Below are 112,228 nucleotides of genomic sequence, written 5' to 3' on the forward strand. Positions count from 1 at the left end.
GATCATGACGCGCGGCGCGCAGGAGTTCGTCACCCCGCTTGCGGTCGGCGCCCTGTCAGCGAGCCAGGTTTATACCGAACTCTTCTCCCGCGAGGACGAGCAGGATGTCGGCCATATCCGTCTTGCCCGCGATTGCGATCTGATCGTGATTGCACCCGCCACCGCCGACCTGATTGCGAAGATGGCGAACGGCCACGCCGACGATCTCGCCTCGACCGTGCTGCTCGCCACCGACAGGCCGGTGCTGGTCGCGCCAGCCATGAACCCGAAGATGTGGGCGCATCCGGCGACAAGGCGCAACGTCGCGACACTTGCCGCCGACGGGCTTTCCTTCGTCGGGCCGATGGCCGGCGAAATGGCCGAGCGCGGAGAGAACGGGCTTGGCCGCATGGCCGAGCCGCTCGACATCGTCGTTGCCGCCGAGCGACTGCTCGACGACGGCCCGAAGCCGCTGGCCGGCCGGACCGCGATCGTCACCTCCGGCCCGACCCATGAGCCAATCGACCCGGTCCGCTATATCGCCAACCGCTCCTCGGGCCGCCAGGGCCATGCGATCGCCGCAGCGCTCGCCCGGCTCGGCGCGGACGTGACGCTGGTTTCCGGCCCCGTCACCATTGCCGATCCGAAGGGCGTCACAACAGTACATGTCGAGCGCGCCGAAGAGATGCGCGATGCGGTGATCTCGCAGCTGCCGGCCGACATCGCCGTCATGGTCGCGGCCGTCGCCGACTGGCGCGTCGCTGCATCGGACGGCCAGAAGATCAAGAAGAAGCCCGGCGAGGCTCCCGCGCCGCTGCAACTCACCGAGAACCCCGACATTCTGAAGACCGTCGGTCATCACGAACACCGTCCGAAAATCGTCGTCGGCTTTGCCGCCGAGACCGAGAATGTCGAGGACAACGGGCGCGCCAAACTGGAACGCAAGGGCGCCGACCTGATCGTTGCCAATGACGTGTCACCGGAGACCGGCATCATGGGCGGCACGCGCAACAGCGTGAAGCTGATCACCACGACCGGCGTCGAGCAATGGCCGGACCTTTCCAAGGAAGAGGTGGCCGACCGGCTGGCGCGACTGATCGCCGACAGCCTGCCGGGAGCCTGACGGTCATGAATCTCTTCGACCGAGCGAACTTCGATGCCTTTGCCACCGGCCTTGCCGGTGTCACATTGGTCGACCAGTGGGAATCACACGTCGCCAAGGTCGGCGACAAGGTTTTCGCCCTGCTGCATCGCGACGACGCGGGTGCAAACATCTGCGTCAAGGTCACGGAGGAAACCTTCGAGATCCTGACCTCGCTCGGAGGAATCGCCCAGGCGCCCTATTTCGCCAAGCGCAAATGGGTCTCGATTACCGACAAGGCATCGCTCTCGCCTGAAGAACTCGTGCTTTACGTGAAGCGGTCCTACGATCTCGTTGCACAAGGCCTGACCCGCAAGCTGAGGCGCGAGTTGGGGATCGTTCCGCTGGCGTGATACGCTTTGCCTGTCAGAGTGCCATGGCCGGCTCGGCCACGCGCTCCACCCCGGCCTCCCGCTCCCAGGCCGGCTCGAACTTCGCCGCATCGAGGCCCTTGGCATCGAGGATGACCGCACTGCCAGCCGGGATCTCGACCCAGGTGTCGGTCTCGTCGTTGAGCGGCTCGGAGACGAGGCAGTATCCGCCCTTGCGGCCCATGGGTGCCGCAAACAGCGTCGGCGCATGGGCGTCGGTCGCGTAGCGCACGGCATAGAGCGTCCGGCCGTCGGAGAAGGCGGCGGTGAAGCGGACGCGGGCCGAGCCCATGAGGTGACGGCTGATCTGCTCGACGAAGCCGACGGCCTCGGCCATGGCCGCGATCGGCCGGTCGCGCAGACCGAATTGCAGGGCGAGCAGGAAGAGCAGTTCGGAATCGGTCGTGCCGCCGCGGGCATTGAAATGCTCGTCGTCCAGCATGGATTCCATCGGACGGCGCAGCCGCTCGAAATGGTCGATCTGGCCGTTGTGCATGAACGACCAGGCGCCGTTGACGAAAGGATGACAATTGTCGCGACGCGTCGCGCCATGGGTGGCGGCCCGCACATGGGCGAGGAACAGCGGCGAGCGGATCTGGCGGGCAAGGCTTTTCAGGTTGCAGTCGGACCAGGCCGGCAGCACGTCGCGAAAGCGCCCCGGCTCCGGCCGGTCGCCATACCAGGCGATGCCAAAGCCATCCGCATTGGTGGCGGTCTTGGCCTTGGTGGCGCAGTGGGATTGTTCGATCAGGGAATGGGCGGGGGAGGTGACGAGTTCCTCGAGATAGATCGGTTCACCGCGATAGGCTGCCCAACGACACATGCTTTCCCGTACTCCGATGGCCTGTCTGCCTTTGCCTTTCGTCCGAACGTTGAGAGTCCGAAATCGCAAAGCCGGCAATGTCGACAGTCTTCGCTCGAATGGCTAACGAAATCTAAACAATGGCGTAATTGATGACAGAATTCTGACGGTGCCCGCAATCACTTTTTGCGCTGCGGCATCGCCTTTTGTGAACACTGCGTTCCCGCCTGGCCTCCTGCGGGCGCGCCTGCGATCGATTATATTGGGGTCAAGTTGAAACTCGCTCGAAAGGAGCACGACCGATGTCCATACGCCCCGTCAAGCATGAGAGCCACGCCACGCCCGCCATGGAAGGCGCCGGCGTGAAGCTGCACCGCGTCTTCGGCTTCGGCGATCCGTCGATGACCGACCCCTTCCTGATGATGGACGATTTCCGCAACGACAATCCGTCCGACTACATCCGCGGCTTCCCCTGGCATCCGCATCGCGGCATCGAGACGATCACCTATGTGCTCGCCGGCACCGTCGAGCATGGCGACAGCCTGGGCAATCGCGGTCTGCTCGGGGCCGGCGACGTGCAATGGATGACGGCCGGCAGCGGCATCATGCACCAGGAAATGCCGAAGGGTGATTTCGCCGGCAAGATGCACGGCTTCCAGCTGTGGGCCAACCTGCCCTCGTCGCTGAAGATGACCGCGCCGCGCTACCAGGACATCAAGGGGACGGACATTCCCGTGGTCGTCGACGACGACGGCACCGTGGTGCGCGTCATCACCGGCGATTTCTGGGGCAAGACGGGTCCCGTCGACGGTATTACCGCCGAGCCGGTCTATCTCGACATCTCGGTGCAGCCGGGCAAGCGCAAGAGCTTTCCGGTCGACACCTACCGCTCGGCCTTCGCCTATATCTTCGCCGGCTCAGGCTCCTTCCGCGACGCCTCCCAGCCCTTCGGCGTCAAGGTGGAGAAGGAATACATGGGCGAGGAGCTGAACATCCGCGACCTCTCCGGAAACCGCACGCTGGTCGTGTTCGACACCGGCGACGAAGTGACGGTGCAAGCCGGCGACGAGGGCATCCGCTTCCTGCTGGTCACCGGCAAGCCGATCAAGGAACCGGTCGCCTGGCACGGGCCAATCGTGATGAATACCCGCGAGGAGCTGATGCAGGCGATGCGCGAATTGCAGAACGGCACCTTCATCAAGGCCGATCACTAGATCAAACCCAGTCCCATGAGACGCCGGGCCCTGCGCCCGGCGTTTTTCTATTTCGGGCCGGTTCCCGTCAAAGATGCCTTTCCATCCCACCGCCTTGCGATAGAGTGCCCGGGGAACAATAGAGGCACTTTCATGTACTTACTTTATGGATCAAATGGTTCGGGCAGCGCATCGGTCGAAGCAGCCCTGGCACTTTCCGGTGCCGAATATCAGGTCGTTCAGACGCCGACCGCCGAAGGCATGCACCTCACCGAGGATTTCAAGGCCATCAATCCGCGCCAGCAGGTGCCGGCGCTGCGGCTGCCCGACGGATCCGTCATGACGGAAGGCTCGGCGATTATGCTGCACCTCGCCGACGCCCTTCCGGCTGCACGGCTGGCACCGGCACCGGGAACGCCGGCCCGCGCCCAGCATGACCGCTGGCTGATCTTCATGGCGGTCAACATCTACGAGGGAGAACTGTGCAAGGCCTATTCGGATCGCTATACCGACGATGCGGACGGCGTCACGGGCGTCAGGACGAGCGCCGATACCTATGTGAAACGGCACCACGCCATCCTGGAAGACGCGGTCGTCGAACCCTTCCTCTTCGGGCCGGAGATGACCATGGCGGACGTCTATCTGTGGATGCTGGCCAGCTGGATGGACCAGGACTGGCTGGCGACCCATTGCCCTAAAATCCGGGCGCTGGCGGCCTCGATCGCACAGAACCCGCTCGTCGCGCCCATCCACGCGGTGCATTTCGGCTAGGCGGACATCCGCCGGCTCCACCGCCGCGCATCGCGACAAGGAACAGTGAATAATGGAAAAGACCGTTCTCGAAGACATTCAGGAGCGGCTCGCTGCCGCGCGTCGAGAACTCGAGGAAGAACTCGACCGCCGCATCGCGGCACAGCGCGAGCGCTTCCGCTATGAGCTGGCGCAAGGCAAGGTCCGCTTCGAGAAGGACATGCGCGCATGGCAGCGCCAGTATCGCACCGGCCTTCTGCGCTATGTCACGCGCGGCAACCTCGCCTATCTGCTGACGGCGCCGCTGATCTACGGCCTCGTCATTCCGCTGGCGCTGCTCGATCTTTCGGTGACGCTCTACCAGCAGATCTGCTTCCGGGTTTACGGCATCGATCGGGTGAAACGGGGCAATTATGTCGTCATCGACCGTCATCACCTCGCCTATCTCAACGGCCTCGAAAAACTGAACTGCGTCTATTGCGGCTACGGCAACGGGGTGATCGCCTATGCCCGCGAGATCGCCGGGCGGACCGAACGCTTCTGGTGTCCGATCAAGCATGCGAGCCGGTCCGCAGATCCACATCCCCACTTCGATAAATTCCTCGAATATGGCGATGCGGAAGCCTATCGTGCCTGGGTGGAGAGCTATCGCCGTACCAAGAACCGGCCCGAGGACGAAAAGGCATGAAACCCTTCCCGCTCGACAAGGTCTACCAGCTGATCGAGCCCGGCCCGGTGGTGCTGCTCACCACCTTCGACGGCAAGCCGAACGTCATGACCATGTCCTGGCACATGATGATGGAATTCACGCCGCCGCGCATCGGCTGCATCGTCAGTTCCGCCGACCACAGCTTCACCGCCCTTTCGAAGACCGGCGAATGCGTGATCGCCATTCCCGCGGCCGACATGGCCGAAAAGGTGGTGGCGATCGGCAATTGCTCGGGCCGTGACACCGACAAGTTCGTCGAGATCGGCCTGACCGCGCTGCCCGCCGAAGAGGTCTCGGCGCCGCTGATCGGCGAGTGCTTCGCCAATCTCGAATGCAAGATCACGGATCGGGACTTCGTCGAGCGCCACAATCTCTTCGTGCTCGATGTGGTGAAGGCCTGGCACGACCCGAAACAGGTTGCGTCGAAGACCCTGCATCACAAGGGCTACGGCACCTTCGCGGTCGACGGCGAGGAAATCACCCTCGCATCGAAAATGCCGTGAGCCATCCGTTCAATTGAACACCAGCCCGCCGTCGACGATCAGGTTCTGGCCCGTGACGGCACGGGACCAGGGACTGGCGAAGAACAGCACGGCATCGGCCATCTCCTCCGGCGTCGTCACGCGGCGCAGCGGCGTCGAACCGGCGATCAGGTCGAACACCGCCTCAGGGGTCGCACTGCTTGCATCCGTGGTGCGCAGCAGCCCGCCCGACACCATGTTGACGGTGATCCCCGACGGGCCGAGCTCGGCTGCGGCCGTGCGCGTCAGGGACAGCAGCGCCGCCTTGGCCGCGGTGTAGTCATGATAGGGAACGACCGGGTTCTGGAAGAGATTGGTGCCGATCAGCACGATCCGGCCGAAGCCGCGTTCGCGCATGGACGGTGCCGCCGCCTGGATCAGGTTCAAGGCACCCTTCACGCCCGTCTCCATATGGGCGGCGATCTCGTCCCAGGTCAGTTGATCGAGCTTCGAGCGCGCGTCGCCGTTGAAGGAAAAGTCGGAGAGCGCATTGTGGACGATGGTGGTGGGGGCGCCGAGGCACTCCGTCACGTCGGCCACCATCTGCACGACCGCTTCGCCGTCGCGGACATCGGCGCCGAAGGCCGAGGCCTTGCCGCCAAGACGCGCGGCGAGATCCTCGGCCACCTTGCCGCTGTTGCGGTAGTTGACCGCCACGCTTGCGCCTTCGCGGGCAAAGGTGGCGGCAATCGCGGCACCGAGGCCGCGGCCGGCACCGGTGACGAGAACCGTCTGTTCGTTGAGGGGCAGGCTCATCAGTTGTTTCCTTCCGTGTTCCAGAGCGCATGAAAATGATGGACAGGCCCGTGGCCGGTGCCGACGGTGAGGTCTCCGGCCGTTGCCACCGCGCCCGCAAGCCAGGCCTTGGCGGCGGCGACCGCCTCGGCAGGCGCCGAGCCCTTAGCGAGCTCGGCGGCAATGGCGCTCGATAGCGAGCAGCCCGTGCCATGGGTGTTCTTCGTCGGGATGCGCGGTGCTTCGAACCAGTGCGCGCCGGCGTCAGATACCAGCACGTCGGGGCTCTCCGTCCCGCCGAGATGGCCGCCCTTGACCAGCACGGCGGCCGGACCGCGCGCGCGAAGTCTGAGGGCCTGCGCCTCCATGGTCGCGCGGTCGGCAGCCTCCCGCTCGCCCAACAGTGCGGCCGCCTCCGGCAGGTTGGGCGTGATCAGGGTGGCGAGCGGCAGCAGGCGGGTCATCAGCGCCTCGACCGCGCGCGGATCGAGCAGCGAGGCGCCGCCCTTTGCGACCATGACCGGGTCGAGCACGATCGGCATGCCGCGATGCGGCTCAAGTGCTCCGGCGACGGCTTCGGCGATCGCAGCATTGGCGATCATGCCAGTCTTCACCGCATCCACACGCACATCGGCAAACACCATGCGGATCTGCTCGGCGACGAAATCCGGCGGCACGGCATGCACGGCGGAAACCCCTTGGGTATTCTGTGCCGTCAAAGCAGTGAGCGCCGCCATGCCGTAGACGCCGCGGGCGGAGAAAGCCTTGAGGTCGGCCTGGATGCCGGCGCCGCCCGAAGGGTCGGAGCCGGCAATGGACAAGACGTTGCGGATCATGATCGGGCCTTTCGGATGGCTTCGGAGAGTTCGAACGCAGCGGCCTGCAGATCCGGCTGGCCGCAGATGGCGGAGACGACGGCGAGGCCCCGGCCGCCCGCACGGAGGACCGCCTCGACATGGCTGGTCTTCAGGCCGCCGATGGCGACGGCAGGCAGCGCGGTCGCCGCAATCAGCCGGGCAAGCCCCTCCAGGCCGATCGGCGGCTTGTGGCCGGGCTTGGTCTGGGTGGCAAAGACAGGTCCGGCCCCGACATAGTCGACGACGGCCGGATCGACGGCCGCCGCCAGTGCCTCGGTTTCAACCGAGAGCCCGAGGATCATGTCCGGTCCGATCAGGCGGCGCGCGGTGAGCGCATCCCTGTCGTCCTGGCCGACATGCAGGCCGTCCGCGCCGATGGCGATCGCCGCCTCGACATCGTCGTTGACGATCAGCGGCACACCGGTGCCGGCCAGCGCCGCCTTCAGCGCCCGGCCGGTCTCGATCATCTGCGCCTTCGAGGCATCCTTGTCGCGCAACTGCACCATCGTGACACCGCCGGCGACGGCCAATCGCGCGGTCTCGACCATGCCGAGCGGCCGGCAAAGGTCCGGATCGAGCACCAGGTAGAGGGAAAGGTCGAAGCGCCTCACAGCCGCACCACCCGGGCGCGGTTGTCGAGCATGGCGCCGTCGAGTTCTGCCAGAAGGTCGAGGAAGCGTGCGGCGAAACTGCCCGGCCCTTGCGCTTCCTTGCCCGCCTGCTCGCCGGCCACGGCGAAATGGGCAAGGGCGGCCACCGTCGCGTCGAAGGAATCGTCCGGGCGCATCGCGGCATAGGCGCCGACGAGGCAGGTGAGCGAGCAGCCCAGCGCCGTCACCTTCGGCATCAAAGACGAGCCGCCTTCGATCCGCGCCGCCCGACTGCCATCGGTGACGAGGTCGGTGACACCTGTGACGGCGACGATGCAGCCTTGCGTCTCGGCCAGACGCCGTGCGGCCTCCTCCGCCTGCTCGACCGGATCGCGGCTGTCGACGCCCCTGGCGCTGCTCACGCCACCGGCAAGGGCGATGATCTCAGAGGCATTGCCGCGCACGATGGTCGGCCCCAGGGCAAGCAGATCCGCGGCCGTCTTGCGGCGAAAACCGGTGGCGAAATGGGCGACGGGGTCGAGCACCCAGGGACGGTGGGCCGCCTTCGCACCGCCGATCGCGGCTTTCATACCGGCCACCCAGTCGGGCGACAGCGTGCCGATATTGACGGTGAGCGCGCCGGCGAAACCGGCGAATTCGCCGGCCTCCTCTTGCGCATGCACCATGGCGGGCGAGGCCCCGGCCGCCAGCAGGACATTGGCGGCGACGTTCATCGCCACGTAATTGGTGATGCACTGGACGAGCGGCGCATTGCTACGCATTTCCGTCAGCAGGATTCCGGGTGTTCCGGTCTTCATCATCTTGCCCCTTTCGGGCGGGGCAAGTGCAAGGGGACAGATAGCGCACGAACAGCGAAAAGGCCCCGAGCAACTCCCTCCGCCAGCATTATCTGGTTCAGGTTCAAAGGGTACTTCTCAGCCCGCCTTGCGACGAACGCCCCTGTCTCTCAATGGAGCTGTTATAGACAGGGACGAGGCGGCTGTCACCTCCCTTGCCGACCCAGGACGACGACATGCGGGACAGGTATCCGCATTGCGTGAATCTTGTGGCGCCAATCTCGCCATCCGAGGAGGGCTGCGCTATGGTGGAAAACTACCAGAGGCAGGCGCGCCGGAACGCTACGGCCGTGCGGCGAGGAGGCGAATGGCATGGATCATCGTTTCGTCGGACTGCCGAAGGATGCGCGGGGAAAGACCGCGAAGACCTATCTCTATGCCGCCAACCGCCGGACCCGAAAACGCCAGGTTCTCTGGGGCGACTGGCTGCAGGTCACGTCGGAACAGCCGGACGGCTGGCTGGAAGTCCTCTGGGGGCCGACCGGGACAACGCCCGAAACGCTCTACATCCCCAAGGACCATACGACCGACGAGCGGCCGCTGGAGATCGTCTTTCTCGACGTCGGCCAGGGCGACGGCGCGGTGCTGATCGCGCCGGAAGAGGATCTCGGCGAGGCAGTGGTCGTCATCGACGCCGGCGTTTCCGAGCACATGTACGAATTCCTGCTGCAGCGCTTCCGCTCCTACAACACCAGCTTCAAGTTCCGCGCCGCGATCATCACCCACCCGGACATCGACCACTATGGCGGCTTCGAGCCGATCTTCAACTGGCCGAATTTCGGCTTCGAGACCGTCTACCAGAATGGCCTGGTGGAGCGTGTCGGCGGGGAAAAGTTCGACAAGCTAGGCGGCAAGGTGAAGGATGCCGCGACGGGCATCAACTATGTCGGCGACCTGGCCCTGTCGCGGGCCGACATCGAGCGGCATTTCGGCGCCGTCGGGGCGAATGAGAGGCAGGCCTTCGCCCAGACGATGAGGCATGCCCTCGACAATCCCAATATCGGCGGTTTCGCCATGCTGTCGGCCCACCACGGCACGCAGGAAGACGGGCGCGGCTGGCTGCCCGGCTTTGCGCCGTCCGACCAGCGGGGCTTCAGTGTCGAGGTTCTTGGGCCGGTCCCCGAACCGGATGCGGCGGGCAAGGACCGCTTGCGTGTGCTGGGTGACTACGGCGAGACGAAGAATGGCCATTCCGTCATCCTGCGCCTGCACTATGGCAACTTCAAAATCCTGTTCGGCGGCGACCTCAACGAGAAGGCGGAAAAATACCTGCTCTGCCACTACGGCGGCGAGGCCAAGTTCCCGAAGATCGGCACGCCGGCCTATGATGCAATGATCGCCAAGGCGTCCGGCTGGCTGCGCTCGGATGTGATGAAGGTCTGCCATCACGGCTCGGAGAAGGTGACGGACGCCTTTCTCGACGCGGTCAATCCGGCCGCCTTCGTCATCTCCTCGGGCGACGAGGAGGGCCATATCCATCCGCGACCGGACCTGCTCGGACGGCTCGGCAAACGCGGCCGCGGCGACGCACCGGTCATTCTCTCGACCGAGCTGCAGCGCTCGGTACGCGAGGCAGAAGACGAGAAGCTGGTGCAATCGCTGCAGAGCGCCGTGCTCAAGCTGCACGACAAGCCGGACAGGACGCTGCGCGACAAGATTATCAACGACATCTGGACGCTCGGTCGGTCGAACGTCACAGTTTACGGTACTGTCTACGTCAAGACGAACGGCAAGCGGCTGATCGCCGCTTTCCGCATCGAGACCGGTAGTGAGATCAAGAAGTGGTTCACCTTCGAATACGCGCTGAATACGGCCGGCGAACTGATCCGGGTGGAGTGACCGTCATCTGAGCGTGACCTGCCAGACCGTTCCCCTTCGGCGCAATCCGCACACGCCGGCCCACACCCGTAGCACAACCGTTTGCCGCAGCGGCCAAAACCGGCTATCCCGGTTTCCGCCCGCCCTTCCCTTTCCAAGGATCTTCCGATTGAGCACCGCCCGACACACGGTCTATGACAAGCGCTATGCCGGCTTCCTGTTCGACATGGACGGAACGCTCCTGAACTCCATCGCCGCCGCCGAGCGGGTCTGGGCAAAATGGGCGGCACGCCAAGGCCTCGATGTGGAAGCCTTCCTCCCCACCATGCACGGCAAGCGCGGCATCGACACCATTCGTGGACTGGGCCTGCCGGGCGTCGACGTGGAAGCCGAAGCGCTGGTCATCGAACGCGGCGAGATCGAGGATGTCGAGGGCGTGGTGGCCCTGCCCGGCGCAATCGATTTCCTGAACGCCCTGCCGTCCGACCGCTGGTCGATCGTCACTTCGGCGCCGGTTGCGCTCGCCCGCGCCCGGATCGAGGCCGCCGGCCTGCCGCAGCCGCCGAAGATCGTCACCGCCGAGGATGTGGCGATCGGCAAGCCGGATCCCGCCGGCTATCGGCTCGGCGCCCGGCATATCGGCGCGGATCCGGCCCGTTGCCTGGTATTCGAGGACGTTCTGGCGGGTGTTCTGGCGGCCGAAGCCGCAGGGGCCGACGTCATGGTGGTCACCGCCACACATGGCCATGCGATGGATACGCCGCACCCGACAATCGCCTCTTACGAGGGCATGGGCGTGCAGGTCAATTCAGCGGGCCATATGCAGATCATCCGGGCGATCTGATTGGCTTTCAGCCCTGACGAGGCCGGGCTACGCCCGAGCTTCTCCTGCCGTCGCGACGCCGTCTCAGACGACGGACAAAGCGGCAGAGCAGAGCGTGTCGATCACGCCGCCTTGACGGCGTGATACTCCTTGATCGCGGCCATCTTGATCGCCGGGTAACGTTCGCTCTCGTAGCGCAGGGAAAAACCGTCCTGCGCCATGAACACCGGATCGCCGTCCAGATCCCGGCAGATGTCGCCGCGGCGCGCCGTCATGAACTTGTCGAGTTCGCCCGGCTGGTCGGCCGAGATCCAGCGGCAGACGGAGAAGCGCGACATTTCGAACGAGACCGGCAGGCCGTATTCGCCCTGCAGGCGCTCCTTCAGCACGTCGAGCTGCAGCGCGCCGACCACGCCGACGATCGCCGGCGAGCCGTCTTCCGGCGAGAACAGCTGCACGACGCCCTCTTCGGCCATCTGCTGCAGGGCTTCCTTCAGCTTCTTCGCCTTCATCGCATCCTCGAGACGAACGCGGCGCAGGATTTCCGGCGAGAAGTTCGGCACGCCCTGGAAGACCAGCGGCTCGCCTTCGGTCAGCGTATCGCCGATGCGCAGCGTCCCGTGGTTCGGGATGCCGACCACGTCGCCGGCAAAGGCGGTATCGGCGAGCTGGCGCTGCGAGGCGAAGAAGAACTGCGGCGCGGTCAGGCCGATCTGCTTGCCGGTGCGCGCGAGCCTGACCTTCATTCCGCGCTCCAGCTTGCCCGAGCAGATGCGGGCAAAGGCGATGCGGTCGCGGTGGTTCGGGTCCATGTTGGCCTGGATCTTGAAGACGAAGGCCGTCATCTTGTCTTCCGCCGCATGGACCGTGCGGATGTCGGCCACCTGGTCACGTGGCGGCGGAGCGATTTCGCCGAGCGCATTGATCAGATCGCGCACGCCGAAATTCTTCAGCGCCGAGCCGAAGAAGACCGGCGTCATGTGGCCTTCAAGGAAGGCCTGGCGATCGAACGGCCGGCAGGCCTCCTGGGCCAGTTCCAGCTCTTCGATGAAGGCGGCGCGTTCGTTTTCCGGCAGCTGCTCGGCAACATTGGCCGGGCTGTTGACCGGTAGGCCCTCGACCTGCTTGTCGGATCCGCGGAAAGTGTTTTCCACCAGATTGTAGGAGCCGCAGAAGGACTTCGAGCGGCCGACCGGCCAGGTCACCGGCGCCGTGTCGAGCGCCAGCTTTTCTTCGACCTCGTCGAGGATCTCGAAGGGGTCGCGACTTTCGCGGTCCATCTTGTTGATGAAGGTGATGATCGGGATGTCGCGCATGCGGCAGACCTCGAACAGCTTCAGCGTCCGCGGTTCGATGCCCTTGGCGGCGTCAATGACCATGACGGCGGCGTCGACCGCCGTCAGCGTGCGGTAGGTGTCGTCGGCAAAGTCTTCGTGGCCGGGCGTGTCGAGAATATTGAAGACGTTGCCGTCATATTCGAAGGTCATCACCGAGGTGACGACCGAAATGCCGCGCTCGCGCTCGATCTTCATCCAGTCAGAACGGGTCTGGATGCGATCCTTCTTCGCCTTGACTTCACCGGCAAGCTGAATGGCGCCGCCGAATAGCAATAGCTTTTCGGTAAGCGTCGTCTTGCCGGCGTCCGGGTGGGCAATAATAGCGAAGGTGCGGCGACGGGAAACCGCCTCTGCAAGCGTTTCGGCCATGAAGTGAAATTCCTTTTGTTGGCCGGTTATCTAGCGAGTTGAGGTCGAATATGCAATTGGGAAGCGGAACGCCCCTGCACGAAGGAAGGTCCCCCATGCGCGATGTTCTCGGCCCCTTGCTCAACCTCGTTCGCCTGCCGCACGGACACGATATGCCGCTGCCGGCCTATGAGACGGCGGGCGCCGCCGGCATGGATCTCCGAGCCGCCGTCACTGAGGGCGAACCGCTCGTGCTTTCACCGGGCGATCGAACCCTGGTGCCGACCGGCTTCATCTTCGAGATCCCGGAAGGCTTCGAGGCCCAGATCCGCCCCCGCTCCGGCCTCGCCTTCAAGAACGGTGTGACCTGCCTCAACACGCCGGGCACAATCGACAGCGACTATCGCGGCGAAGTGAAGGTGCTGCTGGTCAATCTCGGGCACGAGCCGTTCGAGATCAGCCGCGGCATGCGGATCGCCCAGATGGTCATCGCGCCTGTGGTGCAGGCACGCGTGACGGAAGCCGATGAGGCTTCAGAAACGACGCGCGGCGCCGGCGGTTTCGGCTCGACGGGAGTGTAAGCGCGCATGCTGCCGTCACACCGGCCCTTTTACCGGTCCTTATGGGCCGCTGCGCGCGGCACGGATGCCGATTTCTAAGGCTGGCCCCGCGCCTTTCCTCGATCCCCCGACGGTCCAGGGGCCGGCAGCGGGCGCATCCTGGCCATGACCGGCAGGCCACAGGGATCGATCGCGTTGCAAGTTCGACCGCGCGGCGCTAGCAATGCATCATTCACGGAGGCCCCCATGACGCCGACCAGTCTTCTCGCCTATAGCGGCGCGCTTTTCGTTGCTGCTGCCATTCCCGGTCCCGGCATGACGGCGATCGTGGCGCGAGCGCTCGGCTCCGGTTTCCGCCCGACCTTCTTCATGGGGCTGGGCCTGATCCTCGGCGATCTTTGCTACTTGACCGCCGTCATTCTCGGCCTTGCCCTGGTGGCCCAGACCTTCACCACGCCCTTCCTGGTCATCAAGGGTCTCGGTGCGCTCTATCTCGTCTACATCGCCTGGAAGCTCTGGACGACCGGGCTGATCGCGCAAGACATCGAGGCCAAGCGCTCGACCCATGTCGGCCTCTCCTTCCTCTCCGGCCTGCTCGTCACGCTCGGCAATCCGAAGACGATGCTGTTCTACGTCGCGCTCGTGCCCACCCTGATACCGCTCGAGGCCATAGGTCCGAAGGACTATGCCGCCCTTGTCGGCATCACCTTCGTCGTGCTGATCGCGGTGCTCATTCCCTATATCCTGCTCGCCTCGCAGGCCCGGACCCTGCTGAAAAAGCCCAACTCCCTCAAGGCACTGAACCGCTCCGCGGCCAGCATTCTGGCGGGCACCGCCGCCTATATCGCCGTGCGCGCCTGAACAAAATTTCGCAACCACTGGCGCCGGGGGCGCTATTTTTCCAATCAAACGTGCGCGCCTAGGCGAAGGGTTCTGGCGAGCAGCCGGCTTTCGCCTTATTGTGCCGTCAAATCAGATCAAAAGGGAGATCCACCATGTCCGACACGAAGAAACCGGGCCGCGGCCGCGTCTATGCCTCGATCACCGAAACGATCGGTGACACCCCGATCGTGCGCCTCGACAAACTGGCGAAGGAAAAGGGCGTGAAGGCCAATCTTCTCGCCAAGCTCGAATTCTTCAACCCGATCGCCTCCGTCAAGGACCGCATCGGCGTCGCGATGATCGAGAGCCTGGAAGCCCAAGGCAAGATCACCCCCGGCAAGACCACCCTGATCGAGCCGACCTCGGGCAATACCGGCATTGCGCTTGCCTTTGCCGCCGCCGCCAAGGGCTACAAGCTGATCCTCACCATGCCCGAAACCATGTCGATCGAGCGCCGCAAGATGCTGGCCCTGCTCGGCGCCGAACTCGTGCTGACCGAAGGTCCGAAGGGCATGAAGGGCGCGATCGCCAAAGCCGAGGAACTGGCAGCCACCCTTCCCGACGCCATCATTCCGCAGCAATTCGAAAACCCCGCCAACCCGGAAATCCATCGCAAGACGACGGCCGAGGAGATCTGGAACGACACTGACGGCGGCGTCGACATCTTCGTTTCGGGCATCGGCACCGGCGGCACAATCACCGGTGTCGGCCAGGTGTTGAAGGCGAAGAAGCCCGAGGTCAAGGTCATCGCCGTCGAGCCGGCCGACAGCCCGGTTCTCTCTGGCGGCAATCCCGGTCCGCACAAGATCCAGGGCATCGGCGCCGGCTTCGCGCCAAAGATCCTCGACACCCATATCTACGACGAAGTCGTCACCGTCACCAATGACGAGGCCTTCGAGACCGCCCGCCTCGTCGCCCGCCTCGAGGGGGTGCCGGTCGGCATCTCGTCAGGCGCTGCGCTCACGGCCGCGATCAAGGTCGGCAGCCGCGAGGAAAATGCCGGCAAGACGATCGTCGTGATCATCCCGTCCTTCGCCGAGCGCTACCTGTCGACCGCGCTGTTCGCCGGGCTCGGCGAATAGGCCGCGCTGCACGCTGCATTCATCCGCAAGGGGGCGCCGACGGCGCCCCATCGACTTTCCGGCCCGATACATGGCCCGGACCGCAAAACGGCAAGCCTCTTGCGCAGCCGGTCGCATCAAGCGCATGCGACGCTCGCCACTTTTTGCATTGCCTTTCCCCTCACGCTCCACCGTCCAGCCGGCCACCTTCCCAACTTGGCGGCGCGACCTTACGCTTCCTGGGCGCGACACCACTTCGCTACGCCGCCGCCGACAGCCGCTCCGAGGCGATGCGGTAGGAAATCGCTTCGGCCAGATGAATGCGTCCGAGCAGGGCTGCCCCATCCAGGTCGGCGAGCGTGCGCGCCACCTTCAGCACCCGGTGATAGCCGCGGGCGGAAAACTTGAACTTGTCAGCCGCGTCGCGCAGCAACTGCAGGCCGGCAGTGTCGGGCTCGGCGAGCTTCTCAATCAGCGCTGTCGAGCAGCGAGCATTGGTCGTCACGCCGCCGATTCCCGCCGCCTCGAACCGCTCACGCTGCATGTCGCGGGCGATCGCTACCCGGCGCGCCACATCGGCGCTTTTCTCCGCCGCCATCGGCCGGATGAGATCGGCGGCCGAGACCGCCGGTACGTCGATGCGGATGTCGATGCGGTCCATCAACGGCCCGGAGATCCGCCCCTGATAATCGGAAACGCAGCGGGGCCCGCGCGCGCAGGTATGCCCCGGCTCGCCGGCCATGCCGCAGCGGCACGGATTCATCGCCGCCACCAGCTGGAACTCGGCGGGATAGGACACCCGGTGATTGGCGCGCGCGATGATACATTCTCCGGTCTCCAATGGCTGGCGGAGCGCGTCAAGCGCCGGGGGCGCAAATTCCGGCAGTTCATCGAGGAACAGCACGCCGCGATGGGCAAGCGATGCCTCGCCCGGCCGGGCACGCAGACCGCCGCCAACAAGGGCAGCCATGGTCGCCGAATGGTGCGGCGTGCGGAACGGCCGGCGATCGGACAGCTTCCCGCCCGAGAGCTGGCCGGCGACCGAATGGATCATCGAAACCTCCAGCAGTTCGGCGGCCGAAAGCGGCGGCAGGATCGACGGGAGACGCGCAGCCAGCATCGACTTTCCGGAACCCGGCGGCCCGACCATCAGCAGATTGTGCCCGCCAGCGGCCGCGACCTCCAGCGCCCGCTTGGCGCTTTCCTGGCCCTTGATGTCGGCAAGATCCGGCAGGTTGGACGGCAGCGCGCGAACCGCCGGCTCGGGCCTTGTCAATACCTGGGTGCCGCGAAAGTGGTTGGCGAGCGCGATCAGGCTACGCGGTGCCAGGATATCGATATCGGCGCCGGCCCAGGCAGCCTCCGCCCCGCAGTCGGCCGGGCAGATCAGCCCCTTGCCGAGCGCGTTCGCGCCGATCGCAGCCGGCAGAGCGCCTGCGACATTGGCGATCGTCCCGTCGAGATTGAGTTCGCCGATCACCACATAGTCCGAAAGCGCATCGCCGGGGATCGCACCAAGCGCCGCCATCAGTCCGAGCGCGATCGGCAGATCGAAATGCGAACCCTCCTTGGGCAGGTCGGCGGGCGCCAGATTGACCGTCACCTTCTTGGGTGGCAGCGCCAGACCCGAAGCGTGCAGGGCCGCCTGCACCCGTTCGCGGCTCTCTGCCACCGCCTTGTCGGGCAGCCCGACGATGTGCATGTTGATCTTGCCTGGCGCGACCATCACCTGGACATCGACCGGAACGCCTTCAATCCCCTGGAATGCGACTGTACTGACACGCGCTACCATTGCCCGCCCCCAAAAAGCCAGTCCGCGCCACGCAACTACATCTTGCGCGGGCCACGGGTTGCAATCTGGCACAGAACAACCTCGATAACAAGAACATTAACGGAACAAATTCGCGCAGTACGCGATGCCCGGTTGCAGCTGGTTGTACATGGGGAACGAAGAGGGATCAGACGGCAATCAGAGCGCCTCAGGCCCGTTTCTTCTCGATCGCGTCCCACAACAAAGCGGCAATGTCAGCACCGCCGAACTTCTTGACTTCGCGGATGCCGGTCGGCGACGTCACGTTGATTTCGGTCATGTAGTCGCCGATGACGTCGATGCCGACCAGCAGGAAGCCGCGCTCCTTCAGCGCCGGGCCGATGCGGGCGCAGATTTCCTTTTCCCGCGCCGTCAGTTCGGTGGCCTCGGCGCGTCCGCCGACATGCATGTTGGAACGACTGTCGGTCTCGGCCGGGACACGGTTGATCGCACCGACCGCCTCCCCGTCGACCAGGATGATGCGCTTGTCACCCTTTCGCACCGCAGGCAAATAGGCCTGGGCGATGAAGGGCTCGCGGAACATCTGGTGGAACATCTCGATGAGAGAGGTGAAGTTGCGGTCGTCGCGCGTCGAGTGGAACACGCCGGCGCCGCCATTGCCGTAGAGCGGCTTCAGGATGATGTCGCCCATCTCCTCGCGGAACCGGGCAATCTCGGTCACGTCCCGGGTAATCAGGGTCGGCGGCATCAGGTCGGCAAATTCGGTGACGAAGATCTTCTCCGGCGAATTGCGGACCCAGGCCGGGTCGTTGACCACCAGCGTCTTTGGATGGATGCGCTCCAGAAGATGCGTCGAGGTGATATAGGCCATGTCGAAGGGCGGATCCTGGCGCAGCAGCACCACATCCATGGTCGACAGATCGACCCGTTCAGGCTCGCCCAGGGTGAAGTGGTTGCCCTTCTCGTCGCGCAGTTCCATCGGCTCGACGGTCGCTATGATGCACCCGTCGCGCATGGAGAGGCGATCGGGCGTATAGTGGAACAGACTGTAGCCGCGGGCCTGGGCTTCGATGCTCATCGCAAAGGTTGAGTCCCCGGCAATCGCAATGCCTGAGACATGGTCCATCTGGACCGCAATATTCTTGATCTTCGCCATGGCCGGCCCCTCGTTGAAAGCACCCGAGATTTAGGCCGCCTCCTTTAGAAAGGCAACGTCGCGCACCATCAATTCTCCTGAACCTCCGCTCAGCCGAGAACCTGCTTGGCGGTGGGCGAACGCAGAGCATTGCGAATGCGGTAGAGCGTGGCGAGCGGCTCAGGGAAGGGCTTGCGGACAAAGGCGATCTTGCGGACATAGTCGTCGACGCGCCAGGTCGCCCAGGTGCCGCCGCGGAAATAGGCGATGTCGCCAACCTTCAGCAGCCGCTCCGAGCCGTCCTCCGCCGTCACGTGGACCTCGCCCTCCTGGATGACCACGGTCTCATCCCATCCGAAATACCAGCGGAACTCGCCCGCCGTGCAATCCCAGACCGCCGTCGAGCTTGCCTCATCACTGCTGGTTGAATGGTCGCCAACCCGCGCCAGCGGCGTGCCACGCAGGATCCATTGGGGATTGATGGGCGCCGGTTTCAGCGCCAGATGGCCGCTATGGGCTGCAACCACCGGCGGCATTTCCTCGTTGCGAGAGGTTCTTGGTACAGCAAGCAGCGTGCCGGCCATGCCGACGAGCATTAGTTTCAGGGCCATGTCCGTTCCCAGATTAGATCATCTGCACGGAAAGATAGCAGTGAGGCATTACGTTTCGCTTTGGCCGATCGTTCAAATTGTAACGATCGGCCTTTCCGGCAAGCCGTTCGTGACGGAGGCCTGCCTCAGGCGAAGCTGGCTTCGCGTGCCTGTGATTGTGGCATGCCGCCGGCTGCCGGGAATGCCGGCCTGTCAATGCGCCGGCCGGTATCCTTGGTGAAGAAATAAATCCGCTCGGGCGTCACGGTCAGTTGCAGTTCTTCCGTGATCTCGGCGTCCAGCGGGATCACTGCCGTCAACGCCTGAGACGAAAGATGCCCGTGCACCAGCCGGTGAGCCCCCAGTTCCTCGACATAGTCGACCTTGAACGGCAGGCGCTGGTCGCCATCGCCAGCCAGCGTCAGGTCCTCGGCACGGACACCGACAGTTACCGCACCAGTCGTGCCTGGCTGACCGCCGAAGGCCATCGACACGTCCCCGATCACCAGCCGGTCGCCCTGGATCGCGCCGTTAAGCAAATTCATCGCCGGCGCACCGATGAAGCTCGCGACGAAGGTCGAGGCGGGCCGGTGATAGACCTCGAGCGGCGTGCCTATCTGCTCGATCACCCCGCCATTCAACACGACCAGACGATCGGCCAGCGTCATCGCTTCGAGCTGGTCGTGGGTCACATAGATCGCCGTGGTGGCGAGCCGGCGCTGCAGTTTGCGGATCTCGCCACGCATGGTGACGCGCAGCTTGGCGTCGAGATTGGAGAGCGGCTCGTCGAACAGGAAGACCGCCGGCTTGCGCACGATGGCGCGGCCCATGGCAACGCGCTGGCGCTGGCCGCCGGACAGCGCCCTGGGCTTGCGCTTGAGATAGGGCTCGATCTCCAGCATGCGGGCGGCTTCGGTGACACGCGCCTCGATCTCCGCCTTCGGTGTCTTGCGATTCCTGAGACCGTAGGCGAGGTTGTCGTAGACGCTCATATGCGGAAAGAGCGCATAATTCTGGAACACCATGGCGATGTCGCGCTCGGCCGGCTCGACATTATTGACGACACGTCCGCCGATACTGACCGCGCCTTTGGAGATGGTTTCCAGCCCCGCCACCATGCGCAGCAACGTCGACTTTCCGCAGCCGGACGGTCCGACGAGCACGATGAATTCACCGTCCTCGATGGCGATGTCGATGCCTTTGACCGCGTGCACGCCGCCGTCATAGATCTTCGAGACCTGGTCGATCAGGATGGACGCCATGGGTTTACCTTTCTTACTTGTCGCTTTCGGTCAGGCCCTTGATGAACCAGCTCTGGAAGATCACCACGACGACGACGGGCGGCAGCATGGCGAGCACCGCCATGGCGAAAGCCTCGTTGTAATCGGGGATCTGCGAGCCGACCCAGACCTGCAGGATCTGCTTGATGCCGCGCATCAGCGTGTAGAAGCTCTCGTCCGTCGTCATCAGCATGGGCCAGAGATACTGGTTCCAGCCATAAACGAACATGATGATGAAGACCGCCGCTATCATCGTGCGCGACAGCGGCACGAGCACATCGATGAAGAACTTGACGGGGCCTGCGCCGTCGATCCGGGCCGCCTCCAGCAGTTCGTCCGGCACCGACTTGAAGAACTGACGGAAGAAGAAGGTACCGGTCGCCGAGGCGAGCAGCGGCAGGATCAGGCCGACATGGCTGTTCAGCAGACCGAGGTCGCTCATCACCTTGTAGGACGGCATGATGCGCACCTCGAGCGGCAGGAGCAACGTGGTGAAGATCAGCCAGAAGGCCAAGGTGGCGAAGCGGAAGCGGAAATAGACGATGGCATAGGCGGCCAACATCGACAGCACGATCTTGCCGACGGCAAAGCCGAGGCCGAGGATGAGCGAGTTCATCGCCATGGTCATGCCCGTGACTTCGCCGGTAAATCCGCCCTTACGGAAGAGCACCTTTTCGTAGGTCTCTTCCAGGTGTCCGCCGATCGACAGCATCAGGCCGTACGAGTGGATATCGGCCGCGGTGTGGGTCGAGGTGGTGAAGGCGACCACCAGCGGCCCAAGCATCAGGATGACGCCGGCGATCAGTATGAGGTGGTCGAAGAACTTGGTGCGATACATCAATCCATCCTCAGCCGTAGTGAACGCGGCGTTCGATGAAGCGGAACTGGATCAGCGTCAGCGCCAGCACGATCACCATCAGGATGACCGACTGGGCCGAGGACGAGCCGAGGTCGTTGCCGCGGAAGCCGTCGAGATAGACCTTGTAGACCAGCGTGATCGGATTGTTGGCCGGCTTGTCCTTCACGATCACGTCGATCACGCCGAAGGTGTCGAACAGCGAATAGGTCATGTTGATGACCAGCAGGAAGAAAGCCGTGGGGGCCAGCAGCGGCAGGATGACCGTCCAGAAGCGGCGGGTGCCCGACTTGCAGTCGATTGCAGCAGCTTCGCGTATCGAGGCCGGAATGCCCTGCAGGCCAGACAGGAAGAAGATGAAGTTATAGGGAATCTGGTTCCAGACTGCGACGGAGACCATGGCGAAGGCGGTGTCGAAGTAATTGATGCCGACCTTCATGTCCCAGCCGAACAGCGCGACGAACTTCACGAATGGGCCGATATGCTGGTCGAAGAACATCATGCCGATCAGGCCGGCGACGGGCGGGGCGATGGCATAGACGACGATCAGCAACGTCTTGTAGGTGGATTGGCCGCGAATGACGGCGTCCGCCTTCAATGCCAGCAACAGGCCGAGCGACAGCGTCAGGAAGGTAACGATCAGGCTGTAGGCCACCGTGAAGCGCGCGATCTTCTGGTATTCCGGCGCGGTCAGCGCATCGGTGTAGTTGTCGAGGCCGACGAAGGCCGAGCCGAAGCCGAAGGGATCCTCGATGAAGAAGGACGAGTGGATCGCCTGGGCGGATGGCCAGTAGAAGAAGATCGAGATGATCGCGAACTGCGGCAGGAGCAGCAGATAGGGAATATATCGCGAGTTGAACTGGACGCGCTTCATGGGGTGCTTTCAAGGAAAAACCCGGGGGCGCGGCACCCCCGGGAGTTCTGATCAGGGACGAAGGAGATCAGCCGGCCGTCTTGGCGAAGCGGGCGAGCAGTTCGTCGGCTTCCTTCTTGATGGTTTCCATGGCGTCCTTCGGCGTGGTCTCGCCCGAGAAGATACGGTTGTATTCGCGTTCCATCACCGAGCGGATCTGCGGATAGAAGCCCATGCGATAGCCCTTGTCCCACTCGCCGCCCGGCAGGGAGAGCTGCTGGATGCCGACTTCGGCGGCCGGCTTCTCGTTGTAGAAGCCTTCCGACTTGGCCAGTTCATAGGCTGCCTTGGTGATGGCGACGTAGCCGGTGGCCTGGTGGTAGAACTTCTGGAAGCTCGGGCGAGGTCAGGAAGTGGAAGAAGGACGCGGTGCACTTGTTCTCGGCGTCCGGCTTGCCGGCCATGGCGAACAGGGCGGCACCACCGATGAAGGTGTGAACGCCTTCCGGATGAACGGCCTTCCAGAAGGGCAGGAATGTCGCTTCGAAGGGCATGGTCGCGGTCTTCTGCAGCCCGCCGAACGAGCCGGACGAACCAATCCAGAGCGCGACCTTGCCTTCTTCGAAGGGCTTCTGGTTGTCGCTCCAGCCGGCGCCGTAATAGCCGAACAGACCCTCATCGTACCAGGCCTTGAGCTTTTCGTACATCATGACGTGGTTCGGGTCAGTGACGTTGATCGTCGTGTCGACGACGCTGTCATAGCCGTTGTTGTTTGAAGCGAACTGCAGATTGTGGCGCGAGAAGAAGTTCTCGGTGAACTGCCAGGTGAGCTGCGACTGGACGAGCGGGGTATAGCCGGCTTCCTTGAGTTTCGGCGCGATCGCCTCGAACTCTTCCCAGGTCTTCGGCGCCTCGACACCGGCCTTCTTCAGGGCGTCAGTGTTGACGTACATGATAGGCGCCGACGAGTTGAACGGCATGCCGACGAACTTGCCTTCGCTATCGGCGTAGAAATAGCGAACGCCCTCGATGAAGTCGTCGCGGTTGAATTCGAAGCCGGCGTCCTTGATCAGGTCTTCGGCAGCGACCGAGGCACCCTTGGCGTTGATGATGGTGGCGGCGCCGGCGTCGAAGACCTGCAGGATGTTCGGCTGTTCGCCCGAGCGGAAGGCGGCGATGCCAGCCGACAGGGCTTCTTCATAGGTGCCCTTGGACACCGGCGTCAGCGCGCATTCGGCCTGGGCGGCGTTGAACTTCTGGGCAACCTCGTTGATGACTTCACCGTTGCGGCCGCCCATGCCGTGCCACCAGGTGATGTTGGTCGCGGCCAGCGTCGTCGATCCGGTCATGGACAGGGCCAGAGCGGCCATGGAAATCTGTTTGAACATGGAAAAATCCTCTCCGCCAATATTGGGGTGAGGACTGCATTAGCCGCGATCTGTGACGCGAAAATAAACGTTTTATGTCATTTCGATTACAGCATTCACCAATCCGAAACCAAAACGAAACTAGAACGCGTCTTTGAAGTGGTGCGGCCATTTCCACGGCATCACAGCGACGATGTCGTAGCGCAGCGAAAGCCGCGCGGCATCCGGTTGGCGGGAAAGCCAGTGATCACCCGCCGAGCGGATCCGGTTCTGGCTCGCCAGGGTCACCGCATCGACCGCAGCCATCATATCACGGCGGGACTTGACCTCGACGAAGGCGATGACGTCGCCGCACCGCGCGATGATGTCCACCTCGCCGGACCTGACCCGATAGCGCATGGCGAGAATACGATAGCCCTTCGCCATCAGGAACAGCGCCGCACCCCATTCCGACCAACGTCCCCGACGTTCCGCCTGCTTTCGCTGTTGGGGGGGTGAAGGCCGGCTCATCCGTCGCTCTTCAGCTCAAGCAGACGCTGGTAAAGCTCCTTGCGCGGCAGGCCGGTAAGTTTTGCTGCCTCTGTCGCGGCCTTGGCCGTCGGCAAGTCCTCAGCCAGGCGGACGAGCAGACGGTCTATCTCCCCGGCCTCCGGCGCGGCCTTTGCGAGCGGTGGCCCGATGACAAGAACGACCTCGCCCTTGACCGCCTTGTCGGCATAGTGGTCAGCGAGTTCCTGAAGCGTACCGCGGCGGAACTCCTCGAAGGTCTTGGTGAGTTCCCGGCAGACGGAGCCCAAGCGTTCGGCCCCGAGTTCCTGCGCAGCGGCGACAAGTGTGTCGCCGATCCTGTGCGGGCTTTCAAAGAAGATCAGAGTGGCCGGAACATCGCGCAGTTCCGCCAGCCGGTCGTGACGCGCCTTGTCTTTCACCGGCAGGAAGCCGGCGAACAGAAAAGCGTCGTTCGGCAGTCCCGAGCCTACCAGCGCCGCAAGCGGCGCCGAAGCCCCCGGGATCGGCACGACGCGAAGGCTCGCCTCGATCGCCAACTGCCCCAGGCGATAGCCGGGATCGGAGACGAGCGGGGTGCCCGCATCAGAAACGAGCGCGACGGACTTGCCGGCCTGAAGTGCCGCGATCAGCTTGGGCCCGGCCTCGTTCGCGTTGTATTCATGATAGGAATAGGGCCGGTTCCGGATGCCGTAGCGATCGAGCAGCACCCGGGTAACGCGTGTATCCTCGCAGGCCAGCACATCGGCGCCGGCCAGGGTCTCGAGTGCGCGAAGCGTGATGTCGCCGAGATTGCCGATCGGGGTGGCGACCAGATAGAGCGCAGGTTCCAGGGGCCGGGCGGCTACCACCACGTCGTTCACGCGATAGGTCTTCTGTGGCGATGTCGCCTCTTTTCCGTCTTCCGCCACGCTCACGTCCCGTCTCTCCGCATTCATCCCTCCTTATCGTCCAGCCCCTCCGATTGGGCAAGGGCCGGACCTCAACCCGCCGACTTTGGCCATGGATTCAAAATGGTGCGGACCCGTCGCACTCCCTCTTGCTTTTCACGTTCAATTCCTGCCATTTTGCCCGTCCACATTGTCCGGCCCTCTTCTCTGGCCGGAAGAGCAGTGCGGTTCCGGTGTCCGGACCGCGACAGGTCGAAAGCGGTAGCGTCCATGCGTATTACTCTTGAACGGTCCAACCTTCTCAAATCGCTCAATCACGTGCATCGCGTGGTCGAGCGGCGCAACACGATCCCGATCCTGTCGAACGTGCTGCTGCGCGCCGAGGGTGCAAGCCTGGCGATGAAAGCGACAGACCTCGACCTCGAGATCACCGAGGCGACGCCTGCCATGGTCGAGCAGGCCGGCGCCACCACCGTTCCCGCCTACCTGCTCTACGACATCGTTCGCAAGCTACCGGACGGTGCCGAAGTCCTGCTGGCAACCACGCCCGACGGCGCGGCGATGACGGTCGCCTCAGGCCGTTCGAAGTTCTCGCTGCAGTGCCTGTCGGAAGCCGACTTCCCGGACCTGACGGCCGGCAATTTCACCCATTCCTTCAAGCTGAAGGCCTCGGATCTCAAAATGCTGATCGATCGCACCCAGTTCGCGATCTCGACCGAAGAGACCCGCTACTACCTGAACGGTATCTACCTGCACACGATCGAGAGCGAAGGCGCGCTGAAGCTGCGTGCGGTGGCAACGGATGGCCATCGCCTGGCCCGCGCCGATGTGGAGGCGCCCTCCGGCTCGGAGGGCATGCCGGGCATCATCATCCCGCGCAAGACCGTCGGTGAATTGCAGAAGCTCGTCGACAGTCCCGACCTGATCGTCACCGTGGAAGTCTCGGACGCCAAGATCCGCCTGACCATCGGCGAGATCGTCATGACCTCGAAGCTCATCGACGGCACCTTCCCCGATTACCAACGCGTCATTCCGCAGGCGAACGACAAGGAAATGCGCGTCGATTGCCAGAGCTTCGCCCAGGCCGTGGACCGCGTGTCGACCATTTCGTCCGAGCGCGGTCGTGCCGTGAAGCTGGCGCTTAACGACGGCCACCTGACGCTGACCGTCAACAATCCGGATTCCGGCAGCGCGACGGAAGAGGTTGCGGTCGGCTATGAAAACGACCCCATGGAAATCGGCTTCAACGCGAAGTACCTCCTCGACATTACCGCGCAACTGTCTGGCGACGATGCGATCTTTCTCCTGGCAGATGCCGGCTCGCCGACATTGATCCGCGACACGGCCGGCGACGATGCGCTCTATGTCCTGATGCCGATGCGGGTGTAATTCACGACGCATTCAGGGGATATTCCCCCATTCGCGCCATTTTGCCTTGTTTTTGCGACAAACCCGCGCAACATGCTGGTGGCGCGCATGGACGCGCTTTAAGGTCTTGAGTGGGGATTAGGCCATGGTGCGTCGGTTGAAGGAACGGTTCGAGAAGAAGTTCGACGAAGAAATTCGCTTCTTTAAAGGGATGATGCAGGGTCCGAAGAGTGTGGGCGCCATCGTTCCGACCTCCTCGGTCACCGCACGCAAGATGGCCAGCGTCATCAATCCGCAGTCCGGCCTGCCCGTTCTCGAGCTCGGCCCCGGTACCGGGGTCATCACCAAGGCGATCTTGGCACGCGGCGTCAAACCGGAAAACCTCGTCTCGATTGAGTATTCCGAGGATTTCTACGATCACCTGACTCAGGATTTTCCAGGCGTCAATTTCATCCACGGCGATGCCTTCGACCTGCCCAATGTACTCGGCTCCTTCGCCGACAAGACCTTCGATTCGGTGATTTCGGCCGTGCCGCTTCTCAGCTTCCCCATGCCGGCTCGCGTCAAGCTTCTGGAAGACCTGCTCGACCGCCTGCCCCCCGGCCGGCCGGTGGTCCAGATCACCTATGGACCGGTATCGCCGATCCTGGCGCATCCGGACCGCTACCAGATCCAGCACTTCGATTTCATCGTGCGCAATATTCCGCCGGCGCAGCTGTGGATCTACCGCCGCGGCTGACGGCAGGCGGCGCACCGGATGTTTGGTCTCTACATCACCCATCCGCAGGTCAGGCTCGACCCCGGCATCCCTGTTCCACAATGGGGACTTTCGGACCTCGGTCGCGACCGCGCCACGGAGGCTGCGACGCGTCCTTGGGCGAAACGCCTCGCCCGCATCGTCTCCAGCGCCGAGGTGAAGGCGATTGAGACCGCAGACATCCTCGCCAGGGCCGCCGGCATCTCGTTCGAGCCGGTCGAGGCGATGCACGAAAACGATCGATCGGCGACCGGCTTCCTTGAGCCCTATGCATTCGAGCATGCCGCCGACTGGTTTTTCGCCCACCCACAGGAAAGCTATCGCGGCTGGGAGCGGGCGGCGGACGCCCAGGCCCGCATCGTCTCCGCCGTCGAGGAAGTACTTGAGAACCACGATCCGGCAGCCCCGATCGCCTTTGTCGGCCATGGCGGCGTCGGCACCCTGTTTCGATGCCACCTGCTCGGCATCCCGATCAGCCGCGCCGAAGACCAGTTGCCCGGTGGCGGCAATCTTTACGCCTTCGCTCTTGCGGATCGGCGCATCGCGTGCGACTGGACGCCGATCGAAGACTGGAAGGGGATCGACCCATGACGCCACGCGAACGTCTCATCGTCGGCCTGGATGTGCCGACCGTCCGGGAAGCGGAAACCATCGTCGAAACGCTCGGTGACGATATCCTGTTCTACAAGATCGGCTATCAGCTCGCCTTTGCCGGCGGCCTGGAATTCGCCCGCGAGCTTGCCCAGGGCGGCAAGAAGATCTTCCTCGACATGAAACTGCTCGACATCGACAACACGGTCGCCTCAGGCGTCGAGAACATCGCCAAGATGGGCATGTCGATGCTGACGCTGCATGCCTATCCGAAAGCCATGCGTGCCGCGGTCAAGGCGGCCGAAGGCTCCGGGCTCTGCCTGCTCGGCGTTACCGTGCTGACCTCTATGGACGAGCAGGACCTGGTCGATGCCGGCTATGAGTACGATCCGCACACGCTGGTGCTGAAGCGCGCCGAACAGGCCCGCATCGCCGGCATGGGCGGCATCGTCTGCTCAGCCGAGGAAGCGGGCGCCGTGCGCAAGGTAATCGGCCCCGAGATGGCACTGGTGACCCCCGGCATTCGCCCGGCCGGCGCCGACAAGGGTGACCAGAAGCGGGTGATGACGCCCGCCGACGCGCTGAAGGCCGGCTCCAGCCACCTCGTCGTCGCCCGGCCGATCGTGAAGGCGGACGACCCCAAGGCGGCCGCGCGGGCGATCCTCGCCGAAATGGCGACCGCCCTCTGACGGGAGGCGGCCCGGCGCGCCGGATCATTCAATCATTGTCGGTGACCTCGTTGGACGGGTCGGTATTGCGGATCAGCCCCTTCCAGCCGCCGGAAATGCGATTGTCGCGCACCACGTTGAACCGGGCGAGATCCCGCGGATCGAGACTGCTGCCGAAAGGAAGGTTGGGCGCGCTGAAGCGATGGGTGGTCCGGCCATTGCGCTGGTTCAGCCAGATTGCCGGACGGGGTCGGATCATCACGTCATAGCGGAAACTGTTGCCCTCGATTCGATTGTGCTGCGGCGGCTGGTGGCGGATCGTGCCACCCTCGCCCGCATTGCGGTAGAGGAAGATGCCGCCATTGACCGCGCCCTCGAAGACATTGCCGGAAATGATGTTGCGGGCCGATCCGTCGATGGCGATCTGCTCGCGCCGCGTCGTCCTGACGGCAAAGCGATTGCCGATGATGCGGTTTTCGGCGCTTTCGGCATCGAGATAGAGTGCGGTTGCCGTCGTCTCGCCGCGGAACCGCGATCCGCTGACCGTCACCTTGGTCACCCCCGGCCCGAGATAGAGCGGCAACGTACCGCGGGCGACGAAATCGAGCTTGTCGAGCACTATGACTGTCGGCGCCGCGGCCTGCGCACGGGTGGTGTGGTCGCGGTTCAGGGACGACAGCCGCACCTGCTCGGACTGTCCGTTCAGGCCGAGGCCGGCCAGGCGCATGTTGCCGATGATCGTGCAGTTCTTCACGGTGATGCCCTGCGGCACACTCCACATCCCGTCGCTACCTTGCACCGACCGGATGATCACGGTCGGACGGCGATGGCTGATCGACATATCGGGCGTGCCAAGCGTTGCGCCGCGGCAATCGAGGTTGACGCCCGAAGCCTTGGCGCCGGAAAAGGCGAGCGGGCGGGCGATCACGTCTTTCGGATCGAGCGTCACATCACAGGAGATCTCGACCGGCCCGGCCTCGGGACCGGCCGGTTTGCGCAACTGTTCATAGACGGATACGGGACAGGCCTTTGCCTCGGCTCCACTGGCGGGAAACATGACTGAGCCGCTCGCCAGCAGGGACAGGGCAAGCCATGGGCCGACAGTGAAAAAGATCGCGTGGCTTCGCGTTCCCTGCATCGCTTTTTCCTTGTCGACCGGCCGGAAGCCGGCGCTGCTGCGACACGGTGTAGCGCTTGACCGGGACGCCAATTTGCTGAATTAAACCACTATAACCAACAGGGATGGGACGAAAAGATGGCCAAGGGCTACTGGATCGCAAGAGTCGATATTCGCGATGCCGAAGGGTACAAGGGCTATGTCGAGGCAGCAAAGCCTGCCTTCGAGAAATATGGCGCCACATTCCTCGCGCGCGGCGGCGAGTTTACCGAGCTTGAAGGCAAGGCACGGGCCCGCAATGTGGTCATCGAGTTTCCCTCGCATCAGGCCGCCGTCGATTGCTACAACTCGCCTGAATACCAGATCGCCGCCAAGATCCGCCAGGAAGTGGCCGATGCGGAAATGGTCGTCGTCGAAGGCGTCTGATTTAAGACCTTTTTCGAAGGGCCGTGCGCGTCGACGGCCCTTCCGCTCGTCTTTCGATTCGGCTAAAGACAGCGAGACTTTCAGCGCATCCAGCGCACGCCTATTCCAAGGAGCCCGTCATGACCTTGTCCAATCTTCCGCCGCTCGTCACCGTATTCGGGGGATCGGGTTTTGTCGGGCGGCACGTCGTTCGGGCTCTCGCCAGGCGCGGCTACCGCATCCGCGTCGCCGTGCGCCGTCCCGACCTCGCCTTCTTCCTACAGCCGCTCGGCAATGTCGGCCAGATTTCCTTTGTCCAGGCCAATCTTCGCTACCGCGCTTCCGTCGACAAGGCGGTTCAGGGCGCAGACCACGTCGTGAATTGCGTCGGCATCCTGTTCGAAAGCGGCCGCAACAGCTTCGACGCCGTCCAGGATTTCGGCGCCCGCGCCGTTGCCGAGGCGACCCGTTCGGTCGGCGCCAAGCTCACCCACATTTCGGCAATCGGTGCCGACGCCAGATCGGAATCGGACTATGCCTCTTCCAAGGGCAACGCCGAGGCTTCCGTTCGGTCGATCGTACCGGATGCCATCATCCTTCGCCCCTCGATCATATTCGGGCCGGAAGACGGTTTTTTCAACAAGTTCGCCTCGATGGCGCGAATGATGCCCGTCCTGCCGCTCGTTGGCGGCGGCAAGACCAGGTTCCAGCCGGTGTATGTCGAGGACGTGGCCGAGGCTGTCGCACGTTCTGTCGACGGCACGATCGCCGCCGGCAAGGTCTATGAACTGGGTGGCCGCGACGTCATGACCTTCCGCGAATGTCTCGAGGCCATGCTCGAAGTGATCGGCCGCAAGCGTCCCTTCATCTCCCTGCCCTTCGGCATCGCCTCGCTGATCGGCAGCCTCTCGTCGCTGATCCCCTTCGTCAAGCCGGCGCTCACCAGCGACCAGGTCAAGCTGCTGAAGTCCGACAATGTCGTTTCCGACTCTGCCAAGGCAGAAGGCCGCACACTTGAAGGCATGGGGATCAATCCGGTTTCGGTCGAATCGATCCTGCCGACCTACCTCGTCCAGTACCGACCGCACGGCCAGTTCACTGGCTCGGGCAAGGCTGCCTGATCCGCCGCGGAACCCGATCGACAGTCTCTGCGTTGCACAAATGACGCAGAGACGAAATCCTTGCGTTAACCGCGAATTCAGCAAGATCTTCTATTGATGCCCATGCGGGCAGTGCGTAAACAACGATCAGTTCACGTGCCGCGCTAAGTTGCGGGCGACGACAACAGCATCATCTTGAGGGACCTCTTCATGGGTAAGTCTATCGCACTGTTTTTTGCGTGTGCGGCACTGGTCATCATCGCCGGTTCGTTCCTGGCACCATCCACCGTTGCCGCCCGCAAGGGAAATTGTGCGCCCGCCTATGGCGTGGACCCCTGCAGCACCAGTTCGATCTCGGTTACCCAGTAGGCTTTTGATTTATTCAACAAAAGGCCGCCCTTGAGCGGCCTTTTTTATTTGTCCAATGCGGCGGCCTCAAGCGCCGCCGATGCCAAGCGTCAGCCCGATCAGACCGAGAACGCCGACCAGGATCCGCCACCAGGCAAACGGCGCATAGCCGCGCTTCGACACGAAATCGAGCAACCTGCGCACCACCAGCAATGCCGAGAGGAAGGCCGCGACGAAACCAATGGCGATGATCGCGCCATCGTCGAAGCTCAGGGCACCGCGGTTCTTGTAGAGGTCCAGGGCGAAGGCGCCCACCATGGTCGGCATGGCGAGGAAAAAGGAAAACTCGGCCGCCGAACGCTTGTCGGTGCCAAGCAGCAGCGCGCCAACGATCGTTGCGCCAGAGCGCGAGACGCCCGGTATCATTGCAACGCACTGGCAGAGCCCGATCTTGAAGGCGAGCGGCAGGGGATAGTCCGTCACCTCGGTATATTTCGGGGCGAGCTTCAACCGGTCGACCCACAGGAGCACGAAGCCGCCGAGGATCAGCATGATGCAGATCACCATCGGCGTTTCGAACAGCACGGACTTGATGAAGTCATGGGCGAGCGCGCCGATGACCGCAGCCGGCAGGAAGGCGAGAAGAATCGCGGCAACGAACCGCCGGCTTCCAGGATCGGTCGGCAGGCCGACCGCCAGCAGGAAAAGCTTGCGGAAGTAAACGCTAAGGATCGCCAGGATGGCACCGAGCTGGATCAGCACGGCAAAGGTGTTTTCCGGCGATTTGAAACCGAGGAAATGGCCGGCCAGGAGCACATGCGCGGTCGACGAGACAGGTATGAACTCGGTCAAACCCTCGATCAGGCCGAGAAACAGCGCGCTGAGAATGGATTGATCTTCCATGGAAAGTCCTTGAAAAGCGAGGCGGGAGGACGTGCGATTTGCTTGTGTTGCGTCAATCAAGCTCCTATAGCTTGGAAGCCGTGGTCATGACCAGCCGCAAGTCGCGCGCCCATGTCGGTGTCCAAACACCTGAAGAATACGAGTGACAATGCCAACATTGTATCATCACCCCATGTCTACCGCGTCCCGGTTCATCCGGCTGGTGCTCTCCGAATACGGCTTTCAAGTCGACCTCGTTGAAGAGCAGACATGGGAAAAGCGCCGGGAATTCCTGGCGCTCAACCCGGCCGGAACTCTGCCCGTCTATGTTGACGACAATATGAGGGTGCTGTGCGGCCCTGTGGTCATCTCCGAGTTTTTCGACGAAACCCACGGCGTCTTGAAGCGTGATCGTCGACTGCTTGCCGAAGACCCATTCCAGCGCGCCGAGATCCGCCGGCTGACCGAATGGTTCCTGCAGAAGATGGAGCAGGACGTCACCCGGCCGCTGGTGCGTGAGCGCGTGCACAAGCTCTTGATCCCGAACGGGCTCGGTGGCGGCGCGCCGGATTCGAAGGTGTTGCGCACCGCGCGCGGCAATATCCGCCAGCACATGAAATATCTGAGTTGGCTCGCCGGGTCGCGTCCCTGGCTCGCTGGCGACCGCTTGAGCTATGCCGATCTTGCCGCCGCCGCATCGCTTTCGGTGCTCGACTATCTCGGCGAGATCGACTGGTCGGACTATCCCGTCGCCAAGGAGTGGTACCAGCGGCTGAAGTCGCGCCCCTCCTTCCGTCCGCTGCTGGCCGAGCGCCTGCGCGGCCTCACCCCGGTTTCGCACTACGCGGACCTGGACTTCTGACGGGACAGGGCCATGCCGCAGGAGCAGGCCACACCCGCATCCGACAAGAAGCGCGCGTCGCTGACGGCCTTCATCAAGAAGGAGGCAGAGGGCCAGGGGTTCGAGCTCTGCCGCGTCACCACGCCGGATGCCATTCCCGATGCGCCGGCACGGCTCTCCGCCTATATCGAGGCCGGCTATCACGGCACCATGGACTGGATGCCGGAGACCCGCGAGCGCCGCGCCGATCCGCGCGTGCTGTGGGGCGATGTGCGCTCGATCGTCATGTTCGGCTTGAACTACGGCCCCGATCTCGATCCGCGCTATCTCCAGGCCAAGCCCGCCAAGGGCGCGATCTCGGTCTATGCCCGTAATCGCGACTATCACGACGTGATGAAAGGCCGGCTGAAGGAGATCGCCACGCGCTTTGCCGCGCGCGCCGGAGCCGACGTCAAGGTCTTTGTCGATACCGCCCCGGTGATGGAGAAGCCGCTCGCCGCCGCCGCCGGGCTCGGATGGCAGGGCAAGCACACCAATCTCGTCAGCCGCGACTACGGCTCCTGGCTGTTTCTCGGCAGCTTGTTTACTACCGCCGATCTGGAGTTCGACATGGCCGAGGTGGATCACTGCGGCTCGTGCCGTGCCTGTCTCGACGTCTGCCCGACAAACGCCTTTCCCGCTGCTTACAAGATCGATGCGCGGCGCTGCATTTCCTATCTCACCATCGAGCACAAAGGCAGCATCGATCCGGAACTGCGTGCCGCCTTCGGCAATCGCATCTATGGCTGCGACGACTGCCTCTCGGCCTGTCCATGGAACAAGTTCGCGACCAAAGCGCACGAGATGAAGCTGAAGGCGCGCGAGGATCTTCTCGAGCCGGACCTATCCTTCCTGCTTTCGCTCGACGACCCGACGTTCCGCAGCTTCTTCAGCGGCTCGCCGGTCAAGCGCATCGGCCGCAACCGCTTTGTGCGCAACTGCCTGATTGCCGCAGGTAATTCCGGCCTGGCAGAACTCACCTCCCCCTGCGAGGCGCTAGTCGATGATCCGGCGCCGGAGGTTCGCGGCATGGCCATCTGGGCGCTCTCGCGGCTGTTGCCAAGCCCGGAATACGAACGGCTCCGCGATCGCCACTTGCCCGGCGAGACAGAAACCAATGTGAGAGATGAATGGATGAGGCCGGAGTAAAGGCATGCATGTGATGATTTTCGGTGCCGGCTATTCCGGCAAGGCCATCGGCCAGTTTCTTACGTCCGGCGGACACCGGGTCTGCGGCACGACGCGCAGTGCTGAAAAGGCGACGACGCTCGGCGAATTCGGTATAGCGCCCTTACTGTTCGATGGCCGCACACTCACGCCGGAACTGAGGGCGGAACTGGCATCCGTCACCCATCTCGTCCAGTCGATCGCCCCGGGCCGCGACGGCGACCCGCTGATCCGCCTTTTCCGCGAGGCCGAACTCAAGGCCCTGATGCCGAAGCTCGAATGGATCGGCTACCTCTCGACCGTCGGCGTTTATGGCGACCATAGCGGCACCTGGGTCGACGAGAATACCGAGCTCAAGCCAGTGTCGCAGCGTTCGGTCGAACGGGTTGAGGCTGAACTGGCGTGGCAGGCACTCGCCGCGGAAAGCGGGATTCCACTGGCCATCCTTCGCCTCTCAGGCATTTACGGTCCGGGACGCAACGCCTTCGTCAACCTCGCCAACGGCACGGCACGACGTCTTGTCAAGAAAGATCAGGTGTTCAATCGCATTCGCGTCGAGGATATTGCAGGCGCAACCGCCTTCCTCGGGGAAAGGCGCGAGCCAGGCACATTTAATGTCACCGACAACGAACCCTGCCCGCCGCAGGATGTGGTTGCCGAAGCGGCAAGGCTGATGGGGGTCGAGCCCCCGCCGGAACAACCTTTCGAGACAGCGGAACTCTCGCTCATGGCCCGCTCCTTCTACGGCGAAAACAAACGAGTCTCGAATGTGCGCCTCAAGCAACTCGGCTTTGCCTTCCGCTTTGGCGACTACCGACAATCGCTGCGGGATCTGTGGCAGAGCGACAGTTGGAACAAAGCCGGCCCGACGGCGTTCTCATAGCAGAACGATACCTCCAGACGATTGATCCACCGCCGTCTGCCCCCGAATCTCCACATTTCAGGCATGGAATGTGGCGGTTCGGATTATTTTTCCGATATTTTTTTCGTGATTGACCCATTTCGGGAATCTGCCGGAATGGAATTCCATTTTTTGCCTGAATTTAAATCACTTTTGCGTCATCGAAAAAAATAGCAAGAAATCCAAATCGGCTGGCTGGATCACATATGTTACGCTCTGTAACATTCCGTGATGTCTTTATGGCACGTTTTTGCCATTTTTCCCCTCGCTTTGACCAAGACACGCAAAATATGGCTCGGGTCAACGACTAGGGAAATGTACATTGACGAATATCGGTCGCTCCACCTTCACCGTCGCAACTATTGTTGCCCTCTCTGCTTTCCTGCCGCTCTCAGCCCATGCGGCCTCTTCCTGTGGCGGCGCATCCTGGTATGCGCTACACTCCAAGACAGCTTCCGGTGAGCGCATGAACCCGTCGCTTCTCACCGCCGCCCACAAGACGCTGCGTTTCGGCACCAAGCTGAAGGTCACCAATGCCAAGAACGGCAAGAGCGTCGTGGTGCGCATCAATGATCGCGGCCCGTTCATCCGCGGACGGGTGCTCGACCTGTCCAAGGCAGCCGCCCAGAATATCGGCATGATCCGCTCCGGCCATGGCAAGGTCTGCTACGAGATCATCGGCTGATCGCCAACCCGCAGCTGGACACGACGCCGATCGGTTAGGCGCTTGCTCTTCAATCGGTTCGCAGTTACCACGCTCTCTTCGAATTCAGGAGAATGGAACATGCGTCTGGGCGGCCGCCTTGCCGGTGCGATCGAAGTATTGGCTGATATCGAAGCACGTCGCCGCCCTGTGGCGGACGCGCTGAAGGACTGGGGTCTCGCGCATCGCTTCGCTGGCTCCGGCGATCGTGCCGCGATCGGCAATATCGTCTACGACGCGCTCAGGATGAAACTCTCACATGCCTGGCTGATGGACGACGACAGCGCCGGAGCCCTCGGCTGGGCCGTGCTCTTGCGCCAGTGGGGCTTCACTGCCGAAGCACTGGCCACGGAATTCGACGGCGACAGCTTTGCCCCGAAGCCCCTTACCGCGGAGCAATTGGCGGCGTTTTCAACGCGCCGTATCGAGGATGCGCCGCTCCACGTGCAGGGCGACATTCCGGATTGGGTCCAAACGTCCTTCGAAACCGCCTTCGGCGAAGACTGGCTCGATGAAGCCAAGGCACTCGCCGACCGACCGACGCTCGATCTGCGCGTCAACACGCTCAAAGCCAATCGCGACAAAGTCTTGAAGGCGCTCAACCGCGCCAATGCAAAGGCCGCCCGCATCGCCCGCTTCGGCATGCGCATTCCCGCAGGCGAAGGCGCTTCGCGCCTGCCGAACGTCACCGCCGAACTCAGCTTCCAGAAAGGCTGGTTCGAGGTGCAGGACGAGGGCTCGCAGATCGTCTCCGATCTCGTGGACGCCAAAGAGGGCGATCAAGTTCTTGATTTCTGTGCCGGCGGTGGGGGCAAGACGCTCGCTCTGGCGGCGGTCATGCACAACAAGGGCCAGGTCCACGCCTATGACACCGACCGCAAGCGGCTCGCCCCGATTATCGAACGGCTGAAGCGGGCCGGCACCCGCAATGTCCAGGTCCATGACAGTCCGCGCGGCCTTGAAGGGCTGAAAGGTCACGTCGACCGCGTTCTCGTCGATGCCCCCTGCACAGGCACCGGGACATGGCGCCGTCGCCCCGACACCAAGTGGCGCCTGACGGTCCGCAATCTGCAGGAACGCGTCGCCCAGCAGCAGGAAGCGCTGACCGAGGCTTCATCCTATGTGCGCCCGGGCGGCGAACTGCTCTATGTCACCTGTTCAATTCTGCCGGAGGAAAACGATGCCCAGGCGACCGCCTTCTGCGCCGCCAACCCCGAGTTCCAGATCGCTCCGGCGCTCGACACGTGGGACCGGCTGTTCGGCAAGGATGCACCGCGGCCACGCTCGCAGAACGGTCTGACCCTGACCTTGAGCCCCGCCTCGACTGACACTGACGGCTTCTTTTTCTGCCGGATGCGCCGCCAGGGGTAAGACAGCCTCATCCCCGCACTTGACGAACCGCAAGCGGCGGGCGCTTTCCCATTCTAGACTATTTGACACCAGTTTCTTTTTCCGCCAAGAGAGGCTCTTCGTTCCACCGAGAGGGCGCGAAGGCGTCGAAGGAGAGACCATGTCCCGCAAATCCATTCTTGGCGCCTCGTTCGCGCTTTTGATTGCCTCGGCAAGCTTCATGGCCGGCCCCGCCGCTGCGGCCACAGACGCGACTGCCGTCCTGAACCACTATGCGGCCATGGCGCATGCCAAGTACGAGGATTCGCTGACCACTGCCAAGGCGCTGGATGCCGCCATCGACGCGCTGATCGCCAGCCCGAGCGACGAGACGCTGAAGGCCGCGCGCACCGCCTGGATCAAGGCCCGCGTGCCCTATCAGCAGTCGGAAGTCTACCGCTTCGGCAATGCCGTGGTCGATGACTGGGAAGGCAAGGTCAATGCCTGGCCGCTCGACGAGGGCCTGATCGACTATGTCGATACGACCTACGGCACGGAGAGCGACGAGAACGCCCTGTTCGTGGCCAATGTCATTGCCAACCCGAAGCTGAAGATCAATGGCAAGGATGTCGATGCCACCCATCTGACGCCGGAATTTCTCTCCGAGACGCTGCATGAGGCCGGCGAGATTGAAGCCAATGTGGCGACCGGCTATCACGCCATCGAATTCCTGCTGTGGGGCCAGGACCTCAACGGCACAGGTCCTGGCGCCGGCAACCGCTCCCATACCGATTTCGATGCCAAGAACTGCACGAACGGCCATTGCGACCGCCGCGCCGCCTACCTGAAGGCCGCCTCTTCGCTGCTCGTTTCCGATCTTGAGGAAATGGTCACCGCCTGGGCGCCGGACGGCGAAGCGACCAAGACCGTGACCGCCGATCCGAAGGCCGGCATCTCCGCCATCCTCACCGGCATGGGCTCGCTGTCCTACGGCGAACTCGCCGGCGAGCGTATGAAGCTCGGCCTCCTGCTGCATGATCCGGAAGAAGAGCACGACTGCTTCTCCGACAACACCCATGCCTCGCATCTGAACGACGCCATCGGCATTGCATCCGCCTATACCGGCGAATACACCCGCGCAGATGGCACGAAGATGACCGGCCCTTCGCTTTCCGAACTGGTCGCCGACAAGGATGCAGCCCTCGACGATGAGATGAAGGTCAAGCTCACCAAGACGCTGGACTCCATGAACGCCATGGCCAGGCGGGCCGAGACGGTGGAGGCCTATGACCAGATGATCGGCGAAGGCAATTCCGAGGGCAACGCCACCGTCCAGGCCGCCATCGACGGGCTGATCGACCAGACCAAGACCATCGAGCGCGTCATTGCGTCGCTGGACCTCGGAACGATCGAGCTTGAAGGGTCCGACAGCCTGGATAATCCTAACGCCGTGTTCCAATAAGAAAAAAGGCGGGCCATCGGAACTTTCCGGTGGCCCGATTTCCATCATCATGTCCCCCATAGTCCATCGCACTGCCCGGTACCTGCTGCTCGCAACCGCCGTCTCCGTCGCCTCGTTGAATGTGGCGATGGCCGACGATGTGCCGAAGCGAACGGATCTGACGCCGAAGGACCTGATGCGCGTCGAAAAGGTCACGAGCCCGACGAGCGATTTCACCAGGCCGGAACAGTTCGAGCTGATGCAGGGCGGCGCGGCGACATCGACCCACCCTGTCAATGGCGATGCCTTTTCGCATTTCTCCACCAATATCACCTTCGCCGAGGAGGAGGAATTCAAGCTCGGCAATGCGCTGTTCCGCAAATTCTGGGTCTCTTCGCCCTCCTCCACCCAGGCCTCCGATGGCCTCGGTCCTTTGTTCAACGCCCGCGCCTGCCAGAGCTGCCACCTGAAGGACGGCCGCGGTCATCCGCCGGAAGGGGCCGCCGATTCGACCTCGATGTTCCTCAGGCTCGCCCGCCCGGCGCGCACCGACGAGGAACGCCAGGCGATGGCCGAGCTTACGGCCGTCAATTTTCCGGATCCGACCTATGGCGGCCAATTGCAGGATCTCGCCGTTCCCGGCATTGCCGCCGAAGGCCGGATGAAGATTACCTATACCGAGGAAACCGTGACGCTCGCCGGAGGCGAGACTGCATCCCTGCGCAAGCCTACCTACGCGATCGCCGATCTCGCCTACGGCCCGCTCGATCCAGAAACGACACTGTCGCCGCGCATCGCCAATCCGATGATCGGCATGGGGCTGATCCAGGCGATCGCGGACGCGGATATTCTCGCCAAGGCCGATCCTGATGATCGGGATAGTGACGGGATTTCCGGCCGCGTCGCGCGTGCCCGCGACCGCCGCACCGGCGAATTGAAGCTGGGCCAATTCGGCTGGAAGGCGCAGAACGCTTCGGTGCGCGACCAGAGTTCCAGCGCCTTCAAGGGCGATCTCGGCATATCGACGCCGGACGCGCCGGATCACTGGGGCGACTGCACGCAGGCGCAGGAAAAGTGCCTGTCGATGCCGACCGGCGTACAGAGCCGGCTCGGCGACACCGAGGCGCCTGATCCGGTACTCAATCTGGTCACCTTCTATTCGGAAAACCTGGCCTTGCCGGCCCGACGCAACATAGACGACTCGATGGTGCTCAAAGGCAAGAGCCTGTTTTACAATACAGGATGCGTCGCCTGCCACACGCCGAAATACGTGACCAGCCGCAAGGCGGAGAACAAGGCGCACCGGTTCCAGTTGATCTGGCCGCATTCCGACTTCCTTCTTCACGACATGGGTGAAGGTCTCGCAGATGGCCAGCAGGTCGGCGACGCGAGCGGACGCGAGTGGCGCACCGCGCCGCTCTGGGGTATTGGCTTGACGGAGGAGGTGAACGGCCACACCTTCTTCCTGCACGACGGCCGCGCCCGCAATCTCACCGAGGCGATCCTCTGGCACGGCGGTGAAGCGCAGACTTCCCGTGACGGTTTCGCGGCCCTTGTACCCGACGATCGCAAGGCGCTGATCGCCTTCCTGGAGTCCCTATGAAGCCTTTTCTCCTCGGCCTCCTCACCGCGCTTAGCCTGTCGGCGCCGGCAACCGCCCAGGAGATCCAAACGGCCGTCTCGACCCTGCAGACCGAAGTGATCACCGGGGTCATTGAAAAGGCGGTGGATGGTTTCATCCGGCCCGGCTACCACCGCTTCCGCGACGCTTCGGCCAATCTCGAAACCGACATGCGCGCGCTCTGCACCGCGCCTTCCACAGAGGCCCTCGACGAGGCGCGTGCTGCATTCGACAAGACGGTTGCGGCATGGTCGACGATCGAAATCGTCCGTATAGGCCCGGTGATCGAGGCTAACCGCTTCGAGCGCATCCTCTTCTATCCCGACCGCAAGAGCACAGGCCTGAAGCAGGTTCAGGCCATCCTCGCCAAGCCGGACGAGCGCGCGACCTCGGTCGAAACGCTGAAGGACAAGAGCGTCGCCATGCAAGGGTTCGGCGCGCTCGAATTCGTACTCTTCGGCACGGGATCCGACGGCCTGGTCGAGGAAAAGGAAGGTTTTCCTTGCCGCTATGGCGCGGCGATCGCCGGCAATCTCGTGCGGCTCGGCGGCGAACTCGCCGCCGAATGGGACAAGCCGGACGGCGTTCAGGACGCTTGGAAACACCCCGGACCGGACAATCCGGTCTTCCGCGACGGCCGTGAGGCGATCACCGCCCTGCTCGGCATTCTGGTGCATGGCGCGGAGGCGATCCGCGACCAGCGGATCGAGACCTTCTACAAGGGCGAAGGCAACAATGCCTTCCCGAAGCAGGCGATCTACTGGCGCTCGGGCAATACCTTCACCTCGATCCAAGGCAATATTGAGGGGCTGCGCAGCCTGATGAAGGCATCGGCCATGGCCGACCTGTTGAACGACGAATCGCGCTCGATCGTCTCATCAATCGACTTTGTCGGCAGGTCGATCGTCAGGGTGGCCGACGACATCAATCCGGATATCGAGGCGGCCGTAACCGATCCGGCCGAGCGCACTAAGCTCGACTTCCTGCTGCTCAACAGCAAGGATCTAATCCTGCGTCTCAACAACGACTATGGCGGCGCGATCGGCCTTGCCGCCGGCTTCTCCTTCTCCGACGGTGACTGAGATGCGGGGATCGGGGCTGATCGACAGGCGCTCCTTCGCCAAGGCTGCGGGCGCGCTCTTCCTCGCCTCGCTTTCGCCCCGCTCGCTGTATGCGCTGGAGCGCAGCGATGCGGTTTTCGCTTCCGGCTTGCGTTCGCCGGACGGAACGTTCGGCATCGGCCTTGTCGCCGAGGACGGCACCTTCATCGACCGGATCGAGCTACCGGACCGCATCCACGGTCTCGGCCACAGTCCGGTTACGGGCCTCTCCGTTGCCTTCGCCCGGCGCCCGGGCACCTTCGCGATCATCTTCGACGCACACAAGCGCAGCGAACCCGTCCTGATCGTCGCCCCGGACAACCACCATTTCTTCGGCCACGGCCAGTTCTCCCCGGACGGTCGACTGCTTTATGCCAGCGAAAATGACTTTGACGCCAATCGCGGCATGATTGGCATCTATGATGCCGCGGATGGGTTTCGGCGGATTGGTGAATTCGAAGCCCACGGCATTGGTACCCATGACATGTCGGTGAGCGACGACGGCCGCTTCCTGATCATCGCCAATGGCGGCATCGAGACCCATCCGGATTTCGGCCGTACCAAGCTCAACCTCGATCATATGGAGCCCTCGCTGGTGATCGCCGATGCCGCGACCGGCACCCTGGTCGAGAAGCACGTCCTGCCGCGCGAACTCAGCCAGCTGTCGACCCGGCATCTCGACGTCAATGAGGACGGTCGCGTCTGGTTCGCCTGCCAATACGAGGGCTTGCGCAACGATACGCCGCCGCTGGTCGGGCATTTTGCCAGGGGTGAAGCGCTTTCGTTTATCAACCTTCCCGAAGATGTGACCGCAGGTCTTGCCAACTATGTCGGCGCGATCGCCGTCAACCGACGCGAAGGCCTGGTCGGCCTCACCTCGCCGAAAAGCGGGCTTGCTGTCACGCTCAACGCCCGGAGCGCTGCGGTCGTTTCGACGACCCGGATCGTCGATGCGGCGGGCATAGCGCCTGCCTTGTCAGGCTTTGCCGTCTCCTCCTATGACGGGCATTTCAAAGCGGCGCGAAGCGCCGTCGCCTGGGACCAGCATATCGTGCGAATTTCGTAAGCGCGCCCTTGGCGCGCCATGCAGCCGCGCTATTTCCTTATCCATGCGCAACATTTTCACCTACATCGTTTTCATCGTCGGCGTCGTCGTCCTCGGCATCCTGTCCGGCCTCTCCAACATGCCCGGCGAATGGTACCAGACACTCGAAAAGCCGTTCTTCAATCCGCCGGCCTGGCTCTTCGCGCCGGTCTGGACGGCGCTCTACGTGATGATCGGCATTGCCGGCGCACGGGTCTGGCTCAAGGCACCGGCTTCCGCTGCCATGCAGATCTGGTTCGCCCAGATCGCCCTCAACATGCTCTGGTCGCCGGCCTTCTTCGGCCTCGAGGCACCGGGCCTCGCCCTCCTCGTGATCGTCGGCTTGCTCATCACCATCCTCGGCTTCATCTGGCAGGCCGGTCCGATCGATCGGGTGGCACGATTGCTCTTTGTGCCCTATCTCGCCTGGGTCAGCTTCGCCACGCTGCTCAACGCCGCGATTTTCCTGATGAACTAGTCCGCAGCCGCCCGAATTCAGGTTCGGGCCGCTTGCCGAACCGCATCGGGCATGCCAGTTTCGCAACTGCGAGAGGGCAGGCCCATGAGTGAAATAAACAGCGATACCGTGTACGAACGGATTCGGCAAAGCTTTGCCTTGCAGGGCGCTATGCGCACGCTGGGCGCGGAACTCACCAGCGTCAGCCAGGGCGTCGTCGAAATCGAAATGCCTTTCGACGAGAAACTGACCCAACAGCACGGCATCCTGCATGCCGGCGTCATCTCGGCTGCACTCGACACCGCCTGCACCTATAGCGCCTATACGATGATTGCGCCGGACGTCACGCTCCTGACCATCGAGTTCAAGGTCAATCTCATGTCTCCCGGAAAGGGCGAGCGCTTCCTGTTCCGCGGCGAGATCACCAAGCCCGGCTCCACGATTATCGTTGCGGACGGGCGCGGCTATGCCTTGAGCGACGGTCCCGCCAAACTCATCGCCTCGATGACCAGCACCATGATGGTCGTTCGCGGACGCGAGGGGATCACCGGATGAGTTTCGAACTCAAGCCGGTCTCGGGCAAGTCCATTCTGTTTGTCATGGCGGTCGAGGCCGAATACGGCCCCTTTCTGCGCTCTCGGCTGACACCCATGATGACCGGCGTCGGACCGGTCGAAGCAGCGGTCGTCCTCACCCGCAATCTGGCGCGGCTCGAAGCCGCAGGCCAGCGGCCGGATCTCGTGGTCTCGCTCGGCTCGGCCGGCTCGGCCAGACTGGAGCAGACAGAAATCTACCAGGCCTCCTCCGTATCCTATCGCGACATGGACGCCTCGCCGCTTGGCTTCGAAAAGGGCCGAACACCCTTTCTCGACCTGCCGGCAGCGCTCGAACTGCCGCTGCGCATTCCCGGCGTGCCGACCGCCAGCCTGTCGACCGGCGCCAACATCGTCTCGGGCGCCACCTATGACGCGATCGATGCGGACATGGTCGACATGGAGACCTTTGCCGTGCTCCGCGCCTGCCATGCCTTCGACCTGCCGCTGATCGGGCTTCGCGGGATTTCGGACGGCAAGCAGGAACTCAAGCATGTCGACGACTGGAAGGAATACCTGCATATCGTCGATCGCAAGCTGGCGCGCACCGTCGACAGCCTGTTCGAGGCGCTGGAAGACGGTCTCTTCTGGTTTTAGGGCCAGAGAGCCAGGAATTGCGGACAATCGGCACAATTCTTCGATTGAAACAAACCGCGCTTTTCATTAAAGGCTCGCCATGACCCAGACAGCACATCCCGACAGCGTCCTCATCATCGATTTCGGCAGCCAGGTAACACAGCTGATCGCACGCCGCGTGCGCGAAGCCGGCGTCTATTGCGAGATCGTTCCCTTCCAGTCCGCCGAAGAAGGTTTTCACCGGCTGAAGCCGAAGGCGATCATCCTGTCGGGCAGCCCCGCCTCGACGCTGGATGAGGGCAGCCCCCGGGCGCCGCAGATCATCTTCGACAGCGGCCTGCCGATCTTCGGCATTTGCTACGGCCAGCAGACCATGTGCGCCCAGCTCGGCGGCAAGGTCGAAAGCGGCCACCACCGCGAGTTCGGTCGCGCCTTCCTCGAGATCGACAAGGAATGCCCGCTGTTCGAGGGCCTGTGGTCCGCTGGCTCGCGTCACCAAGTGTGGATGAGCCATGGCGACCGTGTCACCGCGATCCCGCCGGGCTTCGAGGTCGTCGCCACCTCGTCCAACGCGCCGTTCGCTTTCATCGCCGACGAGAAGCGCAAGTATTACGCCGTCCAGTTCCATCCGGAAGTCGTGCACACGCCGGACGGCGCCAAGCTGATTGGCAACTTCATCCACAAGATCGCCGGCCTCAAGGGCGACTGGACCATGTCGGCCTATCGCGCCAAGGCCGTGCAGGCCATCCGCGACCAGGTCGGCGACAAACGCGTCATATGCGCGCTGTCGGGCGGGGTCGACTCCTCGGTTGCCGCGCTTCTGATCCACGAGGCCGTCGGCGACCAGTTGACCTGCATCCTCGTCGACCATGGCCTGATGCGCAAGAACGAGGCGGCCGACGTCGTCGCCATGTTCAAGGAACACTACAACCTGCACCTCATCCACGTCGATGCGATCGACCGCTTCGTCGGCGAGCTCGAAGGCGTTAGCGATCCGGAAACCAAGCGCAAGATCATCGGCCGCCTGTTCATCGAGACCTTCGAGGACGAGGCGAAGAAGCTTGGCGGCGCCCATTTCCTCGGCCAAGGCACGCTCTATCCCGACGTGATCGAAAGCGTCTCGTTCACCGGCGGCCCGTCGGTGACGATCAAGTCGCACCACAATGTCGGCGGCCTGCCGGAGCGCATGAACATGCAGCTGGTCGAGCCGCTGCGCGAACTGTTCAAGGACGAAGTCCGCGTTCTCGGCAAAGAGCTGGGCCTTCCCGACAGTTTCATCGGCCGCCATCCTTTCCCCGGCCCCGGCCTTGCCATCCGCTGCCCCGGCGGCATCACCCGCGAAAAGCTCGAGATCCTGCGCGAAGCCGACGCCATTTATCTCGACGAAATCCGCAAGGCCGGCCTCTACGACGCCATCTGGCAGGCCTTCGCCGTTCTCTTGCCGGTACAGACCGTCGGCGTCATGGGCGACGGGCGCACTTACGAATTCGTCTGCGCGCTGCGCGCCGTGACCTCGGTCGACGGCATGACGGCGGACTTCTATCACTACGACATGGAATTCCTCGGCCGCGCCGCTACCCGCATCATCAACGAGGTGCGCGGCATCAACCGCGTCGTCTACGACGTGACGTCCAAGCCGCCCGGCACGATCGAGTGGGAGTGAGGGCGCAGGATACTTAGGCTCCCGGAGCGGATTAGCATTCGAGCGCCCTTGTCCTCCTGACGGTTTCCTGTTTCTCTTCATCAATGGTGGATCCGGGTAACGCGGCAGGCGAAGCAAGGGGGACATGCATGCGCAGAACACGTGCCACGGCGCCTCTCTCAGCCTTTGCTGTCCTTTTCGCCCTTTTTACGAGCATGGAGGTCGCGACCCCGGCTCGCGCCGATCAGGACACTTCGCAGCGTGAAAGAGGTGCGTGCGAAGGAGCCTATCTCGGATGGCTGCGCGGCATGGTCGATGGATACCATGATTTGTCCGCGGGCCCGGAAGAGAACCCCACGACCATACGGCAGAGGGTTCCCACCCCGGAGGGCCTTACCTCTGCCGACGAACGTCTCGGGTATGGGGACGGCCTTGAGGCGGGCTTCAAGCTCGGGGTAGCCTACGGCGTCGAGCTGGGAAAGGCGGCGCGGATGACTGATTCCAACGCCGAAAAAATGACTCAGAAGGGGACAGAGTTTTTAGCCTACATAGAAGAACATTGTGGGCACCTCACCGCCGCGCTCGACTGGAACAAGACCTTCGTGAATGAAGCCCGCACATCGACCGTCACCAGCCTGAACGAAGCCCAGCTCACAATGCATCTTGCGGCCAATGCCAATCAGATGGCTATCCAAGCCGAAAACTTGGCCCGCGACGCCAAGGAGGCCCAGGCGAAGGGGGACCAGGGTTTGGTCATGGCGTTTCGAGCCGCTGCGCAGACATCTGCGCAGACTGCCGCGAATTTTTCTCAGATGGCCAAAAGCCATGCGGCCACCGGTCGCGAGGAAGCGGTCCAGGCGATCATCGACGCGCAGGCGGCCGCCGACAGGGCCAGGAAAGCCGCCGACAGCATTGGCCGTCAGCCCTGATTGTCGATCGGAATTTTCGAGGCGAGACACCACCTACAGCTGCCTCACAGGCCCACCCGAACTGATGGTCAACGGCCACCGTTGGCTGGCGTTGATTCGTTTTCATGGAGCGGGGCACATCAGCGGTTTCATGCCGTGCCAATTCAACATCTGTGGAACGCTGCGAGATAGATCCTGCTGCGGATACGGCTTCGCACTAGGGGCTTAGCTTCAAGTACAGCCGCCTCAGATCTGCCTTCACCGGCAACCGTCTTGGGTTGCTTTACGCATGCTGCGGCCCGACAGAAGGTCGGGTTAGGCCGCCTTACATCTGGCGTGCAAGTGGACGCGACATTCACCCAAGTGCGCACCATTAAGCCCTTGGCCTATATTGCGCCGAACGCACTTTTCCATAGATTTGCTCAGTAGATTCTCATTGCCTATTTTTAGTTGCGCATTCTGCAGTTTATATTTTCGCACATCAAAATACTATAATTTACAAAAACAAAAAATACATCGATTTTACTATTTATAAATCATAAAGACCCACTCTTTTCTTAGAAGATTCGCGACCAATATTATCTGAGCCGAATTTTCCCAAGAATTTTTTTCGGCGAGGGGACCGCTATGACCAATTTCAAGCAGGACGCCGTGCATTCCACGACCACGCATGCAGTCGAACCATCAGCCGGAGAAAATGTCGAACAGCGCCTCGACTTCATGCAACTGTCGAAGGAAGATCGGGAAGGCATTCGCAGCCAGAAGGCGCTGATCGATCGGGAACTGCCGAAGGGGTTGGATAAGTTCTACGCGCAACTGCGCAAGACGCCGGAGGTTCGCCGGTTCTTCTCATCCGACGACCATATCGACCGGGCCAAGGGTGCCCAGGTGAACCACTGGTCGAATATTTCGCAAGGCGATTTCAGCGGTGACTACGTCGCCAAGGTCAGGACGATCGGCACCGTACATGCCCGGATCGGACTCGAGCCGCGCTGGTATATCGGCGGCTATGCCATCGTGCTTGATCATCTGGTTCAGGAGGTCGTTCGCGAGGCCTTTACCGGAAAGGGCATGTTCAGCAAGGGGCGGGATAAGGCGGAGGAGACCGGGCGCGTCCTCGGCGCGCTGGTGAAGGCGGTGATGCTCGACATGGACCTCGCCATTTCCGTCTACATCGATGAAGCGGAGGCCGCCAAGCAGAAGGCGCAGGAGGAGGCGATCGCCGCCGAACGGAGGCTGGTTTGCGACGTCTTCGGCGAAGCCATGGCCAGCATCGCCGCCAAGGACCTGACCCACTGCATGACGCAGGACGTACCCGAGGCCTATCGTTCGGTCTGTTCCGACTTCAACGCCGCGACCGAGGAACTTGCCACCACGATCGGCGCGATCGACAGCGGCATGCGCCAGATCAACGGGGGCAGCGAGGAGATACGCAAGGCGGCGGAGGATCTGGCCAAGCGGACCGAACGCCAGGCCGCATCACTCGAGGAGACCGCAGCGTCGCTTGACGAGATCACCACGGCGGTCGGCGATTCTACCCGGCGTGCCGGCGAGGCGGGCATGCTCGTGGAGCGCATGAAGAGCGGAGCCGAGAAATCGGGCGAAATCGTCAAGCAGGCCGTGTCTGCGATGGACGCGATCGAAGCATCGTCGAGCGCAATCGGCAGCATCATCGGCGTGATCGACAACATCGCCTTCCAGACGAACCTTCTGGCATTGAACGCCGGCGTCGAAGCGGCCCGCGCCGGCGATGCCGGCAAGGGCTTCGCGGTCGTTGCCCAGGAAGTTCGAGAGCTTGCCCAGCGATCCGCCCAGGCCGCGCGCGAGATCAAGGACCTAATCACCCGGTCCAGCGAACAGGTGCGCAACGGCGTGGAGCTTGTCGGCAATACGGGCCAGGCGCTGCAGGTGATCGCCACGGACGTGAGCGAACTCACGCACCATATCGGCGCCATCGTCCAGGCCGCCCGCGAACAGTCGACGGCGCTCACCGAAATCAGCGCCGCCGTCAACACCATGGACCAGGCGACCCAGCAGAATGCGGCCATGGTCGAGCAGTCGACGGCGGCCACTCATGCCCTCACCGCCGAAATCGGCCGCATCGTCGAGATGATCCGACTGTTCGCAACAGGCAATCCGGTCTCGATCGTCGGAGAAGACTTGTCCGATGGCCGGCGGCGTACTGCGGCCTGAGTACCCTCATCCTTCGTTTACGATAGCGGCAGGTCCGATCCCGCCCCTGTCTCCCGAAAACTTCCGTTAAGGAATAAGTGGTCTGTTGAATAACTCTTACAATGCATAACTATCTTTATTGAAAAAGGACTGCCTCATGGGCCATCAACCCGCCACCGGCAAGCCATCGCGCCTCGACGCAGAAGTCTATCACAAGATTGTCGCGGAGATGGAAGACGGCATCATCGCGATCGATGCACGCGGCACGATCCAATACTGCAATCACGCAGTGGAAACCCTGTTCCAGCAGACAGCAGCGGACCTCGTCGGCAAGCCGGTTGAGGCGCTACTTCCTCCACGCTATCGCCAGATCCACCGCCACCACCTTGTCGGCTTCATGGAGGGGCAGGTCGACAGGAAATACATGGGCAGCCGGAAGTCCTTCATCGTCGGCCATCGGGCGGACGGAGCCGAGATCAATCTCGGCGCGACAATCCTGCGCACAGCCGACGCCAAAGGGCCGGTCTTCATCGCCGTGCTCCGCGACCTCACCGAGCGCCACGGCTACCAGCATGAGCTGGAGAGGCTCGCCAATACCGATCCCTTGTCCGGCATCAACAATCGCCGCGCATTCACCAGTCTTGCGAGCCGAGAACTCGCCCGATGCCAGAAAGCGCGGGATCCGGTCTCCCTGATCCTGTTCGACCTCGATGGCTTCAAAGCCATCAATGACGGATTTGGCCATGAGGTGGGCGATACGGTGATCTGTGAATTCGCCAACACCCTGAAATCGGTTGTCCATAGCGGAGACCTGCTCGCGCGCTGGGGCGGCGAGGAGTTCGTTCTTATGATGCCGGACACCGATCTCAGTCGCTGTGGCTCGGTCGCGGAAATGGTACGCGCCAATGTCGAAAGCCGCGTGTTCGGTGCCGCGAACGGCGTATCGCTTCATCTCACCGTCAGCGGAGGCGTAACCTGCGTAGCCAGTGCGACAGAAGGACTGGATGACATGATCCGCCGTGCCGATCATGCCCTATACGCGGCCAAGTCAGGCGGACGCAACAGGATCGTCGCCGAGACCGCCCTCCCGCCTATCGCCGCCTGAGACACACCTGCCCGTCTCTGCGAACTGTCAGCAACCTCACCGACCGGCTCGGCCAGACTTGCGCATTGCCGCGGGTTTGCTATTCCACACAGCGCGTGCCGCATTGGCCGCTCTTAACGCATTCCGTGACGAGGATCGATCCCATGGCCACAATGATCTACGGCATCAAGAATTGCGACACAATGAAGAAGGCACGCCGCTGGCTCGACGACCATGGCGTGGAATACGGTTTTCACGACTACAAGCTATCGGGAATCGACCGCGACCATCTCGATCGCTGGTGCGCTGATGCCGGCTGGCAGACCGTGCTCAATCGCGCCGGCACCACCTTCAGACAATTGCCCGACGAGGCCAAGGCCAATCTTGACCAGGAAAAGGCAATCACCCTGATGCTCGCCCAGCCGTCTATGATCAAGCGCCCGGTGCTGCGGGCCGACGGCACGCTGCTGGTCGGCTTCAAGCCGGAGGTCTACGCCGCCACGTTGAAGGCCTGACACCATGGCGAAGACCACGCGCGCGACCCAGTTCCTGGAAAAGGCCGGCGTTTCCTTCACCACCGTGACTTATGACTACGATCCGAACGCCGAACGCATCGGCCTGCAGGCGGCGGAAGCGATCGGCGAGGCGCCGCATCGCGTGCTGAAGACCCTGATGGCCGAACTCGACGGCAAGCCTGTCTGCGTCGTCGTACCCTCCGACAGGGAGGTGAGCATGAAGAAGCTCGCCGTTGCCTTCGGCGGCAAGCATGCGGCGATGATGAAACCGGCGGTGGCGGAGAAGACGACCGGCTATGTGGTCGGCGGCATCAGCCCGTTCGGCCAGAAGAAGCCGGTACCGACCGCGATCGAAGTTGAATCTCTGGCAGAACCGCAAGTCTACATGAACGGCGGCCAGCGCGGTCTGCAGGTTCGGCTTTCGCCGCAGGATGCGCTGAAGGCATTGAATGCCATTGCCGTGTCTCTCGTTGCCTGATCGCAGGCGCACCGTCTCTCGGCAGTTTCGCCCCGCGCCTTCATTTTCGCCGCAAAGCGCTTTAGGCTGGACGCTCCTATCACCAACAACCCTCAGGCCTTCCCATGACATTCCTGCCCGAATTTGAAATCGCCGTCGATCCGGTCCGCCTCGAAAAGCTCGCAGAAGTGGCCGTCAACGTCGGCCTGCAGTTGGAAAAGGACCAGGACTTGGTGATGACCGCGCCGCTCGCGGCATTGCCGCTGGTGCGTCTCATCACCAAGCACGCCTATATGGCGGGCGCCGGCATCGTCACCACCATCTATGCCGACGAGGAAACGACGCTGGCGCGTTATGCCCATGCCCCAGACGAGAACTTCGACAAGGCGTCCGGCTGGCTCTATGACGGCATGGCCAAGGCCTTCGAGGGCGGCGCCGCGCGGCTGGCGATTGCCGGCGACAATCCGATGCTGCTGGCCAGCCAGGATCCGGCCAAGGTGGCGCGCGCCAACAAGGCCAATTCGATTGCCTACAAGCCGGCGCTGGAGCACATCTCCAATTTCGACATCAACTGGAACATCTGCTCCTATCCCAACCCGTCCTGGGCCAAGCTCGTCTTTCCGGACCTGCCCATCGCCGAGGCCGTCGGCAGGCTCGCCGAGGCGATCTTCGCCGCTTCGCGCGTCAACGAGGCCGATCCGGTCGCCGCCTGGGCCGCCCACAATGGCGAGCTTCGCAAGCGCTCGAGTTGGCTGAACGGCGAGCGCTTCTCGGCGCTGCATTTCACCGGCCCCGGCACGGACCTGACCGTGGGCCTTGCCGACGGCCACGAATGGCATGGCGGCGCGTCCATGGCCAAGAACGGCATCACCTGCAATCCCAACATCCCGACCGAGGAGGTCTTCACCACGCCGCATGCGCTGAAGGTCGATGGTCGTGTCTCCTCGACCAAGCCCCTGTCGCACCAGGGCACGCTGATCGACAATATCCAGGTGCGGTTCGAGGGCGGCCGCATCGTCGAGGCAAAGGCGTCAAAGGGCGAGGAAGTGCTCTTGAAGGTGCTCGACACCGACGAGGGCGCGCGCAGGCTGGGCGAAGTGGCGCTGGTGCCGCATTCCTCGCCGATCTCGGCCTCCGGCATCCTGTTCTACAACACGCTGTTCGACGAAAATGCCTCCTGCCACATCGCGCTCGGCCAGTGCTATTCCAAGTGCTTCCTCGAAGGCGCGTCCCTCAGCCAGGACCAGATCAAGGCGCAGGGCGGCAATTCCTCGCTGATCCACATCGACTGGATGATCGGCTCGGACAAGGTCGACATCGACGGCATTCGCGCCGATGGCTCGACGGTTCCGGTGATGCGCAAGGGCGAATGGGCCTGATCGATCCGATCATCGGAAAGGCCGGTCACGCCGGCCTTTTCAACGCCAAACGCCGGCAGTCTTTGCCGGCTGGGGTCGGGACGCCCATTGCGCCGACCAGACGCTGACGAGCACCGCCACGAAGCCGAGCATCTGCAAGGGCGAGAGGTCTTGGCCGAGTAGTGTCCAGCCGAGCAGGGTCGCAACCAGCGGACTGAGGAAGCCGAGGGATGCGACCGCCGACGGCTCGAGACGGGCAAGGCCCCAGAACCAGACGAGATAGGTCAAAGCGCCGCCGATCAGGCCGAGATGGACGAAGCCGAGATAGTTGCTGAGCGTGAGGGTCGGTAGAGCCGGTTCCAGCAACAGCGCCAAAGGCATCAGCATGATGCCACCCGCGGTCAGTTGCCAGGCGGTGAAGGTCAGGCTGGAGACCGGCGGGCGCCAGTGGCGCGAGAGCACCGTGCCCGCCGCCATGGAGGCCGCCCCGGCAAGGCCCGCCGCCACGCCCAGCGGGTCGAGCGCGGCCTTCGGCGTCAGCACCAGCAGGGCCACGCCGAACAGCCCGCCGGCCGCCGCCAGCACCACGGCCCGGCGCATCGGCGTGCCGATCACGAGCCGGGCGAGACCGATGACGATCAGCGGCTGGATGGCCCCCACCGTGGCGGCGACGCCGCCCGGCAGGCGATAGGCCGAGACGAACAACATGGCCCAGAAGAATGTGAAGTTCAGCCCGCCGAGCACGAAGACGCGCGGCCACCAGCGGCCAGACGGCAGTCGCCGCACGATGGCCAGCAACAGCAGCCCGGCCGGCAGGGCGCGCAGCATGGCGACGGTCAGGGGATAGCCTTGCGGCAAGAGGCCAGTGGTGACGATATAGGTGCTGCCCCAGATCGCCGGCGCAAGCGCTGTCAGAGCAATCACCGCCACGGCTGATTTTACCTTCAGTTCCATTATCTTGACCTCAAACTACTTCATCAGATTATCGGCAGATATCTTGACGTCAAGCAAAATTGTCGGCTAGCTTGTCCCATGACCTCTCCCAAGCCCGACGCCGTCGACCACATTCTCGCCCAGTGGAACAGGGAGCGGCCCGATCTCGACGTCTCCGCCATGGGGCCACTCGGACGGCTGGCGCGGCTGCGCACCCATCTGTCTCGCGAGATCGACGCAGTCCTTTCAGCCCACGGGCTGAACAGCTCGACCTTCGACGTTCTGGCGACGCTGCGCCGCTCGGGCGCGCCCTATCGTCTCTCTCCTTCCGACCTGATGGCCACCATGATGGTCACTTCGGGCACCATGACCAACCGCATCGACCAGCTGGAGAAGCGGGAACTCGTCAAGCGCCTGCCCAATCCGGACGACCGGCGCGGGCTGATCGTGGCGCTGACGCCGAAGGGCCGCGCACTGGTGGACGAGGCCGTGGCGGCACATGTCGCCAATCAGGACCGGCTAATGGGCGTGCTCACCGGCGAGGAGCGCCAGGCGCTCGACGCGCTTCTGAGGCGACACCTCGCTGCCTTCGAATAGTCAGGGCTTGGCGATCACTGCGGGCATTCGTGAACTGACGTTCGGGCAGCGTCGGTGCGGTGTCCCCCGCACATCTTTCGTCTTCGTCGGGACCCCGGCAGTTGCCGTTCGTCCCCTGCTGCAACTGGTGCCGAAGCGCGGCGCAGAGAGATGCGACGGCTCCCATTTAAATCCCCGATGGATTCCCTATGTTGGATGAATGAAGCCCGGTTGTCGCGGGGTTGGCGCGGTTGCCAGCGCCGCCGCTCCAGCCCAATCCGAGAAGCCAAGGAGAAGAGATCATGAGACGGATCACAGGCGCAATTTTCGCGGGTCTCCTGCTGATACCTGCCTTGACATCACCGGCCATGACATCATCGGCCATGGCCGATGAAGCCGAACTGGCGGCGATCCTATTCGGGCGCAACTACAATGACGGCGTGACGGCCATTTCCGTCTGGCATGGCCATGTCGAGCGCCGCGCGGGCGGGCCGGTCGTGCCGACTTCCCAAACCCCGGCCCGCATGCGGGCGGCACAGGCTGAAGTGAACGCCGATCCCGTTCTTCGGGCGGCAATCGAAAGGCGCAACATCGCCCTTCACAATGTTGTTTGGGTGCAGACGGCCGCCAACGGCGGACGGATCCTCTACTATCGCTAAGCGCTGATCCTTAGCTGGCGCGTTCGTTCCCCGGCGTGCGAACCACCGAGGAGGTCAAAGCGATCGTTCAGCGGATGCGCCAGAGACAAGAAGGCGCCGCTGGCCATCAGAACAAGCTCCCCTGACCTGCCGGAGGCTCATTCTTCTTTGCTGGCCGAGCCGTAGTCGCGGCTCTCGCAGGTGCGCTGGGCGAAGCCGGCGACGATTGCGGTTCGCGCGCGGGCGGCCTCGGCGTCCCGTCGCCCCCATCGGTGACGGCCGAAATACGTCCGTCGGAAAATTCGATCGAGATCGACGCACCCGCGCTAAGCGCCGCCACACGCGAAACGGGCCGGTCACCCGCGTCGCGGATCACCGCATAGCCGCGCTGCAGCACGTTCTTGTAGGACAGCGACTGCAGCATGCGCTCGTGGCCGGTGAGCGTCGCGCGGTTTGCCCGCAGCTCGTTCAAGACCGCACTGTCGGCGCGCCGCGTGAGCCCCTCCAGCCGGTCGCGGCTGCGGTCGGTATGGCCACGCAGCCGGGCCGGTAGATTGCGCAGCACCGCATCGGCGCCGCCCACACGCGCGCGCAGGCGATCGATCATGCGTTCGATGATGCGTTCGGCGAGCGCCGCGCGCTCGGCGACCCTCTGGCGCCGCTCGCCGATGCGCCGCGCCAGCATATCGGGGCGCAGCGCCGATGCGGAGCGCTCGAAGGCCCGGCGCTTGGCCATGGTATTGAGCTCAAGCCCGCGGCCAAGCCCGGTCGCAGCCTCGTCAAAACGGCGACGTGGCAGCGCGAGCAGCTGGTCGAGCGAGGGCAAGGCTCGTGTCAACGCCCGAACACCCTGCCGCCGGATCTCCATCTGCCGAGAGGTCGCGCCGGAAAGCCGGGCGGCGATATTGGCGACCTGCGCAACCAGATCGGCCTTGACCGGCACCGCCATTTCAGCGGCCCCCGTCGGAGTCGGCGCGCGCACGTCGGCGGCATAGTCGATCAGTGTCCAGTCGGTCTCGTGACCGACCGCCGAGATCAGCGGAATGCCGCTCGCGGCGGCTGCGCGCACGACGATCTCGTCGTTGAAACTCCACAGGTCCTCGAGGCTGCCGCCGCCGCGCGCGACAATCAGCACGTCCGGCCGCGGGATTTGCCCCCCCGGTGTCAGCGCGTTGAAGCCATGGATGGCGTTGGCCACCTCCTCGCCCGAGCCCTCGCCCTGCACCTTGACCGGCCAGACCAGCACATGGACGGGGAAGCGGTCGGCGATGCGGTGCAGGATGTCGCGGATGACGGCACCGGTCGGCGAGGTCACTACGCCGATGACCTTAGGCATGAAGGGCAGGAGCTGTTTGGCGGCGGGGTCGAATAGCCCCTCGGCGCCGAGCTTGCGCTTACGCTCCTCGATCAGCGCCATCAGCGCGCCGGCGCCCGCCGGTTCCATCTGCTCGATGACGATCTGGTATTTCGACGAGCCGGGGAAGGTGGTGATGCGGCCGGTGGCGATCACCTCCATGCCCTCTTCGGGCCGGTATTTCAGCTTGGAAAAGGAGCCCTTCCAGATCACCGCGTCGATCCGCGACTTGTCGTCCTTCAGGCTGAAATAGGCATGGCCCGAGGAATGCGGACCGCGATAGCCGGAGATTTCGCCGCGCACGCGCACGTGGTCGAAGGCGGTCTCGATCGTGCGCTTGATGGAGCCCGACAGTTCCGAGACGGTGAACTCGGCGAGATTGGTGCGCGAATCATCGCTTGAGAAACTGGTCATGGCCCTTTCCTAACGCAAAACGCGGGCGAATTCAGCCGTAGGCCGCAGCCTTTCCCGGCCTTTCGCACCGGGCCGGGGCCTTGGCTTAATCGATAACCGACCTCAAAACCGTGTGCGGTAGAGCGCCATGCCCGACTTCGGATCGAGCGGCAGGGCTTCGAGATAGGACGGCACCTCGCCCCGTTCGAGCGCCGCGTAGAGCCCATCGGGTTTGAGGTCACGGATCGTCTCCGTCTGCGGATCCGAGCGGCAATAGGCGATGACAGTGGCGCCCGCGCCGCGCAGGAAGGCTTCGGCCTCCCCGGGCTGGGAAAGGCCGATATGCAGTTCTGTCAGCATGCCACCCTGATTGCGGTGATAGGGGGCGGATAGAACCCGGTGCGCGGTAAAGCGCAGGATTTCCGAGCCCGCATTCGATGGCGCGACCACGGTTGCCGGCGGCAGGCTGGCCAACTGCCGCAAAGCGACGGCAAATTCGCAATCCGCGCCCGTCGCCGAACCCGTCAACTGTGCCTCGAAGCGCCGTGTGATACCTGCCGTTCCTTCCGTCGCAAACACGCCGACGATCACCCAGACGCTCGGCACGGCGACGAGCGTCGAGACGGCGAAGGCAAAGCCCGCGCTGAGGTTCTCCGGGTCGTCCCTGGCATTGCGGCGCAGCTCGGCAATCAGCAGCGAGAGCGGTAGGACGGAGAGCAGGTTGGCGAAGACTGCGCCACGCAGTTGAACGAGCGCAACCGCCCAGGAGACCAGGATCAGCGGCAACAGGATCGCATGGACCTCCGTCCGATCCTTACGGGCAATGCGAAAGATGCAGACTGCAATGGCGAAAATTCCGACGGCATAAAAGCCGCCGATGCTGGCCGGCTCGATGCGCAGCTGACCAACAATCGACTGCGCCTCCGCGACGGAATTGAGCCAGAGCGTGAACAACAGCGGATCGAGGTCGTTGAGCGGGTTTTGCAGGCATTGCGGCGCGAGCACCAGCGCCGTGCCAAGCACGGCCACGCCGTTCAGCCCGAGCGCAGCGAAGCGAACCGGGCGCGATGCACGGCTTGCCAGCTGTACCGAAAGAAGCAGCAGCAGACCGCCGATGGCGGTTATTCCATAATAGCTGATCGAAAGGCTGTCGCAGGCGGCCATGGTGTAGAGGCGGGGCGGCACGGTGGCGAAGAACAGCGCTGAGATGGCGATCGTCACGGTCAGCGCGAACGCGCGCGCCGCCGGCGCAAAGGCCGAACCGTGCCAGGCCCACAGCACGGCGACGACGAGACAGGCGATTGCGACAAAGGGCGACGTCTCGGCGCCGATTGCGATCGCCAGCGCCGCCGCCAGGCCTGCAATGGCAAAACTCGCCGGCTTGTAACGAGGATCGACCAGCATGGCGGCAATGGTGGCGACGAGAACGAGCTGGACATTGTGGTGGTCGATCGCGCCGGGCAGGAAACGGTTCGAGGTCACGACGAGCAGCGCCGCAAGCCCAAGCGCGATCGGCATGGCGGACAAGCCGCCGATCCGGCGCGCGCCGATCGCCACGGCAGCAAAGAGCGGCAGTGTGAGGAAGAGCGGCCAGACCAGCAGCGCCGCCGCCTCGGCTCGTTCCGCTGGCAGTAATTGAGCAAAGCCCCAGATCAGGCCGGCAATGGGCAGGTCGACGAGGCGCGACCAGTGCATCAGCGTGCCGCCGTCCAGCCCGAGCCGGTACTGGGTGAGGTCGAACCACGATTGGCCGGCAAGGAGATCGCGCACCTGGACGAGACGCATCACGTCATCGTTGTCGGCGCCGACATAGTCGGTGGCACCCGGCAGGTTGATGAGCAGGAGAATAGCGACCGTTACGATGCCGTAGAAGGAGACGGCGAACCATGAGCGGCTCCAGAGCCAGGATTCTGTCCTGTCGCTCGTTCCCTGATCTGCCATGCGCGCCTCGTGCCCCCAATTCAGGCCTCCCGCACCACTGCGAGACAAAAAACAGGACCTGCCATCCATGGGCGAAACCTAGCCTTAACCTTCTCAAGAAATAGTAAAACCGGGCCGGACACGATGGTGGTCGGGCATGTCTTCTGTCGCGAGTAGCCGATATGCGTGGGCCAGCATCCGAAAACCTAGACGTGGCGGTACTGCTGCCCTGCTACAACGAAGCAGGCACGATCGGCGCCGTGGTGCAGGGCTTTCGCGCAGCACTGCCGCAGGCGCGCATCTATGTCTACGACAACAATTCCATCGACGGCACGGCGCTGACCGCCATGCTCGCCGGTGCGGCCGTCATGCGCGAGCGCCGGCAAGGCAAGGGCCATGTGGTGCGCCGCATGTTCTGCGACATCGAGGCCGACGTCTATGTCATGGCCGACGGCGACGGCACCTATGCACCCGACGATGCCGAGGAACTGATCCGCACGCTTCTGACGGAGCGCGCCGACATGGTGGTCGGCACGCGCCGCGGCGTGCATGCCGATGCCGGGCGCAACGGTCACGCCTTCGGCAACCGGCTGTTCAACAGACTTTATCGCTTCCTGTTCGGCAGCGACTTCACCGACATCCTGTCGGGCTACCGGGTCTTTTCGCGCCGCTTCGTAAAGAGCTTTCCCGCTGTGTCCGCCGGGTTCGAAATCGAGACGGAAATGTCGGTGCATGCCTCGCGGCTGAAGCTGCCGGTCTGCGAGCTCGAGCTCGACTATGGACGCCGGCCGGAGGGCTCGCATTCGAAGCTGTCGACCTTCAGGGACGGCGCGAAGATCCTCTGGATGTTCGCCATGCTGATGAAGGAGACGCGTCCTTTCGCCTTCTTCGGCGCGATCGCCGCCACGATCATGGCGGCAAGTCTCGTCTTCATGGCCCCGGTTCTCGTCGAGTACTTCACTACCGGCCTCGTCAGCCGCATGCCGACCTGGATCCTCGCGACCGCGCTGATGATGATGTCGCTGCTCGCCTTCACCGCCGGACTGATCCTCGATTCGCTCGCCCGCTCGCGCGCCGAACAGCTGCGCATCCACTACCTCAGCCTGCCGGCGCTCGCCCATGCACAGCAGGCTGCTCGTACGGACCGCGAAAAGCGTAAGCCGGCGCGAACCGCCGACGCGGCATGAAGAAGCTCGTCCGCTTCGGCATCGTCGGCACGGCCGGTTTCGTCATCGATGCCGCCCTGCTCTGGCTGCTGCTCGAAACGACGCCGCTCGGCCCCTTCCTCGCCCGCGCCATCGCCATTGCGGTTGCGCTCGTCGCCACCTGGTATCTCAACCGCAGCTTCACCTTCGGCGCCTCACGCCGTTCGATCGCGGTCGAAGGTTTCCGCTACGGCTCGGTCGGCATCACTTCGGCCATGGTCAATTATCTCATCTACAGCGGGCTTCTCCTGTCGCTGCCGATCCTTCAGCCGCTGGCGGCGCTGGTCATCGCCTCGATCGCCGCCATGGCCTTTTCCTTCGTCGGCTATTCGCGCTTCGTCTTTCGCCGCTGATCTCGGCCTCAGACAGTCTCCCAGCCGTCCTTCTCTCCGGCGCGATAAATCGCGTCGATGAAGCGCTGGTTGGCGCGGGAACTTTCCAGGCTGACGACGTCAGAGCGATCGCCGCCCAGCGCCGCCCGGGCGAAAGCCTCCGCCTCGCGCCGATACTGCCGGCTATCCTGGAAACGGAACACCTGCGACTGGTTATGCGACTGGTTGGAAAGCTCGACCTCTTCGGCGCCCCAGCGGTCGGCGTTGAACGGCGAGCGAACCTCAATGAAGCCTTCCGTGCCGTGGAACACCATGGACTGGCGGTTGGCCATCTGGGTCGAGACGTAGAAGCTCAGCTCGAAGGTGCCGAAATCCGCCTTGACGCTTGAATAGATGTCCGTGCCGAATTCCGCATCGCGCTCGACCACGGCCTGCACCTTCAACGGTTCGGTGCCGGTGGCGAAACGGGTGGCGATCGCCGGATAGACACCGATGTCCGGCAGTCCGCCGCCGCCGAGTTCGGGGATGTTGCGCATGTTGCCGGGGTCGCGGTTGAAATAGGTGAAGACGCCCTGCACGTGGCGCAGCCGGCCGATCGCCCCTTCGGCGAGCAGCGCGCGCACCTTTCGCCACACCGGGGTGTAAGTGACCATGAACGCTTCGGAGACCAGCACGCCGTTGCGGTCGCGCGCGGCGATCAGCTGGTCGATGTCGGAGGCCTTGAGCGCGATCGGCTTTTCGCACAGCACATGCTTGCCGGCATCCGCCGCCCTGATCGTCCATTCGACGTGCTGCGCGGTCGGCAGCGGAATGTAGACGGCATCGATCGTGTCGGAGGCCAGCATGTCCTCGTAGGAGCCGAAGGCATGCGGCACGGAAAAGCGGTCCGCCATGGCGCGCGCCTTGGAAAGGTCGCGGCTGGCAATGGCGGTGACGACGCAGTTTTCCGCGTCCTGCATGGCCGGCACGACGAGTTCCCGGCCGATCTTGGCCGTGGACAGAATTCCGAAACGCAGCATGGGGCTCCTCCTGTAACGTTGCCGCGCGACCCTAGTCAGAGATCCGTCGCTTGGCAACGGGCCTCGAAGGCAAGCCAGGGCGAGCCGCGTGACGAGTTATGATTGGCCGAAAATGTCCCATCATCGTCCGGAGACGAACTTTCTGCCTTTTTCTTCTGTGGTACTATCGGCTATCCAATCACCACAAAGGATGCAGAAAATGACCGACAGCAACACAGCCCTCCTTGTCATCGACGTTCAGGAATCCTTCCGCCACCGCCCCTACTGGCGCGATGAGGACGTGGTCGACTTCATCGCCAAGCAGCAGGCGCTGATCGACGGCGCCAAGGCCGCCGGCCATGCCGTCGTGCAGATATTCCACACCGACGACGATGCGGAGTTTCGCCTCGACAGCGGTTTCGTCACGACGCTCACCGGCCTCCGCATCGAGCCGGACGTCATCATCCACAAGACCCGCCACTCGGCCTTCGTCGGCACGCCGCTCGAAATCTGGCTGCGCCAGCGCGGCATCGGCCGGCTGATCGTCTCGGGCATCCGCACCGAACAGTGCTGCGAGACGACGACGCGCCACGGCGCCGATCTCGGCTTTGCCGTCGACTACGTGACCGAGGCGACGCTGACCTTCCCGATGACCCATGCCTCGGGCCAGGTGTTCAGCGCCGCCGACATCAAGATCCGCACCGAGCTGGTGCTGGCTGGCCGCTTTGCCCGCATCGCGACGGTCGAACAGGCGCTCGGCCAGATCGGTCTGGCCGCATGACAGTCGCGCCCTGCCCCGACCGCCGGACCATTCCCGTCTATGTCGTGCTGCCGCCGCACACGCTGCTGATGGATGTCGCCGGTCCGGTCGAGGTGTTGCGCTATGCCAATGTCGAACAGGAGGAGATCCTGTTCGACTGCCGTTTCGTCGCCGCCCGTGCCGAACAGACGACCTCGATCGGGCTTGTGCTCGCCAATCTGGAGCCCCTGCCCGAGCGACTGCCCGACGGCGCCTATGTGGTCATTTCCGGCAGCATGGGCGCGGTTCCCGATCCTTCGTCGGTTGCGGCCGAGCGGGCGGAGATCGCGCGCTGGCTGGCCCGCGTCGTTATGCCCGGCATCACGCTCGTCACCATCTGCTCCGGCGCCCTGCTCGCCGCATCCGCGGGCCTGCTCGACTGCCATGCCTGCACCACCCACGCGGACTGCATCGACGACCTCAGCCGTCTCGCTCCGACCGCGCAGGTGCTGGAAAACCGTCTCTTCGTCGAGGACGGCGAACGCTTTACCAGCGCCGGCATCTCCACCGGCATAGACCTGATGTTGCACATCGTCTCGAAGCTCACCGCCGCGCCGGTGGCACTGGCGATCGCCCGGACCATGGTGATCTACATGCGCCGCAGCGGCGCCGATCCGCAGCTCTCGCCCTGGCTGTCCGGCCGCAACCACCTGCACCCGGCGATCCACCGCATCCAGGATGCGATCATGTCCGATCCGGCCCGCGACTGGACGCTTTCACAGCTGGCAGATCTCGGCCATCTGAGCGAACGCCACATGACGCGACTGTTTCGCGAACACGCCGGACTGTCTGTCATCGCGTACGTCAATCTGATGCGGGTGACGCTGGCCCGCGACATCCTCTCCCATTCCCGCCTCGACATGGAGACGGTGGCAGAGCGGGCGGGATTTTCCTCGCCGCGTCATCTGAGGCGCATCTGGGCGCAGCACAATACCCTGCCGCCCAGCCACTACCGCACGTCCGATCAAAGAAATTGAGTGGTCGATCACAGGCGCGGTTGCTAACCTGCAGGCTCCCAGCCCGGCCGCCTTCGGCCGCCTCCCGCGAACCACGGAGTTTACCCATGCAGAAGCGTTCGCTCGGCCGCACCGGCCTTTCCATCGCGCCCGTCGTCTTCGGCGGCAATGTGTTCGGCTGGACCGCCGACGAAAAGACCTCGTTCGACCTGCTTGATGCCTTCTTCGACGCCGGCTATAATGCGATCGACACGGCAGACGTCTATTCCTCCTGGGTCGACGGCCACAAGGGCGGCGAGAGCGAGGAAATCATCGGCCAGTGGCTGAAGCGCGGCCATGTCGCCCGCGACAAGGCGGTGATCGTCACCAAGGTCGGCTTCGACAGCCAGGGCCGCAAGACCGGTCTGTCGGCCAAGTGGATCGCCGAGGCAGCCGAGGCCTCGCTCAAGCGGCTCGGCACCGACTATATCGACCTCTATCTTGCCCACAAGCCGGACGAGGACGTGCCGATCGAGGAGACGCTGGAGGCCTTCGCCCGGCTCAAGCAGCAGGGCAAGGTCCGGGCGATCGGCTGCTCGAATTACGAGGCCGGGCAGTTGCAGGCTTCGCTCGACGCAGCCGCAAAGAACAATCTGCCACGCTACGACGTCGTGCAGCCGGAATACAATCTCTACACCCGCGACAGGTTCGAAGGGCCGCTGGCCGACCTCTGCATGAGGGAAGAGATCGGCGTCATCAGCTATTACGCGCTCGCCGCCGGCTTCCTCACCGGCAAGTATCGCAGCCTGAAGGACACGGAAGGCGCCGCCCGCAGCTACCGCGTCGGCGAATATCTCGACGACAAGGGGTTGAGGATCCTCGCCGCCCTCGACGAAGTGGCCGCCGAGACCGGAACCTCGCCGGCAACCGTCGCCATCGCCTGGGTCGCCGCCCGCCCCGGCATCACCGCGCCGATCGCCTCAGCCACCAGCCTTCGCCAGCTCGACAGCCTGATCGCCGCCGGCAAGCTCACGCTTTCCGACGCCCAGATGGCACGCCTCACCGAAGCCGGAGCGTAAGAGATCCATGACCGTCGAGATTCGTGACGCCCAACCCGCCGACGAAGCCGCCTGGCAGCGGCTGTGGAAGGGATACCTCACCTTCTACAAGGTCGACCTATCCGAAGAGGTCACCAACCATACCTGGGCGCGCATCCTCGATCCCTCGTCCCGCATCGCCATGCGCGTGGCGCTGGTCGACGGCCAGATGGCGGGCTTTGCCATCCACCATTTCCACGATTCCACCTGGGCACTGACCCCGGATTGCTATCTGGAGGACCTTTATCTCGACGAGAAATTCCGCGGCCGAGGCCTCGGCCGGGCACTGATCGACGATCTGATAACCCTGGCGAAGCAGAAGGGCTGGTCCCGCCTCTACTGGCACACCAACCACGACAACGCGACGGCGCGCAAGCTCTACGACACCTACGCGAAGGAAGACGGACACGTGCGCTATCGAATGGCGCTCACCGCATGACAGACCGCAGACCCACGCCGCCCTTCGCGTCTGGCTTGCGGAAAGGGCGGGTCTCTGCGACGATCGCCAGTACCATTGGTTTCTACGACACTTTTTGATCGAACCGCTGGATCTGTCTCTGGCTTTCAGCTTCACTGCATTGTCGGGCCAAACGGTTTGTGCCCTTAGGAGACGCCCCTTGAAACACCGCGAACTTGGCCCCCTCACCGTTTCCTCGCTCGGCCTCGGCTGCATGGGCATGACACACGGCTATACCCGGACCGGCGACGAGGCGGGATCGCTGGCGACGCTTGCCCGCGCCGTCGAACTCGGCGTCACGCTGTTCGACACCGCGGAAATCTACGGGCCGTTCACCAACGAGATCTTGGTCGGCAAGGGCCTGAAGCCCTATCGCGACCGGGTGCAGATCGCCACCAAGTTCGGCTTTCGCATCAACACGGAAAATCCCAACGACGCGAGCGCCGGTGGCACGGATTCGCGCCCCGAACATGTGCGCGAAGTCGCCGAGGCCTCGCTGAAGCGGCTCGGCGTCGAGGTGATCGACCTGTTCTACCAACACCGCGTCGACCCGGACGTGCCGATCGAGGACACGGTCGGCGCCATGGCCGACCTTGTCCGCCAGGGCAAGGTGAAGGCGATCGGTCTGTCCGAGGCGAGCGCCGCGACGCTCAGGCGTGCCCATGCCGTGCATCCTATCGCCGCCATCCAGAGCGAATATTCGCTGTGGACCCGCGATCCGGAAGAAAACGGCGTGCTCGATACCTGCCGCGAACTCGGCATCGGCTTCGTCCCCTTTTCGCCGCTCGGCCGCGGCGTGCTGACCGGCGCGCTGAAGACGCTCGACGGCATGGCGGAGAACGACTTCCGCCGCTCGCTGCCGCGCTTCTCGCAGGAGAATTTCGACGCCAATCTGGCGCTAGTCTCGGCGCTGGAGGCGATGGCGGCGGAAAAGGGCGTGACGCCGGGCCAGCTGGCGCTGGCCTGGGTTCTGGCCCAGGGCGATTTCATCGTGCCGATCCCCGGCACGACCAAGATCGCCAATCTGGAAAAGAACGTCGCGGCCGCCGACATCGCGCTGTCGGCCGATGAAGTCCGGACGCTCGGCGACATGCTCTCGCCGCAGAAGGTGGCGGGGGCGCGCTATCCGGAACGCATGGCGAAGATGGCGGGGCGCTGAGCCCCTCCGTGCGACCCGCGTGGCATCAGGCCTTGGCGCGCCTTGCCCCCGCGCCGGCGGACGTACCTGCATAGTGCAGGCGCTTGTTTTCGTACATCAGGTCGTCGGCGCGTTTCATCAGCGCTTCCATGCTCTCGCCCGGCTCGCTGGTCGCGCAGCCGAGCGATATGCTGAGCAGCGCATCGGAATAGAACTGGTTGTTGATCTTCAGGATCTCGTGGATCGTGTCGACTATGCCCTGGGCGACCTGCCGGTCCGCGCCCGGCATCAGGACCGCAAATTCGTCGCCGCCGATGCGCGTTGCATGGTGGGGCGGCTTGACGACGCTGTTCAGGACCTCGCCGAAGCGCCGAAGCAGCGCATCGCCGGCATCGTGGCCGCGCTGGTCATTGGCCTCCTTCAGGCCGTTGAGGTCGATGACGATGGCCGAAACCGGCCTGAGCGACTTGCGCTCGAGCCTGTTCAACTCGTCGGTATAGAAGGCGCGGTTGTGCAGCTTGGTCAGGATGTCGTGCTTGCCGAGATATTCGAGATAGGCCTCGGCCTTCTTGCGGGCGGTGATATCCGTCAGCGCAACCTGCACCCGCGACCAATCGCGCTCATGGCCGGGGAAGACCGCGAAGTTGAGGAGGATATGGCGAACGCTGCCGTCGAGCGCGTAGTTCACCACCTCGCGGCTATGATAGAGCCGATTGTCCCAGAGATCGATCAGTTGTTCACGGAACGGCTTTTCCATCTCGTCGCGGAAGATGTCGCCCTGGCGAAGCAGCAGCGTCTGGCGGTCGGGCGCACCGAAAAGGTCGAGCGTCGCCTGGTTGACGTCGAGCACCCGGATCTCCGACATGCATTGGCGCACGAACTCGGGATGAACGTCGGTGAAGACGCGGAAATCGACGATGCCGCGTGACCGCACATCCTCGAGCAGGTCACGGATACTGCTGAAATCCTCGATCCACAGCGAGACGGGCGAGTGCTCGAAGACGCCTTCGGCATAGCGCCGGTTCTCCAGCTCGGCTCGCCGGGCGTCTTCCCGTTCCGTCACGTCCTCTGTCGTCACCAGCAGTTGGCCGAGCGTCTGTTCGTGACCCGGAAGGACGGAACCGCGCAGTTGAATGTCGAGGCGGCGACCAGTCAGCGTGTAGTTGACCGCGCTCCCGGCGAATTCCGTCCTGCCTTCCCAGAGATCCGTCAACTCGTTGATGTGGGTCTCCCACATGTCGTCACAGAAGACCTTGCCGAGATTGCCGGCAAGCTGTTCGAGGTCTTGCGCCTCGAACAGCTCGAGCGTCTTGCGGTTGACCTGCAGGATGCGGATCTTGGCAGAACACTCCGCCACGCGTCTGCGGTCCTCTTTGAGAAAGGCGCGAAGATCTGTCACGCCCTCAGCGCGCCAGGCGTCGAACTGCGCTTTGACCTCGCTGAAATCCTCGATCCACATTGCAATCGGAGCGAGTTCGAAAATATTCGCGTCAACAGAACCGCTCATTGGAGTATCGCCCGCCTGAGAAAAATCGCGTCAAAAGAACTTCTGACCCTCGGGATATCGAGACAGACTATTCAGTATTGATTAAATCTCTATTGACCGGTCGCTGTCGAAGTTTGCGCCGGACGGGAGCGGCGTTCTCGACGACGCTCCCGGGCAGTTTCTCCACTCAGGCGCGCAGGCTGCCGCCGGTGGTCTTTTCGACATTGCCGACGATCTTCTTGGTCAGCGCGTCGAAGTCCTCGTCGGTCAGCGTCTTGTCGGCCGGCTGGATCAGCACCTCGATCGCCACCGACTTCCGACCCTCGCCGAGCGAGGCCCCCTCGAAGATGTCGAAGACGTTGACGCCAGTGATCAGCTTGCGGTCGGCGCTGGCCGCCGCCTTGATGATCGCGCCCGCCTCGACCGACTTCTCGACCACGAAGGCGAAGTCACGCTTCACCATCTGGAAGGGCGAGAGATCGAGCGCCGGCTTGGTGCGGGTCGCCTTCCTCTTCGGCTCCGGCACGACGTCGAGATAGACCTCGAAGCCGCACAAAGCGCCGGACACGTCGAGCGCCTCCAGCGTTTTCGGATGGAACTCGCCGAAATGGCCGATTACCACCTTCGGACCCATCTTGATCGTGCCGGAACGACCCGGATGGTACCAGGCCGGACCGCCCTGCTCGACCTGAACGTTCGACATCGGCAGGCCGCAGGCCTCCAGAACGGCGAGCGCATCGGCCTTGGCGTCATAGACGTCGACCGGCTTGCCGCCGCCCTTGGCCGCGTTCGACCACATGCGGCCGGCACCGGCAAGCGAGGCCGTGCCGCGGCGGATGCCGCCGGCGACCCGACGCTGCCCTTCCGGCTTGTCGCTCTCATAGGTGCCCGAGACCTCGAAGATCGCCACGTCGCCGAAACCGCGGTCGGCATTGCGCTGGGCAGCCGTCAGCAGGCCCGGCAGCAGCGAGGGGCGCATGTCCGACATGTCGGCGGCGATCGGATTGGCGAGCTTCAGCGCACGGCTTCCGCCGCCGAAAAGCTTTGCATGCTCTTCCGGGATGAAGGACCAGGTGACCGCTTCCAGCATGCCGCGTGAGGCCAGCGCCCGCTTGGCCGTGCGGGTGCGGATCTGCAGGGGTGTGAGGATCTTGGCGTTGACGCTGCCGGTCGGCGCCAGCGGCTCGGGCTTGATCTGGTCGACGCCATGCACGCGCATGACCTCTTCCACCAGGTCGGCCTTGCCATCGACGTCCGGACGCCAGGAGGGCACCGCGACGGAAACCGTCTCACCTTCGCCCGCGACCTCGAAGCCGAGGCCGGTCAGGATCTGGCGGGCTTCGTCATTGGATACGGTGAGGCCGGTCAGCCGCTTCACTTCCGAGAAGGGGAAGTCGACGGTCTTGCGGTCGAAACCCTTGTAGCCGACCACCTTGGCCTTGGCCGCGGTGCCGCCGCACATGGAGAGAACCAGTTCGGTGGTGCGCTCGAGGCCGGGCATCATGTATTCCGGGTCGACGCCGCGCTCGAAGCGATAGCGCGCATCGGTGATGATGCCGTGGCTGCGGCCGGTCTTGGCGATGTTGATCGGATCCCACAGCGCGGATTCGATCAGAACCTCGGTTGTGTTCTCGTCGCAGCCGGAGTGTTCGCCACCCATGATGCCACCGATCGATTCCGGACCGTTGTCGTCGGCGATGATGACATTGGCCGGATTGAGCTTGTAGGTCCGCGTGTCGAGCGCCAGGATCTCCTCGCCCTGACGGGCGCGGCGCACGGTGAGCGTTCCCTTGACCTTGGCCGCGTCGAATACGTGCATTGGCCGGCCCTGGTCGAAGGTCATGTAGTTGGTGACGTCGACCAGCGCCGAGATCGGACGAAGGCCGATGGCCAGCAGCCGCTGCTGCATCCAGCGCGGGCTCGGGCCGTTCTTCACGCCGCGCACGAGACGATAGGCGAAGCCCGGGCAGAGCTTCTCGTCGTCGAGCACGATCTTGACCTCGATCGGCGTTTCGCCGTCGGTCTTGAATTCGGGCGCCTTCGGCTGCTTGAGCTTGCCCAGCCCGGAGGCGGCGAGATCGCGGGCAATGCCGAAGACGCTGGTGCAGTCCGGGCGGTTCGGCGTCAGGTTAATCTCGATGACCGGATCGTCGAGGCCGGCATAGGACGCGAACGACCTACCGACCGGCGCGTCGTCCGGGAGATCGATGATGCCGTCGTGATTGTCCGACATGTTGAGCTCCTTTCGGAGCACATCATGCCGTGGCTTTCGACGCCGCGGATCTTGCCGACGGCCAGCGTCACGTCGATGCCGGGCACATAGGTGCCGGGCCGCGCCAGCGCGCCGACCAGGCCGGCCCGCGCATTCGGCGCGCCGCAGACGATCTGCACCGGGGCCGAACCGTCGCCGGCGTCGACCGTCAGGACCTTCAAGCGGTCGGCTTCGGGATGCTTTTCGGCGGTCAGGATTTTTGCGATGACGAAGGGCTTGTAGGCCGCCTTGTCATCGACGTCCTCGACCTCGAGGCCGATCGCGGTGAGGCGCTCGCAAATCTCGTCGAGCGTGGCGTCGGTTTCCAGGTGATCCTTCAGCCAGGAGAGTGTGAATTTCATGGGTCTATCCTCCTTACGCGCTCAGGCCGCCAAACAATGTCGGCACGTCGAGCGGGCGGAAACCGTAGTGGCTCATCCAGCGCACGTCGGCGTTGAAGAAGTCGCGCAGGTCCGGCATGCCGTATTTCAGCATGGCGATGCGGTCGAGGCCCATGCCCCAGGCAAAGCCCTGGTATTCATCGGGATCGAGACCGCCGGCGCGCAGAACGTTCGGGTGAACCATGCCGCAGCCGAGGATTTCCATCCAGTCCTTGCCCTCGCCGAACTTGACGATCGGGCCGGACGAGCGGTCGCATTGGATGTCGACCTCGAAGCTCGGCTCCGTGAAGGGGAAGAAGGACGGGCGGAAGCGCATGGTCACGTTGTCGACCTCGAAGAAGGTCTTGCAGAATTCTTCGAGGATCCAGCGCATGTGGCCGACATGGGCGGTCTTGTCGATCACCAGGCCTTCGACCTGGTGGAACATCGGCGAATGGGTGGCGTCACTGTCCTGGCGATAGGTCTTGCCCGGAATGACGATGCGGATCGGCGGCTTCTGTGCTTCCATGGTGCGCACCTGCACCGGCGAGGTATGGGTGCGCAGCACCTTGCGGTCGCCGTTGTCGTCGGGCTCCAGGAAGAAGGTGTCGTGCATCTCGCGGGCCGGATGGCCTTCGGGGAAGTTGAGCGCGGTGAAATTATAGTAGTCGGTCTCGATATCCGGGCCTTCGGCGATCGAGAAGCCCATGTCGGCGAAGATCGCGGTGATCTCGTCGACGATCTGGCTGATCGGATGGATGCGGCCGCGCTCGGCGGGCGAGGAGCGGACCGGCAGCGAGACGTCGACGGTCTCGGCCTTCAGCCGCGCGGTGATGGCGGCGTCCTTCAGCTCGGTCTTGCGGGCGGTGATCTTTTCGGTGACTTCGGTCTTCAGCGCGTTGATCGCAGCACCGCGCGTCTGGCGCTCTTCCGGCGTCATTGAGCCCAGCGTCTTCAGGAGGTCGGAAACCGACCCCTTCTTGCCAAGGGCTGCCAGGCGGACCGCTTCAATATCGGCCTCGTTGTCGGCTGCGGCGATGTCGGCGAGAAGCGCCGTTTTCATACTGTCGAGATCGGACATGTCCGTTTCCTGCCCTTTAAACCACCGTGGTCCCTAACGCCCCGGCATGACGACAAAATGAAAAACCCGCGCTAGCCCTGCCAGCGCGGGTTTCCCAACAATTTCTTCTTACAAAAGCTTGGGAAGCGCTGGCTTACTTGACCGCGCTTTCAAACTCGTTGGCCGTGCCGGCATCCTTGAGGTAAGCCAGTGCCTTCTTGGCAGCCGCGATCAGCGAGCCGAAGGCTGCCGGTTCGTGGATGGCCATGTCGGACAGAACCTTGCGGTCGACTTCGATGCCAGCCTTGTTCAGGCCGTCGATGAAGCGGCCGTAGGTCAGGCCGTGTTCGCGCACAGCAGCGTTGATACGCTGGATCCACAGGGCGCGGAAGTTGCGCTTGTTGACCTTGCGGTCGCGGTAGGCGAATGCCTTCGAACGATCCACAGCGGCCTTCGCGGCGCGGATCGTGTTCTTGCGGCGGCCGTAGAAGCCCTTGGCTGCCTTGAATACCTTGTTGTGCTTGGCGCGGGAAGTTACGCCACGTTTTACGCGTGCCATGTCATGATCTCCTTAAATGATCCAAAAAGCGACGAGGGTCTCAGAGACCGTTCGGCAGGTAGTTCTTGATGACCTTCTTGCCGTCAGCTTCGGAAAGAACCATCGTGCCGCGTGCATCGCGGATGAACTTGTTGGACCGCTTGATCATGCCGTGGCGCTTGCCGGCGGCGGCCGCGAGGACCTTGCCGGTGGCAGTGATCTTGAACCGCTTCTTGGCGGAGGATTTCGTCTTCATCTTGGGCATTTTGCTACTCCATTGTTCTTGTATCGAAACAGGCAGACGAATGCCCGTTTTCAAGCATAAAGAACGGCCACGGCATGCCCTGCCGGACCGTTCGGACGCGCGCTTATAACCGCTGACGGAGAAAAGCGCAACGGGTCGCATCGGGAATCTCCAACGCTCGCCGTCGATGCGAGCCCGCTACCCGCGAAGCGGCACCGACAGCCGGACCGACAGCCCGCCGAGCTGCGAGCGTCCAAGCTCCAGCGAACCGCCATAGGCCGAGAGGATCTCCGCGGTGATGGAGAGCCCGAGGCCGGAGCCGCCGTCGTCATCCCCCAGGTGCACGCCCCGCGACGGGAGGATGGCCAGGTCTGCTTCCGATGTGCCCGGACCGTCGTCCTCGACGGTCACCACCGCCGCCTCGTCCTCGGCGGTGGCCGTGATGCGAATTTCGCCCCGGGCAAACCGGGAGGCGTTGTCGAGCACATTGCCGAGCGCCTCGGCGAAATCCGCTGCATCCATATCCACGGCAAGTCCCGCGGGAATTCGGATCTGCCAGTCTATGCCGCGCGGCCCGGTGATCGGTTTCAGCACCATGACCAACTTGCCGACGAGCGGGCCGAGTTCCGTCAGGCCCATCTGCTCGACACCGAGCCTTGCCGACTGCAATTGCCGATCGGCCCGCTGGCGGATAAGATCCACCTGCTGGCGCGCGAGGTCCTTCTCATGGGGCGGAAGTTGGTCCGCAAGGTGCAGGAGCACGGTCAACGGCGTCTTGAGCCCGTGGGCCAGATCGCTGGCGCGCGCCCTTGCCCGTTCCACCGCGGTGGCGCGTTCCGTGAGCAGGAGGTTGAGCTCGCAGACGAGCGGCCCGAGTTCCGAAACGCCGACATCGTCGACCGAACTGGCCTGTCCCGCGCGCACCAGCCCGACCCGCTGTTGCAGTCGCGCCAGAGGCGCCAGTCCGACCCCGACCTGAAAGATCGCTGCCGCAACCAGAACCGCGGCACTGAGCACCAGCATCAGCGTCATTGCGCTGTGAAACTGGGCAACGGCGTCGTCGAACTCGAAACGTTCGAAGGCCGCAGACAAGGCAAAGCGCGAGGACCCGTGAGGCTCGTCGAGGGCGATCTCACGCCGGTAGACGAAAAGGTTGGCGCCATCGGGGCCTTGCGCCTCGATAAATCCGTGATCCGTCGGGACCAGCGCAGTGTTCGGCAGATCGACATCCCAAAGCGACCGCGACCGCAGAACCTCGCCCGTCTGCGCGACCACCTGCCAGTACCGCCCGCTGCCGGGAAGCGTGAAGCGGGGATCCGTCGGCGTCTTTGCGAGCAATACCTTGCCGTCGCGCAATTCGAGGCCCGCGACGAGTTGATCGACGATCCCGGACATTTCCACCCTGTAGCGCTCGGCCACATAGCCCGAAAAGACCCGGCTCAGCCCGTAACCCAGCATGAGAAGGATGAAGACGATGGCGGCGAAAGCTCCAAGGGCCAGTCGGATCCGCAGCGACGCGATCATGCGTTTTCATCCGGCACAAAGTAGCCGAAGCCGCGCCGCGTCTCGATCGCCTCCGGGTCGGTCTTGCGCCGAAGCCGGGCGACCATGGCCTCGACGGAATTCTTCGCCGCATCGTCGTCGCGTCCCTGGACGCGACGGGCGATCTCGATCGGATCGAAGACGCGGCCGGGCTCGCTGACGAGCAATTGCACGAGGCGATATTCCAGCGCGGTCAGTTCCAGCGGCCGGCCGTCATAGGTCACGCGGCGCGCCTGGTCATCGACGACGAAGCGGCCTGCCGACTTGATGGACGACGGCCGCCCGCGGGAACGGCGCAAAAGCGCCTTGAGACGCGCGACCAGTTCTTCGCTGCGGAACGGCTTCGGCAGGTAGTCGTCGGCGCCGGCCTCGAAACCGTCGACACGCTCCATCCAGGAGCCGCGCGCCGTCAGGACCATGATCGGCGTATCGACGCCTGCGGCGCGCCAGCGCTTCAGGATCGACAGACCATCCATGCCGGGCAGGCCCAGATCCAGAATGATTGCCGCATAGTCGTTGGTTTCGCCCTCGGCCCAGACTTCGGGACCCGTCGCCAGGTGGTCGACAAGGTATCCCTCGGCCTCGAGCTTGGCTTTCGTGTGCTCGGCGATATCGCGATCGTCTTCGGCAAGCAGCAGCCGCATGTCTTCACCACAACCCGAAAGGGCCGAGCGTGCGGCCGGTCTCTGCATTGAGACGCAATGTGCGCACACCGCCTTTTTCGTTCTCGACCTTCAAAATGTAAACCGATGTCTTGCCGCCGAGCTTCAAATCGACCGACAGGACACGGCCGGCACCCATGGCTTTCACCCGGCTCAGAATCTCGCGTAGCGGCAGAATGCGGCCGTCGCGAACGGCATCGCGCGCTTCGACATGGTCCGCGTCATCCCGCTTGTCGGCGTTGCCCTGATCCTTGCCACCATCGTCCTTGCCGCCGTCGCCGCCACCATCCTCGCCGCCATCGTCTCCGCCATCGTCGCCACCGTCGTCTCCGCCATCGTCGCCACCGTCGTCTCCGCCTTCGTCACCACCGTCATCTCCGCCATCCTCGGCGAACGCCGGATTGACAGGCAGCAGCGTACCGGCGCTGGGCAGCGCCGCCAGCAACAACAGCAGGAAATCTCGCCTGTCCATGGTTCTCACATGTTCGTTTCATCTTGGCTGCGCGATCCGCGTCGAGACTAGCGACTGTCGGGCCGAAGCGCCACTGCAACGCAAGGACCCCGCCCGGTTACGGGCGGGGTGAAACAGCTGCGGCGCCGGCGGCTGCGCCGCAGCCGCTTCAACGGACCTCAGTGTGCCGGAACGATGGTCACGGCAGTCACCGAATTGCGCGGCGCGTTGATCGTCACTGCGGTCCGATTGTGTTCCTTCTCGATTTCCAGATCCAGGCGGCGCCCCGTCTGGTCGATGGCAACCATCGAGCCGTTCGCCAGCCCACGCAACTGGGCGTCAGTGACCACAAGGCTGGTGCGGTCGTCGCGACCCTGGTCGGCATTCACGCCCGTCGTGTCGACATCGTCATCGGCGCCATTGTCGTCGACGCCGTTGTCATCCGTCGAATCGTCATCCGCACCGTTGTCGTCGTCGCCATGGTCGTCGGTGCCATTGTCGTTATCGTCGTTGCCGTTTTCGTTGTCGTCATTTCCGTTGTCGTCATTGCCGCCATTGTCATTGTCGTCGCCCCCATTGTCGTCATCGGCCATGGCGGCAGACAGGATCGAGGCGCCTATAGGGGCCGAAATCGTGGAGACCAGCGCCGGCGCAATGGTCAGCGAGAAGAGGGCGGCGGTGGAGACAAGCAGGTTTCTGCGCAGCAAGTTGAACATTTTTTCCTCCGGTTTGCAGCGATGAACTCGATGAAGAGCATCATGCGTCCGGGGTACTGACAGTTCACCGCGCCCGACTGTCAGCCAATTGTCAGCACAGCGCATGAAAAAGCCGCCCGGAGGCGGCTTGGTTCATCGCGGAAATGAAAGCCCGGCTCACTTCGGAGCAAGCACCATCATCATCTGTCGGCCTTCAAGCTTCGGCTCGGCCTCGACCTTGGCGATGGTGACGGTATCTTCCTTCACCTGCTGCAGAAGCTTCATGCCGAGTTCCTGGTGGGCCATTTCGCGGCCGCGGAACTTGAGCGTCACCTTGACCTTGTCACCCTCTTCGAAGAAGCGGTTCATGGCCCTCATCTTCACCTCATAGTCATGGGTGTCGATGTTCGGACGCATCTTGATTTCCTTGACCTCGACGATCTTCTGCTTCCTGCGCGCTTCGGCCGCCTTCTTCTGGTTGGCGAATTTCAGCTTGCCGAGGTCCAGGATCTTGCAGACGGGCGGCTCGGCATGGGGGGAGATCTCGACGAGATCAAGACCCGCCTCTTCCGCCATCCTGAGCGCCTCTTCCGTCGGCACGATGCCGAGGTTCAAGCCTTCGTCATTGATAAGCTGGACCCGGGGAATCCGGATCTCCCGATTGGAGCGCGGCCCTTCCTTGACAGGGGCATCGGCTTTGAAAGGTCTGCGAATGGTCGTATTCTCCTACATTATTGCGGATGACTGTAACGCCTGCCTGCGCGAACGTCGCGCGTTCGCGCTATTTGGCCATTACAGATTTCGAAGTCAATAACACGCTTCGTACGGAAAATCACCTGCTGTCCGTCACTTCGCGAATCTGTTTTACAGAGCCTGTTCAACCACGGAGCCGCCCATGACCTCCCCCCTCTCGCGCCGAGCGCTCAGACAATCACCGTCGGCCGGGACGAGGATGCACGCGACATCGCCATCATCGCCCGCTCTGCTGCCACAACGACCGCGCCCAACAGCCCTGCGCTCCTTTGGCTCGGCGGCTACCGCTCCGACATGAGCGGCACGAAGGCCCTCGAAATGGACGCGCTCGCGGCGGAAAAGGGCCTGGCGTCAATCCGTTTCGACTATTCCGGCCACGGCGCCTCGGGTGGCGAATTTCGCCGGGGCACGATTTCCCGATGGCTGGAAGAGACACGCGCCGTCATCGACCATGTCGCCCCGCCGAGCCTCGTGGTGGTCGGCTCGTCCATGGGCGGCTGGATCGCGCTGCGGCTGGCACAGGAGCTTGCCAGGAGCGGCACCGGACCGCGGCTCGCCGGCATGGTGCTGATCGCGCCTGCACCCGACTTCACTCTCGATCTGATCGAACCGAACCTTTCCGATGCCGAGCGGGCGTCGCTTGCCGAGCGCGGCTATTTCGAGGAACCCTCGGAATACAGCCCAGAGCCCAACATATTCACCCGCGCCCTGATCAAGGACGGCCGCCTCAACCGCGTGCTGACGGGCATCATCGAAACTGGTTGCCCGGTGCATATCCTGCAGGGCATGGCCGATCCCGACGTCCCCTATCGTCACGCGCTCAAACTCATGGAATTCCTGCCGGCCGACGATGTCGTGCTCACTCTGGTGCGCGATGGCGACCATCGGCTGTCGCGCCCAGAGGACATCGCGAGGATGAAGGCGGCGATCCTTGCCATGATCGATGCGGAGCACGCGCCGGATCTGTAGCATTTTAACCATAGTTGACAAATCCCTAACGCGCGGTCGGCAGCGCGATTGACTCGAGACCCGCTTGGACCTTAACGTTTTGTTAAGGATTTAGGGGACGAGTTCATGATGAACCGATCGCGCGCTTTCGCCGCTTTGCTTCTGGTGCTCGGCGTTTCGGCGCCGGCCGGCAACGGCTTCACGGCACCCAAGCCACAGTTGTCGATGGTGACGGGCAGCGTGACTTCGCAGCCGATCGGCCACTACGAGTTCTGCCGTCTCAATCGCGACGAGTGCAACGTAAAGAGCAAGCCTGGCACCTTGCCACGGCTGACCCCGCGCGGCTGGGACGTGGTCCGCGACATCAACACCAGCGTCAACGCTGCCATCACGCCAGCCACCGATGCCGAAGTCTATGGTCGCGAAGAGGTCTGGGCCTATCCAGCCGACGCCGGCGATTGCGAGGACTTCGTCCTGCTGAAGCGCGAAAAGCTGATGAAGGCGGGCTTCTCTCCCGCCGATCTCCTGATCACCGTGGTGCGCAAGCCCGATGGCGAAGGCCACGCGGTGCTGACGCTGCGTAGCGCCCAGGGCGATTTCATCCTCGACAACCTGGTCAACGACGTAAAGCTTTGGACCGAGACCCCCTATAGCTACCTCAAGCGCCAGGCGAGCTTCGACACCGGTCGCTGGGTCACCATCGAGAACGGCACGACCGACGTCATGGTTGGCGCGCTTAATTAGGACGGGTTCGCCGGTCCTTCCGCCTCGGGACGCAGGGGCGGCAATCGGGACAGCCCGATCATCGCCACAAGGGCAACGGCCCCCATCAACACCAGGCAGCCGATCGCGGCCGCCACGCCGATTTCCTCATTGACGAAAATGATGGTGACGGGAGCGGCCGCGGACAGGACCATACGGATTCCCGACAGCGTGCCCATGGTGCGCCCGTAGCCGGTCGTGCCGAAATAGTGCAACGGCAGGACGCCGCGAATGATCGACGTCAGCCCCTGCCCGATGCCGAAGAAGACGGCGAAGACCAGCGCGATGGCGACCGCCGGATAAAGCGCCGCGGCAAACAGCAGCGCCAGCGAGAGGAAGATTGCTCCCGTGGCGATCAGCCCGGTCACGGGCGGGGAAAGCACGCCCCGACGCGCATATTCGATCACGCGCGCCGCAACCTGGGACGGCCCGATGAGACTGCCGGTCAGGGTTGCGACCGCCGGCGTGAAGCCCACGTCGCCGAGCAGCACCAGAAGCGAGGCACCCATGGCCGAGAGAACGAAGCCGCCCGCCGAGAGGCTGATGGCCATCAGGACGAGATGGGGCCGGCGGCTGGCGATGCCGACATCACCGGCGTCCGCCTCAGCCCTCGCCGACGCCACCGGCGCCTGGCGATAGGACGGCCAGAGCGCGTGCACCGGAAGGGCCAGCACCAGGTTGAGCCCCGCCAGCACCAGATAGACTTCGCGCCAGGTCATCATCGTCAGCAGCCACTGGATCAGCGGCCAGAACACGGTCGAGGCAAAGCCGGCGACCAGCGTCACCAGGGTGATCTGGCTGCGGGCCTCCTGGCCGTGACGCTGCGCCAGGGCGGCAAAGCCCGCATCGTACTGAACCGCGATGGACACGAATTCCGCCGCCAGCGTCACGGCGGCGAACTGCCAGCCGTTCTGAACCATGGAGAGGCCGGCAAGCGCTGCGGCCGCGAGGATCGATCCGAATGTCAGCACCGGCCGTGCTCCGAACCGGTCGATCAGCCGTCCGATGATCGGCGCGGACACGGCGCCTCCCAGGAGTCCGACAGAAAAGACCGCGAAGACAAAGCTCTGCGACCAGCCGAATTCGCGGGCGATTTCGGGAGCAAGGATCGAGAAAGAATAGTAGAGCGTGCCATAACCGACGGTCATGGAAACGCCCATGCCGAGGGTGGCCGGAGAAGGTTTCATGATGACGCCGCTACGCTATTCGCGTTGCAGCGTCATGACAAGGATCAACCGTGACCGATCAGGATGCCAGCCGCCAGCACCAGCGAGCCGCCGAGCACGACCTGCATGGCCGCCCGCAGGAAGGGCGTTTCCATATACTTGTTCTGGATGAAGGCGATCGCCCAAAGTTCGAAGAAGACAATCACGCCGGCGGTGATCGTTGCGGTCCAGAAATGCGGAATGAGATAAGGCAGCGCGTGACCGAGGCCACCCAGCGTCGTCATGATGCCCGAGGCCAGGCCGCGCTTGAGCGGCGAGCCGCGACCGGACAACTTGCCGTCGTCGTGGGCTGCCTCGGTGAAGCCCATGGATATGCCGGCACCGACCGAGGCGGACAGGCCGACGAGAAAGGTCTGCCAGGTATCACCGGTGGCGAAGGCGGCGGCAAAGATCGGCGCGAGCGTCGAGACCGATCCGTCCATCAGCCCGGCGAGCCCCGGCTGGACATAAGTCAGCACGAACTGGCGGTGCGAGGTCGCATCCTCCTCGCTCTTGACATCCTCCGGCGTGTGGCGCTCCCCGAGCATGGAGGCGATCTCCTCATGCCCCTGCTCGACCATCGCGAGATCGCCTAGAAGCTTGCGGGTCGCGGCATCGGTCGTGCGTTGCGCGGCCTCGACATAGAAGCGATAGGCGCCCTGCTCCATCGTCTCCGCCTCGGTCCGGATCTGATCAAGGCTCTGGTTGGCGCGCAGCCAGTCGGGCTTGCGGTCGTAGAAGTCGCGGACATGCTCACGGCGGATCAGCGGAATACGCTCGCCGAAGCGCTGGCGATGCATCTCGATCAGCTGGTTGCGGTGGGTGTGCTCGACCTCGGCCATGTCCTCGAACACCTTGGCCGATTGCGGATACTGCTCGCGCAACTGATCGGCATAGGCAAGGTAGATGCGCGCATCGTCCTCTTCCGAGGAAATGGCGAGCGCCAGGATTTCCTGTTCGCTCAGGCTGGAGAAGGAGCGTTTGGGCGAAGTAAAAAAGCGCGCGAGCATCAGTGCCTATCCTGTTCTTTATAATTGTTCTAAACTTATTGCGTCGCGTTTTCCGGGTCAAGCGGTCCCGGTGCCGCACCCCCGCATCTGGCGTGAGCGCTCGCGCGATGCGAAGATCGGTCCGAGGCGCCTGTTTGACGACCGCATCATGATCGGCAACAAGCGTCAAGTTGATGAACGACAATACAAGGAAATGGCGATGCAGGACGATCTCGTCGGCCGCGCGGCTCACCGAGCGGACATCACGGCGCGGGCCGAAAGGCAGATGGCGGCGATCGGCGTCGATCCGGCCTTCATCGACCGGCTGGTCGAAACCTTTTATGGCCGGATCCAGTCCCACGCGAATCTCGGTCCGGTGTTCGAAAGCCGCCTCTCCGGACGCTGGCCGGAACACCTCACGAAGATGAAAGCCTTCTGGGCTTCGGTCGGCTTCAAGAACGGTGCCTATGGCGGCAAGCCGGTCCAGGCCCATCATGGCATCGCTGGCGTTACCGAAGGCCTGTTCATCGAGTGGCTGGTGCTGTTTCGCCAGACGCTCGTGGACATGGAGGCGACGGAGGAAGCCCAGGCATGGTTCATGGCGACGGCCGAACGCATCGCCCGCAGCCTCGTGCTCGCCCTGTTCTACAATCCGGCTCTCGACGACCCGGCCCGGCGCGCCCAGCCCTCGGGCTGAGCGGGCCTGAAACCGCCCCGCCGCCAAAAAGCCTGGCGCAGCTTTCGCAAGCTTCGCGCGCCGTCCACGCAATTTTCCGCAAGCATAACCGCCAAAGCACGCAATTCCTGCAGCTTCCGGGCTTGCGTGAACGGGTCATCATCGCTAGACCCGCCCGCGGAGGAGGATGAGACCATTATAGGAAACAACCAAGGCTAGAGATCATGAACCGCCGTAAATTCTTCCAGCAGGCCGGCGCCGCCGGCTTGGGTGCTGCCGCCTCCGTTGCGCTTGCCGCTCCCGCGATCGCCCAGGAAAACCCCAAGCTCAACTGGCGCTTGACCTCGTCCTTCCCGAAAAGCCTCGACATCATCTTCGGCGCGGCCACCGACATCGCGCAAAGCGTCTCTGAGGCAACCGGCGGCAATTTCACCATCACCCCCTTTGCCGCGGGCGAGATCGTGCCGCCGCTGCAGGCCGCCGATGCCGTCGCTGCCGGCACCGTCGAGATGGCGCATACCTGCTGCTACTATTACATCGGCAAGGATCCGACGTTTGCGCTCGGCACCGCGATCCCGTTCGGCCTGAACGCCCGCATGACCAATGCGTGGTTCACCGCCGGCGGCGGCAACGAATTGCTCAACGAGTTTCTTGCCGGTCACAAGCTCTATGCGCTGCCGGCCGGCAATACGGGTGCCCAGATGGGCGGCTGGTACCGCAAGGAAATCAAGACCATCGACGATCTCAAGGGCCTGAAAATGCGCATTGCCGGCCTTGCCGGCGAAGTGATGAGCAAGGTCGGCGTCACACCGCAGCAGATCGCCGGATCGGACGTCTACGCGGCGCTCGAAAAGGGCACGATCGACGCCACCGAATTCGTCGGTCCCTATGACGATCTGAAGCTCGGCTTCTACAAGGTCGCCAATTATTACTACTATCCGGCCTGGTGGGAAGGTGGCCCGGCCGTTCACGCCTTCTTCAATTCCGACAAGTTCAACGAGCTGCCGGCAAACTACAAGCGTATCCTCACCGACGCCTGCGCGGCGGCCAATGCCAACATGCTCGCCCGCTACGATGCCTCCAATGCCGCAGCCCTTCGCCAGTTGGTCGCGCAGGGCACAGAGCTTCGCGCCTTCGGCTCGGACATCCTCGACGTGTGCCACAAGGCGGCGCTGGAGACCTATGCCGATCTCAGCGCCAAGAACGAGAGCTTCAAGATGCTCTACGACAGCCAGCAGGCCTTCAAGAAGGACGCCTATCTGTGGGCCCAGGTCGCTGAGTATGGCTTCGACACCTACATGATGATCCAACAACGCCAGGGCAAGCTCTGAAAACCATGCCGCCTGCGACTTGAGCAGACCTTCGCCTCGGACAGCCCTGTCCGGGGCTTTTCTTCGGCCAGACAACACACGCCGACGCCAGTGTTGAGCGAGGTAGATTAGTTCGAGTTTTATATATTAGGTATTTGTTATTTCGGATGTTTTAGGCTCCTGACTGTGTTCGTTGCGTGGAGTCCAAGAATTGCGTCTATCCATAGTCTTTGCCGCGTTTTTCCTGTCGTTTTTCCAGGCTGTTCCGGCCTTCGCCGAAGGGTGGATCGTCTCCAAGGTCCGGCAGCCGGCCAAATACACGACCGACAAAGCGACCTGGGAACGGGTCCAGGAAGGAATGGAGATGCCGGCGGGCGCCTGGATCCATACAGGACCGCGCGGCCGGGTCCTCCTCTCCCACGACGACGACATGGTGACGGTGCAACCCGGCACGATGGCCGCAATCTTCGCAAGGGACAGGGCCGGCAAGAAGTTCGAAATCGCACAGCAGATCGGCGAAATCGTCGTCGACTTCGAGAAGCGTGACGGACGCAATCTGACAGTGCAGACGCCGTTTCTGGCTGCAGTTGTCAAGGGCACGCAATTCACAGTGCAGGTCGACCGGCGCGGCGCCACGCTTGGTGTCTCGCGCGGAGTCGTCGGCGTCACCGATCCCCGACGCGGTCAGTCGGTCGATGTTCGACCAGGCCAATCGGTCGCGGTCTCGCCGAGTGCGCCAGGCTCGCTCGCCGTCGCTGGGCCCGGCCCCAAGGCGCCTGTCGTCAACGCTCCGGTCACCAGCCCGGCCGTGCGCAGCGTCGACACAATGCCCGGGTCAAAAGAGGGTAAGGCCAACGCAGGTAAGGCGGGGGCTGGGAATGGTAATGTGAACGGAAACGGAAACGGCAACGGAAACGGGAACGGGAACGGGAACGGGAACGGGAACGGGAACGGGAACGGGAACGGGAACGGGAACGGGAACGGGAACGGGAACGGGAACGGGAACGGGAACGGGAACGGGAACGGGAACGGGAACGGGAACGGGAACGGGAACGGGAACGGGAACGGGAACGGGAACGGGAGAAACAGATGAGCGGAACAGATTAATCAAGGCCTCATGCCTTCCGGGGACGACTTTTTCGGTCGCTAGAAAGTAGAAGATGCTGAAAGCTGCCTTTCCCTTCCGCCGACTTCTTGTTCTGGCCAGCCTGTTGTGCGTCGTTGCCAGTTTTTCCGGCCTTGGAGTCTTCAAGCGGTTCGACGCAGGGGTGACCGCCTGGCGCATGGCTGCCATGCCACGCGGGGCGACGGGCGATGTGGTCTTCGTCGCCATCGACAAGCAGAGCCTGGATGAAATCGGCGTCTGGCCCTGGGACCGGTCGATCTATGCCCGCCTGATCGACGCGCTCGCCAGGGCCGAGGCCCGCGACATCTTCCTCGACATCGATTTCAGTTCCCGTTCCTCCGAAGCCGGCGACCAGGCCCTGGCAAGGGCGCTTGCGGATGCCGGTGGCGGCGTTATTCTGCCGACCTTCACGCAATACCGCACGAGCGGCGACCGATCCGGCGCGACAGACGTCACGGCGCCCCACCCGATCTTCGCCGATCATGCCTGGACGGCCAGCGCCAGTGTGCGGGCAGATGCCGACGGCGTCGTGCGAAGGTTCGCCTATGGCGAGGAGCAGGCCGGCGAATTCGTCATGTCGGTGCCCGCCGCGCTGGCCGGCAGGGCCGACAGGAGCTTGCCGCCCTTCGTCATCGACTTTTCCATCGACCCCGAACGCCTCCTCTCCTATTCGGTGATCGACGTGGTCGCCGGCAGGGTCGATCCCGCCGCCTTCCGGGACAAGATCGTCGTCGTCGGGGCGGCCGCAATCGAATTGAAGGACAATTTCCTCGTGCCGGTGCATGGTCTGGTCTCGGGCCCGACACTCCAGATCATCGCCACGGAAACGCTGCTGCAGGACCGGACGCTGACGCCCTTGCGGGCCTGGCCCCTGCTGGTGGTGTGCAGTGCGCTGGGGTTTTTCGCCCTGTCGCCGCGGCGAAGCCTGCGTCTGCAATCCCTGCTCATCGGGACGGCCGTGACCGCGCTGGAAGCGACCGGCCTCTGGCTGCAATCGGCCCATGGCCTCCTCTTGCCCACTGTTGCGAGCCTGGCCTTTCTCGGCCTGATCGTCATCACCCGTATCCTCGAAGAGCTCGACCTGAGAAGCTGGCTGCTGCGGCTCGCATCGGTCGAGGCCGACAACAGCCGCAGCCTGCTCGGTCAGGTCATCAGCGACAGTGCCGATGCAATTCTCGTCGTCGACGAGGACGGAATCCTGATTGCGCACAGCGCACGGATTGCCGACGTGCTGCCCGAGCTTGCCTCGCTCGGGGACGGCGAGGCGGTCGCAGCCGTGCTGCCGGAAGAATGGCGCCGCCACATCGCCGCGGCGATTGCTGACCTGCGCCAGGACCGCGACCAGCCGGCGGACCTCAGGGAGATTTCGCTCGGCGAAGGCGCGAAGGCCAGGACGATCGAATACACGATCACCGCCTCGCAAAGGGCGCTTGCGGACGGCAAGAGCCGCCGCGGCGACGACCACAGCTTCGTCGCCTGCATTACCGCACGCGACATTACCGAACGCCGGCGGCAGGAGCAGCGGATCGGCTTCCTGTCGCGCCATGACGTGTTGACCGGCGCACTGCGCAGCTCGGCCTTCGTCAACGAGATAAACGACAGACTGAAAGCCGCGCCGCCTGCGGGGGCCGTCTATGCGGTCTACGCCGTCAACCTGCACCGTTTCAAGACCATCAACTCCACGCTCGGTCGCTCCAAGGGCGACGCTCTGCTCAAGGCGGTCGTGCGCCGCCTGAAATCGCTCGACGACCGACTGTCGTCCATCGGACGTCTCGGCGGCGACACCTTCTCCACCTTCACCGTTACGCCCGTCAGCCCACAGGAGGCCCGATCGCTCGCGGACGCGATCGTGGCTGCCCTTTGCACGCCCTTCGCCGTCGCCGATGCCAAGGCCCAGCTCGGTGTACGTATCGGCATGGTGTTCAGCACGGAAGGTGCTGCCGCCGATGGCGCAGCGCTGGTCGCGCAGGCGGAACTGGCGCTTGACGACGCCCGCCGCACCAATGGCAACGGGCTGGTGGAGTTCGATCCGGAGAGCGGTACCCGCCATGCGATGACGCGGCGGATCGAGGCGGAACTCTGGCATGCTCTCGAAAGGGACGAGGTCCGGCTGTTCTACCAGCCTCAGGTGCGCCTTGGGGACGGCAAGTTGATCGGCGCCGAAGCCCTGATGCGCTGGCGCCATCCCGAACTCGGTTTCATCTCGCCGCAGGTCTTCATCGAAATCGCCGAGGCAAACGGCTTTATCGAACAACTCGGCGCCTTTGCCATGCTCCAAGCATGCCGCGACGCGCTGACCTTTCGCCCGGACCTCACCGTCGCTGTCAACGTCTCGCCGCTGCAATTGCAGCGCGGCGACATCGTCGGGACGGTCAGGCAAGCGCTACGGCAAAGCGGACTTCGGCCCGATCGGCTGCAGATCGAAATCACCGAGTCGACCTTTCTCAACCCCTCCGACGAAATGCTGGAGAAGCTCTCTGCCCTGAAGGCGCTCGGTGTCTCGATCGCGCTGGACGACTTCGGCACCGGTTATTCCTCCTTCGGCTATCTCGCTCGCTTCCCGCTCGACAAGATCAAGGTCGACCAGATGTTCGTGCGCACCCTGATCGACAATACCGCGAGCCAGGCAATCGTCCATTCGGTGAAGGCGCTGTGCCGAGGTCTCGGCATCGCCATGATTTGCGAAGGTGTCGAAACGCAGGAGGAAGCGGCCTTCCTTCGAAAGATGGGTTGTGAACAGGCCCAAGGCTATCTGTTCGGCAGGCCTCAACCGGCCGAAGACCTCATCCGGCTGGCGGACAGCGAAACCGTGCCGCTCCCGCTGGCCGCGCGCGCTTGATCCGGCCACGCAACGCATATTTGGCCTTGCTCACGCAGGGATATCACCGTTCGCCTATTTCGACACCTGCCAGCCGCCGCTGCCTCCACCCCATTTGTTGCTGGCCGACCACTGGCCAGAACCGGAACGCCCGTCGACCCGGCCGGTGATCGTCCCGTTGAACGGATAGGGCTTGGTCTCCTTGAACACCTTGCCCTGCAGCACACCGGTCAACGGCGCGTTGAAGGCGCCGTCCGCGCCCAGCGATCCCGAAAACCGCGCGGTGAAGCCGTCGCCCTCGAAACTGCCCGAAATCGAACCGGAGACCGAGGAACCCGCAACGACGAGGCTCAGGGAGCCCGAAGCCTTGCCGGCAATGCGGCCGCTATACTGCCCCGCGAGTGCCTCCGCCGGCTGCTGCGGCTCTTCGGTTATACCGCCATGGCCCGCTACAACGTTGCGGTACTCCTCGAACTTGGCCAGCTGTTCCTGATACTCCTTGGAATTTGTCCCGTGTACCAGTCCGGTCGACAACAGGTTCGCCATGGCCCTGATGTGGGTCTTGTCGTGCGGATCAAGCACGCCATCGTTTTTCAGCTTGTCGCGGATCAGCTGGGTAAAGCGGGAAAGATTGTAGGGATGCTTGGCCCACCAGTCCCGCCCGTATTTGCCGTAGGCAGCCGTGTTGAGCGCCTCGACCATCAGCTCGGCTTCCGCCTCCGCTTCGGCGCGGGCCTTTTCGACGACTGCGGCGGACTGTTCCTGCTTGGCACGCGTGGCAAAGGTCTGAAAGATGTTGTCGACGACTTCCGCTTCGCTCGCCGCAGTCAGCCGTGCGCGGACCTCGTCGCTTGGCTCTGCTGTTGCCAGGCTTATGTCATCAGCGCGCTGTTGAGCGAGTTCGATCTTGCGGTCGCGAATCACCGAGGAATAGAGCGGCAGCGTCTCAAGACGCTCCCGGATCGCCTCGCGGGTCTGCTCGTCCCCCTTGGCATATTCCTGGTAGAGCTCCTCGATCGTACCATCGACGAACTTGCCCTTCACGTATTTGATCGCGCCCGCCGCCGTCTCGACTGCGGTGAAGGCGGCGGCGGCCGGCGTTGCGGCGATAAAGGCCCGGCCGAGATATTCATAGGCCGCCTGCGGATCGCCGCCCGCCGCCTTGCCGAGCACGTCGGCTGCCTCGTTGACCTTGTCGATATTGCCAAGAATTCCCGCCATCTGCTTGCGCAGCGCCGGATCCTTGATGCCGTTGGCCAGCGTCTTGCCGAGCGCGACCGCGACCTCCTCAGTGGCGGCCTTCGCCTTTTCCGGATCGCCGCTGGTCAACGCATCCGCGGCATTCTCGGCGAACTTATTGATCTCGTTGGCCGACAGCGCCACCGTGCCGAGCTGGCGGACCAATGCCTTGTTCGCCCCCGATTTGTAGAGCTTCTTGTAAAGCGCGACGATCGCCGCCTGCGACTGCGACTTGATCACTTCCTTGGCCTGCTCGTCGGCATAGTCGAGTGCTGCCTTCTTGGCGTCCTCCTGCCAGGTGGTCGGCGCCTGGGCGTATGCCGGTGATGGAGGCGACAGAGCAAGGGCGCTCGCGATGAGCGCGGCCAGCAGGTCAATGGGTCGCAAAGGTCTCATCTCGGGTTCACCTCCAGGTCGCTCAGGTCGATTTCGGCAAAGGGATCGATCCCAATCGACGCAGCCATCGCCGGCGACTGGGTTCCCTCCGGCGGCGGCATGGTCTGGTCGAGGCTCGCGAGCACCAGCTCGAACAGCGGCAGCCCATCGGCCAGCTCCTCGCCGAAGGCGCGGTAGGCAAGCGTCAGCCGCGCACCGTCGGCGCGCCGCTCATCAAAGAATATCTGCTTGCCGCGCATGCGCCCCTGACTGAGTTGCAGGACGGTAGCGGGGCGGCCGAGCACCACCGCATATTCGAGGGACTCGACCTCGTCGCTCGGCATGGGCTTGTCCCTGGGCCAGAATGACACGGCGATCTGCGCACCCTCTTCGGGCCGGGTCATGACGATCCCGCCTGCGATGTCCTCGTCCGGATTGACCTGCCAGCCGGTCGGTACCTCGACGGAGGTCCGGTCGATCCAGACGCGGCGCTCCGCGTCGTCCGCCTCCTCAGGTTCGGCGGCGGCAGGTTCCGGCACGCTCACCTCTTCCGACGGCGTCGCCTGCGGAATTGCCGCCTCACTCTCCTCCGGCTCCGCAACCTCGGCCTTTCCTTCCACGTCGCCGACAGTCACGCTCTCGAGGATACGGTCGAAATCAGGCTCGCCGCCGCCGAGGCGGATGCCGCCGGTCGCCTCGAACAGGAAATGCAGGCGCTTCTTGTCGGCCCTGCCCTCGTCCAGCGTCACGCTCACGGTCTCGATCCCCTCGAACCTCGAGTGGATCCACAAGGCTGCTTGGCCGGCAACCCTGATCTTTCGGTTGGAAAGGATGTCGTTATAGCCAAGCAGGGGCTCGTCCGGGAACCACCACCAGACCATGAGACTGCGCTTGCCGTCGGGCGCTTTCAGGGTGAGCGTGTCGCCTTCAATCTGGGCCGTCCAGTCTGCCGGCGCGGACAGAGTGAAGCCCTCGAAGGAATGCGATCTCCAGCCATCCATACCGGTGCCCGACGGCGCGGTGCCTGTGGCAGGTTCACCGTCGCCGGCAGTGGCCATGGCACCCGGTTGATGCGCATCCGTCTCCGGCGCCTGATCCGGGCTACGCGCCTCCTCGTCTGCCGTCCGCAGCGACTGCGCCATACGCGCGGCCATCGGGTCGAGCCTGGCCTTCAGGCCCTTGGCATAGCTGATCTCAAACGTGTGGATCACCGCCCCGCCGTCGCTCAGCAGGACCTTGCGCAGGAAGAAATCATCGCCGCGGAAGCCGGAATGCAGATACCAGTTATCACCCTTGCGTCGCTGGGTAACCTTCTCGTCCTCACCCAGGCCCGCCAGGTGCTCCTCGATCAGTTCGTTGAGCGTGCTGTCGAACACATTGTGCGAGCCGAACACGATGAAGCGGGCCGAGCCGTCCCGCGCCTCGAACGTCCGTCCGTCGTCGTTTTCCGGCGGCGGCAGCATGCGGAACATAGGGGCGGAATAGTCGATCCGCGTGCCAAAGCGGTCGTTGCGGTAGGTGATCCAGTTGCTGGCCATGGAATCGGCCGGGACACTGGCGGCATCGTCGTCGGAATCCGGCCGATCCATCGTCGCGCCCTCTGTGTCCGACGACGGCAGCCGTCCCCCCATGTCGGAGGGCGGCACTTCATCGCCAGGATCGAGCGGCGGTGGCTGAAGCCCGCGGCCCAGGGGGGCCATGCCGGGGGGCGCCATGCCAGGCGGAGCGTCGAAAGATCCCATATCCGGAGGCGGGCCGCCGCCCGGTGGCGCGTCGCCAAAGACATAGGCGTCATAGGCCCAGCCGCGCGTGCCGTCCTGCAGTTCGACATTCAGCCAGCGACCGTCCCGCCCGATGACGGTGAGATAGGTGCCCGGCCACATCGGCAGGATCATGGGAAAGCGCGTGCTGGGTCCGGTCCTGAGCGCCAGAAAATTGTCGCCGGCCGGGTTGAGCCCACCCACATACTCGGCGCGCGCCGGCAGGGCAGCGAGCGACAGGAGGAGCAAGCTCCCAAGCCAGAGCTTCCGACGACGATTCATGCGCAACCTCCTCCTCTGCCGGCGACTGCGTCGACGCACCTGGCGTCGGATCGCTAAAACCGCTCGGCTGGAAATCCCCAAATCTCTAGCCGGAACTATGCGCTTCTGCGGTCAAAGCATATTGACACAAGTCAACTGTCGTCACGAAGCGACAACCCGGCGAAAAATATCACCCGAATCGCATGCGGATGCGGAACGTGGGCGTGCACCTCAGGCCTCCAGCCCCTTCAACACATTGGCGACGTTGAGGCCAATTTCCGGGACGCCGTATCCACCTTCCATGACGGTGAGGATCGGCAAGCCGGTCGCAGCGATCATCTCGCCCATCCGGATATAGTCCGGCGTCTTCAGCTTGAAGAAGCTGATCGGGTCCTGCTCGAAGGTGTCGACGCCGAGCGAGACGACGATGGCCTCGGCGCCATAGGCCTCAATGCGCTTCAGCGAGTCGGCAAGCGCCGCCGACCAGACCTCCCACGGGGTTCCGGCAGGCATCGGATAATTGGCGTTCAGCCCCTCGCCCTCGCCCGCGCCGGTCTCGTCGGCATAGCCGAGGAAGTAGGGAAAGGCATCGACCGGATCGCCGTGCAGCGAAGCGAAGAAGATGTCGCCGCGATTGTAGGTGATGTCCTGCGTGCCGTTGCCGTGGTGGAAATCGACGTCGAGGATCGCGACCTTCTTGGCCCCATTATCGAGCAGGCGCTGGGCGGCGACCGCGGCATTGTTGATGAAGCAGTAGCCGCCGAAGAGGTCGATGCCGGCGTGGTGGCCCGGCGGGCGGCAGAGTGAGAAGGCGAAGCGGTTACCGGCGTTCAGCCAGTCCGCGCCGGCGATCGCCACATCCATCGAGGCGATCGCCGCCTCATAGGTGCCCTTGGAGATGGCTGTCTCGACCGAGTTGGCATAGTAGCCGACGGCACCGTCGATATTGTTCGGCACCTTCATGCGGCTGCGGCGATAGGCAAATGCCGTCGGGATCGCCTCGCCCGGGTAACCGGCCGCGCTCCAACGGTCCCAGCAGGTGCGCAGGAATTCGAGATAGTCGGCGCCGTGTACCTTGAGCGCGGTGTCGAGCCCATGTTCCTCGGGCGCCACGACATCGGAAAATCCCGCGCCCTTCACGGCCTCAAGGATCCACTCGGCACGGAACGGCCCCTCGAATGGCTTGACCAGGATGCCGCCGTGCAGCTCGGTCTTGGCGTCGCGCAACTTGTGCTTTTCGGAATAAATGATCCGCATGATTGTAGACGTTCCCTCGTTGTCTCTTATCGACAGGTAACGTCATCCCCGCCGGCTCGGCAAGACGGGTGCACGGGATTTCCGGTCGGATGACCAATTTTCATCCGACCGGTGCGCCTTTACCGGACCAGGTTGATCTCCTCGGTCTCCCCGCCGGTGCAGGTGTAGCAGCAGTCCTCGCAGGTTTCGCCATTGTTGGGACCCGTGCCCCAATAGGTTCCCTCGTCGCCGGAAACCCAGGCGCCATAGCAGATCTGCTCGCCTTCCTTGCAGGAAAGCGGGATCTGCTTGGTTTCGCCGTCGTCGAGATAATAGACTTCATTGCCGCCCGGCCAGACGTGGTTTCGATCCTGGCTGTAGAGTTCGACCTCGACGGCGTTCGGATGCTCGTTGCGCATCACGAAGGTCACATCGGCGGCGAAGGCCGGCAAGACGGAGCCGGCAAAAGTGCCCGCGAGAAGAAAAAGGGCTGCGGCGCGGCGCATCCCGGTAGCTAGCGATGACATGGAATACCCCCAATTCTGGAAGGCCCGAAATGCCGGGCCTCGCCATTGCTAGCACGGCCGCCGGGCATCGCGGGAGGGGGTAGAGCCGCGCGGGGCGGACGTTTTTTGGGCGCTGTCACCCTACGCTCTCACCGATCCTCTTGTAGAAGATCGTCGTGTCGCAAGTGCGCCCGTCGGGGAACAGCGCATAATTCGGGATCACCCCTGTGCGGCTCCAGCCGAAGCGCTCGTAGATCTTCTCTGCCGGCTCGCCGGTCGCCGTATCGAGCACCAGCAACGTGCGACCGGCTTGCGCAGCGGCGCGTTCCGCCGCCTCCATCAGCAGACGCGACAGACCGAGGCCGCGGGCCCGGCGATGCACGAGCAGCTTCATCAGGTCGCCGCGATGCGGCTGGTTGGGCTTCAGTGCGAACCCGACCTGGACCGTGCCGAGAACCCGTCCGGCCTCATCCTCGGCCACAACGAGCAGAACTTCACCCCGCCCGACCGCCGCCGCCACGCCCTGCCAGAAGGGAATGGCATCGTCTGGCCGGTAGGGCGACATGAAGCCGAGCGAGGCGCCGCCCTCGACGCAATCGGATAGCACCTCGCAGAGGTCGGCCAAGGCGGCCAGAGCTTCTTGTTCGTTGAGCAGGCGGATCGTCGGCATAGAAACTCCGGGGCAGGCGGTTCAGCGATGACCGAGATCGATGATCACGGCATAGCGGGCGGGCTTGTCCGCCGGGTTCCGGAACCCGTGGACGTCGCCGACATTCATGAACAGGCAGTCGCCGGCCAGAAGCCGGTGCACCGTCTCGCCGACGGTCAGTTCCATCTCGCCCTCGAACAGCCAGACATGCTGCGACTGGCTGCGGCTGGCCTGTTGGCCTGGAAAGCTCACTTCGGCACCGGCGGGAAACTCGACTTCGACCACGTCGACGCGCGAGCCGGTTCCACCCGGCGAAACGACACGCCGCAGGTAGCCACTTTCCGGATCGCGCCAGACCGGCTGGTCGTCCCGCCGGGCGAGCGGAGACGCCTCCTCGTCCGAGGTCGCGAAAAAGACCGAGAGCGACACCCCCAGCGCCGAGCAGAGCCGCGCCAGAAGGGCCGCTGTCGGGCTCGCCTCGCCCCGCTCGACCCGGGAGATCATCGCCCGGCTGACGCCGGAAAGCTCGGCGAGCTGGTCGAGCGTCAGGCTACGCTCGGCGCGCAGGGCGCTTAGGCGGGCCCCGATATGGCGCGCCAGATCGACAGTATCATTTTCCATTATCGTAGACTTACCCGGTCTTATAATGGAGTCAAGTGCCGGCCGAACGACTGCACCCTTTCGTCCTACGCGACCTCCGCACGGTTCCGCGCCGATCCTGCGCCTCCCTGCACGATCGAGAAAACGCAGCCGACGTCGCGCAGACGCTATCGCCGCGATTCTCGATCAGCTAGATTGCGAACACGGTCGCCTTCCGGCGGCCGTTTACGATTCCACCGCCTTGCCGGGTGCCTATCCCGCGCCGCCACCGTTTTCCAGGAATTTTCGATGTCCACCCAGACAGCCCTGGCGAATTCGCCGCTTTCGATCGCCAGCATCATTGCCTCGATGACGGCGGTAGCGCTCGGCAATGGGGTGATGTCGGCCTATGTCCCCTTCGTGCTGACGCGCAGCGACAGCCCCTCCTGGGCCGCCGGCGGGGCAGTCACTGCGGTCGCCTTCGGCGGGCTTCTCGGCTGCGTCGTCGCCGGCCCGCTGATCCGCCGGGTCGGCCATGCGCGGCTGTTTGCCGCCTCCATGGCGCTCGTCATCCTCGGCGCCCTGCTGATCGCCATCGGCGTCAATCCGATCCTGTGGATCCTTGGCCGCCTGCTCTATGGCATGGCCGGCAACACCAATTTCATCATCGCCCAGAGCTGGCTCAACCATGCGGCCTCGAACGAATGGCGAGGCAAGGCCATGTCCTTCTTTTACATGGCCTATGTCATCGGCCTGGGCGCCGGCGCCTTCGCCTTCGGCCAGATGCCGGCCGAGGGAAATCTCGCCCCTCTCGTCACCATCTTCTTTACCGCACTCGCCATCCTGCCAATCAGCCTGACGCGCCTGCCGACCCCGCCGGCGCCGGCCAAGGTCAGCGTCGACATTCCGATGGTCTGGCGCAACTCGCCGGTCGGCTTCATCGGCGTGCTCGCCGCCGGTGGGCTCTCGATGGCCGTGCAGGGCTTTACGCCGATCTATGCCGCCGGCAATCAGGTCTCGCAGGGCGATGTCGCGCTTTTGATGTTCGTCATGCAGCTTGGCATGCTGTTCATCCAGTTTCCGCTCGGGGTGCTGTCCGACCGCATGGACCGGCGCCTGGTGCTGATCTTCACCTGCGGCCTGATCGCGGTCATGGCGGTCGTCGCCCTCTTCGTCTCGTTTGCCAATCTTGTCCTGCTGATGATCGTCTTCGCCATCTGGGCCGGCGCGGTCGAGACCGTCTATTCGATTGCCAATGCGCATGCCAACGACCGCACGGCGTCTGCGGATTTCGTGCCGCTTGCCTCGACGCTGCTGGTCGCCTGGTCGGTCTCCGCGACGCTGGTGCCGCTTTTCGTCACCATGCTCACGCCGATCCTCGGACCGCAGACCTTCATCCATGCCGCGATGGCGGTCGCCGCAGCCTATGGCGTCTTCGTCGTGATGCGGCTCAAGGGCCGCGAAGCCGTGCCGCCGGAGGAGCGCGAAGGCTTCGAAATGCTCAGTGCCCAGGTGCCGAACGCCACGGTCATCACCGAGCCGGGCGACGGCCGGACCGACTGACCCCGCTGAGCGCCGCAAAAGCGGACAAAACCCATCATCAGGGTGAACAAAACCCTGCTTTTCCGCTTTGCTGGCACAAGCACCGCTGCTATATGCGCAAGCCATGAGCACAGAAACCCGCACGCCCCTCGACCATATCCGCAACTTCTCGATCGTGGCCCATATCGACCACGGCAAGTCGACGCTGGCCGACCGTCTGATCCAGACGACCGGCGGCCTTGCCGAGCGCGACATGTCCGAGCAGGTGCTCGAACTCGATGGATATCGAGCGCGAACGCGGCATCACCATCAAGGCCCAGACGGTGCGCCTGCACTACAAGGCCAACAATGGCGAAACCTATGTGCTGAACCTGATCGACACGCCCGGCCATGTCGACTTCGCCTATGAAGTGTCGCGCTCGCTGTCTGCCTGCGAAGGCTCGCTTTTGGTCGTCGACGCCAGCCAAGGGGTGGAAGCCCAGACGCTCGCCAATGTCTATCAGGCGATCGACAACGATCACGAGATCGTCACGGTCCTGAACAAGATCGACCTGCCGGCGGCCGAACCCGACCGCATCAAGGAACAGATCGAGGAAGTGATCGGCATCGACGCCTCCGAAGCCGTGCTGATTTCGGCCAAGACGGGGCTTGGCATTCCCGACGTTCTCGAAGCGATCGTCCACAAGCTTCCACCGCCGAAGAGCGAGCTTGGCGAAAAGGGCCCGCTGAAGGCGCTGCTGGTCGACAGCTGGTACGACACCTATCTCGGCGTCATGGTCCTGGTGCGCATCATCGACGGCGTGCTGACCAAGGGCCAGACCATTCGCATGATGGGCACCGACGCCAAGTACCAGGTCGAGCGCGTCGGCGTGCTGACCCCGAAGATGCTGGCCGTCGACAGTCTCGGCCCCGGCGAAATCGGCTTTTTCACCGGATCGATCAAGGAAGTGGCCGATACCCGCGTCGGCGATACGATCACCGAGGACAAGAAGCCGACGGCAAAGGCGCTGCCAGGCTTCAAGCCGGCCCAGCCCGTCGTCTTCTGCGGCCTCTTCCCGGTCGACGCGGCCGATTTCGAGGACCTGCGCGCCGCCATGGGCAAGTTGCGCCTCAACGACGCCTCCTTCTCGTTCGAAATGGAATCCTCTGCCGCGCTGGGTTTCGGTTTCCGCTGCGGCTTCCTCGGCCTGTTGCATCTGGAAATCATCCAGGAACGCCTCGAGCGCGAGTTCGACCTCGACCTGATCGCCACGGCTCCGAGCGTTGTCTACAAACTGAAGATGACCGATGGCACGGAGCGCGAGCTGCACAATCCGGCGGACATGCCCGACGTGGTGAAGATCTCCGAAATCCACGAGCCTTGGATCAAGGCGACGATCCTCACCCCCGACGATTATCTCGGCGGCATCTTGAAGCTCTGCCAGGACCGTCGCGGCATCCAGACCGAACTCACCTATGTCGGCAAGCGCGCCATGCTGACTTATGAACTGCCGCTCAACGAAGTGGTGTTCGATTTCTACGACCGCCTGAAGTCGATCTCCAAGGGCTATGCCTCGTTCGACTACCATCTCGACGGCTATCGCGAAGGCAATCTCGTCAAGATGTCGATCATGGTCAATGGCGAGCCGGTCGATGCGCTGTCCATGCTCGTCCACCGCTCGGCTGCCGAAAAGCGCGGCCGCGACATGTGCGAAAAGCTCAAGGACCTGATCCCGCGCCACATGTTCAAGATCCCGATCCAGGCAGCGATCGGCGGCAACGTGATTGCCCGCGAGACGATCTCGGCCATGCGCAAGGACGTCACCGCCAAGTGCTACGGCGGCGACGCCAGCCGCAAGCGCAAGCTGCTCGACAAGCAGAAGGCCGGCAAGAAGCGCATGCGCCAGTTCGGCAAGGTCGATATTCCGCAGGAAGCGTTTATCGCCGCACTGAAGATGAGCGACGAGTGAGGCGTGAGGCACCCTCGCTGGTAACTTGCAACCCGCGCACGAACCGGATAACGTGTGGTAGATATTCGTTACAACTACCCTTGAAGCGGCACTGAAATGTGCTCTTGAAGGAGCTGCCGTCACTTAATTCGAGGATATTGTCTAAAGCTCACTTGAATATGCACGACAGTAGATCGAGGAATTCTTTAAGTGACCGCAGAGCCAGACGACATACAGCTTAAGTTCGACGGAGAACCGGTTAGGAATCTGGACGGAGCTCCAGCAGAAGCGGTCGTTGCATCACTAAGCGCATTGCAGCGTATGATTTATATAATCGGAATGCGAGCAGACGGACGCGCAATTAGTGAGCGTCTGAAGCCTTCGGCAAAAGTAAAACGAGAATATTCACTCATTTGCCGTGCACCGAAACATGGGAGCCACATCCAGCCATTCAACATCGCCACCCAATCGGGTCAGTTTTCTCCCAGCGCCATTGCCGCAAGAGAAAAGCTGCTCAAGACGTTACGAGCTTTCGACAGTGGTGATGAAGATGTCGTCGCGACGGTGCTTCCGAACGCTCGTGAGCGGTGGTTTATGGCCCGCGCGGCCCTTGGTCTAATTCCGCCCGAAGGAAGCGGGCTGGAGATAACTGTACGTGCAGGCACGCGTGGCCCGTTTGCATTCAAAGCAGATCGCGCGCGCTCCTTACTTCGAAACTATGAAGTCGGCACTCCCCCTGAGATTGATGAAGAAACAGTCGTCGGGAAATTGCGCGCGATCGATTTTGCTCGAACCATTCTAACGATTAAGCCCAGTCAAGACCCAGCCATGCGTATGGACTATCCGCTTCCGCTGGAGCCGTGGTTTACCGCAAATGTGCGTCGTCGCCTCAGATTTAGTGGGCGGCCGAAATTCAATGAAAAGGGCGATGTTAGCTCATTTCAAGAGGTGCACAATGTTACTGAGCTTGAGCCAACATTGCCATCAATAACTGAATTTGATTTTGGCGAGGAAATTGTGCGCGCACACCGCCCCTTATCAATTCCAGTTACGCTCGATTGGCAAAGCCGTTGCTTTCAGTTCCAGGAAAAATCTCTTGGCATCGACGTTTTCTCGGAACACTATGCCGACCTGCGCAAAGATATACTTAGTGAACTCGATTTACTTTGGCGGCACTATGCTATGGCTGACGATGACCAACTGGACCCTGACGCACTTGAGGTGAAACACAACTTGCTTTCACGCTTCAAGACGGTGGTGCTACCGTGACCAGGGCGAGAGAGGACATTGATTCCGCGCTTCAGCGCAAAGGCTTCCAGATGGAGAACGGCGATCACCTCTATTACATCTACTGGAACTTGGCGGGCAAAAAGACTCTAAAGAAGACAAAAATGAGTCGAGGAACGTCTTACAAGACGATCGGAGATCCATTGCTAGGACAGATGGCAAGACAGGTTGGAATTACAAAGAGCGAGTTCCTTCGGCTGGTTGATTGCACGCTCGATCAAAAGGGATATGAGCGTCTTGCTTTTCCAGATTAAAAAACACGGACGCAAGTGCGGCGATGCCGTCATCCAAACCTGTCGCCAAATGTTCTGCGCTGGCCACAACGCCGCCCAGAACCAGAAAACGGAAATGTTGATTCATGGAGAAAACGGTCGCATCCGCGAGCGCAACTCCTATGGCAATGATCCGCATCCGCCCAAGGGCTGACAGCTCTTCCGGGGGCGGTTCGCCGCCCTCGGCACCTGCTTTCTTGACGGCAGATTTCGCGCTATAATCGCGCGTCCTCGGAGGAACGCCATGTCGATCGAAGCCCGCAAGCCCCATGATCTGACCGTCAGTGAAGCCCTCATCGCCGAAGCCAACGCGCTCGGCCTCGACGTTGCAGGTGCGGCCGAACAGGGCATTGCTCGCGCCATCAAGGCCGAGAAGGAACCGCTCTGGCGAATCGAGAACGCCGGGGTGATCCGGGTGGAACGTGAACACCTCGAGAAGCACGGATCGCACTGACAAACTTCCGGATATTCTAGAGTATCCGTTTTGATCAAGCGGGTTTTGGGATCCATTTCCTGTTGTTTCGCAGAAGTGCGTTTGCCAGGAGGATGAGCTTTCGCATGATGGCTGTAATGGCGACCTTGGGTGGCTTTCCTGTTTTGACGAGGTCGTCGTATTTTGCCTTGAGATCTGGGTTGAAGCGGCAAGCGACGAGGGCGGGCATGTAGAGCGCGTGGCGGACGATGGCCCTGCCGCCAGCAATGAAAGCGCGTCCGGTCCATCGTCCGGACTGGCGGCTCACCGGCGCAAGACCGGAGAGTGCGGCTGCGGCTTTCTCATCCAGTTCGCCCAGTTCAGGCATCTCGATGAGAAGTGTAAAAGCCGTGACCTGTGACACGCCCGGAATTGAGACGAGGATGTCGAACCTAGCCTTGCGGGATGCGTCCTCGGCAATCAAGGCCATGATGGCTTCGTCCACGGCCTTGATCTGGCGCTCGATCTGCCTGAGCCTTTCGACGTTGTGTTTCTTCAGCAGCGGGCTGGAAAGGTTCTTGGCCCTGTTCTTCGCGGCGGTCCTGTCTTTGACGAGCGCCAGCCGCGCCATATGCAACTCTTTCAGATCATTATGGTCTTGTGTATTGGCCTGCAGGATGCGCGGTTCAAGAAGCGTCCCGTAGCGGGCCAGCAGTTCGGCATCGATCCGGTCCGTCTTGGCAAGCCTGCCGGTGGCTTCGCAAAAGCGCCGGGCAAGGCGGGGATTGACCTTGGAGAGCGGCAAGCCATTTGCGGCCATGAAGCGCTCGAAGGCCTTGTGGTAGGGGCCGGTGGGTTCATAGACGATGCGCTCCACGCTCTTTGCGCCGATCCATTTGAGAATGGCCGCAAAACCCTTGCGGTCATTGCCCACCCTCAAGTTTTGACCGTCTGGCAGGCTGTGCAGGTCGATATGGTCTTTCGAGATGTCCGCGCCGATGGTAATATCCGTCATCTTTTCCGCCTCCTATGCTTGTCATCCGAGCCCGAAACTCGGGTATCCGTTCAGGACGATTGGAAAAGATGGGGGCGATCACACTCTAGCTCGGCCCGGCACTCGATGAATGGCGGCCTGCATTTCCACGATCCGTCCCCCATCGCCGGAAGAGGATGGCCGTCCTCTCCGGCGCTTCCTTATCTCACGAAGAAGCACAAATAGTCATAAGACAAGCGTTTCCTGTCTAGATTGAAGCATTCTGTTGGCTCAAACGGAGTCGGATGGTTGCCCGACCGGCGCGCGTCGTAGCCACGCCCTACGGCCAAGCCGGCCGGGCGATCAGGCGGCCCGTTTCAGCCAACCCGAAGGGCCGGGCATCTTTCCGCCAGGGCAAAGACCTACTCCGGCAGAATGCTTCAATCTAGACAGGAAACGCTCTAATGGCTCGTTCCGCATCTGGCGGGTTTCAGTCTAGGGACTGGCGCGGCGGTGAAAAGGGCCAAGGTCAAGGCGAGGCCCTCGAGGCAGCCTGCGGCAACCCCAGAGACGGGGAAGAAAACAACCAATTCGGCAGAGGAATCAACGCCGGGGCGACAATTTCATCCCCGCCTTCTCGCGCCATGCCTACAATGGCCTCGTTCCGCCATCGGATGCATCGGGTCATGCGAACCCGGCGAGGCGGAGCCGGTGCCGGGGATGGAAGCGATCGCAGGCTTCTTGTCCCCGGGGTTGCGATAAGTGACTCCCCTCGCTGAAAAGCGACGTGCCTGGGCGGCACCCAAGCGGGCGTGAAGCCGTCGTGTCAAACCGACGGTGCCCGTGTAGAGGAGACGAATTTCTCAGCCGAAAATCACCGAACGGGGCGCCGCAGGGTGCCATATAAATTCTACTTACGAGGCAGCCTGTAGCGCCCCGTCCGAGCCCTTCGGCCAATCGCCGAAGCGCAACCGAAACCGATCAAATCCACGGGGCGAAACCGCCCGCGTGAAGGAGAAGCCGTGTCCGACCACCACCTTGCCGAGGCCTGCCGCCGTCCGAAAAGCTCAGATCAGCGCCACCCAGGCCCGCGCGATCGCAAGGCCTGCGGCTTCGGCACTGGGACCATGGGTTGCCGCATAGTCCGGATGACGTTCGAGCCAGCCGGGATGCTTCCTCTCGACCAGATCCGGAAACAGGCGGTTCCACCGATCGACCACGCCGCGGTTTGCCTCGAAATGGAATTGCATGCCATAGGCGGCGCGCCCGACCCGGAAGGCCTGGTGATGGGTGGCATGGTTGCGGGCGAGATGGATAGCGCCCGGCGGCAAGGTGAAGGTGTCGTCGTGCCATTGGAAGGAGAGGAACCGGCTGTCGTTGACCGCCGACATCACGGGATCGGCAAGGCCGGCCTCGGTCGGCTCGATCGCCTGCCAGCCGAATTCGGGGGCGGCCCCGATCAGGTTGTCGCCGCCGAAGGCCCGGGCCAGCAGCTGGCTGCCGAGGCAGATGCCGAGCACCGCCCTGCCCGCCTCGCCATAGGCGCGCATCACGTCGGTAAGCGCCGGCAGGTAAGGGTGCTTCTCGTCGTCGAGCGCGTTCTGCTCGCCGCCGAAGACGACGAGCGCGTCGTGATCGTCGATCGATCCGGGCAGCGCCTCTCCGGCATAGGCACGGATCACCTGAACGTCTGCGCCCGCCTCGGCGAGCGCCACGCCGACCTGCCCCGGATCGGAGTAGCTTGTATTCTCGATGATCGCGACGCGCCTTGCCATGCCATGGTCCCTGTCCAGTTGCCGTCGCGAGATGACCACGTCGCCCCGCCTCGTTCAAGCCCCGCAGACGGTCGGGCCATTGCCGAGCGGCCGGGCGCCGCTATAAACCGGCAGGACAGCAATGGAGCATCCCATGACCGACAAACCCCGTATCACCATCCTCTACTGCACCCAGTGCAACTGGTTGTTGCGCGCCGGCTGGATGGCTCAGGAACTGCTGCAGACCTTCGGCGACACTCTCGGCGAAGTTGCCCTGATCCCCGGCACGGGCGGCAATTTCGAGATCCGCATCGATGGCACGCTGATCTGGGAGCGCAAGCGCGACGGCGGCTTTCCGGGTGCGAAGGAACTGAAGCAGAAGGTGCGCGACGTGATCGAACCGGACCGCGACCTCGGCCATGTCGATCGGCAGAAAGGCGCTTCGGACGGCGTGACCTGAAACGAAAAGGGCGGGGATTGCTCCCCGCCCGCATGGATCATCGATGCCGCTCAATTGTAGGGCGAACGGCAGACCTTGAAGTAGCCGCTGGTCGACAGGAAGCGGTTGGTCTGCGGATTGTACGAACGGTAGCGATTGAGGCACCATTCGACATGCCGGCTCCAGTTGCGCCCACCATAGACCGGCGGCGGAGGCGGCGGTGGCCGGCGATAGATCGGCGGCGGTGGCGGCCGACGATAGCCGTCATCCCACCACGGCGGCGGGGGCGGCGGCGGACGGCGATAGATCGGCGGCGGCGGCGGACGACGGTAGCCGTCATTCCATGCCGGTGGTGGTGGCCGGCGACGATCGGTATCATAACAGCCGTATCGGTCGCAGACGACTTCGACCTTCACCACATCCGACGTGCCAGCGGCCGGCCGCATGGTCGGCGCAAGCCCGGACGCTGCCTGGGCCGAACCGGCAAGGAAACCGGCGAGGCCGAGCAGTGAGCCGAACAGCAAATAGGCCAGCTTGTTCATGGCGCTCCTCCATAAAACGGAGCATCCGGCCCTGGCGGAAGACCATCCTCCGCCGCTGCCGCATGTCCGGCGACATCACCCTTTCCGGAGCAGGCAGCAGCCTGCCATTTCCGGGAAAGGCGAAACATCCAAGATGTTTAGCGCGATGATGGCTTTTCCAAGACGCGACGTCCAGCGCTTCCTCCGCGCTTCCGCTCGACTCCGGCGCAAATTCTTTCGGGGCAGGAAATCGGGATAGCCATGCTTTCCGGGCGGTCTCCCACGCTGCGACAGGAAAACTTCAAAATGCCAGTTGACAGCCGGAGTCCCTGCCTTTACACGGCTCCTCGTCGCCCAGATGGCGGAATTGGTAGACGCGCCAGCTTCAGGTGCTGGTACTCGAAAGGGTGTGGAGGTTCGAGTCCTCTTCTGGGCACCAGTTTCATGTTCCGGATAGTCCCGGAAAATCCAAAAACCCCGCGAAAGCGGGGTTTTTTGTTGCCTTTTTGCGGGTTTTCGTCCCTTCGCGTCCAGGAACGACCCGTGGCATCCAAACAAATTGATGGCATTTTTGATGGGGGATTACCTTCCGGTCGGCCTGGCACTGGCTTTCACGGTTCAATGGATGATATTGCTTGGTTGGGCGAGTTCAAAGGGATTGTGCCGGCCACCTTGGGTTCTGTCTGCAAACGGAAAAGATGGCGGACGATCGAAGGATGCGAATGTGCGGACAGAGATGAGATCACAGGCCGAAGGCAACGGGCGGTGAAGAGGCTCGATACAGCAAAGGGGACGGCCTTCGTCTTCGGGCTGGCGCCGTGGCGGCGCCATCTGCGCAACTGGTTGCCGCACCGTCGTATCTACCGCTTCAGCCGGCGGCTCGGATACCTTGCCTTCCACGCCTTCTGCGCGCCACTCATTCTCCTCCATCGCAGGGCCGAGGTGGTCGTATGGGGCTACAAGCATCCGGATTTCCTCCCGGCCTTCTGCGAGCGCCATGCAATCCCGCTGATCCGCATCGAGGACGGGTTCCTGCGCTCCGTCGCGCTGGGCAGGCAGGGCGCGCCGCCGCTTTCCCTTTGCCTGGACCGATCCGGCATCTATTTCGACCCAACCCGCCCCTCGGATCTCGAAACAATCATAGAGACCCATGATTTCCGCTCGGACCGCCCGCTGATGCAGCGCACCGAGCATTGCCTGCAGCGTCTGCTCGACAGCCGGCTGAGCAAATACAACGCGGCGCCCGATGTCGATATCGAGCGCCTCTACGGCCCGAAGACAAAAAGACGCATCCTGGTCCTGGGTCAGGTCGAAGGCGACATGTCGCTGGTCAAGGGCCTCGAGGCGAAGATCGACAACAACGACCTGGTGCGCATCGCGGTCGGCGAAAACCCGGGCGCGCAGGTGATCTACAAGCCGCATCCGGAAGTGCTCCACCGCACAAGGACCGACCCGCCCCAGTCGCATCCCGACGCGGTGCGCGACATCTGCCTTGTGCTTGACGAGGACGTGGCACTGGCCGATGCGCTCGACACCGTCGATCATGTCTACACGATGACGTCGCTTTCCGGATTCGAGGCGCTGATCCGTGGCATTGCGGTCACCTGCCTCGGCGCCCCTTTCTATGCCGGCTGGGGCGCAACCGACGACCGCCAGCCCTGCCCGCGCCGCACCGCCCGCCGCACCCCGCTGGAGATCTTTGCCGCAGCCTATATTCTCTATCCGCGGTATTTTGATCCGGTGACGGGGGAAGCGATCGAACTGGAGCAGGCGCTGGAGTGTTTGGTGAGGATGAGACGCGCGCCAACGAAGCAAGATGGATAACGCTACAGGATAGCGAGGATGCGGTGCATGGGCGCGCCCCTGCGGTGGTGCTTGGTATAACACGATTGCATTGTCGTGCCGCCGCGATAGGATGCTTTCTTAAGAACTGGAGGGGAGAAGTGCCACATGCTGTTTAGGGGGGTCACTAGAACTGCGAAATTTGTTGCTCCGCCAGTTCAGCCTTACGAGCGCGAGCATGTTGCTAGACAAATTTCCAACAGCCCGCGATTAAGAATTGCTTTCGACAAGTTCGACGGGCTCGCTCCCGAGGCAGGAATTGCAAACCCGGCGGAGCGGAAACTCATCCTATACACCTCAGCGAAGGAGGTCCTTGACGGAGTCAGGCACTATGCCGAGAAGGGCGTCAAGTTCAATCACGTATGTGCATTCCACGACCGCAAGCTACCTGCCGATGCTATCGTCCCATCACTCCTCCGCGAGCGCGAACTACCCTTCTATCCGGATCACGAAATTGTCGTTTATCGCAACGTGGACACACTGTTTTCCGAAGCTGGTCTTTGCTTCCGGCTATCCACACTAGGTATCAACTATGTGACCCGATCGAACTTCAATGTGAAGCAACGGACCTCGCCGATATTCCACTATCCAGAAATCGTACGCACAAAGATTGACGAACTGACGAAGCTCTACAACATGATGTTGAATGACCAGAGCAGGAACGATCTTGCCGCGTACATAAAAGGCCGATCGCTGCCATCTCTGGGGTATCACCGCATCGCGGACTTCAAGGAATACTATCACCCGCTTTGCCAGGCGGCGCCCGGCGACGTGGTGATAGATGCAGGCCTCTTCGATGGAGTTACCACCTTTGAGTTTGGAAAGGCAGTAGGCTCGTCAGGCCATGTTTATGGCTTCGAGCCGTCACCCCATATGTGGAAGCGCATTGAAGACCTGTTCGCTTCCGATAGGCGGCCGATCACGCTTGTGAAGGAAGGCGTATGGGACAAAACAGACGAACTAAAATTCATCGACACGCGCATTGTTGGCAACTCGGAAACACGACTCGCCGCTGAAGACGAGAAAAGGGCAACGAAGGTGCGCGTTGGGACCATCGATGAATTCTGCAAAAAGCAGAAGATCGACAAGGTTGACTTCATAAAGATGGACATTGAAGGCGCAGAAATGAATGCCCTCAATGGCAGCATCGCGACGATAAAAAAGCACCGACCAAAGCTTGCGATCTGCATCTATCATAAACTTGATGATATTTTTGACATTCCTTTCTTCATCGACAGACTAAACTGTGGATACCGCTTCTATTTCGGCGCGCACTCGATCGGTGCGACTTCGATCGTCCTGTACGCCGTCCCAGAATCGGTATGACAAAGGACTGTCCGCAGAGGCGATTCCACGTCAGCAGGTCATTTTACCGTCTGCTTTTCCAAGTCCAAAACTCGAACAAACTCGTCAAAGCCGTTACGCTTCAATGTCTGGAAAAAGGCAGCTCTAAATGGTTGCCCCATATCTGCGCCACCGGCGAGCCGGAACAACTCACCCACTGTCCACTCATCCTGCGCTTCGGCTGCCGCCCTGACAACGGCTATGTAATCGCGGCGATGCACTTTGGCGGTACTGAGATACTCACCTGATCGCATGCGAGCCAGAATTCGGCGTATCCCTCTGTGCTTCCGGTTCCGCATCGCGCGCGCGAGCAGGTGAGCTAGATAGGTTGAGGATTTCCGCTTGTTCTCGCGAACAACGCTGCGCATCTCTAAGAATACCGCCTCATATTCAGCTCCGCCAATCACATCCAACATCATCTTCTTGAGATGCCCGGCCTCGACTAAGAGCGGCACACTGCGATGGCCGCAATTTTCCAAAAGCAACAGCTTTGCGCCAGGGACCCCGCTCGCTTGCATCATGTCGAGACGTTCACGTGGATCGGCCACGATGAGATACTCGATGCTACCCGACAATACACTTTCTATCGGTGGCAATAATCGAGGCCAATCAGTTGCCTCCCTCCTCCACCGTGTCTCGCGATCGTCCCAGAGGTTCGATTGCGGCGAGTAAGCAATCGCCCTCACCGCATTCAGAGATGACGCGAAGTGAATAGCGGCGTAGCCACCCATGCTCGCCCCATAAGTAACCACCCGTCCACCCCCATAGCCAGCCAGAACAGCCCGCACGATGTCCATTGCATGGAATATTTCTGGGGTCTGCCACCAATGGTTAAAGCTACTTTTGACGTGGATCGCGGTCACACCTGCTTGCTCTAGCGCCTCCTGGCCAAACCCCGCGCGGAAACTACCCTCTGGCTGGAAATGATCCGAAAACGTGACTACAGCGACGTCCGTGCCTTGGCGATCAAACGTCACCTGCAAATGCTTGCCATTAAAAAGTGTCTGCAACATCACCGCACCAGTTAAAGACTATAATATTTTCAAACGCTTCAATGCCCGGTCTAGCGGTTTTGCATAGGCATTTGGAATGAAGCGATCGCCCAGTTTCACAACGAAGCGCCGGACCGGATCATAGTTTTTCAGGCGCTCATCGAAACTATTCTTGGATGGCGGCGCCACCGGGACTGGGATTCCTCGCGTGCCCTTTGACTCAATAATCTCCGTTATATGCTCAGAGGTCGTGTGAAGCACCTTTATCGGCATCCCGATTTTGTCAAGAGCACGCGCAATGCTGGCCAAGTTGTGAAACGTGGCTTGATTATAGACATTGGGGTTTGAACTGTTGAAATTTTGCGCAGAGAAGTCGATTCCGACCAACTCAATGTCCGATACGCCGGCCCAGGTCGCAATCTGGATTGCGCTGAACAGCACACCCGCCATGTCCCGAACGGGATGAGCGCCCAGATCCCAATTTAGATTATCGTATCGCTCGTCGTATACCGTCGATGAGGTCTGGTAAGGCAGATACTCCACACCGTGTTCATCGAGCATGTCAAAGTTGATGCCCAAATGCTGGGTCGCCAGTCGGTTGATGCGTCCGTATATGCGCGCCACATTCTTTGTCAGGTAAACGCCCCAAAAACCGCTATCCCTTGGCTCATCCTGCATCACATGCACGTTGAAGGGCTGGTCGATCAACAATGCGCTGTTGAGAGCAACGAGGACTTTCCCCGCAATTTCCTCCGGCCTCAGTCGATTAATGCTCGAACCGGGACCGCATATTACAGCCGTTTTTCCAGAGAAGATCTTCTCCATCTTCTCTGCGGCGTCTTGCGTGAACGCGGGAACATCGACAGGGTCAAGCGTCCGTTGAATAACATCATCATACATCCGAAGGTAGGCGGCCTCAAATGGAGCCGTCGAGAAAAATTCTTCAAAGACCTTCTGATTAAGTGCGCCAAACTCCTCGGGTGAAGCTTCGACCAGATCTCGGATAGATTGGTCGTTGGGACCATCTGGGTCCAGATAGACGATGTTTGATCTTTTACTGAACTCAAGGTTGCCGCCAATTGGCGAAAGCACGACCCCCGTTCCAAGCTTCATTGTCTCAAGTGTAGAAAAATCGAAGATCGAATGCCTCTGCAACATCAGCAACCAATCGGCGAACTTGATCAAGCCCATTGTCAGTGCGTGCGGTTGACGCTCTGGTATCAGGATCGCTTTGAAAGGGTAGCTGCTCTTTTCAGCTTCAATGCGCTCATAGATGCCCGCCTTGTGCTTGCTGCCCATGCATATCCAGACGACCTTCTTGTCAGTTTTTTGGGCAATGCTAGAGAGCATTGCGGGGCAGCGATCAATACCCTTGTTCGATGTGTAATCGCCCACTGAGACAAAGACGAGGTAATCCTTGCGAATCTGGGGAGCCATCAATGCACCGAGGCCGTTCTCGTTTAAGAACTCCCTTGCCTTTTCCTCCGATACATCGAAGTCCGTCACAGTGTTATAGAGCGGCACATCGCCAAACCGTACCTTCTCAGGGTCGACCGCTGTAGTTGTAGCCACGAACGCTTTCCTGGCCCCATCACTTGGGAAATAGACGCGATCAGCCTGCTCAAATGCGATATTCTCGAAAGTATTCATAATGTGCAGCTCGGCTTCGTTGAGCGTTTCGCCAAACGACGTCCGCTCATGAACAAACGCCCCCTGCTGATGATACACGAGCGTGAAGGGGAACCCGCACATGTGAGCCGCCGCCGCGCTGCCGATGTCGTGGCAGACGAAATGATAAACAGCCCCCGGCCGTGTAGAAAAATTCTTCGGCAATGAACTCGCGAGACTGTTTTGTACATAATGATGCGCAGCCAGCAGGTTTTTGCTCATCGTAGCCAAGCCCTGCTCCTTGATCCACTGAGCCCAGACATCTGGCATTTTGAAGCTCTTCGGTTCGAAGTGATATCTGAGGTGGAACCCCCGATACCTCGGGCCCAAGAGCTGCTGCTGAACGGCAAGAACACCGTTTGGACCACCTGTGGCGGCGCCGTGCGGCTTCGGCCTATAGGCCAGATTTACAAACGATATGTCGCGAGCGACCGGCGCATCGGCTGGACGGAAGTTCTTCGCGTACGCCGGGAGCATGATGTCTAGCTTCATGGCGAACTCCAAGGTTTTGGGAGGGAAGCAGATCAACTTCAGATTAGGTATGCCTAAAGTTGAGGAGCTGCTTTTGCAAGGGTGGAAAATGAGATTGCACCAAGGCCCCACAATGGCGTGCCCCTCACGGTTCCACAGCAAAGGGGCGCATCTCTGATCCGGATGAGGTCGCCTCCAGAAACAGCTTGGCGGTATCAAAAGCCTCGCGAATCGTGACGTCCATGTCGAGGTAGCGGTAGGTTCCGAGCCGTCCGACAAAAGTGACGCCGCTCTCCTTGCGCGCACGCTCCACATAGCGGGTCAGAAGCTCCTTTTCCTCCGTGAGGCGGATCGGGTAATAGGGAATATCGCCTTCTTCGCAGGACCGGGAAAATTCCCGGTAGCAAACGCTCTTCTCATGGCTTTCCCAGGGGGAGAAATGTTTGTGCTCAGTGATGCGCGTGTAGGGCACCGATAGGTCGCCATAGTTCATAACAGCGCAGCCCTGGAAATCCCCGTCGGAATAGAACTTCTCGAAGTCCAGCGTTCTGTAACCCAAGCGGCCCAGTTCATAGTCGAAATACCCGTCCAAGGGGCCTGAGTAGAAAACGTGGTCATAGCTGGAACTGTCGGATCGATTGAATTTCTGATTGAGCCTCACCTCAATTCGGTCATGCTCCAGAATTTTCTCCACCATTTTCGTGTAGCCGTTTTCCGGCATCCCCTGAAACCGATGAAAGAAATAGTTGTCATCATAATTGAAGCGTACCGGCAACCGCTTGAGGATGCTCGCCGGCAGATCATTGGGATCGCAGCCCCATTGCTTGACAGTGTAGCCCTTGAAAAAGGCCTCGTAGAGATCTCGCCCGACAAACTTCAGGGCCTGCTCTTCGAAAGTTCTGGGTTCGTCGATCGAGGCATCCGATAATGATGCGATGAAGGATCTGGCCTCGTCGGGCCTCAATGTCTTGCCGAAAAACTGATTGATCGTGTGGAGGTTGATCGGCAATAGGTAGACCTGTCCTCGGCTCGTGGTCTTGACCCGATTGACGTAGGGGAGGAACCGCTCGAACTGATTGACGTAGGTCCATACCTCCTCATCGTCCGTATGGAAGATATGCGGTCCGTAAACATGAACCAGGACACCTGTGTCCTGATCACGTTCAGTGAAGCAGTTGCCCGCAATGTGAGCGCGTTCATCAACGACAATGACCGAGTGCCCAGCTTCCGCAAGCTTTCGGCCAATCACAGCGCCGGATAGGCCTGCTCCTACCATTAGAATGCGCTTGCTCAATGAAAACTCTCCTAAAGACAATGTGACCCATCCGTAGTTTCGCCCTTTCTCATTTTCAACCGCGAATTTATCAATCCCTTTCCAATTGAACCGCAGCCCGCGCAATTCGATGCAACTGCGCCACATGCGCGCCCCACGGTCCGTTAGACATTGCTTTCTCGGTGCGGATTGAATACGACTCCCGCGCGAAAGTGTTACCCTTCCAGCTGGGGTAACGGCGAAAACGATGACCTCCCGATCGGCATCGCAACTCTAGAACAGCTTAGGAAAAACGACCATGACAGAGTCGCAGGAAATCAAGGTAATTGCGGAAATCGGCTGCAACCATATGGGCAGCATGGACACCGCCAAGGAACTGATTCGCGTTGCCGCGAAGGTTTGCGGCGCCCATGTCGCCAAGTTCCAGAAACGCCACAACCGCGAACTGCTCACGCCCGAGGAATATGACCGTCCGCATCCGGTCCCGGCGAATGCCTACGGCGACACCTATGGCGAACATCGCGAATTCCTGGAGTTCTCCGTTGGCCAGCACAAGGAGTTGCAGGAAGAATGCCGGCTGATGGGCATCGACTATTCGACCTCCGTCTGGGATGTGACCTCCGCACAGGAAATCGCTTCGCTGAAGCCGAACCTGATCAAGCTGCCTTCGGCGACAAACCAGCATTATGTCTTGCAGGATTATCTCTGCAAGAATTACGACGGCGAGATCCATGTCTCGACCGGCATGACGACCCATGAAGAAACCGACCGCCTGGTGAAGTTCTACGAGGACCGCGGCCGCGCCAAGGATGTGGTTCTCTATGCCTGCACCTCCGGCTATCCGGTCGCCTTCGAGGATATCTGCGTCCTTGAGATCAACCGTCTGCAGGAACGGTATGGCGATCGGGTGAAGTCGATCGGCTTTTCGGGTCACCATCTCGGCATCGCCGCCGACATTGCCGCCATGACCGCCGGCATCATCGGCCGCAACCTCTACGGCAAGGGCGACTTCGTCTACGTCGAGCGTCATTTCACGCTCGACCGCACCTGGAAGGGGACCGACCATGCCGCAAGCCTCGAGCCCGATGGCATGCGCCGCTTGTGCCGCGACCTCAAGAATGTCCGCAAGGCGATCACCTACAAGGAAAAGGAAATGCTCGACGTCGAGCTGGTTCAGCGCAACAAGCTGAAATGGCGCGAGGAAACCCACGGCGCGCAGATGCGGCAAGTCTCCTAAATGAGGGCTGTCGCAGTCATTCCTGCCCGGGGTGGTTCCGTCGGTCTCCCCGGGAAGAACATCAAGCCACTGAACGGCATACCTTTGCTGGGCCGGGCGGTTTCCGCCGCCCGCGATGCGGAGCTTGTCTCGGCGGTCTATGTCTCCTCCGATTCGGAGGAAATTTTGAAGGTCGGAGCCGATTTCGGTGCAGTCGGCATCCAGCGTCCCGCCGAAATTTCAGGGGCGACTGCCAGTTCCGAATCGGCCCTCCTGCATGCGTTTCGTCACATTGCCGAGACCGAAGGTGTCGAGCCCGACATCATCGTCTTCCTGCAATGCACCTCGCCGTTCACAACTGCCGCTCAGATCGACAGCCTGGTTTCCCGCCTGATCGAACAAGAGGCCGACAGCGCCTTCGCCGCGGTCGAGGACCACGGCTTCATCTGGCAGGTTGCCGAAGATGGCACTGCGCATGGCATAACCCACGACCACACGCTGCCACGCCAACGGCGCCAGGATATGACACCGCGTTATCGTGAGACGGGGGCAATCTACGCCATGCGCGTCCCGGCATTCCTGTCCCTCGGCAATCGGTTCTGCGGAAAGACTATTCTCGTACCCGTCGAAATGCCGCCGATCGAAATCGACACGGCGCAAGACTGGGAAATTGCAGAGGCCTACGCGCGGATCCTGGAACGCCCAGCAGGCCTTTCCCTGGACCGCGTCAAGATCCGGGCCCTTGTCACCGATTTCGACGGTGTGCACACGGACGATCGGGTGATCGTCCAGCAGGACGGCTCGGAAGCGGTACGGTGCAGCCGAAGTGACGGGATGGGAATCGAAATTCTGCGGGAGCGGGGATTGCATTTGCTCATTCTGTCGCGTGAACAGAATGCTGTCGTTCGCGCCCGGGCGGCCAAACTGAAGATGGATGTGCAGCATCATGTCAGGGACAAACTGCCAGCACTCGATTCCTGGCGTCGGGAGAGAGGGCTCGAGTGGAGCGAAGTCGCTTATATCGGCAATGATGTGAACGACGTCGACTGCATGAAGGCGTGTGAGTTGAGCTTTGCGCCTGCGGATGCACATCAAAGCGCCAGATCGGTCGCCTCCGTGGTTCTCGGCAGCGCCGGCGGTAATGGCGCTCTGCGAGAACTGTGCGACTATCTGGTCTCCAACGAATTGGTCGACTAGGATTTCCGATGCGCGTTCTCGCCCTTGCCAGTTATGATTCCTTCCTCAATACGGCGAGCCTGATCGCGCCCCATTTCGAACGGGAAGGATGCGAGTTCGAGTACGCCCTGGTCCGCGCGAGAGCTAATGCGCAGATCACCCCGGAGCAGGTTGCCGGGCTGGCGCTGGGTTCTCCCGTGCGCTGGATAACGATCGAAGACCTGTGCGGATCGGCAGAGGCGGCTCGTTATGACATCATACTGTCCTGCCTGGAGGGCCTTTCCACCCGACGCCTGGTGCACCATTTGGCGCCCTTGGGCGAAAAGCGTCCGCTGGTTATCTCGGTCTATCCAGGTCTTGTCCTGCGCTATCCCTTCGACGGCTATTCCATGCGCACGGCAAGCGATCTTGTCTGGATGAACTGCAAGTCGGACCTTCTTGCCTTTCAAAGTATGTGCAACGCTTTCGGAGTCGACGACCGTGGTGCGCGCATCTTTGGTATTGCGCCTTTACTTCAGCCTATCGAGCGGGATGCGGCGGCGGAGGACGGTCCCGTCGTGTTCTTCGAACAGGCAATCATTCCGCGCTATCACGACGAGCGCCTGTTCCTGGCCGAGCAGTTCGTCCTTTTGGCCAAGCGTCATCCGCAGATTGACTTCATCGTAAAGCCGCGGACCATGGGCAAGGACGCCACGCTTCACCGCACATGGCATGCGATTGAACCTTTGATGCATGAGGCTGCCGAACGGCAGGGAGGATGGCCGGCGAATCTCAGCCTCAGCTCCGAGAAGGCAAGCGCGCTTTTGGCCCGGGCATCGCACTGTCTCACCGTCAGCTCGACGGTCGCGACCGAAGCCATTCATGCCGGCGTACCAACCACTATCATCGGTGATTTTGGAGCCCATGACGAGTACGGACTGAGCTACTTCTTCGGATCGGGACTCATCCGCAATTTCTCCGATATAGTGATGCCGTCTGCTCTGGAGCCAAACCCCGACTGGCTGGCTCTCTATATGGCCAACCCCAAAGAGACGATTTCCGAACTCGTTCAGGAAGCGATCAGGATGGCTGCTGAACCGCGGCAATCGATGGCCGAACGGTCGCTACGGGCAGAAATATCTCCGGAATTGCGAGCCTACCTCACGGCGAGAAATGGTGCGACGGGCGTGCTGAGCCGATCCTACCAGTCGAAGCGTAGGGGTTGGCTCAGTCAATTGCTTTCAAAGATTGGCGTCAAGATATAGCCGAGTTTCCAGGGTATCAGTCTCTCAAGGCTCGAGGCCCTCAGAAATGGCCGCGCGGAAATCAATCTTTGTGGGAAGCGATACGATTGCAAGCAGAACTCGAGCAGCGAATAGCCCTGTTACGCGAGTGGCTGGAAGACCGGGCGCTGCCACTCTGGTGGAACGCAGGGGCGGCGAAGCCTGCGGCAGGCTTTCATGAAAGGCTGCAACAGGACGGTAAGCCCATGCACCTGGACAATCGGCGTGCACGGGTGCAGCCGCGCCAGGTCTACTGCTACGCCACAGCTGGGTTGAATGGATGGAACGGGCCTTGGCGCGAAGCAATCGACCACGGCCGGTCCTGGTTCGAGCATACCTATCGGCTGGAGAATGAGCTTTACGGAAATCTCGCCGACGCCAGGGGCAATCTGATCGATCCCGTGTTCGACCTCTACAATCAGGCCTTCGCCCTGTTTTCAGCCGCGGCGATAGCAACTGCCATTCCAGAGAGAGCGGCAAGCGAACATCGCTGCGCCCTAAGGATCCTGGACAGGCTGAAGAATGAATATGCGCACCCCCTGGCCGGCTTCGAGGAAGGGATGCCGGTTCGTGAGCCCCTGTGCTCCAACCCACACATGCATCTCTTCGAAGCTGCCCTTGCCTGGGAGAGCGTTCCGGGCAGTGATTTGCGATGGGCGTCCCTGGCGGACGAAATCGCGACCCTTGCGACCACACGTTTCATTGATGCTGACACTGGGGCGCTGCGGGAGTTCTTTGATCGCAACTGGAATCCGATGCCCGGAGAACAGGGG

106 protein-coding genes, 1 tRNA gene, 3 pseudogenes and 1 riboswitch (2 of these 111 running past the window's edge) are annotated in these 112,228 nt (G+C 62.6%); of the genes and pseudogenes, 65 read left to right on the forward strand and 45 right to left on the reverse strand.

The window, feature by feature from the left end:
• Together coaBC and ACWPVA_RS15040 are read left to right on the forward strand one after the other, a co-directional pair.
• A protein-coding gene (coaBC, locus tag ACWPVA_RS15035) for a bifunctional phosphopantothenoylcysteine decarboxylase/phosphopantothenate--cysteine ligase CoaBC (protein WP_454288451.1) crosses the window boundary here: on the forward strand, positions 1-1,102 show its 3' portion. It extends 110 nt beyond the left edge of the window; the window shows 1,102 of its 1,212 coding nt (coding positions 111-1,212); the start codon falls outside the window, past its left edge; its stop codon occupies positions 1,100-1,102.
• A 5-nt stretch (positions 1,103-1,107) separates the two neighbouring features.
• The gene (locus ACWPVA_RS15040; protein WP_454288452.1) at positions 1,108-1,473 is read left to right on the forward strand and encodes an MmcQ/YjbR family DNA-binding protein; all 366 of its coding nucleotides are present in this window, start codon (positions 1,108-1,110) and stop codon (positions 1,471-1,473) included.
• A gap of 13 nt (positions 1,474-1,486) precedes the next feature.
• On the opposite strand, the gene ACWPVA_RS15045 is transcribed toward ACWPVA_RS15040, so the two are convergent.
• Complete coding sequence (locus ACWPVA_RS15045; protein WP_454288453.1) at positions 1,487-2,314, reverse strand: class II glutamine amidotransferase; 828 nt, start codon at positions 2,312-2,314, stop codon at positions 1,487-1,489.
• Positions 2,315-2,595: 281 nt separating this feature from the next.
• Between ACWPVA_RS15045 and ACWPVA_RS15050 the strand changes: the two genes are divergently transcribed.
• The 4 genes from ACWPVA_RS15050 to ACWPVA_RS15065 all read left to right on the forward strand — a co-directional run bounded on the left by ACWPVA_RS15050 (position 2,596) and on the right by ACWPVA_RS15065 (position 5,448).
• Positions 2,596-3,507 carry a pirin family protein gene (locus tag ACWPVA_RS15050; RefSeq protein WP_454288454.1) on the forward strand — a complete coding sequence of 304 codons (912 nt, stop codon included), beginning with the start codon at positions 2,596-2,598 and terminating at the stop codon, positions 3,505-3,507.
• 132 nt (positions 3,508-3,639) lie between these two features.
• A complete protein-coding gene (locus ACWPVA_RS15055; protein WP_454288455.1) occupies positions 3,640-4,257 on the forward strand; it encodes a glutathione S-transferase family protein in 618 nt (205 codons plus the stop codon).
• Positions 4,258-4,309: 52 nt separating this feature from the next.
• The gene (locus ACWPVA_RS15060; protein ID WP_454288456.1) at positions 4,310-4,924 is read left to right on the forward strand and encodes a hypothetical protein; all 615 of its coding nucleotides are present in this window, start codon (positions 4,310-4,312) and stop codon (positions 4,922-4,924) included.
• Positions 4,921-5,448, forward strand: coding sequence for a flavin reductase family protein (locus tag ACWPVA_RS15065; RefSeq protein ID WP_454288457.1), 528 nt, complete (start codon positions 4,921-4,923; stop codon positions 5,446-5,448). The genes ACWPVA_RS15060 and ACWPVA_RS15065 overlap by 4 nt, the downstream gene beginning before the upstream one ends.
• Positions 5,449-5,457: 9 nt before the next feature.
• On the opposite strand, the gene ACWPVA_RS15070 is transcribed toward ACWPVA_RS15065, so the two are convergent.
• Genes ACWPVA_RS15070 through thiM form a run of 4 tightly spaced genes read right to left on the reverse strand, consistent with a single transcriptional unit; the run spans position 5,458 to position 8,469 of the window.
• Positions 5,458-6,222, reverse strand: coding sequence for a 3-oxoacyl-ACP reductase (locus ACWPVA_RS15070; protein ID WP_454288458.1), 765 nt, complete (start codon positions 6,220-6,222; stop codon positions 5,458-5,460).
• Positions 6,222-7,037, reverse strand: a complete 816-nt coding sequence (gene thiD, locus ACWPVA_RS15075) for a bifunctional hydroxymethylpyrimidine kinase/phosphomethylpyrimidine kinase (protein ID WP_454288459.1) — start codon at positions 7,035-7,037, stop codon at positions 6,222-6,224. Before thiD ends, ACWPVA_RS15070 begins: the two co-directional genes overlap by 1 nt.
• Positions 7,034-7,669 carry a thiamine phosphate synthase gene (thiE, locus tag ACWPVA_RS15080; RefSeq protein ID WP_454288460.1) on the reverse strand — a complete coding sequence of 212 codons (636 nt, stop codon included), beginning with the start codon at positions 7,667-7,669 and terminating at the stop codon, positions 7,034-7,036. Before thiE ends, thiD begins: the two co-directional genes overlap by 4 nt.
• Positions 7,666-8,469 (reverse strand): hydroxyethylthiazole kinase, encoded by an 804-nt coding sequence (gene thiM, locus ACWPVA_RS15085; RefSeq protein ID WP_454288461.1) that lies wholly within the window; start codon positions 8,467-8,469, stop codon positions 7,666-7,668. Before thiM ends, thiE begins: the two co-directional genes overlap by 4 nt.
• Positions 8,470-8,523: 54 nt before the next feature.
• A riboswitch (TPP riboswitch) is annotated at positions 8,524-8,620 on the reverse strand.
• Positions 8,621-8,817: 197 nt separating this feature from the next.
• Here thiM and ACWPVA_RS15090 point away from each other — a divergent pair.
• Complete coding sequence (locus tag ACWPVA_RS15090) at positions 8,818-10,344, forward strand: ComEC/Rec2 family competence protein (RefSeq protein WP_454288462.1); 1,527 nt, start codon at positions 8,818-8,820, stop codon at positions 10,342-10,344.
• Between the two features lie 148 nt (positions 10,345-10,492).
• A complete protein-coding gene (locus ACWPVA_RS15095) occupies positions 10,493-11,167 on the forward strand; it encodes an HAD-IA family hydrolase (RefSeq protein WP_454288463.1) in 675 nt (224 codons plus the stop codon).
• A 101-nt stretch (positions 11,168-11,268) separates the two neighbouring features.
• Here ACWPVA_RS15095 and ACWPVA_RS15100 read toward each other — a convergent pair whose 3' ends face one another.
• Positions 11,269-12,852, reverse strand: a complete 1,584-nt coding sequence (locus ACWPVA_RS15100) for a peptide chain release factor 3 (protein ID WP_454288464.1) — start codon at positions 12,850-12,852, stop codon at positions 11,269-11,271.
• 95 nt (positions 12,853-12,947) lie between these two features.
• Between ACWPVA_RS15100 and dut the strand changes: the two genes are divergently transcribed.
• From dut to cysK, 3 genes are all read left to right on the forward strand, one after another.
• Positions 12,948-13,412, forward strand: coding sequence for a dUTP diphosphatase (dut, locus tag ACWPVA_RS15105; protein WP_454288465.1), 465 nt, complete (start codon positions 12,948-12,950; stop codon positions 13,410-13,412).
• Between the two features lie 225 nt (positions 13,413-13,637).
• Positions 13,638-14,252 carry a LysE family translocator gene (locus tag ACWPVA_RS15110; RefSeq protein ID WP_454288466.1) on the forward strand — a complete coding sequence of 205 codons (615 nt, stop codon included), beginning with the start codon at positions 13,638-13,640 and terminating at the stop codon, positions 14,250-14,252.
• 134 nt (positions 14,253-14,386) lie between these two features.
• On the forward strand, positions 14,387-15,355 hold the full coding sequence (cysK, locus tag ACWPVA_RS15115; protein WP_454288467.1) for a cysteine synthase A: 969 nt from the start codon (positions 14,387-14,389) through the stop codon (positions 15,353-15,355).
• Between the two features lie 238 nt (positions 15,356-15,593).
• Here cysK and ACWPVA_RS15120 read toward each other — a convergent pair whose 3' ends face one another.
• The 9 genes and pseudogenes from ACWPVA_RS15120 to rsmI all read right to left on the reverse strand — a co-directional run bounded on the left by ACWPVA_RS15120 (position 15,594) and on the right by rsmI (position 24,631).
• Complete coding sequence (locus tag ACWPVA_RS15120; RefSeq protein WP_454288468.1) at positions 15,594-17,126, reverse strand: YifB family Mg chelatase-like AAA ATPase; 1,533 nt, start codon at positions 17,124-17,126, stop codon at positions 15,594-15,596.
• 187 nt (positions 17,127-17,313) lie between these two features.
• Entirely contained in the window at positions 17,314-18,261 is a 948-nt protein-coding gene (gshB, locus tag ACWPVA_RS15125; RefSeq protein WP_454288469.1) for a glutathione synthase, read from the reverse strand.
• An 89-nt stretch (positions 18,262-18,350) separates the two neighbouring features.
• A complete protein-coding gene (locus tag ACWPVA_RS15130) occupies positions 18,351-18,851 on the reverse strand; it encodes a cupin domain-containing protein (protein WP_454288470.1) in 501 nt (166 codons plus the stop codon).
• Positions 18,852-18,976: 125 nt separating this feature from the next.
• Positions 18,977-20,092 carry a sn-glycerol-3-phosphate import ATP-binding protein UgpC gene (locus tag ACWPVA_RS15135; RefSeq protein ID WP_454288471.1) on the reverse strand — a complete coding sequence of 372 codons (1,116 nt, stop codon included), beginning with the start codon at positions 20,090-20,092 and terminating at the stop codon, positions 18,977-18,979.
• 13 nt (positions 20,093-20,105) lie between these two features.
• Positions 20,106-20,948: a sn-glycerol-3-phosphate ABC transporter permease UgpE gene (gene ugpE / locus ACWPVA_RS15140; protein ID WP_454288472.1), complete on the reverse strand. Its 843-nt coding sequence runs from the start codon at positions 20,946-20,948 to the stop codon at positions 20,106-20,108.
• Between the two features lie 10 nt (positions 20,949-20,958).
• Positions 20,959-21,840 carry an ABC transporter permease subunit gene (locus ACWPVA_RS15145; RefSeq protein ID WP_454288473.1) on the reverse strand — a complete coding sequence of 294 codons (882 nt, stop codon included), beginning with the start codon at positions 21,838-21,840 and terminating at the stop codon, positions 20,959-20,961.
• 67 nt (positions 21,841-21,907) lie between these two features.
• A pseudogene (locus ACWPVA_RS15150) lies at positions 21,908-23,207 on the reverse strand (extracellular solute-binding protein).
• A 120-nt stretch (positions 23,208-23,327) separates the two neighbouring features.
• Positions 23,328-23,696 carry a YraN family protein gene (locus ACWPVA_RS15155; protein ID WP_454288474.1) on the reverse strand — a complete coding sequence of 123 codons (369 nt, stop codon included), beginning with the start codon at positions 23,694-23,696 and terminating at the stop codon, positions 23,328-23,330.
• Positions 23,693-24,631 carry a 16S rRNA (cytidine(1402)-2'-O)-methyltransferase gene (gene rsmI, locus ACWPVA_RS15160; RefSeq protein ID WP_454288475.1) on the reverse strand — a complete coding sequence of 313 codons (939 nt, stop codon included), beginning with the start codon at positions 24,629-24,631 and terminating at the stop codon, positions 23,693-23,695. Before rsmI ends, ACWPVA_RS15155 begins: the two co-directional genes overlap by 4 nt.
• Before the next feature lie 222 nt (positions 24,632-24,853).
• On the opposite strand from rsmI, the gene dnaN reads away from it, so the two are divergent.
• The 4 genes from dnaN (at position 24,854) to pyrF (ending at position 27,988) form a co-directional block, all read left to right on the forward strand.
• Complete coding sequence (gene dnaN / locus ACWPVA_RS15165) at positions 24,854-25,972, forward strand: DNA polymerase III subunit beta (RefSeq protein WP_454288476.1); 1,119 nt, start codon at positions 24,854-24,856, stop codon at positions 25,970-25,972.
• 124 nt (positions 25,973-26,096) lie between these two features.
• The gene (pmtA, locus tag ACWPVA_RS15170) at positions 26,097-26,690 is read left to right on the forward strand and encodes a phospholipid N-methyltransferase PmtA (RefSeq protein ID WP_454288477.1); all 594 of its coding nucleotides are present in this window, start codon (positions 26,097-26,099) and stop codon (positions 26,688-26,690) included.
• Between the two features lie 18 nt (positions 26,691-26,708).
• Positions 26,709-27,299, forward strand: coding sequence for a histidine phosphatase family protein (locus ACWPVA_RS15175; protein ID WP_454288478.1), 591 nt, complete (start codon positions 26,709-26,711; stop codon positions 27,297-27,299).
• Positions 27,296-27,988 (forward strand): orotidine-5'-phosphate decarboxylase, encoded by a 693-nt coding sequence (gene pyrF / locus ACWPVA_RS15180; RefSeq protein WP_454288479.1) that lies wholly within the window; start codon positions 27,296-27,298, stop codon positions 27,986-27,988. The genes ACWPVA_RS15175 and pyrF overlap by 4 nt, the downstream gene beginning before the upstream one ends.
• Before the next feature lie 28 nt (positions 27,989-28,016).
• On the opposite strand, the gene ACWPVA_RS15185 is transcribed toward pyrF, so the two are convergent.
• Positions 28,017-29,105: a right-handed parallel beta-helix repeat-containing protein gene (locus ACWPVA_RS15185; RefSeq protein WP_454288480.1), complete on the reverse strand. Its 1,089-nt coding sequence runs from the start codon at positions 29,103-29,105 to the stop codon at positions 28,017-28,019.
• Positions 29,106-29,222: 117 nt separating this feature from the next.
• Between ACWPVA_RS15185 and ACWPVA_RS15190 the strand changes: the two genes are divergently transcribed.
• From ACWPVA_RS15190 to ACWPVA_RS15200, 3 genes are all read left to right on the forward strand, one after another.
• Positions 29,223-29,510: a DUF1330 domain-containing protein gene (locus ACWPVA_RS15190; RefSeq protein ID WP_454288481.1), complete on the forward strand. Its 288-nt coding sequence runs from the start codon at positions 29,223-29,225 to the stop codon at positions 29,508-29,510.
• A gap of 119 nt (positions 29,511-29,629) precedes the next feature.
• On the forward strand, positions 29,630-30,610 hold the full coding sequence (locus ACWPVA_RS15195; protein WP_454288482.1) for a complex I NDUFA9 subunit family protein: 981 nt from the start codon (positions 29,630-29,632) through the stop codon (positions 30,608-30,610).
• A gap of 189 nt (positions 30,611-30,799) precedes the next feature.
• Positions 30,800-30,958, forward strand: coding sequence for a hypothetical protein (locus ACWPVA_RS15200; protein WP_454288483.1), 159 nt, complete (start codon positions 30,800-30,802; stop codon positions 30,956-30,958).
• Positions 30,959-31,024: 66 nt separating this feature from the next.
• On the opposite strand, the gene ACWPVA_RS15205 is transcribed toward ACWPVA_RS15200, so the two are convergent.
• Entirely contained in the window at positions 31,025-31,840 is an 816-nt protein-coding gene (locus tag ACWPVA_RS15205) for an undecaprenyl-diphosphate phosphatase (RefSeq protein ID WP_454288484.1), read from the reverse strand.
• A 148-nt stretch (positions 31,841-31,988) separates the two neighbouring features.
• Here ACWPVA_RS15205 and ACWPVA_RS15210 point away from each other — a divergent pair, with 148 nt between their 5' ends.
• From ACWPVA_RS15210 to ACWPVA_RS15300, 19 genes are all read left to right on the forward strand, one after another.
• The gene (locus ACWPVA_RS15210; protein WP_454288485.1) at positions 31,989-32,681 is read left to right on the forward strand and encodes a glutathione S-transferase family protein; all 693 of its coding nucleotides are present in this window, start codon (positions 31,989-31,991) and stop codon (positions 32,679-32,681) included.
• A gap of 12 nt (positions 32,682-32,693) precedes the next feature.
• A complete protein-coding gene (gene queG / locus ACWPVA_RS15215) occupies positions 32,694-33,848 on the forward strand; it encodes a tRNA epoxyqueuosine(34) reductase QueG (RefSeq protein WP_454288486.1) in 1,155 nt (384 codons plus the stop codon).
• 4 nt (positions 33,849-33,852) lie between these two features.
• A complete protein-coding gene (locus ACWPVA_RS15220) occupies positions 33,853-34,749 on the forward strand; it encodes an SDR family oxidoreductase (RefSeq protein ID WP_454288487.1) in 897 nt (298 codons plus the stop codon).
• Positions 34,750-35,089: 340 nt separating this feature from the next.
• Entirely contained in the window at positions 35,090-35,452 is a 363-nt protein-coding gene (locus tag ACWPVA_RS15225) for a septal ring lytic transglycosylase RlpA family protein (protein ID WP_454288488.1), read from the forward strand.
• A gap of 99 nt (positions 35,453-35,551) precedes the next feature.
• The gene (locus ACWPVA_RS15230; protein ID WP_454288489.1) at positions 35,552-36,841 is read left to right on the forward strand and encodes an RsmB/NOP family class I SAM-dependent RNA methyltransferase; all 1,290 of its coding nucleotides are present in this window, start codon (positions 35,552-35,554) and stop codon (positions 36,839-36,841) included.
• Between the two features lie 139 nt (positions 36,842-36,980).
• Positions 36,981-38,261: an imelysin family protein gene (locus ACWPVA_RS15235; protein WP_454288490.1), complete on the forward strand. Its 1,281-nt coding sequence runs from the start codon at positions 36,981-36,983 to the stop codon at positions 38,259-38,261.
• 49 nt (positions 38,262-38,310) lie between these two features.
• Positions 38,311-39,843 carry a di-heme oxidoreductase family protein gene (locus tag ACWPVA_RS15240; RefSeq protein ID WP_454288491.1) on the forward strand — a complete coding sequence of 511 codons (1,533 nt, stop codon included), beginning with the start codon at positions 38,311-38,313 and terminating at the stop codon, positions 39,841-39,843.
• Positions 39,840-40,943, forward strand: coding sequence for an imelysin family protein (locus tag ACWPVA_RS15245; RefSeq protein ID WP_454288492.1), 1,104 nt, complete (start codon positions 39,840-39,842; stop codon positions 40,941-40,943). Before ACWPVA_RS15240 ends, ACWPVA_RS15245 begins: the two co-directional genes overlap by 4 nt.
• 1 nt (position 40,944) lies before the next feature.
• Entirely contained in the window at positions 40,945-42,027 is a 1,083-nt protein-coding gene (locus ACWPVA_RS15250; RefSeq protein WP_454288493.1) for a DUF1513 domain-containing protein, read from the forward strand.
• Between the two features lie 43 nt (positions 42,028-42,070).
• Entirely contained in the window at positions 42,071-42,523 is a 453-nt protein-coding gene (locus ACWPVA_RS15255; protein WP_454288494.1) for a TspO/MBR family protein, read from the forward strand.
• 84 nt (positions 42,524-42,607) lie between these two features.
• Positions 42,608-43,057, forward strand: coding sequence for a PaaI family thioesterase (locus ACWPVA_RS15260; RefSeq protein WP_454288495.1), 450 nt, complete (start codon positions 42,608-42,610; stop codon positions 43,055-43,057).
• Positions 43,054-43,692, forward strand: a complete 639-nt coding sequence (locus ACWPVA_RS15265) for a 5'-methylthioadenosine/S-adenosylhomocysteine nucleosidase (RefSeq protein ID WP_454288496.1) — start codon at positions 43,054-43,056, stop codon at positions 43,690-43,692. Before ACWPVA_RS15260 ends, ACWPVA_RS15265 begins: the two co-directional genes overlap by 4 nt.
• 79 nt (positions 43,693-43,771) lie before the next feature.
• Positions 43,772-45,334, forward strand: a complete 1,563-nt coding sequence (gene guaA / locus ACWPVA_RS15270; RefSeq protein ID WP_454288497.1) for a glutamine-hydrolyzing GMP synthase — start codon at positions 43,772-43,774, stop codon at positions 45,332-45,334.
• A 128-nt stretch (positions 45,335-45,462) separates the two neighbouring features.
• The gene (locus ACWPVA_RS15275) at positions 45,463-46,242 is read left to right on the forward strand and encodes a hypothetical protein (protein ID WP_454288498.1); all 780 of its coding nucleotides are present in this window, start codon (positions 45,463-45,465) and stop codon (positions 46,240-46,242) included.
• Positions 46,243-46,848: 606 nt separating this feature from the next.
• Positions 46,849-48,414 (forward strand): globin-coupled sensor protein, encoded by a 1,566-nt coding sequence (locus tag ACWPVA_RS15280; protein WP_454288499.1) that lies wholly within the window; start codon positions 46,849-46,851, stop codon positions 48,412-48,414.
• 136 nt (positions 48,415-48,550) lie between these two features.
• The gene (locus ACWPVA_RS15285) at positions 48,551-49,498 is read left to right on the forward strand and encodes a GGDEF domain-containing protein (protein ID WP_454288500.1); all 948 of its coding nucleotides are present in this window, start codon (positions 48,551-48,553) and stop codon (positions 49,496-49,498) included.
• A gap of 143 nt (positions 49,499-49,641) precedes the next feature.
• A complete protein-coding gene (locus ACWPVA_RS15290) occupies positions 49,642-49,992 on the forward strand; it encodes an ArsC family reductase (RefSeq protein WP_454288501.1) in 351 nt (116 codons plus the stop codon).
• Positions 49,993-49,996: 4 nt separating this feature from the next.
• Positions 49,997-50,470 carry a Cys-tRNA(Pro) deacylase gene (ybaK, locus tag ACWPVA_RS15295; protein ID WP_454288502.1) on the forward strand — a complete coding sequence of 158 codons (474 nt, stop codon included), beginning with the start codon at positions 49,997-49,999 and terminating at the stop codon, positions 50,468-50,470.
• Between the two features lie 104 nt (positions 50,471-50,574).
• Positions 50,575-51,828, forward strand: coding sequence for an aminopeptidase (locus ACWPVA_RS15300; protein ID WP_454288503.1), 1,254 nt, complete (start codon positions 50,575-50,577; stop codon positions 51,826-51,828).
• A 39-nt stretch (positions 51,829-51,867) separates the two neighbouring features.
• Here the strand turns inward: ACWPVA_RS15300 and ACWPVA_RS15305 are convergent, their stop codons facing one another.
• Positions 51,868-52,761: an EamA family transporter gene (locus ACWPVA_RS15305; protein ID WP_454288504.1), complete on the reverse strand. Its 894-nt coding sequence runs from the start codon at positions 52,759-52,761 to the stop codon at positions 51,868-51,870.
• Positions 52,762-52,839: 78 nt separating this feature from the next.
• Here ACWPVA_RS15305 and ACWPVA_RS15310 point away from each other — a divergent pair, with 78 nt between their 5' ends.
• Positions 52,840-53,337, forward strand: coding sequence for a MarR family winged helix-turn-helix transcriptional regulator (locus ACWPVA_RS15310; RefSeq protein ID WP_454288505.1), 498 nt, complete (start codon positions 52,840-52,842; stop codon positions 53,335-53,337).
• Positions 53,338-53,618: 281 nt separating this feature from the next.
• Positions 53,619-53,975 carry a hypothetical protein gene (locus ACWPVA_RS15315; RefSeq protein ID WP_454288506.1) on the forward strand — a complete coding sequence of 119 codons (357 nt, stop codon included), beginning with the start codon at positions 53,619-53,621 and terminating at the stop codon, positions 53,973-53,975.
• 106 nt (positions 53,976-54,081) lie between these two features.
• Here the strand turns inward: ACWPVA_RS15315 and xseA are convergent, their stop codons facing one another.
• Positions 54,082-55,722 (reverse strand): exodeoxyribonuclease VII large subunit, encoded by a 1,641-nt coding sequence (gene xseA, locus ACWPVA_RS15320; protein WP_454288507.1) that lies wholly within the window; start codon positions 55,720-55,722, stop codon positions 54,082-54,084.
• A gap of 102 nt (positions 55,723-55,824) precedes the next feature.
• Positions 55,825-57,642: a hypothetical protein gene (locus ACWPVA_RS15325; RefSeq protein WP_454288508.1), complete on the reverse strand. Its 1,818-nt coding sequence runs from the start codon at positions 57,640-57,642 to the stop codon at positions 55,825-55,827.
• A gap of 161 nt (positions 57,643-57,803) precedes the next feature.
• Here ACWPVA_RS15325 and ACWPVA_RS15330 point away from each other — a divergent pair, with 161 nt between their 5' ends.
• Together ACWPVA_RS15330 and ACWPVA_RS15335 are read left to right on the forward strand one after the other, a co-directional pair.
• Positions 57,804-58,808, forward strand: coding sequence for a glycosyltransferase (locus tag ACWPVA_RS15330; protein ID WP_454288509.1), 1,005 nt, complete (start codon positions 57,804-57,806; stop codon positions 58,806-58,808).
• Entirely contained in the window at positions 58,805-59,179 is a 375-nt protein-coding gene (locus ACWPVA_RS15335; RefSeq protein ID WP_454288510.1) for a GtrA family protein, read from the forward strand. Before ACWPVA_RS15330 ends, ACWPVA_RS15335 begins: the two co-directional genes overlap by 4 nt.
• Before the next feature lie 8 nt (positions 59,180-59,187).
• Here ACWPVA_RS15335 and ACWPVA_RS15340 read toward each other — a convergent pair whose 3' ends face one another.
• A complete protein-coding gene (locus ACWPVA_RS15340) occupies positions 59,188-60,177 on the reverse strand; it encodes a Gfo/Idh/MocA family protein (RefSeq protein ID WP_454288511.1) in 990 nt (329 codons plus the stop codon).
• A gap of 199 nt (positions 60,178-60,376) precedes the next feature.
• On the opposite strand from ACWPVA_RS15340, the gene ACWPVA_RS15345 reads away from it, so the two are divergent.
• The 5 genes from ACWPVA_RS15345 to ACWPVA_RS15365 all read left to right on the forward strand — a co-directional run bounded on the left by ACWPVA_RS15345 (position 60,377) and on the right by ACWPVA_RS15365 (position 64,603).
• On the forward strand, positions 60,377-60,937 hold the full coding sequence (locus ACWPVA_RS15345; RefSeq protein ID WP_454288512.1) for a cysteine hydrolase family protein: 561 nt from the start codon (positions 60,377-60,379) through the stop codon (positions 60,935-60,937).
• Entirely contained in the window at positions 60,934-61,932 is a 999-nt protein-coding gene (locus ACWPVA_RS15350) for a GlxA family transcriptional regulator (RefSeq protein WP_454288513.1), read from the forward strand. The genes ACWPVA_RS15345 and ACWPVA_RS15350 overlap by 4 nt, the downstream gene beginning before the upstream one ends.
• 86 nt (positions 61,933-62,018) lie before the next feature.
• Positions 62,019-62,969 carry an aldo/keto reductase gene (locus ACWPVA_RS15355; protein ID WP_454288514.1) on the forward strand — a complete coding sequence of 317 codons (951 nt, stop codon included), beginning with the start codon at positions 62,019-62,021 and terminating at the stop codon, positions 62,967-62,969.
• Between the two features lie 7 nt (positions 62,970-62,976).
• On the forward strand, positions 62,977-63,426 hold the full coding sequence (locus ACWPVA_RS15360) for an N-acetyltransferase family protein (protein WP_454288515.1): 450 nt from the start codon (positions 62,977-62,979) through the stop codon (positions 63,424-63,426).
• Positions 63,427-63,604: 178 nt separating this feature from the next.
• Positions 63,605-64,603, forward strand: coding sequence for an aldo/keto reductase (locus ACWPVA_RS15365; RefSeq protein ID WP_454288516.1), 999 nt, complete (start codon positions 63,605-63,607; stop codon positions 64,601-64,603).
• A 25-nt stretch (positions 64,604-64,628) separates the two neighbouring features.
• On the opposite strand, the gene ACWPVA_RS15370 is transcribed toward ACWPVA_RS15365, so the two are convergent.
• The 10 genes and pseudogenes from ACWPVA_RS15370 to infC all read right to left on the reverse strand — a co-directional run bounded on the left by ACWPVA_RS15370 (position 64,629) and on the right by infC (position 74,605).
• Positions 64,629-66,089: a diguanylate cyclase domain-containing protein gene (locus ACWPVA_RS15370; protein WP_454288517.1), complete on the reverse strand. Its 1,461-nt coding sequence runs from the start codon at positions 66,087-66,089 to the stop codon at positions 64,629-64,631.
• Between the two features lie 166 nt (positions 66,090-66,255).
• Positions 66,256-68,681, reverse strand: a pseudogene (gene pheT, locus ACWPVA_RS15375) (phenylalanine--tRNA ligase subunit beta).
• 13 nt (positions 68,682-68,694) lie between these two features.
• Positions 68,695-69,780, reverse strand: coding sequence for a phenylalanine--tRNA ligase subunit alpha (gene pheS, locus ACWPVA_RS15380; RefSeq protein ID WP_454288518.1), 1,086 nt, complete (start codon positions 69,778-69,780; stop codon positions 68,695-68,697).
• A 133-nt stretch (positions 69,781-69,913) separates the two neighbouring features.
• Complete coding sequence (gene rplT / locus ACWPVA_RS15385) at positions 69,914-70,318, reverse strand: 50S ribosomal protein L20 (protein ID WP_028738671.1); 405 nt, start codon at positions 70,316-70,318, stop codon at positions 69,914-69,916.
• Between the two features lie 40 nt (positions 70,319-70,358).
• Positions 70,359-70,562 carry a 50S ribosomal protein L35 gene (gene rpmI / locus ACWPVA_RS15390; protein WP_028738670.1) on the reverse strand — a complete coding sequence of 68 codons (204 nt, stop codon included), beginning with the start codon at positions 70,560-70,562 and terminating at the stop codon, positions 70,359-70,361.
• 177 nt (positions 70,563-70,739) lie between these two features.
• Entirely contained in the window at positions 70,740-72,065 is a 1,326-nt protein-coding gene (locus tag ACWPVA_RS15395; protein ID WP_454288519.1) for a sensor histidine kinase, read from the reverse strand.
• On the reverse strand, positions 72,062-72,727 hold the full coding sequence (locus tag ACWPVA_RS15400; RefSeq protein WP_454288520.1) for a response regulator transcription factor: 666 nt from the start codon (positions 72,725-72,727) through the stop codon (positions 72,062-72,064). Before ACWPVA_RS15400 ends, ACWPVA_RS15395 begins: the two co-directional genes overlap by 4 nt.
• A gap of 4 nt (positions 72,728-72,731) precedes the next feature.
• On the reverse strand, positions 72,732-73,217 hold the full coding sequence (locus ACWPVA_RS15405; protein ID WP_454288521.1) for a PepSY domain-containing protein: 486 nt from the start codon (positions 73,215-73,217) through the stop codon (positions 72,732-72,734).
• Between the two features lie 158 nt (positions 73,218-73,375).
• Entirely contained in the window at positions 73,376-73,912 is a 537-nt protein-coding gene (locus tag ACWPVA_RS15410; RefSeq protein WP_454288522.1) for a hypothetical protein, read from the reverse strand.
• Positions 73,913-74,068: 156 nt separating this feature from the next.
• Entirely contained in the window at positions 74,069-74,605 is a 537-nt protein-coding gene (gene infC, locus ACWPVA_RS15415) for a translation initiation factor IF-3 (RefSeq protein ID WP_454289605.1), read from the reverse strand.
• Between the two features lie 333 nt (positions 74,606-74,938).
• Between infC and ACWPVA_RS15420 the strand changes: the two genes are divergently transcribed.
• Together ACWPVA_RS15420 and ACWPVA_RS15425 are read left to right on the forward strand one after the other, a co-directional pair.
• Complete coding sequence (locus ACWPVA_RS15420) at positions 74,939-75,613, forward strand: alpha/beta hydrolase (RefSeq protein WP_454288523.1); 675 nt, start codon at positions 74,939-74,941, stop codon at positions 75,611-75,613.
• Positions 75,614-75,718: 105 nt separating this feature from the next.
• On the forward strand, positions 75,719-76,336 hold the full coding sequence (locus ACWPVA_RS15425) for a transglutaminase-like cysteine peptidase (RefSeq protein ID WP_454288524.1): 618 nt from the start codon (positions 75,719-75,721) through the stop codon (positions 76,334-76,336).
• Here ACWPVA_RS15425 and ACWPVA_RS15430 read toward each other — a convergent pair.
• Together ACWPVA_RS15430 and mbfA are read right to left on the reverse strand one after the other, a co-directional pair.
• On the reverse strand, positions 76,333-77,541 hold the full coding sequence (locus ACWPVA_RS15430; RefSeq protein WP_454288525.1) for an MFS transporter: 1,209 nt from the start codon (positions 77,539-77,541) through the stop codon (positions 76,333-76,335). The genes ACWPVA_RS15425 and ACWPVA_RS15430 overlap by 4 nt on opposite strands.
• Positions 77,542-77,585: 44 nt before the next feature.
• Positions 77,586-78,569: an iron exporter MbfA gene (gene mbfA / locus ACWPVA_RS15435; protein ID WP_454288526.1), complete on the reverse strand. Its 984-nt coding sequence runs from the start codon at positions 78,567-78,569 to the stop codon at positions 77,586-77,588.
• 199 nt (positions 78,570-78,768) lie between these two features.
• Between mbfA and ACWPVA_RS15440 the strand changes: the two genes are divergently transcribed.
• From ACWPVA_RS15440 to ACWPVA_RS15455, 4 genes are all read left to right on the forward strand, one after another.
• Positions 78,769-79,245, forward strand: a complete 477-nt coding sequence (locus tag ACWPVA_RS15440) for a group III truncated hemoglobin (protein ID WP_454289606.1) — start codon at positions 78,769-78,771, stop codon at positions 79,243-79,245.
• A 203-nt stretch (positions 79,246-79,448) separates the two neighbouring features.
• The gene (locus tag ACWPVA_RS15445; RefSeq protein WP_454288527.1) at positions 79,449-80,555 is read left to right on the forward strand and encodes a TRAP transporter substrate-binding protein; all 1,107 of its coding nucleotides are present in this window, start codon (positions 79,449-79,451) and stop codon (positions 80,553-80,555) included.
• 190 nt (positions 80,556-80,745) lie between these two features.
• Positions 80,746-81,627, forward strand: a complete 882-nt coding sequence (locus ACWPVA_RS15450) for a FecR domain-containing protein (protein ID WP_454288528.1) — start codon at positions 80,746-80,748, stop codon at positions 81,625-81,627.
• A 67-nt stretch (positions 81,628-81,694) separates the two neighbouring features.
• Positions 81,695-84,499 carry an EAL domain-containing protein gene (locus tag ACWPVA_RS15455; protein ID WP_454288529.1) on the forward strand — a complete coding sequence of 935 codons (2,805 nt, stop codon included), beginning with the start codon at positions 81,695-81,697 and terminating at the stop codon, positions 84,497-84,499.
• A gap of 54 nt (positions 84,500-84,553) precedes the next feature.
• On the opposite strand, the gene ACWPVA_RS15460 is transcribed toward ACWPVA_RS15455, so the two are convergent.
• The 6 genes from ACWPVA_RS15460 to ACWPVA_RS15485 all read right to left on the reverse strand — a co-directional run bounded on the left by ACWPVA_RS15460 (position 84,554) and on the right by ACWPVA_RS15485 (position 91,125).
• Positions 84,554-86,113, reverse strand: coding sequence for a hypothetical protein (locus ACWPVA_RS15460; protein WP_454288530.1), 1,560 nt, complete (start codon positions 86,111-86,113; stop codon positions 84,554-84,556).
• Positions 86,110-88,134, reverse strand: a complete 2,025-nt coding sequence (locus ACWPVA_RS15465; protein ID WP_454288531.1) for an SH3 domain-containing protein — start codon at positions 88,132-88,134, stop codon at positions 86,110-86,112. The genes ACWPVA_RS15460 and ACWPVA_RS15465 overlap by 4 nt, the downstream gene beginning before the upstream one ends.
• Before the next feature lie 210 nt (positions 88,135-88,344).
• Positions 88,345-89,370 carry a histone deacetylase family protein gene (locus tag ACWPVA_RS15470; protein WP_454288532.1) on the reverse strand — a complete coding sequence of 342 codons (1,026 nt, stop codon included), beginning with the start codon at positions 89,368-89,370 and terminating at the stop codon, positions 88,345-88,347.
• 119 nt (positions 89,371-89,489) lie between these two features.
• Positions 89,490-89,855, reverse strand: a complete 366-nt coding sequence (locus ACWPVA_RS15475; protein ID WP_454289607.1) for a hypothetical protein — start codon at positions 89,853-89,855, stop codon at positions 89,490-89,492.
• Between the two features lie 136 nt (positions 89,856-89,991).
• Positions 89,992-90,525, reverse strand: a complete 534-nt coding sequence (locus ACWPVA_RS15480; protein ID WP_454288533.1) for an N-acetyltransferase family protein — start codon at positions 90,523-90,525, stop codon at positions 89,992-89,994.
• 21 nt (positions 90,526-90,546) lie between these two features.
• Complete coding sequence (locus ACWPVA_RS15485; RefSeq protein WP_454288534.1) at positions 90,547-91,125, reverse strand: helix-turn-helix domain-containing protein; 579 nt, start codon at positions 91,123-91,125, stop codon at positions 90,547-90,549.
• Positions 91,126-91,392: 267 nt separating this feature from the next.
• Here ACWPVA_RS15485 and ACWPVA_RS15490 point away from each other — a divergent pair, with 267 nt between their 5' ends.
• From ACWPVA_RS15490 to ACWPVA_RS15510, 5 genes and pseudogenes are all read left to right on the forward strand, one after another.
• Complete coding sequence (locus tag ACWPVA_RS15490) at positions 91,393-92,646, forward strand: MFS transporter (protein ID WP_454288535.1); 1,254 nt, start codon at positions 91,393-91,395, stop codon at positions 92,644-92,646.
• Between the two features lie 103 nt (positions 92,647-92,749).
• Positions 92,750-94,574: pseudogene (gene lepA / locus ACWPVA_RS15495) on the forward strand (translation elongation factor 4).
• 189 nt (positions 94,575-94,763) lie between these two features.
• Positions 94,764-95,822, forward strand: a complete 1,059-nt coding sequence (locus ACWPVA_RS15500) for a hypothetical protein (protein ID WP_454288536.1) — start codon at positions 94,764-94,766, stop codon at positions 95,820-95,822.
• A 303-nt stretch (positions 95,823-96,125) separates the two neighbouring features.
• Positions 96,126-96,266 (forward strand): DUF2188 domain-containing protein, encoded by a 141-nt coding sequence (locus ACWPVA_RS15505; protein WP_454289608.1) that lies wholly within the window; start codon positions 96,126-96,128, stop codon positions 96,264-96,266.
• Positions 96,267-96,356: 90 nt separating this feature from the next.
• On the forward strand, positions 96,357-96,566 hold the full coding sequence (locus ACWPVA_RS15510; RefSeq protein ID WP_454288537.1) for a type II toxin-antitoxin system CcdA family antitoxin: 210 nt from the start codon (positions 96,357-96,359) through the stop codon (positions 96,564-96,566).
• Between the two features lie 34 nt (positions 96,567-96,600).
• Here ACWPVA_RS15510 and ACWPVA_RS15515 read toward each other — a convergent pair whose 3' ends face one another.
• The gene (locus ACWPVA_RS15515; RefSeq protein WP_454286697.1) at positions 96,601-97,539 is read right to left on the reverse strand and encodes an IS110 family transposase; all 939 of its coding nucleotides are present in this window, start codon (positions 97,537-97,539) and stop codon (positions 96,601-96,603) included.
• Between the two features lie 1,025 nt (positions 97,540-98,564).
• A complete protein-coding gene (locus ACWPVA_RS15520; RefSeq protein ID WP_454288538.1) occupies positions 98,565-99,272 on the reverse strand; it encodes a type 1 glutamine amidotransferase in 708 nt (235 codons plus the stop codon).
• 133 nt (positions 99,273-99,405) lie between these two features.
• Between ACWPVA_RS15520 and ACWPVA_RS15525 the strand changes: the two genes are divergently transcribed.
• Positions 99,406-99,711, forward strand: a complete 306-nt coding sequence (locus tag ACWPVA_RS15525; RefSeq protein ID WP_454288539.1) for a SelT/SelW/SelH family protein — start codon at positions 99,406-99,408, stop codon at positions 99,709-99,711.
• A 50-nt stretch (positions 99,712-99,761) separates the two neighbouring features.
• Here ACWPVA_RS15525 and ACWPVA_RS15530 read toward each other — a convergent pair whose 3' ends face one another.
• Positions 99,762-100,232: a BA14K family protein gene (locus ACWPVA_RS15530; protein ID WP_454288540.1), complete on the reverse strand. Its 471-nt coding sequence runs from the start codon at positions 100,230-100,232 to the stop codon at positions 99,762-99,764.
• 331 nt (positions 100,233-100,563) lie between these two features.
• Here ACWPVA_RS15530 and ACWPVA_RS15535 point away from each other — a divergent pair.
• The 3 genes from ACWPVA_RS15535 (at position 100,564) to ACWPVA_RS15545 (ending at position 103,379) form a co-directional block, all read left to right on the forward strand.
• A tRNA-Leu gene (locus ACWPVA_RS15535) sits at positions 100,564-100,650 on the forward strand.
• Between the two features lie 326 nt (positions 100,651-100,976).
• Entirely contained in the window at positions 100,977-102,035 is a 1,059-nt protein-coding gene (locus tag ACWPVA_RS15540; RefSeq protein WP_454288541.1) for a capsular polysaccharide export protein, LipB/KpsS family, read from the forward strand.
• A gap of 126 nt (positions 102,036-102,161) precedes the next feature.
• Complete coding sequence (locus ACWPVA_RS15545; protein WP_454288542.1) at positions 102,162-103,379, forward strand: FkbM family methyltransferase; 1,218 nt, start codon at positions 102,162-102,164, stop codon at positions 103,377-103,379.
• A 38-nt stretch (positions 103,380-103,417) separates the two neighbouring features.
• On the opposite strand, the gene ACWPVA_RS15550 is transcribed toward ACWPVA_RS15545, so the two are convergent.
• From ACWPVA_RS15550 to glf, 3 genes are all read right to left on the reverse strand, one after another.
• Positions 103,418-104,410 carry an alpha/beta fold hydrolase gene (locus tag ACWPVA_RS15550; RefSeq protein ID WP_454288543.1) on the reverse strand — a complete coding sequence of 331 codons (993 nt, stop codon included), beginning with the start codon at positions 104,408-104,410 and terminating at the stop codon, positions 103,418-103,420.
• A gap of 18 nt (positions 104,411-104,428) precedes the next feature.
• Positions 104,429-106,549, reverse strand: a complete 2,121-nt coding sequence (locus ACWPVA_RS15555) for a hypothetical protein (RefSeq protein WP_454288544.1) — start codon at positions 106,547-106,549, stop codon at positions 104,429-104,431.
• Positions 106,550-106,673: 124 nt separating this feature from the next.
• The gene (gene glf, locus ACWPVA_RS15560) at positions 106,674-107,804 is read right to left on the reverse strand and encodes a UDP-galactopyranose mutase (protein WP_454289609.1); all 1,131 of its coding nucleotides are present in this window, start codon (positions 107,802-107,804) and stop codon (positions 106,674-106,676) included.
• A gap of 295 nt (positions 107,805-108,099) precedes the next feature.
• On the opposite strand from glf, the gene ACWPVA_RS15565 reads away from it, so the two are divergent.
• The 4 genes from ACWPVA_RS15565 to ACWPVA_RS15580 all read left to right on the forward strand — a co-directional run.
• A complete protein-coding gene (locus ACWPVA_RS15565; RefSeq protein WP_454288545.1) occupies positions 108,100-109,038 on the forward strand; it encodes an N-acetylneuraminate synthase family protein in 939 nt (312 codons plus the stop codon).
• Positions 109,039-110,214: a cytidylyltransferase domain-containing protein gene (locus ACWPVA_RS15570; protein ID WP_454288546.1), complete on the forward strand. Its 1,176-nt coding sequence runs from the start codon at positions 109,039-109,041 to the stop codon at positions 110,212-110,214. It abuts the gene before it with no gap.
• An 8-nt stretch (positions 110,215-110,222) separates the two neighbouring features.
• Positions 110,223-111,437 (forward strand): DUF6716 putative glycosyltransferase, encoded by a 1,215-nt coding sequence (locus ACWPVA_RS15575; RefSeq protein ID WP_454288547.1) that lies wholly within the window; start codon positions 110,223-110,225, stop codon positions 111,435-111,437.
• A gap of 80 nt (positions 111,438-111,517) precedes the next feature.
• Positions 111,518-112,228: the 5' portion of an AGE family epimerase/isomerase gene (locus ACWPVA_RS15580; protein ID WP_454289610.1), read on the forward strand. 468 nt of this gene lie beyond the right edge of the window; the window shows 711 of its 1,179 coding nt (coding positions 1-711); the start codon lies at positions 111,518-111,520; its stop codon lies beyond the right edge, outside the window.

This window comes from Rhizobium arsenicireducens, assembly GCF_964021225.1.

What these genes read in the sequence shown, in the direction of transcription:
- ACWPVA_RS15040 (WP_454288452.1), top strand. Translation starts at nt 1,108, where the DNA reads ATGAATCTCTTCGACCGAGCGAACTTCGATGCCTTTGCCACCGGCCTT.
- ACWPVA_RS15045 (WP_454288453.1), bottom strand. Translation starts at nt 2,314, where the DNA reads ATGTGTCGTTGGGCAGCCTATCGCGGTGAACCGATCTATCTCGAGGAA.
- ACWPVA_RS15050 (WP_454288454.1), top strand. Translation starts at nt 2,596, where the DNA reads ATGTCCATACGCCCCGTCAAGCATGAGAGCCACGCCACGCCCGCCATG.
- ACWPVA_RS15055 (WP_454288455.1), top strand. Translation starts at nt 3,640, where the DNA reads ATGTACTTACTTTATGGATCAAATGGTTCGGGCAGCGCATCGGTCGAA.
- ACWPVA_RS15060 (WP_454288456.1), top strand. Translation starts at nt 4,310, where the DNA reads ATGGAAAAGACCGTTCTCGAAGACATTCAGGAGCGGCTCGCTGCCGCG.
- ACWPVA_RS15065 (WP_454288457.1), top strand. Translation starts at nt 4,921, where the DNA reads ATGAAACCCTTCCCGCTCGACAAGGTCTACCAGCTGATCGAGCCCGGC.
- ACWPVA_RS15070 (WP_454288458.1), bottom strand. Translation starts at nt 6,222, where the DNA reads ATGAGCCTGCCCCTCAACGAACAGACGGTTCTCGTCACCGGTGCCGGC.
- thiD (WP_454288459.1), bottom strand. Translation starts at nt 7,037, where the DNA reads ATGATCCGCAACGTCTTGTCCATTGCCGGCTCCGACCCTTCGGGCGGC.
- thiM (WP_454288461.1), bottom strand. Translation starts at nt 8,469, where the DNA reads ATGATGAAGACCGGAACACCCGGAATCCTGCTGACGGAAATGCGTAGC.
- ACWPVA_RS15090 (WP_454288462.1), top strand. Translation starts at nt 8,818, where the DNA reads ATGGATCATCGTTTCGTCGGACTGCCGAAGGATGCGCGGGGAAAGACC.
- ACWPVA_RS15100 (WP_454288464.1), bottom strand. Translation starts at nt 12,852, where the DNA reads ATGGCCGAAACGCTTGCAGAGGCGGTTTCCCGTCGCCGCACCTTCGCT.
- dut (WP_454288465.1), top strand. Translation starts at nt 12,948, where the DNA reads ATGCGCGATGTTCTCGGCCCCTTGCTCAACCTCGTTCGCCTGCCGCAC.
- ACWPVA_RS15110 (WP_454288466.1), top strand. Translation starts at nt 13,638, where the DNA reads ATGACGCCGACCAGTCTTCTCGCCTATAGCGGCGCGCTTTTCGTTGCT.
- cysK (WP_454288467.1), top strand. Translation starts at nt 14,387, where the DNA reads ATGTCCGACACGAAGAAACCGGGCCGCGGCCGCGTCTATGCCTCGATC.
- ACWPVA_RS15120 (WP_454288468.1), bottom strand. Translation starts at nt 17,126, where the DNA reads ATGGTAGCGCGTGTCAGTACAGTCGCATTCCAGGGGATTGAAGGCGTT.
- gshB (WP_454288469.1), bottom strand. Translation starts at nt 18,261, where the DNA reads ATGGCGAAGATCAAGAATATTGCGGTCCAGATGGACCATGTCTCAGGC.
- ACWPVA_RS15130 (WP_454288470.1), bottom strand. Translation starts at nt 18,851, where the DNA reads ATGGCCCTGAAACTAATGCTCGTCGGCATGGCCGGCACGCTGCTTGCT.
- ACWPVA_RS15135 (WP_454288471.1), bottom strand. Translation starts at nt 20,092, where the DNA reads ATGGCGTCCATCCTGATCGACCAGGTCTCGAAGATCTATGACGGCGGC.
- ugpE (WP_454288472.1), bottom strand. Translation starts at nt 20,948, where the DNA reads ATGTATCGCACCAAGTTCTTCGACCACCTCATACTGATCGCCGGCGTC.
- ACWPVA_RS15145 (WP_454288473.1), bottom strand. Translation starts at nt 21,840, where the DNA reads ATGAAGCGCGTCCAGTTCAACTCGCGATATATTCCCTATCTGCTGCTC.
- ACWPVA_RS15155 (WP_454288474.1), bottom strand. Translation starts at nt 23,696, where the DNA reads ATGAGCCGGCCTTCACCCCCCCAACAGCGAAAGCAGGCGGAACGTCGG.
- rsmI (WP_454288475.1), bottom strand. Translation starts at nt 24,631, where the DNA reads ATGAATGCGGAGAGACGGGACGTGAGCGTGGCGGAAGACGGAAAAGAG.
- dnaN (WP_454288476.1), top strand. Translation starts at nt 24,854, where the DNA reads ATGCGTATTACTCTTGAACGGTCCAACCTTCTCAAATCGCTCAATCAC.
- pmtA (WP_454288477.1), top strand. Translation starts at nt 26,097, where the DNA reads ATGGTGCGTCGGTTGAAGGAACGGTTCGAGAAGAAGTTCGACGAAGAA.
- ACWPVA_RS15175 (WP_454288478.1), top strand. Translation starts at nt 26,709, where the DNA reads ATGTTTGGTCTCTACATCACCCATCCGCAGGTCAGGCTCGACCCCGGC.
- pyrF (WP_454288479.1), top strand. Translation starts at nt 27,296, where the DNA reads ATGACGCCACGCGAACGTCTCATCGTCGGCCTGGATGTGCCGACCGTC.
- ACWPVA_RS15185 (WP_454288480.1), bottom strand. Translation starts at nt 29,105, where the DNA reads ATGCAGGGAACGCGAAGCCACGCGATCTTTTTCACTGTCGGCCCATGG.
- ACWPVA_RS15190 (WP_454288481.1), top strand. Translation starts at nt 29,223, where the DNA reads ATGGCCAAGGGCTACTGGATCGCAAGAGTCGATATTCGCGATGCCGAA.
- ACWPVA_RS15195 (WP_454288482.1), top strand. Translation starts at nt 29,630, where the DNA reads ATGACCTTGTCCAATCTTCCGCCGCTCGTCACCGTATTCGGGGGATCG.
- ACWPVA_RS15200 (WP_454288483.1), top strand. Translation starts at nt 30,800, where the DNA reads ATGGGTAAGTCTATCGCACTGTTTTTTGCGTGTGCGGCACTGGTCATC.
- ACWPVA_RS15205 (WP_454288484.1), bottom strand. Translation starts at nt 31,840, where the DNA reads ATGGAAGATCAATCCATTCTCAGCGCGCTGTTTCTCGGCCTGATCGAG.
- ACWPVA_RS15210 (WP_454288485.1), top strand. Translation starts at nt 31,989, where the DNA reads ATGCCAACATTGTATCATCACCCCATGTCTACCGCGTCCCGGTTCATC.
- queG (WP_454288486.1), top strand. Translation starts at nt 32,694, where the DNA reads ATGCCGCAGGAGCAGGCCACACCCGCATCCGACAAGAAGCGCGCGTCG.
- ACWPVA_RS15220 (WP_454288487.1), top strand. Translation starts at nt 33,853, where the DNA reads ATGCATGTGATGATTTTCGGTGCCGGCTATTCCGGCAAGGCCATCGGC.
- ACWPVA_RS15230 (WP_454288489.1), top strand. Translation starts at nt 35,552, where the DNA reads ATGCGTCTGGGCGGCCGCCTTGCCGGTGCGATCGAAGTATTGGCTGAT.
- ACWPVA_RS15235 (WP_454288490.1), top strand. Translation starts at nt 36,981, where the DNA reads ATGTCCCGCAAATCCATTCTTGGCGCCTCGTTCGCGCTTTTGATTGCC.
- ACWPVA_RS15240 (WP_454288491.1), top strand. Translation starts at nt 38,311, where the DNA reads ATGTCCCCCATAGTCCATCGCACTGCCCGGTACCTGCTGCTCGCAACC.
- ACWPVA_RS15245 (WP_454288492.1), top strand. Translation starts at nt 39,840, where the DNA reads ATGAAGCCTTTTCTCCTCGGCCTCCTCACCGCGCTTAGCCTGTCGGCG.
- ACWPVA_RS15250 (WP_454288493.1), top strand. Translation starts at nt 40,945, where the DNA reads ATGCGGGGATCGGGGCTGATCGACAGGCGCTCCTTCGCCAAGGCTGCG.
- ACWPVA_RS15255 (WP_454288494.1), top strand. Translation starts at nt 42,071, where the DNA reads ATGCGCAACATTTTCACCTACATCGTTTTCATCGTCGGCGTCGTCGTC.
- ACWPVA_RS15260 (WP_454288495.1), top strand. Translation starts at nt 42,608, where the DNA reads ATGAGTGAAATAAACAGCGATACCGTGTACGAACGGATTCGGCAAAGC.
- ACWPVA_RS15265 (WP_454288496.1), top strand. Translation starts at nt 43,054, where the DNA reads ATGAGTTTCGAACTCAAGCCGGTCTCGGGCAAGTCCATTCTGTTTGTC.
- guaA (WP_454288497.1), top strand. Translation starts at nt 43,772, where the DNA reads ATGACCCAGACAGCACATCCCGACAGCGTCCTCATCATCGATTTCGGC.
- ACWPVA_RS15275 (WP_454288498.1), top strand. Translation starts at nt 45,463, where the DNA reads ATGCGCAGAACACGTGCCACGGCGCCTCTCTCAGCCTTTGCTGTCCTT.
- ACWPVA_RS15280 (WP_454288499.1), top strand. Translation starts at nt 46,849, where the DNA reads ATGACCAATTTCAAGCAGGACGCCGTGCATTCCACGACCACGCATGCA.
- ACWPVA_RS15285 (WP_454288500.1), top strand. Translation starts at nt 48,551, where the DNA reads ATGGGCCATCAACCCGCCACCGGCAAGCCATCGCGCCTCGACGCAGAA.
- ACWPVA_RS15290 (WP_454288501.1), top strand. Translation starts at nt 49,642, where the DNA reads ATGGCCACAATGATCTACGGCATCAAGAATTGCGACACAATGAAGAAG.
- ybaK (WP_454288502.1), top strand. Translation starts at nt 49,997, where the DNA reads ATGGCGAAGACCACGCGCGCGACCCAGTTCCTGGAAAAGGCCGGCGTT.
- ACWPVA_RS15300 (WP_454288503.1), top strand. Translation starts at nt 50,575, where the DNA reads ATGACATTCCTGCCCGAATTTGAAATCGCCGTCGATCCGGTCCGCCTC.
- ACWPVA_RS15305 (WP_454288504.1), bottom strand. Translation starts at nt 52,761, where the DNA reads ATGGAACTGAAGGTAAAATCAGCCGTGGCGGTGATTGCTCTGACAGCG.
- ACWPVA_RS15310 (WP_454288505.1), top strand. Translation starts at nt 52,840, where the DNA reads ATGACCTCTCCCAAGCCCGACGCCGTCGACCACATTCTCGCCCAGTGG.
- ACWPVA_RS15315 (WP_454288506.1), top strand. Translation starts at nt 53,619, where the DNA reads ATGAGACGGATCACAGGCGCAATTTTCGCGGGTCTCCTGCTGATACCT.
- xseA (WP_454288507.1), bottom strand. Translation starts at nt 55,722, where the DNA reads ATGACCAGTTTCTCAAGCGATGATTCGCGCACCAATCTCGCCGAGTTC.
- ACWPVA_RS15325 (WP_454288508.1), bottom strand. Translation starts at nt 57,642, where the DNA reads ATGGCAGATCAGGGAACGAGCGACAGGACAGAATCCTGGCTCTGGAGC.
- ACWPVA_RS15330 (WP_454288509.1), top strand. Translation starts at nt 57,804, where the DNA reads ATGCGTGGGCCAGCATCCGAAAACCTAGACGTGGCGGTACTGCTGCCC.
- ACWPVA_RS15335 (WP_454288510.1), top strand. Translation starts at nt 58,805, where the DNA reads ATGAAGAAGCTCGTCCGCTTCGGCATCGTCGGCACGGCCGGTTTCGTC.
- ACWPVA_RS15340 (WP_454288511.1), bottom strand. Translation starts at nt 60,177, where the DNA reads ATGCTGCGTTTCGGAATTCTGTCCACGGCCAAGATCGGCCGGGAACTC.
- ACWPVA_RS15345 (WP_454288512.1), top strand. Translation starts at nt 60,377, where the DNA reads ATGACCGACAGCAACACAGCCCTCCTTGTCATCGACGTTCAGGAATCC.
- ACWPVA_RS15350 (WP_454288513.1), top strand. Translation starts at nt 60,934, where the DNA reads ATGACAGTCGCGCCCTGCCCCGACCGCCGGACCATTCCCGTCTATGTC.
- ACWPVA_RS15355 (WP_454288514.1), top strand. Translation starts at nt 62,019, where the DNA reads ATGCAGAAGCGTTCGCTCGGCCGCACCGGCCTTTCCATCGCGCCCGTC.
- ACWPVA_RS15360 (WP_454288515.1), top strand. Translation starts at nt 62,977, where the DNA reads ATGACCGTCGAGATTCGTGACGCCCAACCCGCCGACGAAGCCGCCTGG.
- ACWPVA_RS15370 (WP_454288517.1), bottom strand. Translation starts at nt 66,089, where the DNA reads ATGAGCGGTTCTGTTGACGCGAATATTTTCGAACTCGCTCCGATTGCA.
- pheS (WP_454288518.1), bottom strand. Translation starts at nt 69,780, where the DNA reads ATGTCCGATCTCGACAGTATGAAAACGGCGCTTCTCGCCGACATCGCC.
- rplT (WP_028738671.1), bottom strand. Translation starts at nt 70,318, where the DNA reads ATGGCACGCGTAAAACGTGGCGTAACTTCCCGCGCCAAGCACAACAAG.
- rpmI (WP_028738670.1), bottom strand. Translation starts at nt 70,562, where the DNA reads ATGCCCAAGATGAAGACGAAATCCTCCGCCAAGAAGCGGTTCAAGATC.
- ACWPVA_RS15395 (WP_454288519.1), bottom strand. Translation starts at nt 72,065, where the DNA reads ATGATCGCGTCGCTGCGGATCCGACTGGCCCTTGGAGCTTTCGCCGCC.
- ACWPVA_RS15400 (WP_454288520.1), bottom strand. Translation starts at nt 72,727, where the DNA reads ATGCGGCTGCTGCTTGCCGAAGACGATCGCGATATCGCCGAGCACACG.
- ACWPVA_RS15405 (WP_454288521.1), bottom strand. Translation starts at nt 73,217, where the DNA reads ATGGACAGGCGAGATTTCCTGCTGTTGTTGCTGGCGGCGCTGCCCAGC.
- ACWPVA_RS15410 (WP_454288522.1), bottom strand. Translation starts at nt 73,912, where the DNA reads ATGTTCAACTTGCTGCGCAGAAACCTGCTTGTCTCCACCGCCGCCCTC.
- ACWPVA_RS15420 (WP_454288523.1), top strand. Translation starts at nt 74,939, where the DNA reads ATGAGCGGCACGAAGGCCCTCGAAATGGACGCGCTCGCGGCGGAAAAG.
- ACWPVA_RS15425 (WP_454288524.1), top strand. Translation starts at nt 75,719, where the DNA reads ATGATGAACCGATCGCGCGCTTTCGCCGCTTTGCTTCTGGTGCTCGGC.
- ACWPVA_RS15430 (WP_454288525.1), bottom strand. Translation starts at nt 77,541, where the DNA reads ATGAAACCTTCTCCGGCCACCCTCGGCATGGGCGTTTCCATGACCGTC.
- mbfA (WP_454288526.1), bottom strand. Translation starts at nt 78,569, where the DNA reads ATGCTCGCGCGCTTTTTTACTTCGCCCAAACGCTCCTTCTCCAGCCTG.
- ACWPVA_RS15440 (WP_454289606.1), top strand. Translation starts at nt 78,769, where the DNA reads ATGCAGGACGATCTCGTCGGCCGCGCGGCTCACCGAGCGGACATCACG.
- ACWPVA_RS15445 (WP_454288527.1), top strand. Translation starts at nt 79,449, where the DNA reads ATGAACCGCCGTAAATTCTTCCAGCAGGCCGGCGCCGCCGGCTTGGGT.
- ACWPVA_RS15455 (WP_454288529.1), top strand. Translation starts at nt 81,695, where the DNA reads ATGCTGAAAGCTGCCTTTCCCTTCCGCCGACTTCTTGTTCTGGCCAGC.
- ACWPVA_RS15460 (WP_454288530.1), bottom strand. Translation starts at nt 86,113, where the DNA reads ATGAGACCTTTGCGACCCATTGACCTGCTGGCCGCGCTCATCGCGAGC.
- ACWPVA_RS15465 (WP_454288531.1), bottom strand. Translation starts at nt 88,134, where the DNA reads ATGAATCGTCGTCGGAAGCTCTGGCTTGGGAGCTTGCTCCTCCTGTCG.
- ACWPVA_RS15470 (WP_454288532.1), bottom strand. Translation starts at nt 89,370, where the DNA reads ATGCGGATCATTTATTCCGAAAAGCACAAGTTGCGCGACGCCAAGACC.
- ACWPVA_RS15475 (WP_454289607.1), bottom strand. Translation starts at nt 89,855, where the DNA reads ATGCGCCGCGCCGCAGCCCTTTTTCTTCTCGCGGGCACTTTTGCCGGC.
- ACWPVA_RS15480 (WP_454288533.1), bottom strand. Translation starts at nt 90,525, where the DNA reads ATGCCGACGATCCGCCTGCTCAACGAACAAGAAGCTCTGGCCGCCTTG.
- ACWPVA_RS15485 (WP_454288534.1), bottom strand. Translation starts at nt 91,125, where the DNA reads ATGGAAAATGATACTGTCGATCTGGCGCGCCATATCGGGGCCCGCCTA.
- ACWPVA_RS15490 (WP_454288535.1), top strand. Translation starts at nt 91,393, where the DNA reads ATGTCCACCCAGACAGCCCTGGCGAATTCGCCGCTTTCGATCGCCAGC.
- ACWPVA_RS15510 (WP_454288537.1), top strand. Translation starts at nt 96,357, where the DNA reads ATGTCGATCGAAGCCCGCAAGCCCCATGATCTGACCGTCAGTGAAGCC.
- ACWPVA_RS15515 (WP_454286697.1), bottom strand. Translation starts at nt 97,539, where the DNA reads ATGACGGATATTACCATCGGCGCGGACATCTCGAAAGACCATATCGAC.
- ACWPVA_RS15520 (WP_454288538.1), bottom strand. Translation starts at nt 99,272, where the DNA reads ATGGCAAGGCGCGTCGCGATCATCGAGAATACAAGCTACTCCGATCCG.
- ACWPVA_RS15525 (WP_454288539.1), top strand. Translation starts at nt 99,406, where the DNA reads ATGACCGACAAACCCCGTATCACCATCCTCTACTGCACCCAGTGCAAC.
- ACWPVA_RS15530 (WP_454288540.1), bottom strand. Translation starts at nt 100,232, where the DNA reads ATGAACAAGCTGGCCTATTTGCTGTTCGGCTCACTGCTCGGCCTCGCC.
- ACWPVA_RS15545 (WP_454288542.1), top strand. Translation starts at nt 102,162, where the DNA reads ATGCTGTTTAGGGGGGTCACTAGAACTGCGAAATTTGTTGCTCCGCCA.
- ACWPVA_RS15550 (WP_454288543.1), bottom strand. Translation starts at nt 104,410, where the DNA reads ATGTTGCAGACACTTTTTAATGGCAAGCATTTGCAGGTGACGTTTGAT.
- ACWPVA_RS15555 (WP_454288544.1), bottom strand. Translation starts at nt 106,549, where the DNA reads ATGAAGCTAGACATCATGCTCCCGGCGTACGCGAAGAACTTCCGTCCA.
- glf (WP_454289609.1), bottom strand. Translation starts at nt 107,804, where the DNA reads ATGGTAGGAGCAGGCCTATCCGGCGCTGTGATTGGCCGAAAGCTTGCG.
- ACWPVA_RS15565 (WP_454288545.1), top strand. Translation starts at nt 108,100, where the DNA reads ATGACAGAGTCGCAGGAAATCAAGGTAATTGCGGAAATCGGCTGCAAC.
- ACWPVA_RS15570 (WP_454288546.1), top strand. Translation starts at nt 109,039, where the DNA reads ATGAGGGCTGTCGCAGTCATTCCTGCCCGGGGTGGTTCCGTCGGTCTC.
- ACWPVA_RS15575 (WP_454288547.1), top strand. Translation starts at nt 110,223, where the DNA reads ATGCGCGTTCTCGCCCTTGCCAGTTATGATTCCTTCCTCAATACGGCG.